This is a genomic window from Paramagnetospirillum sp. (assembly GCF_058402745.1).
On the sequence record NZ_JBZVFI010000011.1, the window covers coordinates 111229 to 223689 of the forward strand.

Sequence of the window (112461 nt, forward strand, 5' to 3'; positions counted from 1 at the left end):
CAAGTCCGGGGGTGACGCTCTGCCAGGGGACGAACCAATGTCCGAGAACTCTTTCGACGTCGTCATCATCGGCGGTGGCCCCGGCGGCTATGTCGCCGCCATCCGCGCCGCCCAGCTGGGCCTGAAGACCGCCTGCATCGAGAAGCGCGGCAGCCTGGGCGGCACCTGCCTCAACGTCGGCTGCATTCCCTCCAAGGCGCTGCTGACCGCGTCCCACCACTACCACGCCGCCGCCCACGAGCTGGGCGCCTTCGGCATCAAGGTCGGCAAGGTCGAGATGGACGTGGCCGGCATGATGGGCCACAAGGACAAGGTGGTGTCCGACAACACCAAGGGCATCGAGTTCCTGTTCAAGAAGAACAAGGTGACCTACATCGTCGGCGCCGGCGCCATCACCGCCCCGGGCCAGATCGAAGTGACCGCCAAGGACGGCGCCAAGTCCAATGTCGCCGCCAGGCACATCGTCATCGCCACCGGCTCCGAGGTCACTCCGCTGCCCGGAGTGGAGATCGACGAGGACGTGATCATCTCGTCCACCGGCGCGCTGGCCCTCGCCAAGACCCCCAAGCACATGGTGGTCATCGGCGGCGGCGTCATCGGCCTGGAACTGGGCACCGTCTGGGGCCGCCTGGGCGCCAAGGTCACCGTGGTGGAATTCCTCGACCGCATCCTGCCCTTCAACGACGGCGAGGTCTCCAAGCAGATGCAGCGCCTGCTGGGCAAGCAGGGCATGGAGTTCAAGCTGGGCACCAAGGTCACCGGCATCGCCAGGAAGGGCAAGACCGCCACCGTCACCGTCGAGCCCGCCGCCGGCGGTACGCCTGAGAAGATCGAGGCCGATTGCGTCCTGGTGGCCATCGGCCGCCGGCCGTTCACCGACGGCCTGGGCCTGGACAAGGTCGGCGTCGCCATGGACAAGCGCGGCTTCGTCCAGATCGACGGCCACTTCCGCACCAACGTGCCCGGCATCTACGCCATCGGCGACGTGGTCGGCGGCGCCATGCTGGCCCACAAGGCCGAGGAAGAGGGCGTCGCCCTGGCCGAGATCCTGGCCGGCCAGCACGGCCACGTGAACTACGACGCCATCCCGGCGGTGGTCTACACCTGGCCGGAAGTGGCCTCGGTGGGCAAGACCGAGGAGCAGCTGAAGGCCGAGGGCATCGCCTACAAGGCCGGCAAGTTCCCCTTCACCGCCAACGGTCGGGCGCGGTCCATGAACGAGGTCGACGGCTTCGTCAAGGTGCTGGCCTGCGCCACCACCGACAAGGTGCTCGGCGCCCACATCGTCGGCCCCAACGCCGGCGACCTGATCGCCGAAGTGGTCCTCGCCATGGAATTCGGCGCGGCCTCCGAAGACATCGCGCGCACCTGCCACGCCCATCCGGGCCTGGGCGAAGCGGTCAAGGAAGCCTGCCTCGCCGTGGACGGCCGCCCGCTGCACACGTAGTTTTTTCGTTCCCTATGCGGAAAGGGCGCCCGTGATAGGGCGCCCTTTTTGTATCGGAACGGGAAGGAAAGCCCTGAATTGGCAATTTTTGCCATTCTCCACTATGATGGCGACGGATCAAGGAGTCGCCCCATGGCCACCATGAATATCAGCCTTCCTGACAATCTGGTCTCCTTCGTTGAGCAGGAGGTGGCGGCCGGAGGCTATTCGTCGCAGAGCGAAGTGGTGCGCGAGGCTCTTCGCCTGCTTCACCGTGAGAAGGCACTGGAGCAGGAGAAGCTCGAGATGCTCCGCCGTGCCGTCATGGTCGGTGTCGAGGACTGGCGGCTGGGCCGGCTGGACGAACGCCCCATCGCCACGATCCTGGATGAGATGGGTGGGGATGAGGGGTGAACGGCTATCGGGTTACCGAAGCCGCGAAGCAGGATTTCAAGGCGGTCCTCCGGCAGACCAAGGAGCAATTCGGCTCAATCCAGCGGGATACATATAAGCGGCTGATCGCAAAGGCCGTCGAGATGATCGCCGACGAGCCCGAACGCGGCGGATCCTGGGACCGGAGTACCATTCTCCCCGGACTGCGCGCCTTTCACCTGGAGAACGCGGCGGGTAGAGCCGGCGTAGCGGCACATATGCTGTATTACGCCATGGAGCGACAGCGCGATGGTTCATCACTCGTTGTCATCCTGCGTCTGCTCCACGAAGGAATGGAGCCAAGGGTGCATCTCACCCACGGCCCGGTCTGAACCGGCCTATTACGCCATCCCCCGCATCCGCAGATAATCCGAATAGGCGGCGTCGTGGGTCAGGATGTGGTCGCAGAGCCAGCGCTTGAGCAGGTCCAGCAGTTCGTCCGCCACCTGATCGGGGCCGGAGATCATCAGGCGCTCGATCAGGGCGTCCAGCTGGAAGATCAGGTATTCGTGCTCGTAGCGGTGGGCTTCAAGCCCGGGATAGCCCGTCTGTTCCATGCCGTGCTGTTCGCGGGCGAAGTGTTCGCGGGTGAACAGGCACAGATCGGCCACCGCCTGGGTGACCATGTCGGCGCCCAGGCGGGCGGCCGAGAAGATCTGGTTCATCAGGGTGAACATCTCGCGATGGTCGTCATCCTCCTGCCCGGCGTGGACAAGAAGATCATCAGACCACTCGATCTTATCGTTCCCCCATGAAACAATCCGATTCGAGGCCATATGAAAGGGTCCTCCCTCTCCCACGAGGCGCCCACCGAGCCCCCCAAGGCTCCCCTCTACGGTATACACCCGATACGAGAATTGAAACGGGACAAAAGTCATGGATCATTGCGGTGAGTGACTCCCCTTCCCTGGGCGCCAGGGCCGTCTTCTGCCTGTGCGCCGCGGAAGTGCTGACCATGGTGGGGGTGTTCGCCTTTCCCGCTTTGCTGCCCGATTTCGTCGCCGCCTGGGCTCTGTCCAATACGGAAGCCGGGTGGATTTCCGGGGTGCTGTTCGCCGGCTATACGATGGCGGTGCCGGTGCTGACCACCATGACCGACCGGGTGGACGCCAAGAAGGTTTATCTGTTCGGCGCCCTGGTGGCGGGAGTCTCGTGCCTGCTCTACGCCGTGGCGGCCGAGGGCTTCTGGTCGGCGCTGGTCTTGCGCTTCCTGGCGGGAATCGGACTGGCCGGCACCTACATGCCGGGGCTGAAGGCCCTGGTCGATCGCACCAGGGGGCCGAAGCAGGCCCGCTGGATCAGCTTCTACACCGCCAGCTTCTCGCTCGGCACCAGCGGGTCGTTCATGGTCATCGGCGCCATCGCCGAGTTCTGGGGGTGGAAGGCGGCCTTCGCCCTGGGCGGCATGTGCGCCCTGGCCGCCTTCGTCCTGGTCCTGGCCCTGCTGGACAGGGCCGAGCCCACGCCGCCCGCCCAGCCGGTCAATCCCTTCGATTTCGGCCCGGTGTTCCGCAACCGCGCCGCCATGGGCTATGTGCTGGGCTACGCCGCCCATGTGTGGGAGCTGTTCGGAGCCCGATCCTGGACGGTGGCCTTCCTCACCTGGGTCCTGGCCACCCAGCCCGACGCCGGGGGGATGTCCCCCACCTCCGCCGCCACGCTGGCCTCCCTGCTGGCCATGGGGTCATCCCTGGTCGGCGCCGACCTCGCCATCCGCTTCGACCGCCGCCGGGTCTGCGCCGCCGCCATGCTGTCGTCCGCCGTCATGGGCGCGGTCGTCGGCTTTTTGGGCGGACTGCCCTATGGCTGGGTGGTGGCGCTGATGCTGCTCTACAACGTGCTGATCCAGATCGATTCGGCGGCGTTGACCACCGGCGCGGTGATGGCGGCCGAGCCGGAGCGCCGGGGCGCCACCATCGCCATCCATTCCCTGCTGGGCTTCGGCGCCGGCTTCGTCGGGCCGCTGGCCTTCGGCATGGTGCTGGACCATGCCGGCGGCGGAACCTCGTCCCAGGCCTGGGGGCTGGCCTTCGTCTCCATGGCAGTGGTTGGAGCCTTGGGGCCGCTGGCTCTCAGACTCAGATGAGCCGCAGGATCATCACGTTCCCCTCGCCCGCCCGATAGACCAGCCGCCAGGGCAGGCCGGGCAGCGGAAGCTCGCTTGTGCCGGCCGCCGCGCCGTCCCGGCCGCGTTCGGGGAACTCGGCCAGGCAATCGGCGGATTCGGCGATCAGGCGGCCGATGCGCCTGGCGGCCTCGCCGCTCAGGCCGCTCCGCAGCCGGAACAGATCGGTCAGGGCCGTGTCGGACCAGCGGATCATCTCAGCAAGACCCCGGCGGCCCGGATTCACCCTCGCCGCCCCAGCCCAGCAGCCACAGCCGGACCCTGGCGTGGTCGGCGGACAGGCCGGGAACCGCGCCGAACTCGCCTTCCCCCGCCGCCCGGATCACCGCCTCCCTGGCCGCCATCCGCTCGTCCTCGGCATCGAGGTGAGAGCGCAGCGCCCGCTCCAGAAGCGCCGCCGCGTCGCCGCCATCCGCCGCCAGCCGCTCCTCCACCCGGCGGGCCAAGGCGTCGTCGAGAACCAGCTGAACCGTCCGGGGCATGGGCACCTCCTGCAAGGGCCTGCATAGTACAGCCCCTTGCCGCCCCTGTGCATTAGGCATACGCTCATACTTCCGGTTGATGGTGCCATGGGGGGATGGAACATGTTCGAGGCCGCCGAACTGGGACGCAAGATCTCGCGCGAGGATTTCGACGCCATGGCGCCGGCCCTGCGCACCGAGCTCCTGGACCTGCAGCAGCAGCTGCGCGAGGCTGATTTTCCCGTCATCGTGCTGTTCGCTGGCGTCGATGGCGCCGGCAAGAACGAGACGGTCAACCTTCTGAACGAATGGATGGACCCGCGCTGGATCGTCACCCGCGCCTATGGCCCGCCGTCGGACGAGGAGCGCGAGCGCCCCGAATACTGGCGCTACTGGCGCGACCTGCCGCCCAAGGGCAAGGTCGGGCTGTTCATGTCGTCGTGGTACCACCACCCCCTGATCGACCGGGTCAACGACAAGATCACCGGCGCCGAACTGGACGAGCGGCTGGACCGCATCGTCCATTTCGAGAAGACCCTGGCCGACGAGGGCGCCCTGATCCTCAAGTTCTGGATGCACCTGTCGCAGAAGGCCCAGAAGAAGCGCCTGAAAAGCCTGGAGAAGGACCCGCTCACCGCCTGGCAGGTGACCCGCCAGGACTGGGAGCACTGGGAGATGTACGACAAGTTCATCGCCGCCGCCGAACGCCTGATCATGCACACCAGCAAGGGCCACGCCCCCTGGCAGATCGTCGAGGGCGCCGATGCCCGCTACCGCTCGGCGGTGGTGCTGCAGACCCTGAAGGAGGCCATCACCAAGCACTTCGCCAAGCGCGAGGCGGTGAAGAAGGTCAACGCCGAGATCAAGGGCAAGGCCAAGGCCACGAAATCCTCGGAACCCGCCGCCCTGGCCTCGCAGCCCTCCATCCTGTCGTCGCTGGACATGAGTCTGGCCATCGAGGGCGCCGAATACAATCAGGCGCTGCAGGAGCAGCGGGCGCGGCTCGCCCACCTCTACCACGCCGCCAAGGAGCGAGGCGTCTCCACCGCCCTGGTGTTCGAGGGCTGGGACGCCGCCGGCAAGGGCGGCACCATCCGCCGCCTGACCAACGCGCTGAACGCGCGGGACTATCAGGTCATCCCCATCGCCGCCCCCACCGAGGAGGAGCGCGCCCAGCACTACCTCTGGCGCTTCTGGCGCCACATCGCCCGGGCGGGGCGCGTCACCGTGTTCGACCGCTCGTGGTACGGCCGCGTCCTGGTTGAGAGGGTCGAAGGCTTCTGCACCGAGGAAGCCTGGCGCCGCGCCTATGGCGAGATCGTCGATTTCGAGAGTCAGCTGACCGACCACGGCATCGTCATGTGCAAGTTCTGGCTGCACATCACCGCCGAGGAACAGCTGGCCCGCTTCAACGCCCGCGGCGAGATCGAATACAAGAAATGGAAGCTGACCGACGAGGATTGGCGCAACCGCGAGCAATGGGGCGTCTACGAACAGGCGGTCAACGACATGGTGGAAAGGACCTCCACCACCAACGCCCCCTGGACCCTGGTCGAGGCCAATTCCAAGAACTATGCCCGCGTCAAGGTGATGCGCACCGTGGCCGACGCCCTGGAGGCCGCCTTGGGGAAAAATGGCAAGAAGCGAAAACCATAGAAAAATTATTGAGTCCTTTGGATATGCAAATCCTATCCGACAGAGGTAATAGACACAAATCGGCCATTGACTGCCGGTTTATTCCTACATAAAAACCCTTACGAATGGGGGGAAGAGTGCGCTAAGCACCAATTCCCGCGCAGGTAGGGGGGTTACATGAAGATCGCGATCCGACTGTGGCTGATCGTGGCCACCGCGCTGTGTGGCATCGCCGCCGTGGTGGCCGCCAGCCTGACCCAGATGAACCACGACCTGATGGATGATCGCGAGGTCAAGACCCGCCATATCGTCGAGGTCGGCCAGTCGCTGCTCGCCCATTTCGAGGAGATGGAGCGCGCCGGCAAGCTCAGCCGCGAGGAAGCCCAGGCCGCCGCCCTGGCCGCCGTGTCCAAGCTGCGCTACGAGGGCAGCGAGTACCTTTGGGTGCACCGCCTGGATCAGTCGGTGATGCTGTCCCACCCCAACGCCAAGTTGATCGATCAGCCCATCCTGGACATGAAGGACCCCACCGGCCTGTTCCTGTTCCGCGAGATGAACCGGACCGTCGCCGAGAAATCCGCCGGCTTCGTCTACTACATGTGGCCCAAGCCCGGCGCCACCGAGCCGGTGAACAAGCTGTCCTACGTCAAGGGCTTCACCCCCTGGGGCTGGGTGATCGGCAGCGGCATCTACATCGACGACGTCTCGGCCGCCTTCCGGGCCAGCGCCCTGCGCTTCGGCACCGCCGCCCTGGCCGTCCTCGCCCTGGTCTGGCTGATCGCCGCCTGGGTGGGACGCGGCATCACCCGCCCCTTGCGCGACGTCACCGCCGCCCTGGAGCGCCTGACCAACGACGACCACGGGGTCGAGATCCGCCACACCGAACGGGTCGACGAGATCGGCGCCCTGGCCCGCGGCCTGAAGGTGTTCCAGAAGCACATCGAGGCCGCCGCCGAGGCCGCCGCCGAGAAGCTCCGCCAGCAGGAGGCCGACCTTGCCCGCCAGCGCCGCATCGAGCGGCTGACCGCCGAGTTCGACGCCAAGGTGGCCGGCGTCATCAAGTCGGTGGGCGCCGCTGCCGCCCAGATGCAGTCCACCAGCCAGTCCATGTCGGCCATCGCCGACCAGACGGCGCGGCAATCCACCGCCGTGGCCGCCGCCGCCAACCATGCCGCCATGAGCGTGCAGACGGTGGCCGCCGCCACCGAGGAACTGCACGCCTCGGAGGCCGAGATCGCCCGTCAGGTGGAGGTCTCCACCGCGCGGTCGCGCACCGCCGTCGAGGAGGCCGAGCGCTCCAGCGAGATCGTCGCCGGCCTCAATTCCGCCGCCGGCCGCATCGGCGAGGTGGTGGCGCTGATCAACGACATCGCGTCGCAGACCAACCTCCTGGCCTTGAACGCCACCATCGAGGCGGCGCGGGCCGGTGAAGCCGGCAAGGGCTTCGCCGTCGTCGCCAACGAGGTCAAGACCCTCGCCAACCAGACGGCACGGGCCACCGACGAGATCACCTCCCAGATCGGCGAGGTGCAGTCCGCCGCCACCCAGGCCGCCGACGCCATCGCCGCCATCGTGCGCACCATCGCCGAGATCGACGAGACCTCGTCGGTGGTGGCCATCGCCGTGGACCAGCAATCGGCCGCCACCACCGAAATCGCCCGCAGCATCGAGCAGGCCGCCACCGGCACCGCCGAGGTGTCGGGCAATATCGGCGAGGTCAGCGACGCCGCCCGCCATGCCGGGGCCACCGCCTCGGAAGTGCTGGCGGCGGCGGCGGAGCTCACCGGCCAGGCCGACGCGCTGCGCACCGAGGTGGAGACCTTCCTCGACGCCATTCATCGCGGGGAAAAGGCGCCGCACCTGCATCTGGTGGCGGCGGAGTAGCCTTTGCGGGCGGGACGCCCGCGCTCCATGACGGCACAGGTATCGGAGCGCGGGCGTCCCCGCCCGCTACTCCCCGCCGCAACTCCCTGGCCTAACCCTGGCGCGACAGCACGAACAGGCCCTGGTCGGCGAACAGGTTGGCGATGCCCTCGCAGGATGGAATGGGCATGGTCTTGCCGTTGCGGTCCAGCGGAATGGACCGCTCCACCGTGATTCCCAGATCCCGGCACAGATCCAGGAAGTCGCGGATGGTGCAGAAGTGGATGTTGGGGGTGTCGTACCACTCGTAGGCCAGGGTGTCGGTCACCGGCATGCGGCCCCGGGCCAAAAGGTGCAGCCGCACCCGCCAATGGCCGAAATTGGGAAACGACACGATGGCGCGACGTCCGATGCGCAGCATGTGGCTGAGCACGGTGCGCGGCTCGTAGGTGGCCTGCAGCGTCTGGCTGAGAATCACGTAGTCGAAGGCGCCCGAGGGATAATCCTTGAGGTCGGTGTCGGCGTCGCCCTGGATCACCGACAGGCCGTGCGACACCGCCGCCGACACGCCGGCCATGGACAGCTCGATGCCGCGCCCGTCCACGTTCTTGGTGCGGCCCAGCCAGTCCAGCAGGGCGCCTTCGCCACAGCCCACGTCCAGCACCCGCGAGCCGGGCTCCACCATGTCGGCGATCAGCTTGAGATCGACGCGCAGATTGCCGTTGGAGACGGTCATCATCGCACCGCGCCCCCATCGTTGCGCGGCAGGCCGCGATGGGCGGCGGCGCCCTCGAGGAAACCGGTGAGCGTGGCGTGGAATTCGGGCTCGTCCAGCAGGAAGGCGTCGTGGCCCTTGTCGGACTTGATCTCCACGAAGCTGACATTGGCCGCCACCGCGTTCAGCGCATGCACCACCGCACGGCTTTCCGAGGTGGGGAACAGCCAGTCGCTGGTGAAGCTGACCACGCAGAAGCGGGTGCGCGTGCCGCGGAAGGCGTTGGCCAGCACGCCCCCGTTCTCGGCGGCCAGGTCGAAGTAATCCATGGCCCGGGTGATGTAGAGATAGGAATTGGCGTCGAAGCGGTCCACGAAGGTGGAACCCTGGTGGCGCAGATAGCTCTCCACCTGGAAATCGGCGTCGAAGCCATAGGTGATGGTGTCGCGGTTCTGCAGGTTGCGGCCGAATTTCTGGTGCAGCGCCGGCTCGGACAGATAGGTGATGTGCGCCGCCATGCGCGCCACCGCCAGCCCGCGATGGGGCCGCTTGCCCTGTTGCAGGTAATTGCCGTCGCACCAGTCGGGGTCGGCCATGATGGCCTGGCGCCCCACCTCGTGGAAGGCGATGTTCTGGGCCGAGTGACGGGCCGCCGCCGCGATGGGAATGGCCGAGAACACCCGCTCGGGATAGGACTGGGCCCATTTCAGCACCTGCATGCCGCCCATGGAGCCGCCGACCACGCAGAACAGCTGGTCGATGCCCAGATGATCCACCAGACGGGCCTGGACCTTGACCATGTCGCCGATGGTGATCACCGGGAAATCCAGGCCCCAGGGCTTGCCGCTGGCGGGATTGTCGTCCATGGGCCCGGTGGTGCCCATGCAGCCGCCCAGCACGTTGGAGCAGATCAGGAAATAGCGGTCGGTGTCGAACACCCGGCCCGGCCCCACCAGTTCGTGCCACCAGCCGGGCTTGCCGGTGATGGGGTGGGGATCGGCGACGTAATGGTCGCCGGTGAGCGCGTGGCAGATCAGGATGGCGTTGGACCGGTCGGCGTTGAGCCGGCCATAGGTCTGGTAGGCCACGGTCACCGGCCCCAGATCGACGCCGCAATCGAGGCGAACCGGCCGGTCGCGCCCCAGTTCGACCTTGAGGCCGAGGGCGTTGGCGGAGACGGTCGGAACGGGCTCGCTCTGGGACATGGGATCACGCGCCGTGACGGGGAATGGATTAGCTATGGTCGCGGACGGGGACTGTCAACGTTTTCTTTGATTTCCGGGCCAAGCCGCACTAAACCTATCCCCCTTGGACCCACCATTTCCGGCCCCCTTTACCGCCATGACCCAGGACAGCGCCGCCCTCGAGCAGCTCCGTCGCGAAATTGATCGCATCGACGATCAGTTGCACGACCTGCTGATGCGTCGCACCGGGCTGGTGGAGCGCATCGCCGCCGCCAAGACCGACCGCAGGGTGACGCTGCGCCCGGGGCGCGAGGCGCAGATCCTGCGCCGGCTGGTGGCCCGCCACGGGGGAGAGTTCCCCAAGCTGGCCCTGGTGCGCATCTGGCGCGAGATCGTCGGCGCGCTGACCGGCCTGCAGGCGCCGCTCCACGTGGCCGTCCACGCCGCCGGCCGCTCCACCGCCGCCATCGAGCTGGCCCGCAATCATTTCGGCGTGGTGGCGCCGCTCACCGCCTTCCGCAGCCCCGGCCAGGTGGTGCGCGCCGTGGCCGACGGCCTCGCCACGGTGGGGGTCATCCCCCTGATTCCCGGCACCGAGGCCGCCGACGACGCCGAGCCGTGGTGGACCAGCCTGACCCTGGAAAGCGGCGACGCGCCCCGCGTGGTGGCCCGCCTGCCCTTCGCCCCCACCGCCTCGGTCAAGGGCTCGGCCGAGCCGCTGCAGGCCCTGGTCATCGCCTGTCGCGACCACGATTGCTCCGGCGACGACCGCACCCTGGCGGTGCTGGAGACCGGCCCCGACGTCAGCCGCGACCGCCTGCGCGCCATCCTGGCCGCCGGCGGGCTGGAGCCGGCCGAACTGCTGGCCATCCACCGCCATGGCGGCCAGTGGCTGCACATGGTCGAGATTCTGGGCCACGTCACCGCCGCCGATTCCCGCCTCGCCGCCCTGGTCGCGCCGAAAGACCCCGTCGGCCGCATCGCCATCGTCGGCGGCTACGCCACCCCCTTCGCGCCCGAGGCGCTCGCCTGACCCGTCCCCCCCTTTTCGCTGGAGATAGAATCGTGACCGCTCCCACGCCCCGCCCCGGCATCATGGACATCCGCCCCTATGTGGGCGGCGAATCCGCCATCGAGGGTGTCGACCGCATCTTCAAGCTGTCCTCCAACGAGGGCGCGCTGGGCCCCAGCCCCAAGGCCATCGAGGCGCTGCGCGCCATGGCGCCCGAGATGCACCGCTATCCCGACGGCGGCGCCGAGGAGCTGCGCAAGGCCATCGCGGCGCGCTATCACCTGGACGCGTCGCGCATCGTCTGCGGCGCCGGTTCGGACGAGCTTTTGGGCATCCTGTGCCGTTCCTATGCCGGCCCCGGCGACGAGGTGCTGTACTCGGCCCACGGCTTCCTGATGTACGCCATCGCCGCCAAGGCCTGCGGCGCCACCCCGGTGACCGCCCCCGAGGTGGAGCTGACCGCCAACGTGGACAACCTGCTGGCCGCGGTGACGCCCCGGACCAGGATCCTGTTCCTGGCCAATCCCAACAACCCGACCGGCACCTACCTGCCGGCCTCGGAAGTGGCCCGCCTGCGCGCCAATCTGCGCTCCGACATCCTGCTGGTGATCGACGCCGCCTATACCGAGTTCGTCAGCCGCAACGACTATTCCGGCGGCATCGAGCTGGTGGAGGCCGGCGACAACGTGGTGGTCTGCCGCACCTTCTCCAAGATGTACGCCCTGGGCGGCCTGCGCCTGGGCTGGGCCTATTGCCCCGAGAACGTGGCCGGCGTGCTGAACCGGGTGCGCAACCCCTTCAACGTCGGCGCCCCCGCCCTGGCCGCCGGGCTGGCCGCCTTCGAGGACACCGCCTACGCCGATCTGTGCAAGAGCCACAACGACTACTGGCTGCCCTGGCTGTCGGGCAAGCTGGCCGATCTCGGCCTCACCGTGGTCCCCAGCGTCTGCAACTTCATCCTGGTCCGCTTCCCCGCCACCCCGGGCAAGGACGCGCCCACCGCCGACAGGTTCCTGCGCTCGCGCGGCATCATCGTGCGGGCCATGGGCGGCTATGGCCTGGGCGACAGCTTGCGCATCACCATCGGCACGGGCGAGGAGAATCAGGCGGTGGTCGACGCCCTGAAAGAGTTCGTGGGAGCATGACCCAGCCCCTGTTCGACACCGTCTGCTTCGTCGGTATCGGCCTGATCGGTTCGTCCCTGGCCCGGGCCATGCGCAAGCACGGCCTGGCCCGGCGCCTCCTGACGCTGGACACCAGCGAGAAGGCGCGCAAGGCCGCCCTGGAGCTGGGGGTGGTCGACGCCGCCGGCGACAATCCGGCGGCGCTGATTCCCGAAGCCGACCTGGTGGTGGTGGGCGCCCCGGTGGGCGCCACCCAGGCGGTGGGCGAGGCCATCGGCCCGCACTTGAAGCCCGGCACCATCGTTACCGACGTGGGCTCGGTCAAGCTGTCGGTGATCCGCGACCTCGGCCCCTACATTCCCGACGGCGTCGAGCTGGTCCCCGGCCACCCCATCGCCGGCACCGAGCATTCGGGGCCGGAGAACGGGTTCGCCGAGCTGTTCGAGGGCCGCTGGCACATCCTCACCCCCGTCACCGGCGGCGATCCCAAGGCGGTGGACAAGGTGGCCGAGCTGTGGCGCCGGGTGGGCTCCATGGTCGAGATCATGGACCCCCACCATCACGACAAGGTGCTGGCCATCACCTCGCACCTGCCGCACCTGATCGCCTACACCATCGTGGGAACCGCCAACGACCTGGAAGGCCACATGCAGCAGGAGGTGATCAAGTTCTCCGCCTCGGGCTTCCGCGACTTCACCCGCATCGCCGCCTCCGACCCGGTGATGTGGCGCGACGTGTTCCTCAACAACCGCGAGGCGGTGCTGGAAGTGATCCAGCGCTTCACCGAGGACCTCACCGCGCTGCAGCGGGCCATCCGCTGGGGCGAGGGCGAGGTGCTGCACAAGCGCTTCACCGAGACCCGCGCCATCCGCCGCGCCATCATCGACGCCAAGCAGGCGTAATGTGGATGCCCGGGTCAAGCCCGGGCATGACGGCATACGACAGGTTTCGTCATTGCCGGGCTTGACCCGGCAATCCATCTCCGTCGCCGGAAGGAAACCGCCATGACCAGCCGCATCACCGGCCTCGACCACGTCATCATCGCCGTCGCCGACCTGGAGCGGGCGGCATCGGTGTTCCGCGCCCTGGGCTTCACCCTGGCGAGCCGGGGCGAGCACGCCGAATGGGGCACCGCCAATTATTGCGTGATGTTCGAGGACGACTACCTGGAAATCCTGGCCGCGGTGGGCGAAGGCGGCCCGGCGGATCGCCTGCGCGCCCATCTGGCGGCCAAGGGCGAGGGATTGATGGGCCTGGTGTGGGGCAGCGAGGACGCGGCGGCCGATTGCGCCCGCCTGGGGATCGAGCCCCCCGGCGACCTCAGCCGCACCATCGAGGGCGAACTGGCCCGCTTCAAGGCGGGCATCCTGCCGCCCGGGACCACGCCCGGCATCGCCTCCTTCCTGTGCCAGCACCTGACTCCGGAGAAGCTGCGCCGGCCCGGCTGGACCACCCACGCCAACGGCGCCAGCGGCGTCATCTCGGTCACCGCCCTGATGGCCGAACCGCTGGAGCTGATGCCCGCCTGGGACCGCCTGATCGGCCCGGCCGCCGCCACCGCCACCGACGAGACGGTGACGGTGCACACCCGCCACGGGCTGGTGTTCCTCTGCCGTCCCGACGATCTCGGCCAGATGCACCCCGAGGCCGAGGACGAGGATTTTCCCGCCGCTCCCGCTTTGGTCGCCCTGACCCTTCGGATCAAGAGCGCCGAGACGGCCGCGAGCGCGCTGAAGGCAGCCGGCATCGCCTATGAGCGCGACCGCCAGGGCAAGGTGGTGATCTATCCCGAGGATGCCTGCGGCGTGCTGATCGAGCTGCAGGAATGAAAAAGGCCGCCGGCGATTCCGGCGGCCCCTTCTTCAAAGACCGATCCTACAGCCCGTAGGCCTTGGCCATCTCCGGGTCCTTGGCGGCCACCGCACGCGCCAGATCGACCATGACCTTGGCCTGCTTCCAGGTGGCGTCGTCCTGCATCTTGCCGTCGATCATCACCGCGCCGGTGCCGTCGGGCATGGCTTCGAGAATCTTCTTGGCGAACAGCACCTCGGCCACGTCGGGGCTGAACACCTTCTTGGCGATGTCGATCTGCTTGGGGTGCAGGCTCCAGCCGCCGACGCAGCCCAGCAGGAAGGCGTTGCGGAACTGCGCCTCGCAGGCGGCGTCGTCCGAGAAATCGCCGAACGGGCCGTAGAAGGCCTTGATCCCCGCCGACTGGCAGGCGTCGACCATCTTGGCCACGGTGTAGTGCCACAGATCCTGCTGGAACAGGGTGCGGCCCGACTTGCCCTCGGCGGCGTCTTCCAGCACGCCGTAGAAGGGATGGCCGCCGCCGACGCGGGTGGTCTTCATGCCGCGCGAGGCGGCGAGATCGGCCGGGCCGAGGCTGATGCCGTGCATGCGGGGGCTGGCCTGACAGATGGCGGCGACGTTCTCCACGCCCAGCGCGGTTTCCAGGATGGCGTGGATCATGATCGGGCGCTTGACGCCGTGCCTGGCCTCCAGCTGGGCCAGCAGCTGGTCGAGGTAATGGATGTCCCAGGGGCCTTCCACCTTGGGCAGCATCACCACGTCCACCTTGTCGCCGGCCTCGCCGACGATGGCGTTCATGTCGTCCAGGAACCACGGCGAGTTCAGGCAGTTGACGCGGGTCCACAGGCCGGTATTGGGATTGTCCCAGGCCTTGGCCACCTCGACGAAGCCGGCGCGGGCCGCTTCCTTGGCGTCGGCGGGGATGGCGTCCTCCAGGTTGCCCAGCAGCACGTCCACGGTCTTGCCCATCTCGGCCGCCTTGGCGCGCATCTTCTCGTTGTGCGGCGGGAAGAAGTGGATCATGCGCTCGAGGCGCACCGGCAGTTCGCGGTACGGGGCGGGCGCGCCGATGGCGAGCGGCTCGAAGAACTTGCGGGGCGGCTTGACGGACATGAAGCGCAATCTCCTTGCGGCGAACGACGATGGGCCGCAATAATGCTTCGTCGCGCTGCAGCGCACAAGGGGAAAGCGGCCACACTGGGGCTCCCGCCCCTGTTCGCGTCGTCATCCCGGACAAGCGAAGCGCGATCCGGGATCCAGGGGGTGTACCTCCAGCCTTTTCCGCGACTCCTGGACCCCGGCTCAAGGCCGGGGTGACGAAAGTGAACAGGTGCGGGCGATAGCCCGCTTTACCGCCAGCCGACCCGGTCGAAGATGCGCACCGCGACCGGGTTGTTCTCGCCCAGCATGGCGACGTTGATGTCCTCGGCCTTGAAGGTTCCCCAGGCGGCGACGATGGGCGAGGCCTGGGCCGAGGCCAGGACGGGGAACTCGTTGTTGGCCTCGGCGAAGGTCTTCTGAGCCTCGGGCCCCGACAGGAACTCCAGCAGCTTGACCGCCTCGGCCTTGTGCTTGGCACTGGCGGTGACACCGGCTCCGGCCACGTTCATGTGGGCGCCCCGGCCCTGCTGGTTGGGGAAGAAGATGCCGACCTTGGCGGCGGCGTCCTTTTCCTCGGCCTTGGACGAAGCCTGCATGCCGCCGAAATAATAGGTGTTGGCGATGGCCAGGTCGCACTGGCCGGCGGCCACGGCGGAAATCTGGTCGCGATCGCCGCCCTGGGGCTTGCGCGCCATGTTGCCGACCATGGCCTTGGCCCAGGCTTCGGCCTTGTCGGGTCCCATCACGGCGATGAGGCCGGCCAGCAGCGACTGGTTGTAGGTGGACGACGACGACCGCACGCAGATGCGGCCCTTCCACTTGGGATCGGCCAGATCCTCGTAGGAGGACAGGTCGGACGGCTTCACCCGGTCCTTGGCGTAGAGCACCACGCGGGCGCGGGCCGACAGGCCGTACCAATAGCCCTGGGGATCGCGGTAGCGCGCCGGAATGTTCCTGTCCAGCTCGGCGGTGAGGGTGGGCTGCAGCACGCCGGCGACGCGCGCCTTGTGCAGGTGGGCCACGTCGGTGGTGATGAACAGGTCGGCGGGACTGCCCGGGCCTTCGCTCTTCAGGCGTTCCAGCAATTGTTCCTCGCCCGCCGACAGCAGGTTGACCTTGATCCCGGTCTTGGCGGTGAACTGGTCGAGCACCGGCTTCAGCAGGTGATCCTTGCGCGCCGAATAGACGTTGACCTCGGCCGCCTGGGCCACCCCGGCAACCATCACTCCCCCCAACACCAAACCAAGCAGACGCATCATGACCTTGCCCTCATGATCAATTGATATTGCGACGGACTCGCATTCTCATGACCATGTAGCACGGTTTCCGCAAGGAAAAAAGGGGCTTGATGGGGAATCAGCCGCCCTCGCCCCCGGCGGGGAAGACGAAGGCCTGGGCGGAGTCGATGGCGAGGCGGAGCCGGGCGCCTTCCGCCGGGCAGATGGACCCGGGCAGGCGGGCGTGCAGATGCTGGGGCGCCATGCCCGCCCTCTCCACCCGCAGATGGACCAGACAGGAGCGGCCGAGATGGTGGCTGACCAGCACCGTGCCCTCGCCGTCGGGGGCGGCGGTCAGGGTCACGCCCTCGGGGCGGATCAGCACGCCGGCCGCCTGGGCCTCGGCCAGGCCGGGGGCGGCGAAGCGCCCCACCGCCGTCTCCACCCAGCCGCCGGCCACCCTGGCCTCCAGCACGTTGATCTCGCCGAAGGTGGAGGCCACGAAGGAATCCACCGGACGGTTGTAGAGCTCGGCGGGCTCGCCCATCTGCACCACCCTGCCCGCCCGCATGACGGCGATGCGGTCGGCCATGAACATGGCCTCCTCGGGGTCGTGGGTGACCATCAGGGTGGAGACGCCCGAGGTCTTCAGCACGTGCAGGGTCTCGTCCCGGACCTGATCGCGCAGCCGCTTGTCCAGGCCCGAAAACGGCTCGTCCAGCAGCATCAGCTTCGGGTGGGGGGCCAGGGCGCGGGCCAGGGCGACGCGCTGCTGCTGGCCGCCCGACAGCTGGTGCGGCCAGGAATCGGCGTAAGCCGTCATGCCCACCTGGTCGAGCACGGCGAGAGCCCGGCTGCGCCGCTCGGCCCTGGCCAGGCGGTCCAGACCGAACTCCACGTTGCCCAGCACGTTCAGATGGGGAAACAGGGCGTAATCCTGGAACAGAAAGCCCACGTTGCGATGCTCGGGAGGAAGGTGCGTGCCCTCGCCCGACACCAGCCGGCCCCCCAGGAAGACGCGGCCCTTGCGCGGCGCCTCCAGGCCGGCGGCGATGCGCAAAGTGGTGGTCTTGCCGCAGCCCGACGGCCCCAGCAGGCAGACCAGTTCGCCCGGACCGACCCGCAGGGAGACGCCTTGCACCACCTCCTTGCCGCCGTAATCGTGGCTGACGGCTTCGATGATCAGGCCGGTCTCGGTCATTCCACTTCTCCGGGTCGGGAACGGGCGATGGCCCGGCTCAGCAATATCACCGGCAGCAGCCCGGCCAGCACGATGGCCAAGGCGGGCGCCGCCGCGTCGGCGAGGCGCTCGTCGGACGCCAGGGTGAAGGTCCGCGTCGCCAGGGTGTCGAAATTGAAGGGCCGCATCAGCAGGGTGGCGGGCAGTTCCTTCATCACGTCGACGAAGACCAGCAGCGCCGCCGACAGCAGGCTGGTGCGCATCATGGGGATGTGGACGCGCCTGAGCGTCTTGCCCAGCCCGGCGCCGAGCGTCCGGGCCGCCGCCTCCATGGAGGGCGTGATCTTGCCCAGGCTGGATTCCACCGCGTTGACCGACACCGCCAGGAAGCGCACCAGATAGGCATAGGTCAGCGCCACCACGGTGCCGGTGAGGAACAGGCCGCCCAGCAGGCGGTCCAGGGCGGTGAGCGGCACCATGATGCCCACGGCGATGACCGAGCCGGGCACCGCATAGCCCAGCGAGGCCAGCCGCACGCACCCCCTGACCAGGGGCGTGGGCCGCAGCCGCTGGGCATAGGCCAGCGGCAGGGCCACCGCCACCGCCGCCACGCCCGCCATTCCCGCCAGGATCAGGCTGTTGCCGGCCAGCTCGCCCAGCCCGGCGAGGGCGTCGCCCTGCACCACCCAGACGGCCAGCATGCCGCCGGGCATCAGAAAGCCCAGCACCAGCGGCATGGTGCAGAACGCCAGGGCGGCCAGCGCCCGCCCGCCCCTCAGCTCCAGCTGGGGCAGGCGGCGGTAGCGGCCGGTGGTGTGGTGGAAGCGCGCGGCACCCCGCGACATGCGCTCGGCCAGCACCAGGGACAGCACGAACAGCATCAGCACGGCCCCCAGCTGCGCCGCCGCCGCCGGCTGGCCCAGGCCCAGCCATGTGCGGTAGATGCCGGTGGTGAAGGTGTCCACCGCGAAGTAGTGGACGGTGCCGAAATCGTTCAGCGTCTCCATCAGGGCCAGCGCCACGCCGGCCACCACCGCCGGGCGGGCCAGCGGCAGCGCCACCTGGACGAAGGCCCGCCAGGGGGTGCGCCCCAGGGTGCGCGCCGCCTCCAGCACGCAGACCGACTGCTCCAGGAAGGCGGCCCGCGCCATCATGTAGACATAGGGATAGAGCACCATGCTCATCACCCACACCGCCCCGCCCAGGGAGCGCACCTCGGGGAACCAGTAATCCCGGGCGCTGCTCCAGCCGAACAGGGCGCGGAGCGCCGACTGGACCGGTCCGGCATAATCCAGCAGGCCGGTATAGGTATAGGCGACCACGTAGGCCGGCATGGCCATGGGCAGCAGCAGCGCCCATTCCAGCGACCGGCTTGCCGGAAAGCGGCACATGGTGACCAGCCAGGCGGTGCCGACGCCGCCGATGCTGACCCCGATTCCGACCCCCAGCATCAGCCACAGGGAATTGGCGACGTAGGAGCCCAGCACCGTCTCGGCCAGATGGCTCCACACCCCTTCGGTGGGCGCCGCCAGATTGGCCGCCACCACCACCACCGGCAGGGCGACCAGCGCCGCCAGCCCCACGGCCAGCACCACCCAGCCCGCGCCGGGCGGGCGGGGAGAGAACAGCTTGGCGGAAGAGCCGGAGGGCGGGGATATGGACATGACCGCCACACATTAGTGCGAACGAGTCTCAACGGCAATGCCTACCCACAGGATTTTTGTACCTTTTGGAAGCGGCCGGGACGGCCGCGCTCCAACACGGGCCGCCTTTTCCGTGCAGCGCGGGCGTCCCGCCCGCCCACTGGCCCCGGAGCGCGGGCGTCCCGCCCGCCTACTGGCTGACCCTGAGATTGCTGAGGCTGGTGGCGATGGCGCGAAACGCGCTCTTCAACTCGTCCTGGGAGGGCGAATCGAAGTATTTGGACGCGTCGGTGGCGCAGGCCTTGTAGATGTCCTTGGTGGCCTGGTTGATGCCCGAGGTGAAGGTCACCGTGTAGACGATGATGTTCTTGGCCTTCATGGCGTTGCACACCGAGGTCAGGCGGTTGTTGATGGTGGTCTTGGCGGTGGTGGCGTTGGTGGTGCCGATGCGGCCCAGCTCGTCCAGGCGGCCATAGGCGCCGTAATCCGAGTTCACCGCGTTGTTGACCTTGTTGACGCCGGTATTGCCGGTCAGCTTGTAGAACTGGTTGTCGCCATCGGTCATCAGGATCACCGCCTTGCTCCATTTGGGCGTGCCCCAGGGCAGGCCCTCGGTGAAGGGCGGCTCGGGCGAGAGCACCCTGAGGCCCCAGGCCATGCCCACGTCCGACAGCGTGCCGCCCCGGCTCCAGGCCTGCTGGGCGTTGATGGCGGCGGTGAGCGTCGCCTTCACGTTGGTCAGCGGGGTGATCGCCGTCGGGCAGCCCACGTTGGGGCCGGTGGAGCCGTTGCCGTTGGACGGGGCGGCATAGACGGTGGAGGCCTTGGTGGCGTCGTAGTAATTGTCGATGGCCGGCAGCCAGTTGTAGCGGGTCCAGGGCGCCACCGCCGCCGAGGTGTCGGCCATGGCGTTGGCTCCGGCCCGCTCCACCACGCACCCCTTCCAACCCAGCACGTTGTTGGGGGCGTAGGCATCGCCGGTGGTGATCAGGCTGGGGGCCACCGAACCGGGATTGACCGCCACCGAATAGGGCACGATGGCGATCTTCAGGTAGGGATGGACCGTCGCCGTGCCGAACAGGATGTCGGTCAGCTGGTTGGCGGCGTCGCGCGCCGCCTGGATGTTGTTGTTCGAGGTCATGGAGCCGGTGTTGTCCAGCACCATGGCCAGTTCCAGCCCGGCGATCTGGCGGTTGACGGTGCTGTCGACCTCGATGGGCACCTCGTTCAGGCCCACCACCTTCATGAACACGGTGCCCACCACCGCCGAGGCGCTGGCCGAGATGACGTCGCCCGTCACCGTGACGGAGACGGACGGGTGCGCCCCCAGGGCGCCGGGAGGATAATTGGCGTCGAAGAATTTCTGCGCCACGGCGGACAGCTGGGCGTCGGTGCCGGTGGAGGACCCCACCGCCAGGGCGGCGGCGTCCAGCGCGGCGGCCATGCGGCTTTTCACCGCGTAGGCGCGGGCCACGTCCACCCCCAGGCCGATGGTGGCGATGATGGGCAGCAGGCCGATGGCCAGCATGATCACCATGTTGCCGTCGGAACGGCGCGCCAGTCTGGAAAGAAGGGAGCGGAGCATGGCTAGCCTCCCACGCCGTTGAGGGCGATCCGGCGCACCAGCCGGGGCCGGGTGTAGGACATCTCGGTGAAGGTCTTGCTGGGCACCAGGTGATGGAGCACCGGCACGCAGACATAGGACAGCCGCACCATGATCACGCTTTCCCCCGCCCCGCCCAGGCCGTTGGCCCCGGCCAGCGACGGAGAGCCCGACACCGCGCCCCACTGGTAGCGCCACAGCTGGCTGGGCGTGCCGGCCGCGTCGAAGCCGACGCTGACCACGTCCAGGCCGAGATTGCCGGCATTGCTGACCAGGGGATCAAGGACCCGCTGGGCGGCGGTGCGGATGGAGTCCATCTGGGCGGTGGAGAGCGACGAGGACTGGGCGGTGAGATCGGCCACCGTCTGGGCCGCTGACACCGCCTTGCCATAGCTCTTGACCAGATTGGTGATCTCCACCGTGCCCAGAAGGGCGGTAATCATGATCGGCAGGACAAGGGCGAACTCCACGGCCGCCACGCCCCTGCGGTCACCGACCAGACGCCTGAGCATCGCGGGCATCATGAGTAGGGCTCCGACTTGAATACGGCGGTCGAGGTCACCGGCAGGGTGTTGCCGGTCCCCGCCCCCATCAGCGAGCCGATCAGCGGCGTGGCGAAGACATGGCGATAGATCACCCGAACCGTCATGATCGTGCCCGCCCCGCCCGGGGTGAACTGGGCGTTACTGACATTGCCCTGGGCGTCGAATTGCGGCGCCGGCAGGGTGATGGCGGTGAAGTCGGGGAAGGTGCGCACGTCGAAGGTGAAGGAGTTGCAGTCGTAGAGGCTGAACAGCGAGGCGCAGAAGGCCTGGCGGAAGGCGCCGGCGGGATCGGCGCTGGTCTGGGCCTGGCCGGTGCGCAGCCGCCGCGCCGCGTCGCGGGTGGCGCCTTCCACCACCGAGGTCTCGAACAGAACCATCCCCATCTCGAAGATGCCGAACAGAATCATCATGGCGGGCAACAGAAGAATGGAATACTCCAGCATGACCGAACCACGCCGGTCTCGCCGAAGATTGCCTATCCGATGCAACATTGTCCTGAACATGACATCGCCTGCGGAGTTATCCGGTAGATATCATGACATGTTCCGCCACCTCATTCCGTGGCGGGCCTCACAATGGAGCGGTGATTATTTTTGGGGGACTTGCGGCGCGGGCGCGGCGGCGGCTTTCGCCTTGTAGGGGCTCTCGCCCGACAGGGTATTGGCCGGGGCGCAGGCATTGAGGCCGCAATCGACGATGGCGACCGCTCCGCCCGGCACCCAATTCTTGCCCGTGCCGTAGCGCAGCGTCACCGAACCGTCGCCGCCGGCCAGGACCACCACCTGGCGCTGGGCCAGGATACCGCCGCCGGCGTCGAGCACCGCGATGGTGGTGCCGCCCGGCGCCTTGCCGAACACCGTGATGGTTCGCGGCCCGTCCACGGTGACGTCGGCGATGGCGGGGTTGCCCACCACCACCGAGCGCGCCGCGCCGCGCAGGGGCAGCAGGGTGGCGCCGCCCAGCGGCACCTCCAGCAGTTCGGCCGCCCACCCCGCCGGAGAAGCGGCCGACAGCAGACCGGCGAGCAGCAGGGAAAGGCGGATGGCGGACTTCATGGCGGGCCTCGATGGCTCGTGGTGACGCCTTTCATCCTAGGCATGAATGAAGCCGGCCACAGTGGCAGCCTTCACAAAGGCGTATGACTATGGACAGCAAGTCCCTCCACGCAGGAGTTTCCATCATGACCAGCCGCCTCGCCGCCCTGCCCCTCGCCCTGATGCTGGCCGCCTGCTCGGCGACCGGCGGCGGAGGAGGCGGCGGATTGTCCTCGGCGGTGGAGCCCTCCTTGCGCGCCGCCGCCCTGGGAGCCGAGGCGGGCCGCGACTACCGCGGCGCCGTCCAGCATTTCTCCACCCTCTACCAGCGCCGCCCCGACGATACCGGCCTGGCCATCGGCCTGGCCCGCAACCTGCGCTATTCCGGCCAGGGCCAGACGGCGGCCGACCTGATGCAGGCCCATCTGGCCCGCATGGGCCGCGACGCCGAAAGCCTGCTGGAACTGGGCAAGGATTATCTGGCCGCCGACCGCGCCACCCTGTGCGTCAAGGTGCTGGAAGAGGCGCGGGCCATGGCGCCCGGCCATTGGGAGATCCATTCCACCCTGGGCGTGGCCCTGGATTCCCAGGGCCGCGCCGCCGAGGCCCAGGCGGCCTATGCCCGCGCCCTGGAGATCACCCCCGACAACGCCGCCGTGCTGAACAACCTGGGACTGTCCCAGGCCCTTTCCGGCCAGCTGGATGCCGGGCTGGCGACGCTGGCCCGCGCCGCAGACCTGCCCGCCGCCACCGCCCAGGTGCGCCAGAATCTGGCCCTGCTGCTGGCGCTCAAGGGCGAGGGAGCCGAGGCCGAGCGCATGGCGCGGCGCGATCTGTCCCCGGAGCAGGCAAGGACCAACTCCGACACGTTGCGCGCCCTGGCGGCCTCGGCGCGGCGCTGATTGCCGCAAGACGACAAACCTCGCCGGAAGTTGTTTCAATAAGTGCGTGTAACCTGCCAACGCAACGCAGCAATGTGATTGCACTGAAATGAAGTTGTCAGCCCATGGCTGGTAACACCACACGGTGCGGTCCCATGAAATATTGCATTCGAGGCGCGGCCAATGTCTGGGGCGGTCATCAGGTCGAACTTCTGATCGAGATGGCCGATTGGCTCAAGGCCAATTGCCGGACCCCCTACATCATTCGAAAATTCGACGAAGTGAAGTTCGTCAGCCGCCAGGATGCCGAAAGCTTCGCCCGCAAGTGGTTTGAGCCCGGCAATTGGCGCATGTACGAAATGGGCAGCCATTGCCGCGCCGTCTGCGACCACAAGGCCAAGGCCGAATGCTCGCCGCTCCACGGCTCATTCCCCGTCGCGCTCGGCCCCCGGCGCTGGAATTCACTTCATCATCCCTGAGACCTGAATCGCCGCCGGGCCGGCGATGATCAGGAACAGCACCGGCAGGAAGAAGACGATCATCGGCACGGTCAGCTTGGCCGGCAGGGCGGCGGCCTTCTTCTCGGCGGCGGCCATGCGGCCCTCGCGGTTTTCCTGGGCGATGACCTTCAGCGCCTGGGCCACCGGGGTGCCGTACTTCTCGGACTGGATCAGGGCGGTGGAGAGCGACTTGACCTGGGGCAGGCCGGTGCGTTCGGCGAAGTTCTCCCAGGCCTGGCGACGGTCGGCCAGGAAGGCCAGCTCGGCGGCGGTGAGCCCGATCTCCTCGGCCATCTCGGGGGCGCTGATCATCATCTCCTCGGTGACGCGGCCCAGCGCCGTCTCCACCGACAGCCCGGCGTCGACGCAGATGACGATGAGGTCGAGCGCGTCGGGAAAGGCCCGGCCGAGCGCCAGTTGCCGCTTCTGCACCGCGTTGGTCAGCCAGATGTCGGGCAGCAGGCCGCCGATGGCCATGGCCACCGCCAGGATCAGGGCGCGGACCACCAGCGGCTGCTCGTCGAACAGGGTGGTGGCGTAGACCAGGCCGAGCACCAGCAGCAGCACCGGCAACGCCACCCGGGCGAAGATGAAGGTCAAGGGCGCCGCCTGACCGCGCCAGCCGGCACTGGCCAGCCGGGCCTTCAGGGTCTTGGCCTCCAGCAGGTTCTGCAGCTTCAGGCGGTCGATCACCGCCCGCATCAGGGCCACCCGGCGCTGGGGCCGCTGGCTCCGCCGCCGTCCGGGGGCGCGGGCCTGATCCAGCTCGGCCTTCTGGCGCTCGGACAGTTCGCGGCGACGGCTGGAGACCGCCCGGATGCGCGACGCCCGGCGGTCGCGGGCCATCAGGGGCAGGGCGACGGCCAGGACCGAAGCCGCCGCCGCCAGCGCCGCCGTGACCATGATGAGGGTGGAAAGCATGATCCGGCCCCCCTTCAGATGTCGAAATTGATCATGTTGCGCATCACCAGCACCCCCACCCCCTCGGTCAGCAGGCCGATGGCCAGCAGGACGTTGCCCAGATCGGTGGTGAACAGCAGGCCGATGTATTGCGGCGCCACCAGGGACAGGATCCCCACCACCAGCAAAGGCAGCGAGCCGATGATGGCGGCCGAGGCGCGGGCCTCGGCGGCATAGGACTGGACCTTGTCGCGCATGCGCTTCCTGGCGCGCAGCACCTCGGACAGCTTGGCCAGGGTCTCGGCCAGATTGCCGCCGGTCTGCTGCTGGATGGCCAGCACGATGGCGAAGTAGCGCATCTCGGCCATGGGCATGCGCTCCACCGCGCGGGCCATGGCCTCGTGCAGGGTGAGGCCGATGCGGGTGCCCTCGGTGATCTGGCGGAACTCGGCACCGACGGGATCGGGCATCTCGCGGCCGATGATGGCGATGCATTCGCCCAAGGGCAGGCCCGAGCGGATGCCGCGCACCACCACGTCGAGCGCGTCGGCGAACTGGGCGACGAAGGCCTTGAGCCGCTTGCCCGCCGCCACGCCCAGCACCAGCTTGGGAACGCCGATGCCCAGGCACGGGGCGGCCAGCAATCCCCAGACCAGGGGCAGGCCCGAGGCCTCGCCCACCGCCAGGACCAGCAGGGCCAGGGCGGCGGAGCCGGCCAGATAATGCCAGACCTCGATCCGCCAGCCCGCCTGCATCAGCTGCTCGCGCAGGCGGTAGCCGAAGCGCTGCTGGCGGGCGCCCTCCACCTCCTTCAGGCGGGCCTGCACCGATTTGCGCTGGGGGCCGCGCGCCGTCTGGCGCCGGGCGGGGGCCTGTCCCCCCGCCACCACGGCGAGGCGGCGCTTCAGTCTGGCCCTGGGGCCGTGGATCAGCGCCACCATGGACCAGCCCAGCACCGCCAGGGCGACCAGCAGCACCGCCACCAGCACGGCGATTTCCGGCGGCAGGCGGGCGAGCAGCTCAAGCATGGGCCTCTCCCAATGCCTCGGCCAGATCGCGCTCCAGGCCATAATAGCGGGCGCGGTCCCAGAAGGCGGGACGCAGGCCGGTGGGACGGTGGCGGCCCAGGATGCGGCCTCGGCTGTCCTCGCCCTCGAACTCGAAGACGAACAGGTCCTGCAGCGTGATGATGTCGCCCTCCATGCCCACCACCTCGGTGACGTGGGTGATCTTGCGCGAGCCGTCGCGCAGGCGCGACGCCTGGACGATCAGGTTGACGGCCGAGGCGATCTGCTCGCGCACCGCCTTGGCCGGCAGGTTGTAGCCACCCATGGCGACCATGTTCTCGACGCGCGACAGGGCGTCTCGGGGCGTGTTGGCGTGGATGGTGCCCATGGAGCCGTCATGGCCGGTATTCATGGCCTGCAGCAGGTCGAAGGCTTCCGGGCCGCGCACCTCGCCGACGATGATGCGTTCGGGCCGCATGCGCAGGCAGTTCTTCACCAGATCGCGCATGGTGATGGCCCCGGCCCCTTCCAGGTTGGGCGGGCGGGTCTCCAGGCGCACCACGTGGGGCTGCTGCAGCTGCAGCTCGGCGGCGTCCTCGCAGGTGACGATGCGCTCGGTCTGGTCGATGTAGCGGGTCATGCAGTTCAAGAGCGTGGTCTTGCCCGAGCCGGTGCCGCCCGAGATCAGGATGTTGCAGCGCACCGCCGAGGCGATCTGCAGCACCCGGGCGGCCTGGGGCGACAGGGAGCCGAACTCCACCAGCTTTTCCAGCGTCAGCTTCTCGCGCTTGAACTTGCGGATGGTCAGCGTCGGCCCGTCGATGGCCAGCGGCGGCACGATGACGTTGACGCGCGAGCCGTCGGCCAGGCGGGCGTCGCAGATGGGGCTGGATTCGTCCACCCGGCGCCCCACCGCCGCCACGATGCGCTGGCAGATGTTCATCAGCTGGGCGTTGTCGCGGAACTTGATGTCGGTGAGCTCGATATGGCCCTCGGTCTCGATGTAGACCTTGTCGGCGCCGTTGACCATGATGTCGGCGATGTCGTCCCGGGCGATCAGCGGCTCCAGCGGCCCCAGGCCCAGCACGTCGTTGCAGATGTCGCTGATCACCACCTGCTGCTCGGCGGCCGAGATCACCAGATTGCGCATGGAGATGATCTCGGCGACGATGTCCGATATCTCCTCGCGCACCTGGGCGGGCTCCAGATTGCCCAGCTCGGTGGGGTCCACCGAATCGATCAGGTCGTTGAAGATGGCGATCTTGATGTCGGACAGGCGCTGGTCCAGCTCGGTGCCCCGCGCCGCCGGAGCGGCAGCCGCGGCCGGGGGCCGGGCCGGCTCGCGGGCGGGCTGGGCCTTGGGATCGGGGGGAGCCTGACGCCGGCCGAACATGGCCTATCTCCTCAGCCAGCCGAGCAGCCCCTTGCCCCCGGATTGCCTGCGCGCCGGGGGCACCGCCTTGCCGGTCAGGGCGGCGGCCAGCTGGGCCAGGGACTGGCTGATCTTGTGGCCGGCCGCCACCTCGCCCAGCATGCGGGCCTCGGTGGCCGCCTCGCCGAACAGCACCGGGTCGGCGGGGATCACCAGACAGGGCTCGGCCTTCAGGGTCTCGGCGAAATCCTTGGCCGACAGCTGGGCCTTGCGGCCGTTCTCGGCCCGGTTGAGCACGAGGCGGGGCGCCGCCATGCCCTGGCGCCGCGGCGACAGCAGCTCGATCAGCATCCTGGTGTCGCGCAAGGACGCGAAATCGGGAATGGCGGTGACCACCACCTCGTCGGCCCCGGCCAGGGCCGCCTCGCTCCACTGGTCCCACACATGGGGGATGTCCAGCACCACCAGGGCGGCCATGCGCGAGGCCAGCTCCACCATGTGCTCCAGGGCGTCGGGGGCGATGGCGGCGCGGCTGCGCCCGTCGCCCGGGGCGGCCAGGACCTGCAGATGGTCGTCGTACTCGGCCATGCAGCGCTCCATCAGCACCTCGTCCAGACGCTCGGGATTGGCCAGGGCGTCGGCGACGCTTTGCTTGGCATCCAGGTTGAAGGACAGGGTGGAGGTGCCGAAGGCCAGGTCCAGGTCGATGAGGATCACCTGCTCGCCCAGATGGCGCGACGCCGCCCAGGCCAGGTTCTGGGCGATGGTGGACGAGCCGGTGCCGCCACGCGCCCCCCAGCAGGCGATGACCCGTCCCCGGGGCGCCGAGGCCGGGTCGGCGAACAGGCCGGTCAGGCTGTCCACCAGCTGGCGGGGAGCCACCGGGGCGGGCAGGTAGTCGGCGACCCCCTTGGCCATCAGCTCGCGGTAGAGGCGGATGTCGTTGGTGGGGCCGATCACCACCACCCTGGTGCCGGCGACGCAGACTTCGGCCAGCTGGTCGAGGCGCGAGCGCAGCAGGGCCGGGTCGGTCTCCTCGACCACCAGCACCTGGGGCGTGGGCAGGTCGGCGTAATGGCCGACGGCCGCCGCCAGCCCACCTTCCATCAGGCCGAGACGCGACTTGGCCAGCTGCCGGTCCTGGACGGCGGCGCGCAGGGCCTGGGCGGTGTCGGGAGCACCGCAGAACGCCTCGATGGTCAGGCGATAAGCCATGTCCGCCTCCTACTTCCCCCCCGAGGACGACCCCACCGACGAGGTGGAGCCGGCACTGGCGCTTTCCTTGGCGGCGCCGGTGGCCTCGCCCTTGCCGTACTTTTCCAGCACGGTGGCGGCCCGGGCGCCGTCGCGGCCCGAGGTCTCGCGCGCCCGGACCAGGTCGGCGGGGTTCTGCACCATCAGCGCCTTGTTGCGCTGGATGGAGCAGCCCCAATTGCTGTTGGGCGCGTTGGCGTAATCGGGATTGAGGCCGCGTTCGAACTTGCCGCATTCCGGCGCCCTGGCCTCCCACACCGGCACCCGCACCTGGGCGAGACCGGGCTGAGGCACGGCATCGGCGCCGGCGGCCACCGCCACGGTGACCGCGCCGACACCCCAGGCGCGCAGCGTGTCGGCCAGGGTCTGGGCGAAGGCCTGGGCGCCCGCCTCCTCGCCCGGCCGCGCGCCCACGGCGATCTCGATGGGGCCGGCGCCGCGACGCAGCGATTCCTCCGCCAGACGGCCCAGGCGGTCGCGGTCGGCGGGAGACAGCATCGCGCCCTCGGCCGGGCGGGCGAACAGGGCCACCGCCGCCTTTTCCTCCACGGCGATGGGGTGGGCCAGGCGGTAGTCGTGCTCGGCCAGATCGGCGGCGCAGCCGCCCAGCAGCGGGACCAGGGCCAGGGTGGAGAGGACGGCGCGGAACGGAATCATGATGTCCTCCTCACTGGACGATGTGGCCGTAGGGGCCTTGCAGGGCGGGCGGGGCGGCGGGCGCCTCGCGGGAGCGGGTGGTGTAGGTGTCCTGCAGCCGGCCCAGCAGGAAGCGCTTGAGGTCCGAGCTGGGGGCGAAGCCGTCGTTGGGGGTGGCGAGGCCGGGCTGCTCCAGCGGGCGGACCACATAGGCCGACAGGATCACCACCAGTTCCGTCTCGTTGCGCTGAAAGGCGTTGGAGCGGAACAGCGAGCCCAACACCGGCAGGTCCATCAGTCCCGGCAGGCCGGCGATGTTGCTGGTGATGTCGTTCTGCAACAGGCCGGCGATCATGATGGAGCCGCCCGAGGGCAGTTCCACCGTGGAGCCGGCGCGGCGCACCTTGAAGGCGGGGACCGAGATGGTGGTGGTGATGGCGGTGCTGTTGTTGGTGTCGATGGAGCTGACCTCGGTGCTCATCTTGAGGCTGAGGCGGCCGGGGTCGAGCACCACCGGGGTGAAGGACAGCAGCACGCCATAGGGCTTGAACTCGACGCTGATGGAGCCGTTGGTGGTGGACACCGGAATGGGAAGCTCGCCGCCGGCCAGCATGGTGGCGGTCTCGCCCGACACCGCCGTCAGGTTGGGCTCCACCAGGGTACGGATCAGACCCTGGTTCTCCAGGATGTTGAGATTGGCCACCAGGGCGCCGATGCCGGTGATGGTGGCGGTGCCGAAGATGGCCGAGGCGGAGGAATCGATCAGCCCCACCGTGGCGCTGGTCTTCGACCCCGAGCCGATGGCGGCGCCGCCCAGCAGCGGAATGCTCTTGTTGGCGGTGACGCCCACCCCCAGTTCCTTCAGCACCGTGCGCTGGATCTCGGCCACCTTGACGTGGAGCAGCACCTGCTGCTCGTTGACCACGCGCAGCAGGTTGACCAGCTTGCCGTCGTCGGCCACGAAGCGGCGCGCCACCAGTTTGGCGTCCCGGGCCGCCGCGTCGTTCCTGACCGCGCCCGACAGGTACAGGCTGTCGGCCACCGACTCCACGTTGATGGCCCGCTCATCCGGCAGCACGGCGCGCAGCGCGTCCCTCACCGCCTGGGAATCGATGGAGACGGCGAGATCGATGCGGCGCATGACCCGGCCGGCGCGGTCCATCAGGAAGACGTTGGTCTGCCCCACCGCCCGTCCGGTGATGTGGATCAGGTTGGGGGCGCGCACCACGACGTCGGCGATGTCGGAATTGCCCATCACCACCTCCTTGACGGCGCCGGGCAGGGGCAGGTCGATGCTCTTGCCCACCGGCACCTGCATGGCTTCCGCCGACACCCCCGTGGGGAGGCGCAGGGCCTGGGGCGTGCCGGGCCGAGGCGAGGAGACCGCCTCGGGCGGAGCGTTGACGCTGACCACCTTGGCGCGCGGCGCGGCCAGCGGCAGCGGCGGCTCCTCGTCCCGCCCCCAGGCGGGCAGAGCCACGACCATCGCCAGCAACGCGGCAAGTAACGGATGCCGGTTCATCGCCCCACCCCTTCCGAACTGATCTGGCCGGCGCGATTGACCCGCACGCCCGCAGGCACCGGCACCGGGGCCGGGGCAGGGGCGGGGGCGCGTTCGACCCGCGGTTTGAAGCCGACCACCGCCTGCAATACCTTGCCGGCTTCCAGGTCGGCGGTGAAATCCAGCGCCTCGGCGGCCGCCGGCGCTTGCGGCGCTTCGCCGCCGCGCTGCGGCCGCAGGGACAGTTGCAGGCTGCCCATCATGCCGGCCACGGTCAGCACCTCCGCCTGCTTCGGCGTGACCTCCAGGGTCGCGGTCTTGCCCTGGATGGGGGCGCCGTCGCGGCCCCTGGTGATCTGCTGGTCGATGGCCAGCACCCGGAGGTCGGCCAGCACCGTCTCGGCGCCGTAGCGCAGCAGCAGGCCGTTGCCCGATTCCATGGCCGGCCCGCCCTCCTCGGCCTTCTTGATGTCGGTGGCCAGCACCACGTCCACCCGGTCGCCGGGGGTGATGAAGCCCGACACGGCGGTGGGATTGGTGATGGCGACGGACACCGCGCGCATGCCGGGCGCCAGCATGCCGGCCAGCACGCCCGAGGCCTCGGGCCGGAAGGTGGTGGCGGCGGAGACCGGCTCGCCCTCGGCCAGGGGGCGCCGCGCGATCATGCCGACGAAGGCGGCCTTGGAATCCTCGCCCGGCTTGCGCACCGTCAGACGGTCGCTCACCGCCGCCTTCGGCCAAACCTCGTAGCGCAGGTCGTCGCCGGTGAGGGCGGCCCCCGACGGCACGTCGCGGGCGACCAGCAGGATTTCCACGGTGGCGGGCTCCTCGGCCGCCCTGGCCCGGCGCGCCTCCTGGCGCTCGAGCCAGGACTTGGCCAGCATGGCGGTGCCCCCGGCCGCCAGGGCGGCCACCACGACGATGATGATGACGGGTCGCATGGCGTACCTCTCTCAGCCGGCCAGCCGGAGCAGCAGGCCGGTCGCCGCCCAGTCCAGGCCGGCGGCGGCGATGGCGATGCCGTAGGGCACGTGGCCGCGCATCACCGGACGCAATCCGCCGGCCTCGGCGCGGCGCGCCACCAGGGCGGCCAGCGCCACCAGGCCGCCGACCAGGGCCATGACCAGCAGGAAGCGCGGCAGGCCGGCGGGGCCGACCCACAGGATCACGGCCGGCGCCAGCTTGGCGTCGCCGCCGCCCCACACGCCCAGGCTGAACAGCAGGACGGCGGCGGCGAAGCACAGCACGCCGGTTCCCAGATGCACCAGCCAGGCCTCGCCGCCCAGCCCCATGGCCAGAGCCGCCGGCACGAAGGCCGCCAGGATGGTCAGGGGAATTCGGTTGGGAATGCGCAGGGAGCGCAGGTCGCTCCAAGCCGCGTCCAGCAGCGCCACGACGAAGACAATCGCCGAAATCGTCAAGATGATGTCGCCCATTCCCGCCTCCCGGACCAGGGGGACCTCGAAGTGAAGTCCCACGGCCCAATTTGGTCCCGCATCCTGAAAAAAAACCCTAACGCCAATCCCGGATAGTGACTGTGATTTTATCCACAGATACTAAAGTTTTACAGCGCCTCACCTTAAATTTAATGCAACAGTACAATAAAAAAGGCGCCTCTCTCGGGAGGCGCCTTGTTTTATTTTTGCCGCGCCGCCGAAGCGGCTGCGCATTCTGTTACATGCTGCCGGCGATGGTGTTGAAAGCCGTCAGGATACGGGGGCCGACCAGCAGCATGCCGGGGATGGCGATGATGGAAATCAGGGCGGCGATCAGACCGTATTCGATGGCGGTGGCGCCCTGCTCGTCACGGGAAATCTTGGTCATGGTATTGCGGATGGAAGTAAACATCTTTCGTCTCCTTTAATTTTTCGACGGAAACTCTGAACCATCTCATCGCTTCCGTTCGAGCATCCCGGGTCTGAACTGCATTTCGCGTTCCCGCCCCTATCTCGTGAGACAAAATCTGACACACCATACCAATTCTTTCTGTGAAGAATCGCACAGAGACATAAGTTTTATTTGTCCAGATTGGTTCAAATTTTAGCAAAAGCGTATCCAGCCGCCCGGGTCGGCGGCGGATGGACGCGGAAGGAGACGGGAAGGGGCTACTCCACCCCCACCAGCGAGCGGGCGAAGGCTTCCGCCTCGAAGGGGCGCAGGTCCTCGGCCTTTTCGCCGACGCCGATGGCGTGGACCGGCAGGCCGAACTTCTCGGCCAGCGCCACCAGCACGCCGCCGCGCGCCGTGCCGTCCAGCTTGGTCAGCACCAGGCCGGTGACCGCCACCATGTCCTTGAAGATCTCCACCTGGGAATGGGCGTTCTGGCCCACGGTGGCGTCGAGAACGAGGAGCACGTCGTGGGGCGCCGTCTCGTCCACCTTCTTGATGGAGCGCACCAGCTTGGCCAGTTCGGCCATCAGGTCGGCCTTGTTCTGCAGCCGCCCGGCGGTGTCGATGAACAGCAGGTCGTCGCCCCGGCCACGGGCCTGATCCACGGCGTCATAGGCCAGCCCGGCGGCGTCGGCGCCGGTCTCGCGGGCGATGACCGGGCAATGGGTGCGCTCGCCCCAGACCTTCAGCTGCTCGACGGCGGCGGCGCGGAAGGTGTCGCCGGCGGCCAGCGTCACATTGAGGCCGGCATCCTTGTAGGTCTTGGCCATCTTGCCGATGGTGGTGGTCTTGCCCGAGCCGTTGACGCCCACCACCAGCACCACATGGGGCTTGCGATTGGCGTCGATCGCCAGCGGCCTGGCGACGGGGCCGAGAATGCGGGTGATTTCCTCGGCCAGCGTCGCCTTGATCTCGTCGGAGGTGACGTCCTGGCCGAAACGGGTCTTGGCCAGATGCCTGGTCACCCGCGCCGCGGTGGTGACGCCGAGATCGGCGGTGATCAGCAGTTCCTCCAGTTCCTCCAGCGCCTCGTCGTCCAGCTTGCGCTTGGTGAACAGGTCGCCGATCCCCTGGGTCAGCTTGGAGGACGACTTGGCCAGCCCCGATTTCAGGCGGCCGAACCACGAGGCTCCTTCCTCGGCGGGAACGGGCTCGGGGGCCGGAGCGGGAGCCGTTTCCTTCTTCTTGCCGAAACCGAAGATGCTCATCGTGCTGCCTTCCCTTCGCCCCGTATTGCGGCTTGATCGCGGCAACTGGGGGATTCAACACAGAGACACAGAGACACAGAGAAAGCACAGAGGAATGAAACAGTTCCTCTTTTTCTCTGTGCCATCTCGGTGTCTCTGTGTCTCTGTGGTTCCATCACCGGATCTCACCGACGAGGCCGTTGCCGTCGGTCCCCGTGATCAGCACGTTTAGTATCGTCCCCGGCTCCGCCGTGCAACCCGCCACTTGCACCGGCAGGTAATGGGCGGAATGGCCCTTGCCCCCCGATTCGATCAGCACGCTTTCCACACCCCCCACCCGGGTGGCGAGGAAGGCGGCCATGGCTTCGGCGCCCCTGGCCCGCAGACGGGCGGCGCGTTCCTTGACCACGTCGCCCCTGACCTTGGGCATGCGGGCCGCCGGCGTGCCGGGGCGCGCCGAGAAGGGAAAGACGTGCAGATGGGTCAGCCCCGCCTCGTCCACCAGATCGAGGGACTTCCGGAACATGTCCTCGTCCTCGGTGGGAAAGCCGGCGATGATGTCGGCGCCCAGCACGGCGTCGGGGCGCAGTTCCCTGATCTTCGCCGCCAGGGCGATGACGTCGCCCCTGAGATGCCGACGCTTCATGCGCTTCAGGATGGTGTCGTCGCCCGCCTGCACCGACAGATGGAAATGGGGCAGCAGCCGTTGCTCCGACGCCATGGCGGCCAGCAGGTCTCCGTCCACCTCGACCGGATCGAGCGACGACAGCCGCAGTCGCGGCAGTTCCGGCACCGCCGCCAGCAGGCGGCGGACCAGCTGGCCCAGGCCCGGCTTGCCCGGCAGGTCGGCGCCATAGGCGGTGACGTCGACGCCGGTCAGCACCACCTCGTTGTAGCCGCCGGCCACCAGTTCCCTGATCTGCTCGACGATGCGCCCCATGGGCACCGAGCGGTTGGGCCCGCGCCCGAAGGGAATGATGCAGAAGGTGCAGCGGTGGTCGCAGCCCTGCTGCACCTCGACGAAGGCCCTGGCCCGCCCCTCGAAGCCCGAGACCAGATGGGAGGCGACCTCGCGCACCTCCATGATGTCGCCCACAAGGATGCGTTCGGCGGGGGGCGCCGCGAAGATGTCGGGCCGCATCTTCTCGGCGTTGCCGAGAATCTGGTCGATCTCGGGCATGGCGTCGAAGGTCTCGGGGTGGGCCTGGGCGGCGCAACCGGTGACCACGATACGGGCGTTGGGGCGCTCGCGCCGGATCTTGCGGATGGCCTGGCGGGCCTGGCGCTCGGCCTCGGCGGTGACGGCGCAGGTGTTGACGATCACCGTCTCGACCCCGCTTTCCGTGGCCCGCGCGTGCTCCTTCATCACCTCGGATTCATAGGCGTTGAGCCGGCAACCGAAGGTCAGGACCTCTGGAGCTTTATTGGTCATGGAAGCAGGCTGGAATCCAGCGTCCCGGTAAAGGCGACGGCCACCGGCCCGGTCATCAGCACGTGGCCGTCCCGCAGCCATTCAATGGTGAGCAGACCGCCATCCAGGATGATCTCGGCCTTGCGGGGGCTGAGGCCGCGCCGGGCGGCGGCCACCAGGGTGGCGCAGGCACCGGTGCCGCAGGCCATGGTGATTCCGGCGCCGCGTTCCCACACCCGCATGCGGATGCGGCCCAGCCCGGCGTCGGGAGGAGTGAGGACCTGGGCCACCTCGATATTGGCGCGCTCGGGAAACATGGGGTGATGCTCGAGGCCACGGCCCAGGGCGGCAAGGTCGATGGCTTCGGCGTCGTCCACGAAGAACACCGCATGGGGATTGCCCATGCTGACCCCCACCGGATCGGCGAGCGGGCCGGCGGCAATGCCGAGATGCAGGGTGTCCACCGCCTCGGCCACCGGAATCTCCCGCCAGTCGAGGCGAGCCGGGCCCATGTCCACCGCCACCTGGAAGGGACCGCGCGATTCGGCGTCCAGCAGGCCGGCCTTGGTCTCGAACACCACCTTGTCGAGGCCGGTTTCCTTCATCAGCAGCCAGGCGACGCAGCGCGACGCGTTGCCGCAGGCCGCCACCTCGGACCCGTCGGCGTTGTAGATCAGCATGGTGGCGTCGGCGGTGCTGCCCGTGGGCGGTGCCATCACCACCAGCTGGTCGCAGCCCACTCCGGTGCCGCGCGCCGCGATGGCGCGCACCCGCTGGGGCGTCAGCTCGATGGCGCGCGCGCGGGCGTCGAGGACGACGAAGTCGTTCCCCAGGCCGTGCATCTTCAGGAAAGGCCAGGCTCTGTCACTCATGATGGCGTTATATGGGGCGGCGGGCGCATGAGTCCAGCATCGCGCAAGGTTTCGTGCCGAATGGCCGGTTGTCGGAGGCGGCCCGGCCCCCTATCCTAAGCTCCATGATCGAGTCCATGAACAGCGCGATCCTGATTGTCTCGGGTCTGGTGGCGCTATCCATCTTCTCCAGCCTGCTCTCCTTCCGCATCGGCGCGCCGCTGCTGCTGGTGTTCCTGTGCGTCGGGCTGGTGGCGGGCGAAAGCGGACCCGGGGGGCTGGTCTTCAACGACGTCAACGCCGCCTATCTGATCGGCAGCATCGCCCTGGCCATCATCCTGTTCGATTCCGGCTTCCACACCAGCCTCAAGGCCTTTCGCGCCGCCCTGTGGCCGGCCATGGCCCTGGCCACCGGCGGCGTGGTGGTGACCAGTGCCGTGGTGGCGGTGCCGCTCCATTACCTGCTGGGCTTCGACTGGCTGGAATCGGCGCTGATGGGCGCCATCCTCAGTTCCACCGACGCGGCGGCGGTGTTCTTCCTGCTGCGCGTCGGCGGCATCCATGTGCGCGACCGCGTCCGCGCCACCCTGGAAGTGGAATCGGGGTCCAACGACCCCATGGCCATCTTCCTGACCCTGGCGCTGGTCGGCCTGCTGGTCGCCAAGGGCCCCATCTCGCCGGTGGGCATCGGCATGGACTTCGCCACCAAGTTCGGCATCGGCGCGGCGGCCGGCATGTTCGGCGGCGGGCTGATCGTGCTGGCGGTCAACAAGATGGGCTTCGAGAGGGGGCTGCAGCCCCTGGCGGCGCTGTCGCTCGCCATGGTGCTGTTCGCCGCCACCGAGGAACTGCACGGCAGCGGCTTCCTCGCCGTCTACATCGCCGGGCTGGTGGCCGGCAACGCGCGCATCAACGCGCCCGAGACCATGCGCCGCTTCCAGGACGGGCTGACCTGGCTGGCCCAGATCGTCATGTTCCTGACGCTGGGCCTGTTGGCCACGCCGGCGGAATTTCCCGCCTTCGCCTGGCAATCCCTGGGGGTGGCCTTCGTGCTGATCTTCGTGGCGCGGCCCTTGGCGGCGTGGATCTGCCTGCTGCCCTACGGCTTCAACCGCAACGAGACGGCCTTCGTCGCCTGGGTGGGGCTGCGCGGCTCGGTCTCGGTGCTGCTGTCCATCGTGCCCATGGTGGCGGGCCTGCCCCACGGACGGGATTATTTCATCATCGCCTTCCTGGTGGTGCTGATCAGCCTGGGGCTGCAGGGCTGGACCATCGGCGCGGTGGCCCGCTTCCTCGGCCAGATCGTGCCCAAGCGCATCGGCCCCGTCGAGCGCATGGAGCTGGAAATCCCCGGCGCCCGCCACGAGCTGGTGTCCTACCGCATCGTCGCCGATTCCCTGGTGGCGCGCGGCCACCGCCTGCCGCGCTGGGCCGAGCCCTCGCTGGTGGTCCGCGACCGCAAGTCCTATTCCGCCCACGCCGCCAAGGGATTGAAGCCCGGCGACACGGTGTTCCTGTTCGCCCGGCCCGAACGGGTGCCGCACCTGGACCGCCTGTTCGCCTCGGCGGCCCCGGCGGCGGAGGCGGATTCCCGCTTCTTCGGCGACTTCGCCCTGGAGCCGGGCGCCCATATGAAGGACCTCGCCCTGCTCTACGGCCTGCCGGTGGCTCCGGCCGATCACGACATGACCGCCGCCGACTGGCTGGTGCGCGAGCTGGGGCACGCGCCCGGCATCGGCGACCGTGCGCCGCTGGGCGAGGTGGAGCTGATCGTGCGGGCCATGAACTGGAACGACCACATCTCGGAGATCGGCCTGGCGGTGGAACCCACCCGCATCGACTCGCCCAAGCTGCCGGTGTTCCAGAGCCGCACCGAGCTGAAAGCCATGCTCAAACGCTGGATGAGGAAGCGCGCATGACCCTGATCAAGACTCACCGTCAACTGATCGACGAGGCCAACGCCCTGATCACCACCATCCCCACGGCGGAGGCCATCGCCATGCATGGCCGCGACGACGTGGTGTTCGTGGACATCCGCGACGTGCGCGAACTGGAGCGGGAAGGCATGATCCCCGGCGCCTTCCACGCCCCCAGGGGCATGCTGGAATTCTGGGTCGATCCCACCAGCCCCTATTACAAGGAGGTGTTCGGCCAGGCCAGGCGCTTCGTCTTCTATTGCCAGTCGGCGTGGCGCTCGGCGCTGGCGACCCGGGCGGTGCAGGACATGGGGCTGGCCCCGGTCGCCCATGTGGAGGGCGGCTTCAAGGCCTGGAAGGAATCGGGCGGGCCGGTGGGCCCCAAGCCCGAGCACAGGAAGGGCTGAGCGCCGGATCTAGGCGGCGCCGCGCGACGCCGCCATCAGCTGCAGCCGGGGCAGATCGCAGATGACCAGCCCCATGGAGCGTCGGCGCACCACGCCCTCGCGGGCCAGTTCGCCGATGGCCTGGGCCACCTTTTCGCGGGTGGTGCCGGCCCAGGCGGCGATCTCCTTGTGATTGGGCAGATCGGCGATCTGCCAGGTCTCCGGCCGGGCCGGATCGGGCTGGGCGAGGCGGAGGATCTCGCCCCACACCCGCTGGTTCTCGCTCTGGCTGGACAGCTGGGCCACCCGGCTGTCCAGACTGCGGACGATACGGGTCAGGCGCTCGACCACCTTGATGGCGATGGCCGGATACTGGCGCATCAGGTCCAGGAAGGCGCCGCCTTCCAGCGAGGCCAGCACCGAATCCTTGGTGGCCACCACCCGGGCCGAACGCTTCATGCCGTCGATGGCCGCCAGTTCGCCGAAGTAATTACCGGCGATGACGTCGGCCAGGGCGACCTCGCGCTCGTCGGTGCCGGTGGTGAGGATGCGTACCGCCCCCTCGACCACGAAATAGACTTCCAGCGTGTCGCTGTCCTTGTCGAAGATCTGGCTGCCCGACGGCACGCGCGACCAGTTGCAGCGGGCCTCGATATCGCCCAGCGCCGCCTCGCCCATGTCGGAGAACAGGGATACGCGGGCCAAGCCGCCGTCGATCACGTCCATCATCTGCGAACCCGTCGTCAACGCCCGTCCCGCCAAAGAGTATCGGCCGCGGCAGGCCGCTTTTCAATACGGGCTTGGCCCCATCCCGACAGCCGTCACACTTGGTCGCCGACGGAAACATTTCGGGCGTTCCCCCTGGGCGAACACCCTAATACCATGGAGTGAGCAAAGGCCGCCCGATGGAGGTCGCCATGGACAAGGATCTGCGCCACTGCCTGCCGGACCGGATTCGGGTCATCGTCGGATTGGTCAGCGGCCCGGCGGGTTTGGACTCCGCCGCCCCCCTGATCGCCGATGGCTGCCGTTGCGCCGAGGAACGCCCCTGCATTCTTTGGGATGCCTGCAAAAGTATACATCGGGCCTTCCGACCCGAGATTCATTGAGCCGCACGGCCTACACCAAATCATCACGATCGATCTAAAGTCGCGCCTTCCCCCGGTGGAATCACCGGGGTTAGCATGACGGCATGAACATCGATGCCGCCCACTTCGTCACCGCCCCCCCGCCCGGCCAGCCGGACGGTCCGGCCATGGACAGGATGGTCGCCTGGGTGCACGAGCCGGCCCGGCGGCTGCACGGCATGATCCGCCAGCTTCCGGGTTTCGCCCCCCTGCGGTACGCCTCGCTGTCGATCTACGATTCCCGGCACGACATGCTGTGGGCCTTTTCCTGCGATTCCGACGGAACCGGCGCTCCGGACGTGACCGAGGTCGAGATGACCGACGTCCCCTCGCTGGTCCTGCTGGCCGACAGCCACGAGCCGAGAATCGTCAACGACATCGCGGCTTTCGGCGAGGAAGGCCGCCACCATACCAGCGGGGCGCGCAACTCGGGCAGCCGCGCGTGCCTGACCGCGCCGGTCATCCTGGACGGACAGTTCCTGGGCTTCGTGATCTTCGGGGCCGCCATCCCCAATTTCTTCACCGCCCCGGTGTGCGACACCCTGGCGACCTTCACCGAGGCCTTCGGCATCCTCATCGACCGGGCCCGGACCCTTTCCGACTGAGGCCCGCGGCGCTATGCTCCGGCCAAGCCGCGTCCGGAGACCAGCAGTGCCGCCCCATCCCCCGCGAACCGCCCCCATGTTCTTCTTCGGCACCCTGATGGACGGGGACGTGCTGGCCGCCGTGCTGGGCCGCGACGTGACCGCCGAGGCCCTGGAGCCGGCCCGGCTGGCCGGCTGGCGGCGGGTCACCATCGCCGGCCGCACCTATCCCATGCTGGTGCCCCATCCCACCGGCACGGTGGACGGCCTGCTGGTCCGCGGCCTGAACGACGGGGACCGCCGCCGCCTCGATCATTACGAGGGGCCGGAATACCGGGTTGGATGCGTGATGGTGCGCACGCGCGACGGAAGCGAGGTGACGGCCGAAAGCTATCTCTGCCGCCCGGACGTGGCCGGCGGCCGCGAGGACTGGCGGCTGGACACCTGGCGGCTGCGCCACAAGCGGGCGGCGCTCACCCGCATCCGCGCCCTGATGGCGGGATGGCGGGGCTGATCAGGCGTTGGGATTGACCGGCTTGCAGGCCTTGCCCGCCTTGCCCAGACGCTTGCAGGCGGCGCGGGCCTGATCCTCGGTGAAGCCGGAAATGCGGGCGCGATAGATCGTCTTGGCGCCCTTGCCGGCCTTGTCGATGTCGATGGAAGCCTTGGACACCAGTCCGCCCAGCTTCTTGGCGGCGTCGCTGGCCGCCTTGTGGGCCGGCCGGTACTCGTTGAACGCCCCCACCTGGATGGCCCAGCCGGCCGGGTCGGCATCGCCCACCGCGTCGTCGTCGTCATCGTCGGCGGCGCGGGCGGGAGCCCGCATGGCCACCTTCTTGGCGGGCGCCGGCTTGGCGGCGGCACTGGCCTTCGCCTTGGCGGGAGCCTTGGCCGCCTGGGCGGCGGCCACCAATTCGTCCAGGTCGGGCAGGTCGTCGGCCTCGGCCTCGGCCATCTCGACGCCCTCGCCCCTCTTCAGCCGGGCGAAGCCCTTGTCCAGCAACTGCCCCATGTGCTTGTCGCGCGACGCGGCGGTGTTGCCGCCGAACACCACGCCGATGATGCGCTTGTCGCCGCGCTTGGCCGAGGAGATGAGGTTGAAGCCCGAGGCGTGGATATAGCCGGTCTTGATGCCGTCGGCGCCCTGGTAGCGCAGCATCAGGCGGTTGTGGGTGTTGATGGGCTGGCCGTCATAGACGAACTGGCGGGCGGAGAAATACTTGTAATAGCCGGGATGGGCGCGGATCAGGGCGCGGGCCAGCAGCGCCTGGTCGCGCACCGTGGACACCTGGCCCAAATCGGGCAGGCCCGAGGCGTTGCGGTAGGTGGTCGAGCGCATGCCCAGCGCATGGGCCTTGCGGGTCATCATCTGGGCGAAATGGGCCTCGGTGCCGCCCACGCCCTCGGCCGCCACCACGGCGGCGTCATTGGCCGACTTGGTCACCAGGGCGAGGATCAGGCTTTCCACCGAAATCTTCTCGCCCGGCTCGAGCCCCAGCTTGGACGGCGACTGGGCGGCGGCATGGGCCGAGGTGGTGAACCGGGTGTCCAGGCGGATGCGGCCAGAATCCAGCTCGTCGAACAGCAGGAACAGGGTCATCACCTTGGTCAGCGAGGCCGGATAGGATTTGACGTCGGGATTGGCCGCGTGCAGGACGGAACCGGTTTCCGCGTCGATGACGATGGAGGCGTAGCGCCCGGCGAAGGCCGGCTGGGCCGACAGCGCCAGGATGGCGGCCAGGGCGACGGCGAACAGGCGGACACGATTCAGGAATCCGGTGCGGCTCAGGTGCAACGTCTCGACCTTCCGTTCAGCGACTGAGTTGGCTTAGGGTATCCGGGAAACCTTAAAGATTTTGCGAATCTGTGTAAAGCTTCGTGGCCGCCCGATTCCCGCCATATTTCCCTGCCCATCCTTGCCGGTCCCGATCCCCTCGCCAACGGAAACGCCATGTCCCGCCGTCTCGCCATCTCCACCATCGCCCTCGCCGCCGCCCTGTCGGGATGCGCCTATACCGGCGGCGACATCGGCAATCCCCTTTACCGCAAGGTCCAGTGGTTCTCCTTCGTCGAGGGAAGCGACATCCGCGACGCCTGCGCCCCCGGCGCACCCGAGCGTTTCCGCCTGGTCTACAACGCCCTGTGGGACCAGCAGGTTCGGTTCTACGAGTGGGAGTCCACCGCGGATTCCATGAAGATCAGTTCCGTCCGTCCGGGCAACGTCGCCACCATCGAACTGAACGACCCGCTGTCGCCCTGGCGGGCCGATACCGCCTCGGTGCCCCTGGACCGGGCGACCCGCGACGGGCTCGCCGCCGCCCTGGAGGGCTCCGGCGCCTTCGGGCCGCCGGCGGTGGGATTGCAGTTGCCGTCCCACTCCTATTATTGGACCGCCGCCAGCTGCCGCCAGGGCCGCTACGCCTTCACCGCCTGGGCCCATCCCTCCGCCGCCTTCGACGCCGCCCGCTTTCCCGCCGCCCTGGCCGCCCTCGACCCCGGCCGCGACAGGATCATCCCCCCCGGCCCCATCCCCGTCGACATCTTCCGCGAGCACGAGCGCAAGCGGGGCGCGGTGGTCGAGTTCACCCTGAAGGTGGGAGAGAACGGCCTCGATTACGGATTCTAGGGCCGGCCTCCAAGGCCATGCCTTATGATCTAAGTATTGCCCGCAATGCTTGGGCGAAAGAGATACGTGTAAATTCGCCTCTGGTTAACCTTATCTGATCAGAATGTCCGAGCCCCGATGGCATTGGCGCCATCACGAGCCGAGGATGACGGATATGGCCACGACCATGACGGTAAAGACCCGCATTTATGGCGGATTTCTCAGCGTTCTCGCCTTCCTGGTGATCGTCGCCGTGATGGTGGGTATCGGCTTCGCCACCGTCGGGCACAACGTCTCGGAATTCCAGCGGGTCAACCAGAACACCATCCGGGTGCTGACCATCGACCGCAACGTGGTGGGATTGCGGCGCAACGTCCTGGCCTATACCGGCAGCCAGGGCGATTCGGGGACGCTCGGCCGCATCCGCACCCTGCAGGACGGCCTGGGCAAGGACCTGAGCGAAGCCATCGCCACCACCGTCGATCCCGGACGCAAGGCTTCGCTTGAGCGCATGAAGGCCCTGTTCGAGCAGTACAACGCCAATTTCGAGAAGATCATGGCGCTGCGCTCGGAACGCGACAAGGCCCTGATCGAGCGGGCGGCCCCGGCCGGGGCCGCCATGGTCGATGCCCTGAGCGGGGCGGTGGACGGAGCCATGACCGACGGCGACTACCCGGCGGCCGCCCATGCCGGCAAGGCGCTGCAGCACCTGCTGCTGGCCCGGGTCAGCGCCAACCGCTTCCTCGCCACTCCGGAGCAGAAATTCGCCGACCTCACCCTGGCCGAACTGGCCGCCACCGAGACGGCGCTCAAGACCCTGGCGGCCGAGGCCCGCGACGCCCGCACCCGCAAGGCCATCGATACCGTCGGACGGATCATGCCCGCCTACCGCGCCGACTTCATGCTGATCCTGAACGGCACCCTGGAAATGGACCGGCTGGTGACCAAGGAGGCGGCGCGGCTGGGCGCCGAATTCGCCGATCTGGCCATCAAGGTCAAGGAGTCCCAGCTGCAGGCCCTGACCGCCCTGGGCAGCAGCACCGAGGCCACCATCGACAGCCAGGAAACCTGGTCCAAGGTGGTCTCGGCCCTGGCGGTGCTGCTCGGCCTGATCTTCGCCGTGCTGATCGCCCGCTCGATCCTCGGCCCGGTGGGCGCCATGACCGGGGTGATGGAGCAGTTGGCCCGCGACAATCTCGCCATCGCCGTCCCCTACGCCGAACGCGGCGACGAGATCGGGACCATGGCCCGCTCGGTGGCCCATTTCAAGGAGCAGCTGATCCGGGTCCGGCAGTTGGAAGCCGAGCAGGAGGAGCAGAAGAAGAGGGCCGAGGCCGACCGCCTGATGGCCATGCGCAAGATGGCCGACACCTTCGAGAACAGTGTCGGCAAGGTGATCGAGACGGTGACCTCGGCCGCCACCGAACTGCAGGCCGCCTCGGGCCAGATGGCCGGCACCGCCACCGAGACCAGCGCCCAGGCGACCACCGTCGCCTCCTCGGCGAGCCAAGCCTCGGCCAACGTCCAGACCGTCGCCTCGGCCACCGAGGAACTGTCGTCGTCCATCAACGAGATCTCGCAGCAGGTGGAACGCTCGCAGGCGGTGGCCGACCGCGCCCGCGACGAGGCCCGCCACACCACCGACCAGGTCCGCTCGCTGTCCGAGAATGTCGGGCGCATCGGCGAGATCGTCAACCTGATCAACGATATCGCCGCCCAGACCAACCTGCTGGCGCTGAACGCCACCATCGAGGCCGCCCGGGCCGGCGACGCCGGAAAAGGCTTCGCGGTGGTGGCCAACGAGGTGAAGAACCTCGCCAACCAGACGGCGCGCGCCACCAGCGAGATCGCCGGCCAGATTTCCGCCGTGCAGCAGAGCACCTCGGCCGCCGTCTCCGCCATCGACAGCATCTCGGCGGTGATCGGCGAGATGGGTGAGATCAGCACCTCGGTGGCTTCGGCGGTGCAGCAGCAGACCGCCGCCACCGCCGAGATCGCCCGCAACGTCGAGCAGGCCGCCGTCGGCACCGCCGAGGTCTCCGGCAACATCGTCTCGGTGGAGCAGGCGGCGCGCGAGACGGGCGCCGCCGCCGAACAGATCCGCGAATCCGCCACCGACCTGTCCCGGCAGGCGGAGTTCCTGCGCCACGAGGTCTCCACCTTCCTGACCCAGGTGCGGGCGGAGAAGAAGGACATGGTGCTGCTGCGCTGGGATAGGGCCCTGGAAACCGGGCAGCCCTCGGTGGACCAGCACCACCGCGCCCTCTACGATCTGGTCAACCAGGCCTATCGCGCCATGATGAGCGGCGACGGGCGGCAGGCCGCCTCGGACCTGCTGGCCGAGCTGGACAGCTCCATGCACGCCCATTTCGACGACGAGGAGGCCCTGATGCGGCGCCATGCCTATCCCGAGGCCGATGCCCACACGCGCAGCCATCGCGCCTTCTTCCAGCGCGTCGATCAGCTGCGCGCCGCCATGGCCGCCGGGTCGGGCAATGCCGGAGCCGAGCTGTTCGACTATGTGGCCACCTGGCTGGTCCAGCACATCAACAAGGAGGACCTGGTCGTGGCGCGGTTCCTGACGGAAAAACGGGCCGCCTGAACGGCCGTCCGGCCTATCCGATTACGAATATATTGCAGCGCAATATACCATATTGACTCGCTGGTACTTGGGCCGCATGATACGCCCCATGTTGCATCGCAGCATGGGGCGTGCCGTATGCCCCGGCTGCACGACCCCGAGGCCACCGCGCCCCACCCAACCAGGGAGACACTTCCATGACCACCGCCAAGGCCAAGCCGGCCGCCGCCGCCCCCGCCGCCAAGACCACCGCCCCCGTCGCCGCCGCCGCCGTGAAGGCGACCAAGGCCCCGGCCCCCATCGCCGCCGCTCATGCCGACGCCGTCAAGACCATCGAAGAGGCGGTCACCGTCGGCAAGGAGACCATCGAGACCGTGGTCAAGGCCTCGGCCGACGCCGCCGTCAAGGGCTACGACAAGGCGGCCAAGGGCTACGACAAGGCCGTGGCCATCGGCAAGGAGCAGGTGGAAGCCGCCGTCGCCGTCTCCAAGGAGACCATCGAGACCGTGGTCAAGGCCTCGGCCGACGTGGCCGCCAAGGGCTACGACAAGGCCGTCGCGCTGGGCAAGGAGCAGGTGGACGTCGCCGTCGCCGCCTCCAAGGAAGCCGTCGAGTCCGTGGTGAAGGCCTCGTCCGAAGCCGCCGCCAAGGGCTACGACAAGGCCGTCGCCATCAGCAAGGAGCAGGTCGAGGCCGCCGTCAAGGCGCAGACCGCCGCCTACAAGGGCTACGAGGACGTGCTGTCCTTCGGCAAGGACAACGTCGAGGCCTTCGTCAAGGCCGGCAACATCCTGGCCAAGGGCCTGCAGGACATCTCCAAGGCGGTGGTCGGCCTGACCCAGGCCAGCATCGAGGAGCAGGTCGCCGCCTCCAAGGCCCTGCTGTCGGCCAAGACCCTGAAGGAATTCATCGACCTGCAGACCGACCTGACCAAGGCCGGCGTCGACAAGCTGGTGGTCGAGTCCACCCGTCTGACCGAGCAGTCGGTGAAGCTGGTCGAGGACGCCCTGGCCCCCATCGGCGAGCGCGTCAACGCCACCGTCGAGAAGCTGGTGAAGACCGCCGCCTAATTCGGCGAGCCTTCTTGTCAAGAGGCCCGGCGGGAACACCTGCCGGGCCTTTTTTCATGGCCGGATGGCCCCCTTCGGGAAAAAGGGGCCTTTTCGCCGGGCGTCCGCACCCAATATGATAGGGGTGTAAAGAGCAACCAAGGCCCAAGCACACAGGCATGAGCGAAAACAGTAACGACAAGCGGAACGGCGACGACGGGCAGACGGGGGTGGTCATCAAGACCCGCCCGAAAACCAAGAAGCCATCCATGTACAAGGTCCTGATGCTGAACGACGATTACACTCCCATGGAGTTCGTCGTGCACGTCCTCGAACGGTTCTTCAACAAGAGCCGCGAGGATGCGACCCGCGTCATGCTGCATGTCCATACCAGGGGTGTCGGGATTTGCGGTGTTTACACATACGAGGTGGCGGAGACCAAGGTGACCCAGGTCATGGACCTGGCGCGCCAGAACCAGCATCCGCTGCAGTGTACGATAGAGAAGGAATAGCCCGCCTGTCGCGGCGCGTTCCCCCAGGATAAGGATCGGCCCCATGCTGTCGCGCAACCTGGAGCAAAGCCTGCACCGTGCCTTGTCCCACGCCTCCGAGCGTCGCCACGAATACGCGACGCTGGAGCATCTGCTGCTGTCGCTCACCGACGACCAGGACGCCGTGGCGGTGCTGCGGGCCTGCAACGTCGATATCGACAAGCTGAAGCGGGACCTCTCCGAATTCATCGACACCAACCTGTCGGAACTGGTCAGCCCGCGCGGCACCGACCCCAAGCCCACCGCCGGCTTCCAGCGGGTGGTGCAGCGCGCCGCCATCCATGTCCAGTCCTCGGGCAGGGAAGAGGTGACCGGGGCCAACGTCATCGTCGCCCTGTTCTCCGAGCGGGAAAGCCACGCCGTCTACTTCCTGCAAAGCCAGGACATGACGCGGCTCGACGCCGTCAACTACATCAGCCACGGCGTCGCCAAGGCGCCGGGCCGCGGCCAGAGCCGCACCGTCCACGGCGCCGACGAGGAAGCCAGCCCGGACAAGGTGGTCAAGAAGGGCCAGGAGGCGCTGAACGCCTATTGCATCAACCTCAACAAGAAGGCCGCCCAGGGCAAGATCGACCCCCTGATCGGCCGCGACGAGGAAATCGACCGCACCATCCAGATTCTCTGCCGGCGCTCCAAGAACAATCCGCTCTACGTGGGCGATCCCGGCGTGGGCAAGACCGCCATCGCCGAAGGCCTGGCCCGGCGCATCGTCAACGGCGAGGTGCCCGACGTCCTCAAGAACGCCACCATCTTTGCCCTCGACATGGGCTCGCTGCTGGCCGGCACCCGCTATCGCGGCGATTTCGAGGAGCGCCTGAAGGCGGTGGTCACCGAGCTGGAGAATTACGATGGCGCGGTGATGTTCATCGACGAGATTCACACGGTGATCGGCGCCGGCGCCACCTCGGGCGGCTCCATGGACGCCTCCAACCTGTTGAAGCCGGCCCTGGCGGCGGGAAGCCTGCGCTGCATCGGCTCGACCACCTACAAGGAATTCCGCAATCACTTCGAGAAGGATCGCGCCCTGGTGCGGCGCTTCCAGAAGATCGACGTCAACGAGCCGTCCATCCCCGACACCATCAAGATCCTGAACGGCATCAAGACCTATTACGAAAGCCACCACAAGGTCCGCTACACCGCCGAGGCCATCAAGGCGGCGGTGGAGCTGTCGGCCAAGTACATCACCGACCGCAAGCTGCCCGACAAGGCCATCGACGTCATCGACGAGGTGGGCGCGTCGCGCATGCTGCTGCCCGAATCCAAGCGGCGCAAGACGGTCACCGTCAAGGATGTCGAGGAGATCGTCGCCAAGATCGCCCGCATCCCCCCGAAAAGCGTGTCCACCAACGACGTGGAGGCGCTGCGCAATCTGGAACGCGACCTGAAGACCCTGGTGTTCGGCCAGGACAAGGCCATCGAGGCCCTGGCCAGCGCCATCAAGCTGGCCCGCGCCGGCCTGCGCGAGCCGGAGAAGCCCATCGGCTGCTATCTGTTCTCCGGCCCCACCGGCGTCGGCAAGACCGAGGTGGCCCGCCAGCTGGCCAAGATCATGGGCATCGAGCTGACCCGCTTCGACATGAGCGAGTACATGGAGCGCCACTCGGTGTCGCGGCTGATCGGCGCGCCGCCCGGCTATGTGGGCTTCGACCAGGGCGGCCTGCTCACCGACGCCATCGATCAGCACCCCCACTCGGTGCTGCTGCTGGACGAGATCGAGAAGGCCCACCCGGATCTGTTCAACATCCTGCTCCAGGTCATGGACCACGGGCGGCTGACCGACCACAACGGCAAGACCGTGGACTTCCGCAACGTGATCCTGATCATGACCACCAATGCCGGCGCCGCCGACCTGGCCAAAGCCGCCATCGGCTTCGGCCGGGAGGCGCGGGAAGGCGACGACACCGACGCCATCAACCGCATGTTCAGCCCGGAATTCCGCAACCGCCTGGATTCCACCATCGCCTTCGCCAATCTGACGCCGGAGATCGTCGCCCAGGTGGTGGACAAGTTCGTCATGCAGCTGGAGACCCAGCTGGGCGACCGCGACGTCACCATCGAACTGACCGACGAGGCCCGCGCCTGGCTGGCCAAGAAGGGCTACGACCGCTCGTTCGGCGCACGCCCCCTGGCCCGCGTCATCCAGGAGCACATCAAGAAGCCGCTGGCCGAGGAATTGCTGTTCGGCCGCCTGGCCAAGGGCGGCATCGTCCGCATCCGGGTGGACGACGAGTCCAAGCTGGCCTTCGAGTTCCTGGCCGCGTCCCCCAAGGCCGACAAGATCCCCGAACTGGTGGAATAGGGCCGCGGCCACGAGAACCCAACCAGGGCGCTCCCACCGGAGCGCCCTTTTGCTTGCCCAGGATGAGGGGCAATTTCTTGACAATTGCCTCCCGGTTGGAGATAATTAAGCCGTAACAGAGATGGAGGCGTGCCGGGATTGGAAGGTTGTCACGACAATATCCGATGCACCAAACGCCTCTCCCGAGGCGAATGCAACACCGGACAGGAGGATGTTGACAGCATGACGCCACCGGGTCGAGTTTGAGGTGCCGATATAGTGGCACCAGGTACTTTTACATCTCAATGCGACGACTTATCGGCCATTGCGCCGAATACATAGGACCTGTGGGTCCCCAAACCATAAGCCCCGCGCGGAACATGACGTCTCCGGCGGGGCTTCGGTTTGTCTGGCCGGATATTTAGAGCGGCGTGCGTTTAATCTGAAACATACCCGGCTTCCCTGAGGTAGTTCCAGCATTCGTCTGGGGTGTAGAGATCGCAGATATTGCCGACGGCCTTCCAGAGGTCGTCGATGGTGCGCGCGCCGATCCGTCGGAGATGAGCCTTGAGTTTGGCAAAGGCCATCTCGATTGGGTTTAGGTCTGGGCTGTATGGGGGTAGGAACAGGAACCAGGCGCCTCTCTCCTTGAGGATGGCCTTGGCCTTCTCGCTTTTATGGCTGGAGAGGTTGTCGAGGATGACGACGTCGCCCGGCTGGAGCGTCGGGGCCAGTTGGGTCTCGACGTAGACCTCGAAGGTTTGTCGGTTCATGGGGCCGTTTATGATCCAGGGTGCCGTCAGACCGTCACAGCGCAAGGCGGCGATGAAGGTTTGGGTTCCCCAGTGGCCGAATGGCGCGCGGGCCTTGAACCGTTGCCCTCGCGGTGCCCGTCCCCGCAACCGGGTCATCTTGGTGGTGGTGGCGGTCTCGTCGATGAACGCCAGCCGGTGAGGCTCCTGGCACATCCGGGGCTGGCGGTGGCTCAGCCAGGTCCGGCGCTCCGCCACCACATCATCGCGACCGGCTTCGGTGGCCAGCAGCGTTTTTTTGACGCTGAAGCCTTGCCCGATCAGAAACCGCGAGAGTGACGCCGGGTGGGCCGTGACGCCGCATTCGGCCTTCAGCTTGGCCGCCAGTTCCGGCATCGTGATGTCGCCTTGCGCCTCCACCCAGCCGGTCAGAAGAGCGGCAAAGGCCGCCAGCTTACCACCGCCCGGCGGACGGCCTTGCCGCAAGGGCTCCAACGAACCCGTCGCCGCCATCCGTTGTGCAAGACGGACGCTGGTCGCGGCGCTCACTCCAAAATGCCGAGCCGCCGCTCGCCGCGATTCGCCGTGTTCGATCTTACCGTAAACACGGACCCGAAGATCTGATGATAGCCATTTGCCCATGATCCACCTCCAATGAGGTTGAATCACTTTTTCGCCTACAAGGGAATCCCCTGCGATTCAGATTTCAGGTCCGATGCTCTAGCAGGCTGCGGAAAAACTCGTCTCAAGACGTCGTCATTCCCGCGAAAGCGGGAATCCATGCATCAGCCAACTGCATCTTGTGTCGATGCCGCCAAATTGTGTCAACATGGACCCCCGCCTTCGCGGGGGTGACGGGTAAATGGAGTGGCAGGCGAGTTATTCCGCAGCCTGTTAGAGCATCCGCGTTGATCACGCGGTTATAGGCTTCCTCCGACAAGGCGCCGCTGGCCCGCTGGCCACCGGACTTTCGGCGGCGATGGCAGCCGTCAGCGTGGTGTCGGTGCCGAAGCGGATATCCACCGTGCCTTCGGCGGTGGCCTCGGTCTCGTCCACGCCGTCGATCAACCCGTCAGCGCGGATGGTTTCGACCCGATCCAGGTTGTTGGAGAAGGACAGCTTTCCGCCCACCACGTTGGCTAGTTGGCCACCGCCGACCCGGATGGTGCCGCTGCCCTGGCTGAACCGCTTCAGGGCAAAGCTGGCCGGACTGGCGTCGATGGTGGTGGAGGCTTCGGCCTCGCCCTGGGCGATCACCCCGATGCTGGCATTGGCTGCGCCGGAGCGAGCCATATCGAAGGACAGCTTGTCCAGCTTGGCCCCGCCATGGCGGAAGAACTTCGGCACCGCCAGTTGGGCGTGGCCGATCTCGATGACGAGGCTGGGTAGCGTGCCGCCCGAGGTGAAGACATGGTCGAAGGTACCATCACCGTTATCAGCGGTGGTGGGAGCACCGAACAAGCCCTTCAGCCAAAACCCCAGCGCCCGCACATCCAGCGGCACGCCGATATCGCCCTCGTCCTTGATCGCCTCATAGAACGGGTCCTGGGCGTCGCGACCCTGGCCCAGCAGCGGGTCGTAACCCAGCGGTCGCTCGGCCCCCAGGCTGGAGTCCTTAAACGACAGCCGTCCATAGCCGTCGGCCGGAAGCACGCCGTAGCTCGCCTCGAATGCGGCCAGCAGCACGCAATCGGCGCCATAGGCCCGAGTTTTCACCATGGGAGATCCTCTCGATAGGGGGCAGTTGAGCGGCGCCAGCTGCGGCGCAGCCGTATATTCTGTTGCAGACTCATACGGCTTAGCCGTACACTCTTACTCATGGAGTACGAATTCGACCCGGCAAAGGACGCCAAGAATGTCGCGGAGCGCGGCCTTTCCCTGGCCCTTGCCCCCTACGTCTTCGATGGGCTGGTGCATCTGGCAGAGGATGACCGCAAGGAGTACGGCGAGCGGCGGCAGGTGGCCTATGGTCTAATCCGAGGCCGATTGTTCGTATGTGTGTTCACCGACCGTGGCGAGACCCGCCGGGTCATTTCGCTGCGAAAAGCCAACTCGCGGGAGGTCGAAGCCTATGCGCCGAAAAATCACGCCTGACATGAGCAAGGCTGCCCTGGAGGCTGTTAATTGGGACGCGTTGGACGCGATGTCCGATTCCGCCATTGAGCGTCAGATCGCCGCCGATGCCGATGTTGCGCCTGAAATCCTGCCGGTGGACGTCAAGGCCATCCGTAGCGCCACCGGCCTGTCACAGGGCGTGTTCGCCGCCCGCTACCGCATTCCCGTGGGAACCCTGCGGGATTGGGAACAGGGACGGAAACAGCCCGATACCACGGCACGCGCCTATCTTCACGTCATCGCCCGCAACCCCGATATCGTGGCTAAGTCGTTCGAAGCCTGAGATTAGCCCAACGGGTCTGGGCTGGCGTAATGGATGGTGACCGGCACCGTGGCTCCCCGCAGGGCGGCGGCACCGTCGATGGCGAGACCGGTCGTCTTGGGCGCGCCCCAGCCCAGCCATTCGGCCAGACCGCCAAGGGAACGGTCGGCAGCCAGGGCACCTCCCACCGCCATCAGTAAGGTGTCGAGGGCAGCACTGTCGTCATCCTTGCCGCGCTGTAGGATCACCTCGATCTCGGCTTGGTGTTCCCATAGGTAGGAGACTGGCGACAACACCACTTCGGGATCACCGGGATCTCCGTCGCGTAGGATGATCAGCCCACCGAAGGGAACCGTCTCGGGCAGCGTCGCTTCCCGCTTGGCCGTGGCATCGGGCACGGCCTCCAGCCGCACCGTAACCGTCCTCTGACGGCTACGGCGTTGCCTTGGGTTTCCGCTTACGCCGATTGGCAAACTTGGTGAATTCCTTGCGGATAGCGGCTTCGTCGATGGTCGATGGATCAAATCCGGGGCCGCGCCATTCGATCATGTTGTCATGGTCTTCATGGTCGGGATCGGCGATGACTTCGAGGTAATGGGCGTAGCCCCAGGGCCCGCCGCAGTCTTCTGGCGGGCAGGCGCCTTGGGCGTCCAGCAAGCGGGGATAGCTGACCTCGGGATCGGCTTCGGCGAGAGCTTCGAGTTTCACCGTATGCATCCAATCGTCGCCGAAATCGTAAACGTATTGGAATGTTTTGTTCCGTTTGAGGTGGAGGAGGAGATCGGCCAGGGTCGCCGTTTTGGCGGAGAGGGTGTTTGAGTCCGGCCAATCCGGGTCGGGAATGCCATAGGCGACGGCGCGGCCGACGCGGAATTCGTAGAGGTGATAGTTTTCCCAGCCCATGGCGATCTGGATGACAAGGTGCAGATCCGCCAGACGCATGGTGAGTGGCACTTCGATCCGCCGGATCACGGGCAGGTCCATGTCATCGAGTTGGATCTTGAGGCGGGCAATCTCGGTCATGGTGCGATGTTCCAGGGCAGCAGGGCGGCGATGCGGTTTACCGGGTGGTCGGCAATCCGCGTCAGAACATCGCGCAGATAGGCCTCCGGGTCGAGGCCGTTGAGCTTGGCGGTCTCGGTCAGAGTGTAGATGGCGGCGGCGCGGTCGCCGCCGGCATCGGAGCCGGCGAACAACCAGTTTTTTCGGCCCAGTGCCAGCGGGCGCATCGCCCGTTCGGCGGCGTTGTTGCTGATCTCCAGGTGGCCATCGTCGAGATAGCGGGTGAGCGCTGACCAGCGCGAGCGGGCATAGCGGATGGCGGCGGCCAACTCGCTTTTGCCGGAGATGCGGGTCAGGCTGGCGTCGAGGTAGCCTGCCAGATCTCCCATGATGGGACAGGCCTCGACCTGTCGGATGGCGCGACGCTGGTCGGGTGGGATGCCGACAATGGCGCGCTCGACGGCGAACAGGCGACCGATACGTTCCAGCGCCTCCGCGGCGATCGGTGCCGTGGTGGCGACATGGACATCGTGGAATTTGCGGCGTACATGCGCCCAGCAGGCGACCTCCGTCACTGGCGGTGGTTTGCCCTCCTTGGCCAGGTACAACTCGCCGAAGCCGGCATAGCCATCGGCATGGAGGTGGCCACGGAAACCGGCGAGATGCTTCTGTGGACGCTCGCCCTTGCGGTCTGGACTGTAGCGGTAGGCCACGGCGGGTGGAGCCGGTCCATCCCAGGGCCGCTCGTCGCGCAGATACGCCCATAATCGGCCGGTTTTGGTCTTGCCGATCCCCGGCGCCAGCACGGGCACCGGCGTGTCGTCACCATGGATCTGGCCGCCGGCCATGGCATGGGCCTCGGCCGCGTCCACCAGGGGACGGACCAGGGTGGCGGCCTTGCCGACCCACTCGGCCAGGAGTCCACGGTCGAGATCGACGCCATCGCGGGCATAGATCCCCGATTGGCGGTAGAGCGGCAGGTGATCGCAGTATTTAGACACCAGCACATGGGCCAGCAAGGCGGCGGAGGGCAGACCGCGCTCGATCGGCATCGAGGGCATCGGCGCCTGGACCATGCCCTCGCAGGCTCGGCAGGAATAGGCGGGCCGGATGTGGCGGATCACCTGAAAGCGGCCGGGGACGTAATCGAGGATCTCGGTGACGTCTTCGCCGACCTTGCGCATCGCTCCGCCGCAGGAAGGGCAGGTACAGGCGCTATCGTGGACCACCTCGGTGCGCGGCAGGTGTGGCGGCAGCGGCCGCCGGGCACGATTGCGCTTCGGCGCGGGGCCGTCGCTCGCACCGTCCTCGGCTGGCGCCAAGGCGGCGGCGGCACTCGATTCGACCTCCTCCAGCATCAGCTCCAACTGATCGGCGGCGCGGCTGATTTTCTCCGACGAGCGGCCGAACTGCATCCGGCGCAAACGGGCCAGCTCGATCCGCAGCTTCTCCACCTCCAGCGTCTTGCTCATCAGGCCGGCCTGGGCGGCGGCCAACGCATCCGCCTGGGTGGCGATGATGGCCTGTAGCGCGACGATATCGGTGGGCAGGGCGTCTGGAACCATGCCGTCGATTCTACCGTCAGAAGCAGATTCCGACCAGCGCCAGCCCCTCATTTTGTGAGGATTCCCGCCGGGTGTGGCGGGAATGACTCACCCCGCCGATTGCGGCTTCCAGGTGCGGATCGGCATCCTCCAGTCGATCCCCTCCAGCAGCATGCCGAGTTGCGCCGGAGTCAGCCCGACGATGCCGTCCGCCGGCGACGGCCAGACGAAGCGGCCCTTCTCCAGACGCTTGGAAAATAGGCAAAGACCTTGGCCGTCCCACCACAACACCTTGATCAGATCGCCCCGCCGCCCCCGGAACACGAAGACCTGGCCGCCGAAGGGATCGCGAGACAGCTTCGCCTGCACCAGCATCGCCAGCCCGTCAAAACCTTTGCGCATGTCGGTGTGCCCGGAAGCCAACCACACCCGCGTCGACGTCGGCGGCACGATCATCCCAGCGCCGCCAGTACCCGGCGTAACGGCTCGGTCGCCACCTCCGGCCCCACCCGGACCATCACGCCAGTGGGCAGCACGATTTCAATCCGCCCGCTATCGTCCGGCACCACAGCCGGGGGCTCCGAAACCGCGATCGCCAGAAAACCACCATCAGCGATCCCAGTAGCGGCCGCCAGCAACTCCCGCCGCCAAGTGAACAACTGCTGTGGCGCGATCCCATGGCGCCGGGCCACGCTGGACACTGTCCGGCCCGGCATCGCCGACTCCGCCACCATCTGCTGCTTGTCCGCCGCACTCCAACGCCGACGGCGCTGAACCGACGTGATCACCTCGACCTGGGTCATCGTGCCACGCATTAAAGTCACCATAATGCTTGGCACTTGGCCTCAACTCGCCCCGCCGCACAAGGCAGCCGTCAGAGGACGGTTACGCCGCACCAGCAGGGCGGCAAGGATCTGTTCGCGGATGGAGGGCATCACAAAATCCTGCCAAAAACTCTGGGCTTAAGCCTTCTGAACTAAGGCCATGAACTCATCGGCAGGCATTGGTTTCCCAAGTAGGTAGCCTTGAAGGGTCTCACAGCCCGCATCACGCAGAAATTCCTGCTGCTCGGTTGTTTCAACACCTTCAGCGATAACCTCAAGACCAAGAGCATGGGCCATGTGAATTATGGCTAGAACGAGAGCATCATCCTGCTCAACATCCCCAATCCCCATCACAAATGACCTGTCGATTTTCAAAGTTGTAAAAGGATACTGCCTAAGATAACTAAGCGCAGAATATCCTGTTCCAAAGTCATCAATTGATAGCTTTGATTCCGCCTCTCGCAAAGCAGTCATAAAAGCAGTTATTGTTGGGTTGTTGCCAACAACGGTCCGCTCGGTTATCTCGACCTCAAGGCAATGAGGAGGAAGCTTCGCATCGGACAGGCATTTACTAACTGTTTCTAGGAAGCCTGGATCAGCACATTGCGCGGCCGCCACGTTGACAGCCATAAAGAAATCACTGCCGATATGCTTTCTAAATCGAGCTCCATCGGCGCAAGCGGTAGCGAGAATTTTTCGGCCCATGGGCACAATCAGCCCGTTACTTTCTGCGAGCGGAATGAACCTGTCAGGAGGGACTAAGCCTCTGGTTGGGTTAAACCACCGAACCAGGGCCTCTGCCCCAATAATTCTGCCCGACTGGGCGTTAACCAGAGGCTGGTAGAAAACCTTGAACTGATCATCGCTGTTCATTGCCTGACGTAGTTCGGCATCGAGAGCATGACGGGCAACAGCCTCATCGTCCATGTCCCGCGTAAAAATCCGGTAGATATTGCCACCCTGCTCCTTGGCACGAACCGATGCAGCGTGAGAGTTCCGGATCAACTCCAGAGGATCTTCGCCATCGCGGGGATAAAATGCGATACCAATTCGGGCTGTAAGGTATGTGTCTTTTTCGTCGACAAAAAACGCTTGAGAGCATGCGTCAAGAATCTGACGAGCAAGGGCCTCAGCCTCAGCCATGACCATAAATCGACTGCTGATAATAAGAAACTCATCCCCTCCAAGCCGGGCGAGCGCATCAGCTGGCTGCAGCAATTGGCGAAGACGCTGTGCAGTTTCTACGAGAACCCTGTCACCGCCATGGTGCCCGAGAGCATCATTGACACGGTTCAGCCCATCCAGATTAACGTAGATCAGGGCCACAAGCCGTCCATCGCGGCGAGCCTCGCTGATCAAGCCTGAAAGCCGCTCCATGGCGACAATGCGCTTAGGTAAGCCGGTGAGGGTGTCATGCGTTGAAAGCTGAACTATTTTTTCTTCTGCTGCTTTCCTGTCACTTAGATCGGAAAACTGAGCAACATAGTGGGTGATTTCTCCATCACGTCGAACCGCATTTATGGTCAGATATTCTGGAAATGTCCTACCATCCTTCCGTCGGTTCCAGATTTCACCTTCCCAGTGCCCTGTATCCCGCAATAGCTGCCACATATCCGCATAGAATTCATCGTCTTGAACCCCGGATTTGAGCAATGAGGTTGTCTTCCCAAGGACTTCATGGCGCTGGTACCCTGTAATCCGGCAAAAGGCATCATTGACTGATGCGATTGTTCCATCTGCCACGGTGACGACAATGCCCTCGGCACTGGCTTCATAATAGGTTGCGGCGAGGCGAAGCTCCTGTTCCAAGGCCTCCCGCCGTCGAATATCGTCCTCAAGTGCCGTGTTGGCCGCCGCTAAATCAGCGTTCCGGTCAGCCAGGGTAGATACCAGCCTGTTCAGTGATACGGAAAGAATATGGGCTTCGCTCCTCCCATCTATTATAGGAATTTGAGCAACTGCCTCCCCCTTTTGAATTCGGTCAGCAATTTCAGCAATTCGCGTCAACGGACGTATTGTGCGCCCAAGCGCTAGCCATAGCCACGCCGCAGCACCAACAGCAACCAGAAAGCCAACAATCATCACTTGATTGCGAAACAAAACCGCATCAGCAAATGCCTCGTCTACTGGTTGATGGATGAGGATAATCCAGCCTAGGCCAGGCGATCCCATGGTCCCTTTGGCACGGGCATATCCTGTCAAATAACTCTTACCGTCAGGCCAATTCTCTATCGTCCATCCGTGCATACCTTGCTTTGCTGAAGCCACACTGGGAACATTTGAGACATCAGGCCAGGATGCAACATCACCGGTGCCAAGAACGGTCTTTCCCTCATGGTTCAGGATATGTACGCCGGTCAGGTTCCGCTGCTGCAAAGGGGCTAGACTTTGCGCTTTGATTTCTCTGGACCAATCCCAGCTCAGATGCCCACAGAGAACTCCGAGAAAAACGCCATCAGCAGAAATTAAAGGGGCAGAAACGTCTAGAAGTCGCAGCGGAAGAGGGTCTTTTGGGTCTCGGGGGATCAGCTTTGCCAGTAAAAATGCGTCATGCACATCACCGAGAAATGGACCTTTTTTCCCTTCTTGGAACCAGCTTCTCTGAGCAACGCTCTTTCCCTCGAGCATCCCTCCGGTTCCGGCCAGAATATTTCCTTCCGTATCCGTAAATCCAATCCATGCATAGTTCGGGTAGCTATTCTTCAATGTTTCGAGTAGCTGCTTTTTCCGAGCCAGGGGGGCTTTTGGATCGACGATCTCTGCCATTCCAGCGAAAACTTGGATTTCACGCCAACGCTCGTACAGGCCGGTGTCCATGTGAGCCGCCAACTGGATAGCTGCTTCCGAGAGCAGCATTCCCTTGTCTGCCTGCATCTGCGACACAGATCGTGACCCGACAAAATAGCTAATTCCAATGACTGCAGGCAAAAGAAAGGCTGCGATCAGAATTGCCAAATGAGCTCGTATGGATCGACGGGGGTTGAGAGTAGCCGAGAGCATCGTGTCTCCACATGCGGAGAATAAGCCGTCTCCCCCAAAGGCAGCTTATCCGAAAGGATATATGATTTGGTTATAATTTCAGGATTCCTGTACGTCAAACGATAGGCATGCTGCGGTGCGGCGCAAGGGCGCCGCAATCAAACTCCAAGTGAACGTTCTGCCAGATGAACACGCTACCAATTACAAACGATCAGCTCCGGCAGCGCCGAAGCCCACTGCTCGGCAGCACCGTCCACATCGAGGCGCTTCTTCAAGCTCACTTGCGGCACCAGGATGAACATCACCACACTGGTCATTCCGCGCCCGGTGCGAAGCGCCGAGGCGCTGCCCTTGTCGAAGCCGCCCCGCTTGCCGGCGCGGACCCGCATGTTTTCCGCCACCAGCAGCGACGGGGCGCCGCGGCGGTAGATGAATCGCAGGCGGCTCCCGTGCATCTGCTCCCACAGGCCGGGCGTCATGCGCTTGGCCCGCGGTCCCGCCCCGGCCGCGGGTGTGGGGATCGCCAGCCAGAAACCATGCTTGGATTTGATCACCGCACCCTGGTCGAAGGCGCGGATGATGGTGGGAGCCCTGGTGAAGACGAACCCTGCCGGTTTGATGCTTTTCCGGCCCTTGGGATAAAGCTCGGCCCGCCAGGTGTTGGCGAGGCGTTGGCCCATCCCGGCTTCCGCGACCTGGCGGCGTAGATCCGCCTTCAGCCCGTCGGCGGCTTGGCGCATGGCGGCGGTGACGGCGTCTTCCGCGTCCTTGACCTCCTCGGCCATGATCTTGCGAAGATCGCCGGATATGGCTGCGGCCAGTTTCATGCCGGTCTTGTATCCAAGGTCCAGATCAGCCGTTCGGCATCCAGGCGGGGGTCGCCCTGAACAACGAAACTGTCGCCGTCATGGACGATCACATCCCCGGCCTGGGGTGCCGGGACGTCCCGCCGCCGGATCTCGAACACCGCCGTCCCTATGTGAACGGTGATGTCGGAGAACTCGATATCGCGGTCGGGCCGCCGCACCAAGGCGCGGATAGCCTGGCCCTGATACGTCACCGTGACGGCCATGTTCGGATCGGCGAACAGGTCGTTGAGGGCGTCGGCAAAGGCGGTCACGCTCAGTTGCCCGAGAAGATGCGGACCGCCAGGCGTGGGCGCTTGTTGACGGGCAGGATCGAGGCCTCGGTCTTGACGTCGATGGCGCTGCCATCCTGACGGGCAAGCTGACGAGCATACATGGGCAGGCCCATGGTGTTGACCGTCTCGATCAGGTTGGCAGGAGCGCCATAGGTGACGAAGGTGTCGGTGGTGCCGAGGGGGAAGGCAATGCCCTCTCCAGCCGGAACCAGGGTCTCTGTCGAGCCGGTAGCCAGGGTGACGGTGGCGTTGTATTCCTCGAACACCATGCCGGCGAAGGGGAAGCGGCGGCGCACATCCTCCCGGAGCGGCTGGGCGCCGGTGGAGGAGAAGTACTGGTAGGCCGCCTCCACTTTGGGATGGCTGATCAACTTGTCGAAGAAGGTGGGGCTGACCAGGGCGGTGACCGAGGTCATGGTCTCGCCCTTGAGTTCCACCTCGACCAGACGCAGCACTTCGCGGATCTTGGCCTGCACATTGGTGGCCGCCGTGCCGAGCGCAAAATCCACCTGCTGACGGACCAGGCCGAACTCGGCGAAGTAGTCGTAGAGGGTGGAACCCGAGCCATCGCGGACGATGCCGCGGAGCGCGTTGATCTCCATGAACTCGCGGGTCTGGGCATGCTTGGTGCGCATGCGGGTCAGCTTGCGTTCCATGACAGTGGCCAGGGGATCGGCGGCATCGGCGACACCGAATCCACGCACCCCCTGGACATCCTGGGGCGTGATGGAATCATCGTGCGGGATCCACGGCACCGTGAACGACCGCATGGAGCGGGCGTCGCGGTTGGCAACGGTGGCCGGACCACCCAGCGGCACGGTGGGCAACAGGTTGAGAACGCCCTCGGCCTGCTCGATGATCACCGAGCGCTGGGTGACGCCCTCGAAGCGGAACAGGCCCATCTGGCCCAACCTGGTGTAGAGGTTGGGCAGGATGTTGATCGCCTGGGTCATCTCGGCCAGCGAATAGCCGCCCCCGTCGAAGGGATTGATAATTTCGACCATGGTATCTCCTGAGGTCAGGCGGTGACGCGGGCGACGAGGCCAGCGGTGGCGAGTTGAGAGAACTTGGCATTGCGCTCAGCCGGGAGATCGACGGAGGCGTCGAACACCAGAGCTGCCTGGGACAGGATCACCGGTCCGCGGGCAGCGACCACGGCCAGGGTGTCTCCACCGGATGCGTCGATCGCTTCCAGCAGCACAGCACTGGCAATCTCCGCCCCTTCGTCACCGAGCACTTGGGCGGCCGGCGACAGGCAGTAGTGCCCGTTGGCGGTGATGCGTCCCAGGACGGAACCGAGGGCGTAATGGCTGCCGCCCTTCAAGGTGACGACCTCACGGCAATAGCTGGCATCGAACTCCAGCTTGAGCAGGTCGCCCAAGGTGGGCTGCATGGTCAGGACAGGCATGGTCATTCTCCGTGACGGGAGGCGGCTTCACGGGCGCGCCGGACGATGGGGCTTTCGGCATTGGGCTTGGCCGCGGGGATGGGGGCTGCGGCCACCACATGGGAGGCATCGGATCGTGCCACCAACTGCTCCAGAACCGAGCGGCGCAACGCCTCCGGCTTGATGCCTTTGGCCAGAGCGTCAGCCGCGTCGATGGTCACACCCATGCGCCCAGCCAGCCGAGGAGCCATCACGCCCAGGATCACGTCCAATTTGGCGCGGGCGATCATCAGCGGTGCCCCGTAGAGACGGGCCGCCACATGGGGGAGATCTGTCATCTTGAGTGCTATCGCCTTGCGTTAGCTAACGATGTCCATTAGCATTGGGTATGATCAAGTCGTTCAAGAACCAGATGGCTGAAGCAGCGTGGCAGCGACGCTTTATCAAAGGCGTTCCAAATGACATTCTGAAGGTCGCCAATCGGAAGCTGACGCAGATCCATAACGCCAAGAATCTGAACGATCTAAGGGCGCCACCTGGCAATCGGCTGGAGGCTTTATCAGGTGACCGGCACGGTCAACATAGCGTTCGGATCAATGACCAGTGGCGGGTCTGTTTCGAATGGCGTGACGGCGATGCCTTTGAAGTCGAGATTGTTGATTATCATTGAGGAGGCCGTGATGGCGGACTTTGCCCCTACTCATCCTGGCGAGGTGCTGCGCGAGGATTTCTTGAAGCCCCTGGGCATGAGCCAATACGCTCTAGCCAAGGCAATCGGCGTTCCGCAGATGCGGATCAGCGATATCATCAATGGCCGTCGAGGGATCACTCCGGACTCAGCCCTGCGGTTGGCCCGTTATTTTGGGACCTCCGCGGAATTTTGGATCGGGATGCAGGCCACTTTTGACCTGGAAACCGCTCGTGACCAGATCGGTGCCGAGATCGAGACCCAGGTTCACCCCAGGGCTGCCTAAGCCCCAAATCCACGCGCTATTGAAGGACATCGATTGCCCCGCCACCCCATCAAGGCAGTTATTGCCGCATTTGCATTTACGGTAGCCAGTTGCGCTCCCATGAGCGATCAAGCTGTCGGCACCCCACCGTTGACCACCATCAGAAACCTGGATGTCCCGCGCTACATGGGCGTTTGGCACGAAATCGCCAAATATCCGAACTGGTTCCAAGCAAAATGCATCAGCGACACCAGTGCCCGTTACAACCTCCTGCCTGATGGTACGGTAGAGGTCATTAACCGGTGCCGCCGCGCCAATGGCGAATGGGACGAGGCCATCGGCAGCGCCTACCAGGTCGGAGCGGCGAATTCCCCGAAGTTGAAGGTTCGGTTCGCCCCGGCTTGGCTATCTTGGCTACCGGCGGTGTGGGGCAATTACTGGGTCATCGACATTGATGAGAGTTACAGTTTGGTCGCCATTAGCGAGCCAATACGCGAATATCTTTGGATCCTGTCGCGATCCCCGACAGTTGACCCTGCCGCGTACAAATCGCTCCTGCAAAGGCTTGAGGCCAAGGGCTTTGATCTGGCCCGTCTCCAAGGCCCGAGCCTGTGAGCGCAGCGAAGTCGTGACCAAGATCTAATCTGCAGGCTGGCTCGAAATAGGCATGAGTGGCGGGCTGCCAAAGACCAGTCCAAGCGACTGCTCGCGCGCCTTGTCGGCAGCGATCTCGGCATCCACCTGCTCGACGTCGAAGCCACGTTCGGCCAACGCTTGTGTCCTGCTCTTGAGACCGGCTTCGATCTGCTCGATCTCGGCCCGGGCGTCCTTCATGGGATCCACCCAATCCCACTTGGGCGGCAACCAGGAGCACGACTGTGCGAGGGCTCGGGCTTTCTCATAGCCAGGGATGGTCAGGGCGCCAGACATGACCGCCATATCCATCCAGCGCTGCCAGACCAGCCGGCAGAGTTGATGGACCATGACGGCATGCTGCCAGGCCTCAATCCGGCGACGGAACTCCAACAACGCAAGGCGCGAGTTGGAGTAGTTGGCCTTCAGCATGTCATTGGACAGATAGGCGTAGGGCACTCCCAACGCAGCCGAGATTTGAAGCAAGGTCCGATATTGGAAGGCCTCGTAGGAGCCACCCACATCAGCCGGTGCCGAGGTCTGGATCTGCTCGCCGGGTTCCAGCATCACCACCTGGCCGGGCTGGACATCCATCAGCCGATCGCCAGAGCCATTGTCCTCGGCAATATCGAAGGGCTCGCCCGGCGAAGGCGTGGTGACGAACAGCGCGTACATGGCCGCCACCTTCTTGCGATCCAGTTCGGCGTCGTCGTACTGATCCAGCAGGAACAACTTCACGATGGCTGGGGCGAAACGCGAAACGCCCCGCAACTGGCCAGCATCGACCGGGTCGATCACATGGATGATGTCGTCTGCCTGCACACGGGTCAGTTCACCGGCCATGCCGGGATCGGTCAGATCACCGGGGTGGCGGCGCAGGAACCAGTAGGCCACCCGCCGACCGATGGCGTCGAACTCGATACCCTGGCGGATGACATTGCCGCCGGGCAGATCCTCATTGCGGTTCAGCGGCAGCATCTCGGAGGGCAGCATCTGAAGCTGCAGCGGCACCGCCAACCCATCCTCGGGTCGGCGGGGACGGAAGCGGAAGAACACCTCGCCTGCGATAAACACCTCCCGGGCGGCCCGGCGCTGCTGGCCGTAGAAATCGGTCAGCCCCTCCGCGTCACTGTCATCGGTCCAGGCTAGCCAGAGCTTCTGGACAGCGGCCTTCTGCTTGGAATCACCAATGAGCGAGGATGGCTTGATGCCCGCGCCCACCACGTTGCCGGCCCAACTCTCGATGGCATTAGCGGCATAGCCGTTGTTGCGGACCAAATAGCGGGCCCGCGCGGTAATGTCCGGACCGGCCGCCGCGATCAGGGTATTGAGGTGGGCCCGGGTCGCCTGGAAGCTCTTGAGCCGGCGATTACCCTGGCCTGCCTCGAAACCGCCGCCGAACCACGAGCCACCGATCCAGGCGCCGAGCCTGCGGCGAACGCTGCTCAGCATGATCACAGCCCCTTGCTGGCGACGGTCAGCACCCGGCGGCGAGGCGCTCGGTTCTCGGCCTGGGCAATGCGGCGATCGAGATCATTGAGGACCTTGTCGGCCTGGGCCAGGTCATAGTGGACGGTCCGATCGCCGACGGTGACCCGGCTGACCAGCGCATTGCGCCGGGCCAGCACCCGTTCGCGCTCGGTCTTGAGTTCGTCGATGGTCATGGATCATCCCCACGAGCAGCAAGGCTGCGCATGTCAGAGAAAATTTGATGTGTGCGATTGATGCCGGCACGGGTCGCCGGATATCTGCTGACGCCGGAGACTGTTCCGTCGACTTCACTGGTTTCCAGAGCGTCCATGGGTCCGACCGCAATTGCAGGAGACCCCGTAAATGACAACCGCGATCCTCAGCCAGGTGGCCGAATTGCCCACCCTGCCGACGCCCAAGCTGAAGGCCTTGTGGCGAGAGCTGACCGGCACCGAGCCGCCGCCCTACAACCGCACCTTCCTGGTCAAGCGGCTGGCCTACCGAATCCAGGAACTGGGCTTCGGCGGATTATCGGTCCAGGCCGAACGCCGCCTCGACGATCTGGTCGATGAACTGGACGGCAAGAAGAAGCCCAAGGCCAAGGACATGACCGCGCCGATCGTCGGCACCAAGCTGATCCGGGAATGGCAGGGCGTGCTGCAGGAAGTGACCGCCTTGGCCGACGGCTTCGAATGGCAGGGCCGCCGCTACCAGAGCCTGTCGGCAGTGGCTCGCGCCATCACCGGCACCCGCTGGAATGGCCCCCTCTTTTTCGGCCTGCGCAAGCATGTCAAGCTGGAGACCAGCCGATGAACCCGCCAAAACCGATCCGGAAGGTCCGCTGCGCCATCTATACCCGGAAGTCCTCGGAAGAGGGCCTGGAGATGGAATTCAACAGCCTCGACGCCCAGCGGGAATCCTGCGAAGCCTATATCACCAGCCAGAAGGCGGAAGGCTGGGTGCCGGTGCCGGACCATTACGACGATGGCGGTTTCTCCGGCGGCAACCTCGAGCGCCCCGCCTTGAAGCGCCTGCTGGCCGACATCGAGTCCGGGCTGGTCGATGTGGTGGTGGTCTACAAGATCGACCGCCTGTCGCGCTCGCTGATGGATTTCTCCAAGCTGGTCGAGGTGTTCGACCGCAACGACGTCACCTTCGTGTCGGTGACCCAGTCGTTCAACACCACCACCTCCATGGGCCGGTTGACGCTCAACATCCTGCTCAGCTTCGCCCAATTCGAGCGCGAGGTGATCGGCGAGCGCATCCGCGACAAATTCGCCGCCTCCCGGCGCAAGGGCATGTGGATGGGCGGAGTGCCACCCTTGGGCTACGACGTGGTCGCCCGCAAGCTGGTGGTCAACCAGCCCGAGGCTGATCTGGTCCGCCACATCTTCGACCGCTTCCTCAAGGTCGGCTCCGCCACCCTGCTGGTCAAGGAACTCAACGCCGCCGGTCACCATACCAAGTCCTGGACCACCCAGGACGGCAAGCACCGCGACGGCGCGCCCATCACCAAGAATTTCCTCTACAAGCTGCTCGACAACCGGGTCTATCTCGGCGAGGCCGTCCACAAGGGCGAAGTCCATGCCGGTGAGCATCCCGCCATCATCGACCGCGCCATCTGGGACAAGGTGATGGCGGTGAAGACCGACAATGCGCCCCGCAAGCGCGCCAACGCGGTGCGATCCTCGACCCCGGCGCCGCTGAAGGGGCTGATCCACTGCGCCCATTGCGGCCGGGCCATGACGCCGAGCCATACCCGCAAGAAGGGGCGGCTGTACCGGTACTATACCTGCATGAAGGCGATCCATTCCGGCCACGAGTCCTGCCCGGTCCGCAGCATTGCCGCCGGTGAGATCGAGGCGGCGGTGATCGGGCAAGTTCGTGCCCTGCTGCGCGCCCCCGAGATCCGGGCGCGGGCTGAACGGATGGCACCATCCATGGCCCCGGCCGAACTGCACGCCGCCCTCGATCGCTTCGAGGCACTCTGGGACGAGTTGTTCCCGGCCGAGCAGGCCCGTATCCTCCAACTTCTGGTGGAGAAGGTCAGTATTGCCCCCGACGGCGCCGAGGTCCGCCTGCGGGCCGAGGGACTGGCCAGCGTCATCTCCGACATCACCGCCCAGACCGGCGACAGGAGCGCGGCATGACCGAGACCACCATCGACACCCTCACCGTCCGCGTGCCACTGACCCTACGGCGGTATGGCGGGCGCAAACTGGTAATCGTGCCCGTGGGTGAGGGCGTGCCGATCCGGGCCAAACCCACCCCCGACGACACGCTGCTCAAGGCGCTGGCTCGCGCCCATCGCTGGAAGCGTATGCTGGAATCCGGGCAGGTGGCATCCCTGAACGAGTTGTCCGAAGCCGAGAAGATCAGCCCCTCCTACATGACCCGAATCTACCGCCTGACCCTGCTGGCCCCCGACATCGTCGAAACCATCCTCGACGGCCGCCAGCCGCGCACCCTGCAACTAGCCGACCTGATGGACGACATGCCGGTGGAGTGGGACCGGCAGCGGGAAAAGTACGGGATAGCGACGCGGTGACCAGGCGCGCGAATCCCGATGGGACCATGCATATTGGGTAGAAACACCCTGCGGCAGTCGCCCTGTTCGCAGGAAGACCGCCATGGCCATGGAACCTGTCAGCCAAAACTGTCTCAAAAGATGTCGCCGCCGAATATATTCGAAGTGGTCCGCGTTGTCTCGGTTCGGCCAGTAGTGGTGTGTGGAATTATCCACTGCCACCCTATACTCTGATCGCGTGTGCGCAGCCGAGGGCATTTCAGCCGCGAAATCCAGGGTCTCTATAGAGTTGGGGTGGGGCGTATGAACCAATTGTCCGGCGTGACCGGCAGCAACAAGCTGCTTGATTTCGGAACGCGCGTAAGCCGGTATTTCCTCGATTTCCTGGAAACAGACTTCAAGCGTCAGAAAGCCCCGCGCCGCCGGATTGTGGTGAAGAATGCCGCCGGCCAGCTCATGTCCTTCTCCCTGAGGAAATACGACCGGCTGAACCGCGACATCCTCGATCTGATCAGGGAGCCCGCCACTGAAAAGGGCGCTTCCATCAAGATCACCCGGGGCAAATACGTTTCCCGGATCAGTGCTACGCTGCGCAATCTGATCACCCAGCAGATTGAAGCCATTCCCGATCGGGAATTCGGCCAGATTGCGGTCAGAACCATCGATGACGCCAAGGCATCGCTCGGCAATTCAGTCGAAGATCCCGAGCGCTGGATTGAAGGAATCATCGCCTCGGTAGAGGATGCCGTGGCCGCCAACATTGTTCTGCCGTTGCTGACCCAGTTGGAGGTGCATCTCAAGGCTGCGTCATGGGATGCCGAGGAATCCATTTTTGAGATCCAAAACGAGATCGTCGAGGCGCTGACCCGTGATCTGGGGGAGCATCTGCCGTCGGCGCTCAACTCGCTGATCGTCTCGGGGAAGACCGACAAGATCGAGGCGGTTTTCACCGACTTCTTCGATACCACCCAGGCCAAGCGGCACATGTCGGACTACTTCGACACCTTTGCTGCTTCAGACGCCTTCAACGAAATCCGCGAGCTTCACAGCAACGCCAAGCTCGCCGGTGACAATTTCCAACTCTATCTCTATGTCGCTGATCTGCACTTCAAGACGTCGTCGTTTCCGCTGTTTTACATCGCCGCTGGCATCCAGCAGGGCGAGGATGGTGCCTCGTTCGTCCTGGAACTCGACACCCGCGTCTTCGTCAACAAGGCGGCCGTGGATTGGGTTTCCCAAGAAGCCCAGATTTCTGGTCTGCGCCTGGCCATGAATCCGGTCGAGGATCGGATCATTTATCTCAAGCCCGACGTTTCGCAGGCCACTGAGATCGATCGGGTGATCCGGCGCATCCAAAGCATCTTCGACTTAGATCAGCAGGTGACCATCGCCACCGATGGTCCCCGGCAGGGGCGTTCACTGGATATCCGTATCACAGCGAATCTGCATTTCGCCGTGTTCGACAAGTCAGATGAGGCCCTACTGAATGACTACGAGACCCTACTCACCGAGCTGAAGGGACAGGGCGGCGCTGTCGCCGAGTTGTTCACCAATGTCGTGACCGGATTCATCGACAAGGATCCCGCTCGGTTCGATTCTGCGGTAGATGAACATTGGGAAAACGTCAGCGTCCCGGATCGCCTGGTCGCCGAGACCCCCATCCCATTGAACGAAGAGCAGCGCAAGGTGCTGGAGGCGCTAGGCAGGAGCGATGTGCGCTATCTGGTGATTCAAGGACCGCCAGGAACCGGTAAATCGCATACCATCACAGCCATCGCCTTTGACCACATCCTGAACGGCAAGACCGTCCTAATCCTGTCCGACAAGGGGGAGGCGCTGGACGTGGTCGAGGACAAGCTGACCAAGGCCATCAACGGGGTACGGGTCCATGACAGCTTCCAAAATCCGATCCTACGCCTTGGCCGCCAGGGTGGCACCTATACCAAGCTGCTGACCCAATCATCCATTGGCAAGATCAAGACCTATCATAACGCCGCCAAGGGGCAGCGAAGCCAACTGAAGGCCGACATCAAGGCGGCCAGGGAAAAGATGCGCGCCAATATCGCGGCATCGGTGGAACACCTGTCGGCGGTTTCAATCCAGCAAATTCATCGTCTCCATGAGCTTGAGGCCGCCATCGAAAAGTGGCTGCCCAACCCTGGAAAGGTGATCGGTGAAAGCAGTGCCAGGCCGGCGAAGGTAACCCTCGAAACTATCCAGTCTGTGAGGGACTGGCTGACCAGCCCTGCTGGTGCCGAGGCTATCGGCGAAATCATCAGCTTCAGCCCCGCATCCCCAAAGGATGTCATCAGGACCATGAAGAGGCTGGCATTGGCGTCGCAGATGAATGCTCTCCACCAGGAGCGGCAGGCATTCAGTGTCTTCAAATCGCTCGATCCTCAAAGCCACCACTCAGTCATCGAGAGCTTCATCGTTCGCTATGACAGTCTAAGGCTCCCAATTCTTGGGTATCTGTTCCGCGGCGGAGCCTTGCGTGAGACCCATGCGGCATTCAATCAGGCCATTCCACTGTCGAGCATTCTCGAGGTTCATAAGCGCCTTGACGATATTCGGACCGTCGTCAGATTGCTGCCCGCCATCGCAGAGGTCATCGAGGCATGGGCTCTGCCACTGGAGGATTTCGACTGGATTTTCGCCCAGTCGGTTCACAAGGGCCGCTCTACATTCCCGAATTGCACTGAGCTGACCGGATTCATGGCCAGCACTCTGGCGGCATTCCCCGAGCTTCGTTCAGTGACATGGACCGATGAGGGCGGCATCGAACGCTTCATCTCCTTGTGCCTGGACGCCGCGGAGATGAGCCTGCTGTGGGCCAAAATCGGCCACCATGAGCGTCAGGTTCCCCAATTCGACTTCGTAGCCGAGCGCTCGAGGCTGGAACAGCTCTATGCCACCCAGATGACCCACGAGATGGATAGCCGGTTTCTATCCTTCGCCGAAAATTCCGCGGCTACGGCCAAGACATTGGCGACAGTCATCAGAACCCGTCAGAAATTCCCAACCGAGGCTTTCTCCAAGCTGCGGGACGCTTTTCCCTGCATCATTGCAGGCATTCGCGAATTCGCCGAATACATCCCGCTCGAGCGGGACATGTTCGATCTGGTGATCATTGACGAAGCGTCGCAAGTGTCCGTTGCCCAGGCATTCCCGGCGCTTTTGCGCGCCAAGAAGGTCCTGGTGATGGGAGACAACCGGCAGTTCAGCAACATCAAGTCGGCCCAGGCCAGCAACGAGATCAACGCCTCGTATACGGCGGAACTTCAGTCCTTTTTCCGACAGAACGTTTCCGATGCCGCCGATAAGATGGTCAGAGCCAGCATGTTCGACGTAAAGCGGTCGATCCTGGATTTCTTCGACCTGATCGCCAACTACACGACCATGCTGAAAAAGCATTTCCGTGGCTACCAGGAACTCATCAGCTTCAGTTCCCAGACCTTCTATGGCGGCGCCCTGCAGGCCATCAAGGTGCGTGGATGCCCGGTTGAAGATGTCATCCAATTCACCGTTCTGGATCATGACGGCCGCAAGGAGCGCTATCGGAACACCAATTCCTTGGAGGCAGAATTCATCCGTGAGGAACTGGATGCGATCCTTGAGGAAGCCGATGAAGATGACGCGGAATATCCGACGGTTGGCGTCATCACGCCGTTTCGTGAGCAGGTGACCTTGCTGGCCAAGGAGCTTTTCAACTCCCCGAATGGCAAGCTGTACGAAGAGAAGTTGAAGCTCAAGGTCATGACCTTCGACACCTGCCAGGGCGAGGAACGCGAGATCATCTTCTATTCCATGGTCGCTACCGCGGCCCAGGATTCGCTGAATTACATCTTCCCAGTCGATCTGACGAACGCCTTCGACAGGGTGGAGGAGGCACTGAAGGTCCAACGCCTGAATGTGGGCTTCTCGCGCGCCCAGGAATGCATCCACTTCGTGCTGTCCAAGCCGGTTGACCAATATGTCGGCTCGGCGCGGGCGGTGCTGCAACATTACGAGCGGATTTTGAACGATCGGTCCATGCCGGAGCAGCACGAGGTCGATCCGGCATCACCCATGGAGGGGAAGGTTCTCCAATGGCTGAATGCAGCGCCTTTCGTTCAGAATCATCGGGACGAAATCGAGGTTCAGGCTCAGTTCCCCATCGGCGACTATCTGCGCCAGCTTGATCCGTTCTACAAGCACCCCTCATATCGGGCTGATTTCCTGCTGACCTACAGCAATGGGGACGGCAAGCCCATCAACATCATCATCGAGTACGACGGGTTCCAGGAACACTTCACCGACAGGAAGAACGTCCATGTCGGGAATTGGGCGGAGTATTACAAGCCGGAGGACATTGAGCGGCAGATGATCATTGAGTCGTATGGCTACAAGTTCCTGCGCATCAATCGCTTCAACCTCGGGGCGGACCCCGCACAGACGCTGTCATGTCGCCTGGCCGAACTGATCAAGGCCGCCGAGGATGATGATGACCATGAGCGGGTGAAGGCGATCCGGAGCGATGTCGAGGATCTGCAGAATGGCGACAAGAAAATGTGCCAGCGCTGTAACCAGATCCGTGACCTCAAGGACTTCTGGGATCAGTCCCTGAAGAAGGGGGCCGGTGGGCATGGACGGGTTTGCGCCCACTGCAAGCTGGCCGACAAGACCAGTCGCGCTGGTCATGGTGGAGTGCGCCGGAGGCGTCGTCGTCGGTGGTGATCGAGAGCCGGCTCGGATGTGGGCTGTTGACCGCCAGATCCGTCCCCAGACTCCAGCCCGCGCCAATAAAAACAGCGAAAAGGTCAACAGCTTTTGGCGCTGCAACTCTTTGAATTACTTGCAACTTTAAAACCCGTACCGTTTGGCGGCAGTCAACAGCCTCCAGAGAAACAGGGCGGGAGAGAAGAGAAAATTGGTTAAAAATGCGCTGTCACAAGACCTGAAGGTCAACAGCTACTAACCTAAAACGGCGCAGAGCCTTGGGCTTTCGCCCAAGGCTCTATGCGTCAGAGAATCTATTCTTTGAAAGTAGTGGCGGAGGGAGAGGGATTCGAACCCTCGATACGGCTCAACACCGTATACACACTTTCCAGGCGTGCGCCTTCAACCGCTCGGCCACCCCTCCGCATCGCACGATCCCGGCGAGCCGGGTTCGAGGAAGGGCGGGAAGATACACGAGGGCCGGACGACGCGCAACCCCCTATGAGATTCGCCCAGTGTCACGGAAAAACGGTTGAATTTCAGATGGCTTCGGAGCAAACCTGTATTCATTCGTTAGAGAAGAGCGATAATCGTCGGGGGCATGCATGTTCTTCGGGCGTGTGATGGGATGGCTGTTGATCGGCCTTGCCGTGATCATGGCGTCGGCTGATGCCGTGCTGGCCCTGGGGCCGGCCGAATATGCGGGCATCATCACCGCCGACGTGGTCACCCTGATCGCCGGCCACGCCCCGGACACCACCGATGCCGGACGGTCCGCCCTCAGCGCCCTGGCCGTGGCCATTCTCGACATGCCGGCCTGGATCGCCGTCGGGCTGATGGGGCTCAGCCTATCCATCGCCTGCCGCAAGCGCCAGCGCCAGCGCCGCTTCGTCTTCCGCCGCTGACCCGGGCCACGGCGGCGCCAATCGGCGCGCGTCGCGAACCGCCCCCTCCCTATTTCGCCAGTCGCTTCCGTTCCAGGGTGGCGCGCACCTGCCCCAGTTCGCGCCCCATCTTGCGGATGTCGTAGAGCAGGGTTTCCAGAACCAGGATCACCAGATCGGGGGTCTTGCCGATCTGGGACTTCAGCGCCGCCATGGGAATCACCAGGCAGGTGGTTTCCTCGGCGGCCATGGCCGAGGCCATGCGCGGCTCGTTGTCGATCAGCGCCATCTCGCCGAACACGCCGTTGGCACCGATCTGGCCCAGGGTGACCTTCTGGCCGCCCACCGTCTTGAAGATGGAGACCCGGCCGCTTTCCACCACATAGGCCATGTCGCCGGGATCGCCTTCGTTGAAGATGACCTGGCCGGCGTGGAACTTCTTGCGCCCGGTGCGCTCCTGCGGGGGCTTGGGGGGCTGGACCACCGGGGCATGGGGCGCGGCGGCGGGACGGGCGGGCTGGGCGGCGCCGATGGGCACCACCAGGGGCAACGGCTTGGCCAGGGGCGGCGCCACCCGGCGCTCGGCCACGCCGGGCGGCGGGCGCGACAGCAGCCGGCGGTCCGGCCCCTTGAACGACGCGGTGCGCACGAAGGCCTTGGGATTGACCAGGGCGTTCCTGATGCGGCGGAACAGGGAATCCGTGGACATGGGCTTGACCAGGAATTCGTTCACGCCGGCGCCCCTGGCCTGGAACACCACCTCGGTGGCGGATTCGGCGCTCATCATGATGATGGCCACGTCGTCGCAGGCCACCATGTCGCCGGCCCGCACGAAGCGGGTGAAGTCGATGCCGTCCATGGGCGCCATGTCGTGATCGACGATCACCAGATGGACGGGCTGGCGCCCCAGGATCTCCAGCCCGGCGGGGCCGTCGCCGGCCTCGAGGATGGTCTTGATGCCGAAGGATTGCAGCGCGGTCTTGATGAACGACCGGGCATAGCGCGAATCGTCGATGATGAGCGCTGTGATGGGGCTCAGATCGACGTCGATGTTCATCCCGATAGTCCCCCGCAAGCTGATCCTCCCGAGGTTAAACAGGGCGCGGGCATCTGCCAAGCCCTACTGGAGCTTGTGCCGTCCACCGGGCCGAATTGTCCGTGCTCGTCCTTTGCTTGACGACGGTCAATGAGCGGGGCTATCACCGCTCGGCAGAATGCCTTTCTCCGAAAGAGGGCCTCACGTCATGACGCTAGCACATGCCAGAACCGGAACCGCACCGGTAACGCCGCCGTTCTCGCCGGTGCTGTTGCTGGGCATGGCCCTGAAGCCGCTCCGCCCCGCCGCCCTGCAGCCGCTGTTCGATGCCATGCTGCGGGTGATCCGCCGCCGCCATCCCGACATCCTGGAGCGCATGGCCGATTATTCCGACAAGGCGGTCTGCATCGACCCGGTCGACCTGCCGTTCGTCATCCTGCTGGAACCCGACCCGGAAGACCCGCGCCTCTCCGTGCGCCGCGCCGTCGAGCCGGGCGAGGCGGCCGCCACCATCCACGGACCGCTGGAGATGCTGATCGCGCTGGCCGAGGGCAAGGTGGACGGCGACGCCCTGTTCTTCTCCCGCCGCCTGGTGATCGAGGGCGACACCGAGGTGGTGGTGGCGCTCAGGAACGCCATCGACGGCGCCGGTATCGATCTGATCGACGACATCGCCCAGGAGCTGGGGCCGCTGGCCCGGCCCTTCCGCGGCCTGGCCGGCGCGGCCATCGGGCTGATGGGCCGCATGCGCGAGGATTTCGAGACCCTGCGGGCCGCCATCATCGCCCCGGCGGTCAAGGACACCGCCAACCAGGGCGCCCGCATCACCCAGCTGGAAGGCGAGCTGAAGCAGCTGCGCAAGGCGGCTCGGCGCGGGGGCGTGGCCTGATGGCGTCGGCGACCTCTCCCGTCCGTCCCGAACTGGTCTGCCCGGCCGGCACGCCGGCCGCGCTCCGCAGCGCCGTGGATGCCGGCGCCGACTGCGTCTATGTGGGTTTCCGCGACGAGACCAACGCGCGGAACTTCCCCGGCCTCAACTTCAACCGCAAGGAACTGGCCGAGGGCATCGCCTATGCCCACGAGCGGGGCGCCAAGGTTCTGGTGGCCATCAACACCTTTCCCCGCGCCGGTAGCCCCGAGATCTGGCACCAGGCGGTGGCCGACGCGGCCAGGCTCAAGGCCGACGCCGCCATCCTGGCCGATATCGGCCTGATCGAGCACGCCCACCGGACCCATCCCGAGCTGCGCCTGCATCTCTCGGTCCAGGCCGCCGCCTCCAACCCCGAGGCCATCCGCTTTTATGCCGAGCGGTTCGGGGTCAAGCGGGTGGTGCTGCCCCGGGTGCTGACCGTGCAGGAGATCGCCGCCGTCAACGCCCGCATCGCGCCGGTGGAGACCGAGGTTTTCGTGTTCGGCGGATTGTGCGTCATGGCCGAGGGGCGCTGCGCGCTCTCCTCCTACGCCACCGGCCAGTCGCCCAACATGAACGGCGTCTGCTCGCCGGCCGGCGAGGTGCGCTACACCGAGACGGCCCAGGGCATCACCTCGGAGCTGGGCGGCTTCACCATCAACAAGTTCGCCCACGACGAGCCGGCCGGCTATCCCACCCTGTGCAAGGGCCGCTTCATCGCCAAGGACAAGGCCAGCTACCTGTTCGAGGAACCCACCTCGCTCAACACCCTCACCATGCTGCCCGACCTGATCAAGGCGGGCGTCACCGCCTTCAAGATCGAGGGCCGCCAGCGCGGCCGCGCCTATGTGGCCGCCGTGGTCCAGGCCTTCCGCGCCGGGGTGGACGCCGTGATGGCCGGCAAGCCGCTGCCCGACATCGATCTCGACCGCATCACCGAGGGCGGCAAGCAGACCACCGGCGCCTACGAGAAGGCTTGGCGATGACCTCTTCCCCCAAACTGACCCTCGGGCCGGTCCTGTTCAACTGGACGCCGGAGACACTCCGCGACTTCTATTTCCGCGTGGCCGACGAGGCGGACGTGGACAGCGTCCATGTGGGCGAGGTGGTGTGTTCCAAGCGCACGCCGTTCTTCGAGCCCTTCATCCCCGAGGTGGTGGAACGCCTGGCCGCCGCCGGCAAGGACGTGGTGCTGTCGTCGCTGGCCCTGATCATGAACGACCGCGAGATGGCCCAGGCCCGCGACCTGGCGCAAAGCGAAGGCGTCCTGGTGGAGGCCAACGACATCTCGGTGGCCGCCCTGATGCAGGGCCGCCCCTTCGTGGCCGGGCCGCTGCTGAACATCTACAACGAGGGCACGCTGGCCACCCTGGCCGCCATGGGCGCCATCCGGGTCTGCCTGCCGGCCGAACTGGCCGCCGACGCAGCGGCCTCCCTGGCCGCCTCCACCACCATGGAGACGGAAGTCCAGGCCTTCGGCCGCCTGCCACTGGCCATCTCGGCCCGCTGCTACGCCGCCCGGGCCCGCAACCTGTCCAAGGACGGCTGCCAGTACGTCTGCGCCGACGACCCCGACGGCATGGCGGTGGAGACCCTGGACGAGGTGCCCTTCCTGGCGGTCAACGGCACCCAGACCATGTCCTACCACACCATGGACCTGTTGGGGGACGTGGCGGGGCTGGCGGCGCGCGGCATCGGACGCTTCCGCCTGTGGCCGCAGACCTGCGACATGGTGGCGGTGGCCGCCCTGTTCCGTGCCGTGCTGGCGGGAAGCACCGCTCCCGACGAGGCCGAGGAGCGGCTGGCCGGCCTGTGCCCGGGGGCGGAATTCGCCAACGGCTACATCCATGGCCGCCCCGGCCACCTCTTCATCGACGCCGAAGGCTGACCGCCTCTTGTTCGCGGGCCTGTAGCCCGGCATACTGTATTCGCCGTACTCAGGCTTTTCGGGACGGCGGGTGGCCTTGGGGGGCGCCCGCCCGGGGTGAGCGACATAGATGGCTGACGAAGACAAGGGCAAGGCGTCCGCTGAGATCGAAGGGGAGATCACCTTCGAGCACAAGTTCTTCTCGTCCTTCGAGGATCTGTATTTCCGTCTGACCGATTCGGGTGAGCCGGTGGCGGTGCTGAAGCTCGCCACCAACGAGGCCGTGCTGGCCTTCGACGGCATCAAGCGCGAGTTCGGCATGAAGGAGGACCAGCACGATTTCAAGATGCTGGACAAGGTGGCCGAAGGGCTGCAATTCGTGCGCGGCCTGCGCCCCGGTGACCGTCTGCCCAAGGAGGTCACCACCCGCGAGGCGTCGTGGGAGCCCCAGGACCGCCACCGCCGCATCGCTTACCAGCGTCTGACCATGCAGCTGGTCACCTGGCTGACGGGCAACGAGCACGTCATCAGCAACGTATCCGAACTGGCCCAGGTCGCCGAGGACCCGCAGGTCAAGAAGAACGTCCAGCTGGCCTTCACCGAGGCGGCCGAGGAGCTGGGCCTGGGACGCGAGAACCGCGACGAGGTGGTGCGCTACATCGAGACCCTGGCCAAGGAACTGGCCTTCATCGAGGCGCTGCGCGACACCTACGGCGAGGTGCAGAAGATCGACGAGAAGCTGCAGGGCCTGCGGCGCATCTATGGCGCCGACCGCTCCATGATCGAGACCACCGACCAGGTCGGCCGTCTTTCCCAGCGGGCGCTCAAGGTCTTCCAGGACTATTTCGACCAGGTGGACGCCCAGACCGGCGAAATCCTGGCCATGCTGAAGAACATCGAGAACCAGATCGGCTATATCCGCCAGGTGCGCGACGCGCTGCACTGCCGCCTGCTGCCGTGGGAGGATTACATCCAGGTCTGGAAGACGGTCTTCGTCGTCCGCTCGGACGACAACACCAACAAGATCAGGGACATCTACCAGTTCCTGGCGCCCCGCTACATGCAGTTCAACGACTGGGTCCTGGTGACCAAGCGCGGCATGCAGAAATCCAAGCCCCTGGGGGGCCAGATGCGCTGGTAGGGCGCTTGACAGGCCCGTCCGATTTGAACATTATCCCGCTTCCCGTTTTCGGGGCCGTAGCTCAGTTGGGAGAGCGCCTCGTTCGCAATGAGGAGGTCAGCGGTTCGATCCCGCTCGGCTCCACCAAGTTCCAGGAACCCGACCGCAGACGCGGCCGGGTTCTTTTGCTTTCGGCGATTCCCGCTCCGCGTTAACCCGGTGTTATGACCACCTCTGTTATTCGGTGAAGGTTACGGCTTTCCCAGAATTGGAAGTGCTGCGCCGTGGTATCGCCCGTCTCGTTCCTGACCGCCACCCAGATCTCCGGCCTTACGGCCACGGCGGTGCAGTCGCTGTCGTCCACGGCGCTCAAGGCCCTGAGCGCCACCCAGGTGCGAGCCTTTACCGTCACCAGCATCCAGGCGCTGTCCTCCACCCAGGTCGGCCAGTTGGGCACCACCCAGACGGCGGCGCTGACCACCACCCAGATTCAGGCCCTGACCCCGGGCCAGATGGGCTTCACCCCCACCCAGCTGGCGGTGCTGAGCGCGGCCCAGGTGGATGCCTTCGATGCCGCCGAGATCGCCGTGCTGTCCACCCAGCAGATTCGCGGCCTGACCGTCACCGAGGTGGGGGCGCTGAACACCACCCAGATCGCCGTCCTGGCCTCGACCCAACTGGCCGCGCTGACCGCCACCCAGGCCCGCGGACTGACCACCACCCAGCTGAACGCCGTCACCACCACCCAGATGGCCGGCCTGGCCGTCACTCAGCTGGGAGTGCTGAACACCACGCAGATTTCCGGCCTGACCACGACGACTCTCGCCGACCTGTCCACCACCCAGGTGGCGGGCTTTTCCTCCACCGGCATCGCCGGCCTTTCCACCACCCAGCTGACCGCCCTGACCTCGACCCAGCTGGGCGGATTGACGCGGACCCAGGTCAGCGGGCTCAGTTCCACCCAGGTGGCGGCGCTCACCACCACCCATCTCGGCGCCCTGACCGCCACCCAGATCGGCGGGCTGACCATCACCCAGGTCCGCTCGCTCAGCACCACGGTGGTGGCCGATCTCAGCTCGACCCAGGTGGCGGCCCTGTCCGCCGCCCAGGTGACGGCGCTGACCACCACCCAGGTGGCCAGCATCGAGACCACCGACCTGGCGGCGCTGACCACCACCCAGATGGCGGCGCTGGAGCGCACCGACCTGGCGGCCGTCACCACCACCCAGCTGGCCAGCATGACCGCCACCCAGTTGGGGGCGCTCACCGCGACCAACGTCACCGGACTGTCCACCACCCAGATCGGCGCGCTGTCCACCACCCAGATCGGCGGCCTGGCCAGCACACAGATGAGCACGCTGACCGCCACGCAGATGGGCGGAGTGAACACCACCTCGCTGGCGGTGCTCACCACCACCCAGGTCAATCAGCTGTCGGCCACCGCATTTCGGGCACTCAGCACCACCCAGGTCAACGCCCTGTCCACCACCCAGATGGCCGGCCTGTCGGTCAGCCAGGTGGCGCTGCTGACCACCACCCAGATGGCGTTCATCACCTTCGCTCAGCTGGCGGCACTGACCACGACCCAGATGGGGCGGTTGACCCAGACCCAGGTGGCCGGGCTGAGCACCACCGGGCTGGCGCAACTGACCTCCACGCAAACGGCGGCCCTGAGCGTCACGGGAATCGCCAGCCTCGGCACGGTTCAGTTGGGAGAGCTTTCAACCACCCAGGTGGCGGCCCTGTCGGTGACCCAGGTGGGCGGACTGACCCAGACCCAGATCGCCGCGTTGTCCACCACCCAACTGGCGGCGGTGACCACCACCCAGCTGAGCCGCCTCAGCGTCACTCAGCTGCGCGGGCTGACCACCACCGAGGTGGACACGCTCTCCACCACCCAGTTGGGCGGATTGACCGCCACCCAGTTCAGCAGCCTGACCTCGGCGCAGCTGGGCGTGCTGTCGACCACCAGCCTGGCAAGCCTGTCCACCACCCAGCTGGGAGGCTTGTCCTCGGGGGTGCTGGTGGGGATGAGCTCCACCCAGCTGACCACCCTGACCACCACCCAGATGGCCGGATTGAGCACCACCCAGGTGCGGGGCTTCAGCGCCACGCAACTGGGGCTGTTCACCACCACCCAGGTGGCGGCGCTGTCCACCACCCAGGTGGCCGGCCTGACCACCACCCAGATCAACGGTCTCGGCACCACCACCCTGGATGCGCTGACCACCACCCAGCTGCGCTCGCTGGGCGTGCTGCAACTGGCGGCGCTGTCGTCCTCGGGACTGGCCGGACTGACCACCACCGATCTGGCCTCGCTCACCACCACCCAGGTCACCGGGCTGGAGGCGACGGACATCACCGCCCTGGCCTCCACCCAGATCACCGCCCTGCTGACCACCCAGCTGGCGGCGCTGACCGCGGCCCAGATGGGAGCATTGGGCACCACGGCCATCACCGCCCTGTCCACCACCCAGGTCGCCAGCCTGACCATCACCCAGATCGCCGCCCTGACCGCCACCCAGGTGGGAGTGCTGGAAACCACCGACCTGGCCCAACTGTCCACCACCCAGCTGAGCCGGCTGAGCGCCACGGCGACGGCGGCGCTCAACACCACGCAGCTGGGCGGCCTCACCTCCACGCAGGTGGGGGGATTGGCCGCCTCGGCCTTCGCCGCCCTGGACGTCACCGATCTGGGCGCGCTTTCCACCACCCAGATCAGCGGCATCGCCGCCTTCCAGCTGGCGGCCCTGACCGCCGCCCAGGCCCCCGGCCTCACCACCACGGTGCTTGCCGTCCTCAGCACCACCCAGGTCGCCGGCCTGTCGGTCACCGGCCTGGCGGCGCTGACCGCCACCCAGCTGGGCGGCATGTCCACCACCCAGGTGGCGGCCCTGACCAGCACCCAGGCGGCCCGGCTGACCGCCACCCAGATGGCCGCCCTGGAAACCACGTCGCTGGCGGCTTTCACCGCCACCCAGATCGGCGCGCTCTCGACGACCCAGGTGGGGGCCATCACCACCACGGGCCTTTCCGCGCTCTCCACCACCCAGATCAGCAGCCTGCGGACCACGGCCATCGCCACCCTGGCCACCACCAAGCTGGCCACGCTTTCCACCACCCAGATCGCCGGATTGTCCAGCACCGCCGTCGCCGCGCTCAGCGCGACCGGTATCGGCGCCTTGACCACCACCCAGCTGGCAAGCCTGTCCACCACCCAGCTGGCGGTGATCAGCGGTGGCAGCATTCGCGGATTGACCACCACCGGACTGGGAACGTTGTCCACCACCCAGGTGGGGGGACTGACCACCACCCTGCTCGGCTCCCTGAGCGCCACCCAGTTCAACGGCCTGTCCACCACCGGCCTGGCGGTGCTGTCCACCACCCAGCTGGGCGGACTGGTGACGGCCCAGCTGGCGGGGCTGTCCACCACCATGGTGACCGGCCTGTCCACCACCGGGTTGGCGGCCTTGACGGCAACCCAGGTCCGGGCACTCACCACCACCAGCCTTGGCGCGCTGTCCACCACCCAGCTGGCGGTGCTGACCTCGACGCAGGTGGCGGGGCTGAACGCCACCCAGGTGGGCGGCCTGACCACCACCACGATATCGGCGCTGTCCACCACCCAGGTGGCCGGATTGTCGGTGGGCAGCGTGACGTCCCTGACCACCACCCAGCTGACCGGCCTGACCTCCACCTCCGTCGGCGCGATCAGCACCACCGGCATGGCGCGACTGAGCGCCACCCTGCTGACCGGGCTGACATCGACCCAGATGAGCGGCCTGTCCACCACCCAGCTGTCCAGCCTCACCACCACCTCGGTGCGGGCCCTGTCCACCACGGCCCTGGCCAGCCTGACCACGACCCAGCTGACCGGGCTGAACGCCACCCAGGTCGCCGGCCTGAGCACCACCCAGATCGGCGGCCTCAGTTCCACCGGGGTGCAGGCCCTGAGCACCACCCAGTTCGGCGCCCTCACCGCCACCGGCATCAGCGGGCTCAACACCACCCAGTTCACCGCCCTGACCACCACCCAGGTGGCGGCCATCAGCGCCGGCCAGGCCCGGGGGCTGGACTCCACCGACCTCGGCGCCCTGTCGACCACCCAGGTCGGCAGCCTGACCGCCACCGCCCTCGGCTCCCTGTTCTCCACGGCGGTCGCCGGCCTCGGCTCGGCCTCGCTGGCGGCATTGTCCACCACCCAGGTCAGGGGGTTGACGGCCACCGCCCTGGTGGCGCTCACCACCACCCAGCTGGAAGGATTGACCAGCACCCAGGTCGCGGCACTGACCACCACCCAGGTCCGCGGACTGAGCACGACGGCCATCGGCGGATTGTCATCCACCCAATTGGGGTCGGTGACCTCGGCCCAGCTCGGAAACCTGACCACCTCGCAGCTGGCCGCCCTCGGCTCCACCAGCGTGGCGGACCTGACCACCACCCAGATCGACGGACTGACCGCCACCCAGATGGCCGCCATGGCCACCACCAGCATGGCGGTGCTGTCCACCACCCAGATCCTGTCGCTGAGCACCACGCAGGCGGCCGCGCTCACCGCCGCCCAGGTCGCGGCCTTGAGCACCACCCAGATCGACAGCCTGGTGTCGCTGTTCTAGAGCGTCGTGCGTTTAATCAGAAACAGTCTGTCACCCTGAGGCATGGCCGAAGGGTCTTTCACCAACACCGGCGACCAATTGCGGTTGAAAGATCCATCGCTGCGCTCAGGATGACACTGTGTTTCAGGTATGAGGCTCGCCGCTCTAGAGCGGCGTGCGTTTAATCTGAAACATACCCGGCTTCCCTGAGGTAGTTCCAGCATTCGTCTGGGGTGTAGAGATCGCAGATATTGCCGACGGCCTTCCAGAGGTCGTCGATGGTGCGCGCGCCGATCCGTCGGAGATGAGCCTTGAGTTTGGCAAAGGCCATCTCGATTGGGTTTAGGTCTGGGCTGTATGGGGGTAGGAACAGGAACCAGGCGCCTCTCTCCTTGAGGATGGCCTTGGCCTTCTCGCTTTTATGGCTGGAGAGGTTGTCGAGGATGACGACGTCGCCCGGCTGGAGCGTCGGGGCCAGTTGGGTCTCGACGTAGACCTCGAAGGTTTGTCGGTTCATGGGGCCGTTTATGATCCAGGGTGCCGTCAGACCGTCACAGCGCAAGGCGGCGATGAAGGTTTGGGTTCCCCAGTGGCCGAATGGCGCGCGGGCCTTGAACCGTTGCCCTCGCGGTGCCCGTCCCCGCAACCGGGTCATCTTGGTGGTGGTGGCGGTCTCGTCGATGAACGCCAGCCGGTGAGGCTCCTGGCACATCCGGGGCTGGCGGTGGCTCAGCCAGGTCCGGCGCTCCGCCACCACATCATCGCGACCGGCTTCGGTGGCCAGCAGCGTTTTTTTTGACGCTGAAGCCTTGCCCGATCAGAAACCGCGAGAGTGACGCCGGGTGGGCCGTGACGCCGCATTCGGCCTTCAGCTTGGCCGCCAGTTCCGGCATCGTGATGTCGCCTTGCGCCTCCACCCAGCCGGTCAGAAGAGCGGCAAAGGCCGCCAGCTTACCACCGCCCGGCGGACGGCCTTGCCGCAAGGGCTCCAACGAACCCGTCGCCGCCATCCGTTGTGCAAGACGGACGCTGGTCGCGGCGCTCACTCCAAAATGCCGAGCCGCCGCTCGCCGCGATTCGCCGTGTTCGATCTTACCGTAAACACGGACCCGAAGATCTGATGATAGCCATTTGCCCATGATCCACCTCCAATGAGGTTGAATCACTTTTTCGCCTACAAGGGAATCCCCTGCGATTCAGATTTCAGGTCCGATGCTCTAGCCTTGAAGGCGAGGCATGCGGTCATCCTGGGCATCGCGAGGGATGAGACCTTCACCGGAAAGCCCCTTCGCCGAGGCTCAGGGCGACGGCACGTTTCCGATTTTGGGCTGGCCGCCCTCGATTTTTCGGCCCGCCAGAAACGCGAATGGCCGGGACGAGGTCCCGGCCATGGAAATTCGGCGATGGCGACGGCCGTTCAGTTGGCCTTGCTGCCGCCCCTGGTGGATTGCAGCTCGGCCACCTTGGTCCGCATGGCGCCCAGCAGGCCATCGATCTTGCCGCCATTGGCCTGGATCACCGCAGCGTATTCGTTACGGTAGGTAATGGCCATGGAGGCGCCCTCCACCACCAGGTCGACGACGCGAAGATCGGCCTCGCCTTTCTTCAGCTTCCATTGCAGGTTGATCGGCGACTGATGGTCGCGCTCCACCTTGGATTCGACCACGACGCCGCGTTCGCCATCGGTGGCGGCGTTGGTCACCACGTGGCGCAGGTCGCCGCCGTAATCCTTGAAGCGGGTCGCCCAGGTCAGCACCACGATGTCCTCGAAGGACTTGAGGAATTCCTGCTGCTGCTCCGGGGTGGCGGCGCGCCAGTGGCGGCCCAGCACGAACTTGCCGATTTCCGGCAGATCGACGTCGCTGGTGAACTGGCTGCGGAAGCGCTGATTGCGCTCGGTATCGCTCATCCCCTTGGCGGTCATGGTCTCCATGGCCTTGCCGGCCAGCTGGGATACGAAGGCCTTGGGATCCGCCTCGGCGGCGGCGATGGGATTGAAGGCGATGCCGAGAAAGAGCCCGGCGAGGACCGCGATAAGGAAACGACGGAACATCATTGTCTTGTCTGGCCTATGGATTGTCACTGCGCCGACTGGGAAAGCTCTTCGCCCTTGGTGGACCGGGACAGGCCCGGAGCCGGAATCTTCTCTCCGCCGCCGCGGCCGTTCTTGATTTCCGAGGCACGGTGCTGGCGATAAAGCGACCGCAGCGAGGCGTAGTAGTCCAGCGACGTCCGCTCGATCTCGTCCAGAGTGTCGAGCAGCCCCTCGCGCTTGTCCAGGCCGGTCATGCCCATGCGGGTGTAGGAGATGTACTCCTTGCCCATGTTGGCCATGGCCAGGTCGAACGGATCGGCGAACATCTCGGCCGCCAGGCCGATGCCGTCGCGGGGATTGGACGGGCCGAAGATGGGCAGCATCAGGAACGGTCCCTCGCCCACGCCCCACACCGCCAGGGTCTGGCCCAGATCCTCCTCGTGCGGGGGGATGCCGGCCGGGGTGGCCACGTCGAGGAAGCCGGCCAGGCCGAAAGTGGTGTTCAGCATGGCGCGGAAGAAGGTCTGTACCGCGCGGTCGGTCTCGCCCTGCAGCACGTCGTTGGCAAAGGTCAGCGGGCTGTTCAGGTTGGTCAGGATGTTGTGGACCCGCTCCCGTCCGAACTTGGGCATGACGGCGCGATAGCCCTCGGCCGCCGGCTTGATGGCGTACTTGTCTGCGGCGCGGTTGAAATCGAAGATCGCCCGGTTCATGGGCTCCAGCGGGTCGTTGACCTGCTCCCACTCGGCGACGGCTTCCTTGTCGTCGGCCGGGGGCGGCGTGGCGCAACCGGCGATCAATGCCAGGGCGAAGACAGGGGCGACGAGGCGGGCGACGGTCCGGCGCGTGGCATTCATGGGCTGCGTACCTTCTGTACCTTCGATCAAAGGAAACGGGCGCGCCAGGGCGCCGCCCGAGGTCGGGAGCCGCGTGCCCCCAATATTCCGAGGTATCACAGTCCCGGCCTAATGGCTAGAGGGGAAAGGAGAATTCGCCCCGGACCCGCCGACTGATGTGGCATTCCCGCATCATCGAGCGAACACCTTATGCCCCCTTTTCGACCAGGGGCAATCAATGCTTCATATCCGCATAAAGATATGTTTATATGTTTTCAGAATGACGACGGGAGCCCCTGTGGTGGAAACCTTGCTGACGGGATTGCGCGCCGCCGCCGAGCCGACCAGGCTTCGGCTGCTGCACCTGCTCGCCCAGGGCGAGTTGACCGTCACCGAGATCACCCAGATTCTGGGCCAGAGCCAGCCGCGCGTGTCGCGCCACCTGAAGCTGATGTGCGAGGCCGGGCTGCTCGACCGCTTCCCCGAGGGCGCCTGGGTGTTCTACCGTCTGGCCGCCAAGGGGCGCGGCGGAGCGGTGGCGCGGCGCCTGCTGGACCTGCTGCCCGAGGGCGACCAGACCCTGGCGCTGGATCAGCAGCGGCTGTCGGCGGTCCGTGCCGTGCGCGCCGATCGGGCCCAGGCCTATTTCCGCGACAACGCGTCGCGCTGGAACGAGATCCGCTCGCTGCAGGTGGACGAGGCCGAGGTGGAAAAGGCCCTGCTGGCGGTGTTCGCCGGGCGGCGCATCCACGATCTGGTGGACATGGGCACCGGCACCGGACGGGTGCTGGAGGTGCTGGGCCCCCATGTGGAGCGCGCCATCGGCATCGACCTGTCGCGCGAAATGCTCTCGGTGGCCCGGACCAATCTGGAACGCCTGAACTTAAGCAATTGCATGGTGCGCCAGGGCGACATCGCCCAGTTGCCCCTGCCCGCCGGAGCCGCCGACGCGGTGACCATCCATCAGGTGCTGCACTACGCCACCGACCCCGCCGCCCTGGTGGCCGAGGCCGCCCGGGTGCTGGAGCCCGGCGGACGGCTGGCCATCGTCGATTTCGCCCCCCACGGCGAGGAGGCGCTTCGCGACCAGCACGCCCATCGCCGCCTCGGCTTCGAGGATGCCGAGGTGGAGGGCTGGCTCAGGGCCGCCGGGCTGGAGCCCGGCCCCGTCTCCCGCCTGCCCGGCAAGCCCTTGACCGTGGTGGTCTGGACCGCCCACAAACCCCAACCGACCCAGAAGTCCACAGGAGCACCCCGTTGAGTCTCCCCCGTTCCGAATTGCCCATCGCCGCCGCCAGCCGCAAGCCGGTCAGCGTCTCGTTCGAGTTCTTCCCGCCCAAGACCGACAAGATGCAGCAATCGCTGTGGGAATGCATCGAGCGCCTGGCTCCGCTGGCGCCCCAGTTCGTCTCGGTGACCTATGGCGCCGGCGGCACCACCCGCGAACGCACCCACGAGACCGTGGTGCGCATCGCGCGCGAGACGGTGCTGAAGCCGGCCGCTCACCTCACCTGCGTCGGCCATTCCAAGGGCGAGGTGGACGACATCGCCCGGCGCTACTGGGACGAGGGCATCCGCCACATCGTGGCGCTTCGCGGCGACATGCCCGACGGCCAGGCCTATGTGGCCCATCCCCAGGGCTACGCCTATGCCGCCGATCTGGTCGAGGGCCTGAAGCGCATCGCCGATTTCGAGATCTCGGTGGCCGCCTACCCGGAGAAGCACCCCGACGCGCCTTCGGCCCAATTCGACCTCGACAACCTGAAGCGCAAGATCGACGCGGGCGCCAACCGCGCCATCAGCCAGTATTTCTTCGACCCGGCGGTGTTCCTGGCCTTCCGCGAGAAGGCCGCCCAGGCCGGCATCACCGTGCCGATCCTGCCCGGCATCCTGCCGGTGACCAATTTCGCCCAGGTGCGGAAATTCTCCGCCGCCTGCGGCGCCAGCGTGCCCGATTGGATGGCCGATCTGTTCGCCGGCCTGGACGACGACCCCGAGACGCGGCGCCTGGTGGCCGCCACCGTCGCCGCCGAGCAGTGCCGGATTCTCGCCGCCGAGGGGGTGGAGCAGTTCCACTTCTATACCCTCAACCGCGCCGACCTCGCCTACGCCATCAGCCACATCCTGGGCGTGCGGCCGAAGGTGGCCGGCTAATTTTTCTCGTCATCGCCGGGCTTGACCCGGCGATCCATGGATGCCCGGATCAAGTCCGGGCATGACGGCTTCAAAGGAACGACCGATGACCAACATTCTCGACCATCTCAAGGACCGCGTTCTTCTGTGCGACGGCGGCACCGGCGCCCTGGTGCAGGCCATGAACCTCAACGTGGAGAAGGACTTCCTGGGGCTGGAGAACTGCACCGAGATCCTGGTCAAGTCGCGGCCCGACGTGATCCGCTCCATCCACGAGCGCTATTACGAGGCGGGCGCCGACATGGTCGAGGCCGACACCTTCGGCGCTTCGCCCATCACGCTCGCCGAATTCGGCATCGCCGAGCGGGCGTTCGAGCTCAACCAGGCCGCCATCGAGCTGGCCTGGGAAGCGGCCGAGCGCTTCAAGGGCGACGGCAGGACGCGCTTCGTGCTGGGCGCCATCGGGCCGGGCACCAAGCTGCCGTCCCTGGGCCATATCGGCTATGACGAGCTGGAGGCCGCCTATGTGATCCAGGCCGCCGGCCAGATCGCCGGCGGCGTCTCGGCCTTCCTGGTGGAGACCTGCCAGGACCCGCTGCAGATCAAGGCCGCCGTCAACGGCTGCAAGATCGCCAATGCCGCCGCCGGCACCGACGTTCCCGTCTTCGTCCAGGTGACGGTGGAGACCACCGGCACTCTGCTGGTGGGCGCCGACATCGCCGCCGCCGCCACCGTGGTGCAGTCCCTCGGCGTGCCGCTGATGGGCCTCAACTGCGCCGCCGGGCCGCAGGAAATGGGCGAGCATTTCAAGTGGCTGATCGACAACTGGACCGGCTTCGTCTCCATCCAGCCCAATGCCGGCCTGCCGGAGCTGGTGGACGGCCAGACCCGCTATCCGCTGCTTCCCGATGAACTGGCCATCTGGCACGAGCGCTTCGTCGGCATGGGCGCCAACCTGCTGGGCGGCTGCTGCGGCACCACGCCGCCCCACATCAGCGCCACCAACGAGATGCTGAGGCGCATCGGCAACGGATCGCGCCCCGCTCCGGTCAAGCGCTCCGTCCACTGGGTGCCCTCGGTGGCCTCGCTCTATACCCAGGTGCCGCTGCGCCAGGAAAACGCCTTCCTGTCCATCGGCGAGCGCTGCAACGCCAACGGCTCCAAGAAGTTCCGCGACCTCCAGGATGCCGAGGACTGGGACGGCATCACCGCCATCGCCCGCGAGCAGGTCAAGGAGGGCAGCCATACCCTGGACGTCTGCACCGCCTTCGTCGGCCGCGACGAGGTGGCCGACATGACCGAGGTGGTGTCACGCTTGCGCGGTGCCGTCACCACGCCGCTGGTGATCGATTCCACCGAGCTGCCGGTGCTGGAAGCCGGTCTCAAGCTCTATGGCGGCAAGGCCATCCTCAATTCCATCAATTTCGAGAACGGCGAGAAGGACGCCGCCGACCGGCTGGTCCTGGCGCGGAAGTTCGGCGCCGCCGTGGTGGCGCTGACCATCGACGAGGACGGCATGGCCAAGGACGCGGCGTCCAAGCTGCGTATCGCCAGGCGCCTGTATGATTTCGCGGTGAACCAGCACGGCCTGGCCCCGTCCGACCTGCTGTTCGATCCGCTGACCTTCACCATCTGCACCGGCAACGAGGACGACCGCAAGCTGGCGGTGGAGACGCTCGACGCCATCGAGCAGATCGCCAAGGACATGCCCGAATGCGGCATCGTGCTCGGCCTGTCCAACGTCTCGTTCGGCCTGAAGCCGGCGGCGCGTCAGGTGCTGAACTCGGTGTTCATCGACCACGCCATCAAGCGCGGCATGACCGGCGCCATCGTCCACGTCTCCAAGATCGTGCCGCTGCACACCCTGCCCGAGGAAGAGGTCAAGGCCGCCGAGGACCTGATCTACGACCGCGACCCGCAGGCGCTTTCCCGCTACATCGCCCTGTTCGGCGACCGCAAGGCCGCCGAAATCAAGAAGGAGCGCCCGGCCAAGGCCGAGGATCGCCTGAAGCAGCGCATCATCGACGGCGACCGCACCGGGCTGGAGGACGACCTGGCCCAGGTGATGGCCGAGGGCTGGAAGCCCTTGGACATCATCAACACCCTGCTGCTGGACGGCATGAAGGTGGTGGGCGAGCTGTTCGGCTCGGGCAAGATGCAGCTTCCCTTCGTGCTGCAATCGGCCGAGACCATGAAGGCCTCGGTCGCCTTCCTCGAGCCCCACATGGAAAAGGCCGAGGGCCAGCAGAAGGCCACCATGGTGCTGGCCACCGTGAAGGGCGATGTCCACGACATCGGCAAGAACCTGGTGGACATCATCCTCACCAACAACGGCTACAAGGTGATCAATATCGGCATCAAGCAGCCGGTGGCCGAGATCATCAAGGCCGCCAGGGAGCACAAGGCCGACGCCATCGGCATGTCCGGCCTCCTCGTCAAGTCCACGGTGATCATGCGCGAGAATCTCGAGGAGATGACCGCCGCCGGTCTGGACGTGCCCGTGCTGCTGGGCGGCGCGGCCCTGACCCGCAAGTACGTGGAGGAGGATTGCGTCAAGGCCTACGGCTCGGGCCGGGTGGCCTATGCGCGTGACGCCTTCGACGGCCTCGACCTGATGGCCAAGGTGGCCGACAAGTCCTTCGACGACCACGTGGCGGCCAAGGCGGCCAATCCGCATCGCCCCGGCTCGCCGTCGCGCACCCTGGGCGAGGCGGCGCAGCCCGCCACCCGTCCGGTGGACTGGGACGAGATCAATCTGCGCCGCGCCGAGCTGCACAAGGACGTGCCCGCCCCGGTGCCGCCGTTCTGGGGCTCGCGCGTCATCGAATCGGCTCCGCTGCAGAACCTGATCCCCTTCCTCAACGAGACCATGCTCTACCAGTTCCACTGGGGCTACCGGAAGCAGGGCAAGTCCATCGACGAGTTCAAGACCTGGGCGCACAAGGAAATCCGCCCCATCGCCATGGACATGCTCAAGCGCTGCGCCAAGGAAGAGATCCTGCGGCCCCAGGCGGTCTACGGCTACTGGAAGGCGGCCAGCGATGGCGATTCGGTGGTGCTGTTCGCCGAGGACGGCACCACCGAGGTGGCCCGCTTCCCCTTCCCGCGCCAGGCCAAGGAGGGGGGCTTGTGCATCGCCGACTTCTTCCGCCCTGTGTCCGATCCGGTGCGCGACGTCATCGGCCTGCAGGTGGTGACCATGGGCAAGCGCGCCACCGAGGTGGCGAGCGAGTGGTTCAAGGCCGACAAGTACCAGGACTACCTCTACCTGCACGGCCTGTCGGTGGAGATGGCCGAGGCCATGGCCGAATACGTCCACAAGCGCATCCGCTCGGAACTGGGCTTCGCCGCCGAGGATGCCGCCGACATGGACAGGCTGTTGAAGCAGACCTATCGCGGCTCGCGCTTCTCGTTCGGCTACCCCGCCTGCCCCAGGATCGAGGACCAGACCCAGCTGCTGGCCCTGCTCGGCGCCGAGCGCATTGGCGTGACGCTCTCCGAGGAATTCCAGCTCGAGCCCGAGCAATCCACCTCGGCCATCGTCACCGTGCATCCCCAGGCCAAGTATTTCAGCGTCTAGCATCCACCTTCTCCGTCACCCCCGGGCTTGACCCGGGGGTCCATGGATCGCCGGGTCAAGCCCGGCGATGACGATGTGAAGACGACGCCAGAGGTGAAGGAAATTCCTTTGACCTCCCCCGCCCCTCGGGCTGGAATGGCGGCCGAACCACTTTTGGGGAGAGGTCCATGTCCTTCGCGTCCCTGGCCCGCGCCGCCTTTGCCGGCGCCGCCCTGCTTCTCGCCGCCGCCCTGCCGGCACAAGCCGAAACGCCCGCCCAGAAGGGGGATCAGGTGGGCGGCTGGCATCGCTTCAAGCTGGGCGGCTTCGAGGTCACCGCGCTGTATGACGGCTATATCGACCTGCCCCAGAAGGTGCTGCTGAACATCAGCGCCAAGACCACGGAAGAGCTGCTGCGGCGCATGTTCGTGGATTACGGCAAGGGCATCCAGACGGCGGTCAACGCCTATCTGGTCCATACCGGTTCCAAGCTGGTGCTGGTGGACGCCGGCACCGCCAAGACCTTCGGCCCGACGCTGGGCTTCATTCCCGACAACATCCGCGCCGCCGGCTACGACCCCGCCCAGGTGGACACGGTGCTGCTGACCCACCTGCATCCCGACCATGCCGCCGGATTGCTCGCCGCCGACGGCAAGCCGGTCTTCCCCAAGGCCGAAATCTGGGTCGCCAAGGCCGAGGCCGATTTCTGGCTGGACGAGGCGGTGGCCGCGAAGATGCCGGAAGGCAACCGGGTGTTCTTCAAGATGGCCCGCGACGCGGTGGCGCCCTACAAGGCGGCCGGCAAATTCCACGTCATCAGCGGTCAGGTGGGCCTGCCCGCCGGCATCGCGGCGGTGGACACCAATGGCCACACGCCGGGCCACACCTCCTTCCTGCTGACCTCCCAGGGCCAGAGCCTGCTGGTGCTGGGCGACGTGGTGCACAACCACGCGGTGCAGTTCGCCCACCCCGAGGTCGCCTTCGAATACGACAGCGACAGGGCCCAGGCGGTGAAGACCCGCAAGGCGGTGTTCGCCGACGCGGCCAGGCAGAAGCTGTGGGTGGCGGGCGCCCACCTGCCCTTCCCCGGCATCGGCCACGTGCGCGCCGAGGGCAAGGCCTTCGCCTGGGTGCCGCTGGAATACTCGCCGCTGCGCAACGACCGCTGAGAACCGGTGAAGGAGGGCGCGGAATCCCGTTGACCCGCCCTCCGCACCCGCTATGATCCCGCCACCATTCTTGCGGTGCCCCAGTGGCGGAATGGTAGACGCGGCAGACTCAAAATCTGTTGCCGGCAACGGCGTGCTGGTTCGAGTCCGGCCTGGGGCACCATTCCAAACGTTCCGCGAAGCCCCCGGACGGCATCACACCATCTTCTTGCCGTATCCCCGGGGCGTGTAGGTCCAGGTCTTCCGGCCGGCGGCGAAGCTGCGGGTCTCGCTGGAGCCCACCACCACCATGGTCAGCATGTCCACCTTGTCGGAATCGAGATCGGCGAGGCGGATCACCTCGACCGTCTCGCCGGGGCGGCCCAGCTGGCGGGCGAGGATCACCGGGGTGTCGGGGCCGCGCCCCGACAGCAGGATGTCGCGGGCCCGGGGCAGCTGGTCGCGGCGGCGCTGGGAGACCGGGTTGTAGAAGCACACCACGAAATCGGCCATGGCGGCGGCCTTGAGCCGGGTCTCGATGCTCTCCCACGGCGTCAGCAGGTCGGACAGCGAGATGGTGCAGAAATCGTGGTTGACCGGCGCGCCGGCCCGGGCGGCGGCGGCCTGCAGCGCCGAGATGCCCGGCACCACGGTAACCTCCACCCGGTTCCAGTCGGCGCGCTTCCGGCGGTCGAGCAGCTCGAACACCAGGGTGGCCAGGGCGTAGATGCCGGGATCGCCGGAACACACCAGACTGACGGTGCGGCCCTCGGCGGCCAGATCCAGCGCCTTGGCGGCGCGGGCCTCCTCGGCCCCCAGGGCGCTTTCGTGCCGTTCCTTGCCCCCTGCCGCGTGGCCCAGCAGGTCGAGATAGAGGCCATAGCCCACCAGATCGCTGCTGGCCTCGATGGCCGCCGAGGCCTCGGGCGAGCGCCAGTGGGGCGTGCCGGGGCCGATGCCGACCACGAACAGCTTGCCGCGCGCCCGGCCCACGGTCTCGGCCGCGATGGCGCGGGGAGCCCGCGCCAGGGCCATGGTGGTCCGCGCCCCCTTGACCTTGGGAACGATCAGGACGCCATCGGGGCCGGCCACCGCCAGGGCCGCGCCTTCGGCCACGCCATGGCAGCCGGTTTCGGCGAACACCACCTCGGAGGGATTGGCGAGGCGCGACGCCTCCGCCTCCAGCTCGGACGGCGTGAAGAAGCGGGCCGGCACCCCCAGCTCGGCGGCCAGCGCATGCACCGCCGCCTCGTCGGCCTTGAGATCGATGCTGGCGACACAGGCGATGGATTTGGGCGACAGGGCCTCCTGGGCCAGCACCTCCGTGACCAGGGCGATCAGCTCCGCAGGCTCGGCATTGCGCTCGCAGCCCACCCCCAGGGCCAGGGTGGGGGGATGCAGCACCAGCTCGTGGTCATCGGCCTCGACCGACCGGTCGGTAATGCGGATGGCGTGACCGGCCTCCTCGGCGAAGGGAATGCCCCGCAGCCACCCGGCATCGCCGGCCTCCACCTCCAGCGCCACCTCCTCCTCGGCCAGCAGGGCGGCGGTCACCGACTTCACCGCCGCCGGATTGCCCACCCGCCAGCCGGGAGGCGGATCGTCCAGGGCGACGCCGAGCGCCAGCTCCCCGGCGGTGGTCAGCGCCGGCGGGATGCCCAGCCCCTTGGCGATCTCGCGGGCCAGGGCGTTGGCGCCGTGATGGCCGCCCAGCAGCGGCACCACCGACGAGCCGTCCACCCCCACCGCCAGGACCGGCGGCTCGGCGTGCTTGTCGCCCAGCACCGGCCCCAGGGCGCGAATCAGGATGCCGGCGGCGCAGACGCCGACGATGGGGGTGCGGGCGGCGAACAGGGCGCGCAGATGCGCCGGCGTGTCCTGGAAGCCCACCTCGCCCTCCACCCGTCCGATCAGGCCGTGGATGCTTGCCCCGGGCAGCAGGGCCTTGAGCGCGCGGGCGGTTTCCAGTCCGGCGGGGGTCACCACCACCAGGGCAATGTTCAAAGCCATGCGTTTCCTCTGCGGTGCACCAGGATCAGGGAGAAATAGGGAAGCTCGGTGACGGTGGCGGGGTCGTGGGCCTTGCGTCCCGGCAGGCCGACCCGTTCGACGATGCGGGCCTCGTCCCACAGGCCCAGGCGCTGCAGCACCGCTTTGACCTTGGGCAGATGGCGGCCGACCTTCATGATCACGGCGGCGTCGGAAGCCGCCAGCGCCGCCTCGATCTCGGCCTCGGTGCGGGTGGCGGGAATGATCGCCACCCCGTCGTCCCAGGCGGAAAGCGGCGCCCGGAGATCGGCGCTGGCCGCCATGATGGAGGAGACGCCCGGCACCACCTCGACGGGAAAGCGCGGCGACAGCCGGGCGAACAGATAGATGAACGAGCCGAAGAAGAACGGGTCGCCCTCGCACAGCACGGCCACGTCGCGCCCCATTTCCAGATGGGCGGCGATCTCGTCCGCCGCCCGGTCGTAGGCGGCCTCGGTGCCGGCGCGATCGACGGTGAAGCCCATGCGGATGGCGATCTCGGTCTTGCCCGGCGGAATGTGGGGCGTGGCAATGGTGCGGGCCAGCCCTTCGCCGTCCAGCGGCGCCGGCCAGGCCAGCACCGGGGTTTCGCGGATCAGGCGCACCGCCTTGAGGGTCAGAAGCTCGGCGTCGCCAGGGCCGATGCCGATGCCGTAGAGGGTGGCGGTCATGGGAAAACATCCTTTCCCGCCGTCATGCCCGGACTTGTTCCGGGCATCCACGCCCGTCCGCCCGGGCGGCATCGACGTTGCGGCACCCCGTGGATGGCCGGGTCAGGCCCGGCCATGACGACGGAGAAGTTGGGGTACGACGCCATCACTTCTTCCACCCCACGTACCGGGTCACCGGCATGGCCGGGTGCCAGGTGTGGAAGCCGCCGACCCGATCGAGATGGGACACCGACAGCCGTGTCATCTCGCCCCCATGCAGGCCGTAAAGGGCCACCAGCGCCGCCTCGCCCTCCATGGTCACCGCGTTGGCCACCAGCCGCCCGCCGCGCCCCAGCACCGACCAGCAGATGTCCAGCAACCCAGCCTCGGACACGCCGCCGCCGACGAAGATGGCGTCGGGGGGCTCGCGATCCAGCGGCAGGGCGTCGGGGGCGCGCCCCGCGATGATCTCCAGACCCGGCACGCCCAGGCGCGCCGCGTTGCGCGCGATGCGCTCCAGCCGCTCGGGCTTGCCTTCGATGGCGACGGCACGCCCGCCGGCACGCATCCATTCGATGGCGATGGAGCCGCTGCCCGCGCCCACGTCCCACAGCACCTGTCCCGGCACCGGCGCCAGGGCGGCCAGCGTCGCGGCGCGGATGTCGCGCTTGGTCAGCTGGCCGTCATGCTCGAACGCGTCGTCGGGCAGGCCGGGCGACGGGGACAGCAGCCGGGCTCCACGCTCGGCAACACACTCCACCGCCACCACGTTGAGGTCCGAAGCGCAGCCGGCCACATCGGTGATCCGCTCATCGGGTCCGCCCAGGTTTTCCAGCACCCATACCCGGCTGGGACCGTAACCGTTGGCGGCCAGCAGCGCCGCCACCCTGGCCGGGCTGGTCCGGTCCTCGGCCAGGATCAGCAGCTTGCGCCCCGGGGCGGGATGCGGCAGCAGGCTCTCCATGGGCCGGCCGTGAATGGTCAGGAACAGGCAATCCTGCATGGCCCAGCCCAGCCGGGCCGCCGCCAGGGAAAAGGCGCCGGGATGGGGAATGACCGAGATGGCCCCGGCCCCGAACCAGCCCATCAGGGTGGCCGCCGCGCCGAACCACAGGGGCTCGCCCGAGGCCAGCACCACCAGACGCTTGTCGGCATGGGGTTCCAGCAAGGCGCGGCTGTCGGCGAAGGGCGAGGCCCATTCCAGCCGCTCGGCCCCACTCGCCGGCACCATGGCCAGATGGCGCGAACCGCCCACCAGCACCTCGGCCCCGTCGATCACGGCGCGGGCGGCGGGCGTCAGTCCGTCCAGACCGTCCTCGCCGATGCCGACGATTGTGATCATGACAGCCCCCAAAGCGTGTCATCCCGATGACCAACGGGAGGAGGGATCTCACCCTGGCACGGCGTTTCAATATTGGCGCCGCCGCGCCAAGCGGAGATCCCTCGCCATGCTCGGGATGACAGGGCGGAAAAACTCATTTCAAGCCCCCCGCCAGGGCGTTGACCGCCGCCGCCGCCATGGCGCTGCCGCCCCGGCGGCCCTTGAGCGCCACATGGGGAAGACCCGACGCGATCAGCGCCTCCTTGCTTTCCATGGCGCCGACGAAGCCGACGGCGAAGCCCAGGATCAGGGCGGGACGCGGCGCCCCCGCTTTGATCAGTTCCAGCAGGCGGAACAGGGCGGTGGGCGCGTTGCCGACGGCGACCACCGCGCCCCCCAGGCGGGGCAGCCACTTTTCCACCGCCAGCGCCGAGCGGGTGGTCCCGGCGGCCTTGGCGTCGGCCTGGGTGACCTCGTTCAGGGTGCAGACCACCGGATTGGCGGCGGGCAGATTGCGGCGGATGATGCCGTGGGCCACCATCTCGGCGTCCACCAGGATGGGAGCGCCGGCCCGCAGCGCCCCGGCGCCATGCAGTCCCGCGCCGTCGCTCCACGCCAGATCGGCGGCGATGTCGGTCATGCCGCAGGCATGGATGACACGCACCGCCAGATCGGCGAGGTCGGCGGGCATGCGCGCCAGATCGGCCTCGGCCCGGATGGTGGCGAAGCTCTCGGCGTAGATGGCGGCGGGGTCGCTGATCCAGGCGCTCACGGCGCGGCCTCAGCCGTGGCGGTGGGGACGATAGGCGTGGCCGTGGCCATGGTGGTGGCCGTGATCATGGTCGTGGTCGTGGTGATGCCCATGCCCGTGATCATGGTGATGATCGGCGTCGGTGCCGATGCCGCGCACGTGGTGGTGATGCCCGGCCTGCACCGCGCCCACCGAGGCCTCGTAGCCCACCACCTGTTCGCGGTACTTGCACAAGCTGCAGTTCATGGCCGGCGAGCCGTCGAGAATCTCGCCCACCCGTTCCACGAAGCTGTCCACCACCAGGGGATGGTCGTTGAGGTAGGGGGCCTTGACGAATTCGACACCCGGATGGGCGGCCGCCGCCTGATCCGTCCACTCGTAGATGCGCTTGACCAGGATGCCGGTGAACAGGAAGTAGGGGAAGACGACGACCCGCCGGAAACCCAACTTCGTCACCCGCGCCAAGGCCTCGTCCACCAGGGGATAGGCCACGCCGGAAAAGGCGATCTCGGCCCAGCCGAAGCCCATGCCTTCCCACAGCATGCGCGCCACCTTGGCGATGTTGGAATTGGCGTCGGGGTCGTTGGTGCCGCGCCCCACCACCAGCAGCATCGTGTCCTTGCGCTCCACACCCGTGGTCGAGGCGGCCTCGGCCTCCTCGATGCGGGCACGGGCGGCGGCCAGCAGCTTGGTGTCGATGGCCAGTTCCCGCCCGAAGGTGATGGGGAGATCGGGATTCTCGGCGGCGAAGGAGTTGATCTCCCACGGCAGGTCGTTCTTGACGTGGCCGGCGGCGAACAGCATGCCCGGCACCGCCAGGATGCGCGACACGCCCTTGGACTTCAGGGCATCGAGGCCGGTGCGGATGATCGGCTTGGCGAATTCCAGGAAGCCGGACTCCACCTCGTACTGGGGCAGCCTTTGGGCCAGATGGCCGGCCAGCGCCTGGAATTCCCGGATGGCATCCACGTCGCGGCTGCCATGGCCGCACAACATCACACCGATCTTCTCGCTCATCTCGCCCTGGTCCTTGCCTTCGAGCCGCCCGGCTGGTCCTTGCCTCCGGCCGGTTTGAAGGCGGACTATAGGCGCGACGCGTGGAGCGATTCCAGCCAAATCATGCCGGTTGACGAGCCCCATGCCGCCCCCCATCCTGCGTCCATGTTTCCGCTGTTCACCCAATCGGCGCACGCCCCCGACGGGCTGATGCTGCTGTTCATGGCCATCGCGCTCGATGCCGCCCTGGGCGAGATGGGGCCGCTGTTCCGCCTGCTGCCCCATCCGGTGGTGCTGATCGGCCGCTTCATCGGCGTGCTGGACCGCCGCCTCAACCGGCCGGAACGATCGGAATCGGACCGCCGCCGCCGGGGCATCCTGGTGGCGCTGGGATTGAGCGTCGGAGCGCTGGGAGTGGGCGCGCTGATCGCGTTCCTGGCCCGGACGCTCCCCCATGCCTGGCTGTTCGAGGTCTTCGTCGCCGCCACCCTGATCGCCCAGCGCTCGCTGTTCGAGCATGTCCACGACGTGGCGGTGGCGTTGAAGGACAGCGGGCTGGAGGCCGGGCGCTACGCCGTGTCGCGCATCGTCGGCCGCGACCCGCAATCCCTCGATTCCCACGGCGTGGTCCGCGCCGCCATCGAGAGCCTGGCCGAGAATTTCGCCGACGGCGTGGTGGCGCCGGTATTCTGGTACGCCGTGCTCGGCCTGCCCGGCCTGATCCTCTACAAGACGGTCAACACCGCCGATTCCATGATCGGACACCTGAACGACAAGTACCGGGCGTTCGGCATGGCCTCGGCGCGGCTGGACGACCTGCTGAACCTGATCCCGGCCCGCCTCGCCGGGCTGCTGCTGGTCCTCGCCGCGCCTTTCGTGCCCAAGGGCCATCCCTGGAAGTCCCTGGTCACCATGCTGCGGGATGCGGGCCACCACCGCTCGCCCAATTCCGGCTGGCCCGAGGCGGCGGCCGCCGGCGCCCTGGACCTGGCCTTGGGCGGGCCGCGCAAGTATCCCGGTCTGGTGGTGGACGAGAAGTGGATCGGATCGGGAAGGGCGCGGGCGGAAATCTCCGACATCCACCGGGCGCTGCACCTCTATACCGTGGCCTGCCTGATTCAGGCGGGGCTGGTGATCTTCCTGCTCTGGCTACAGGCGTAACCCCCTGTCATCCTGAGCACAGCGGAGGATCTTTCCGGCGAGACCGGCGCCCGCTTCAGGCTGAAAGATGCTTCGCGAAGCTCAGCATGACACCAGGGCGGCGATTTCCCGCAGCCGCGCCATGTCCAGATGCGTTTCCAGATGGTCGGCGAGGCGGTCGAGCACTCCGTCCACCATGGGCTCGTATTCCAACCCGCTTTCGGAGCCCAGCAGGGCGGCGCGGAAGGAATCCGAGGCGAACAGGCCGTGCAGGTAGCAGCCCATGATCCGCCCGTCGGCCGACACCGCGCCGTCGGGCCGCCCCCCTAAGGTCAGGAAGGGGCGCGCCGTGTCGGGGCCGGTGGTGCGGCCCATGTGCATCTCGTAGCCCTCCACCCCGTTCCCGGCGGCATCCGAGCCGGAGACCCGGCGCAGCACCTTGGTCCCTTCCATCACCGTCTCCACGTCCAGCAGGCCGAGACCGGCGACGCCGCCGCCCGCCGGGCCTTCGACGCCCAGGGGATCGGCCACGGACTTGCCCAGCATCTGGAAACCGGCGCAGATGCCCAGCACCCTTCCGCCCCGGCGGACATGGGCCTTGATGTCGATGTCCCAGCCCTGGGCGCGCAGAAATTCCAGATCGGCGATGGTGGACTTGGAGCCGGGCAGGATGATCAGGTCGGCATCGAGCGGCAGGGAGCGGCCCGCCTCCACCATGTCGAGGCTCACTCCCGGCTCGGCGGCCAAGGGGTCGAAATCGTCGAAATTGGCGATGCGCGACAATCGCGGCACGGCGACCTTCAGGCCAGCGCCCCCCGCCTTGCCCCTGCCCAGCGAGGCGGAATCCTCGGCGGGCAGCCGGGCCGCCTCGGCGAACCAGGGAACGATGCCCAGGCAGTCGAGCCCGGTCTTGTCCCGGATGATGTCGAGCGCCGGGGTGAACAGCGCCGGATCGCCGCGAAAGCGGTTGATGACGTAGCCCTTCAGCCGCGCCCGCTCGGGCTCCGGCAGAATGGCCCAGGTACCGACGATGGACGCGATGACGCCGCCCCGGTCGATGTCGGCCACCAGCACCACCGGGATGTCGGCGGCCTCGGCGAAGCCCATGTTGGCGATGTCGGCGGCGCGCAGGTTCACCTCGGCCGCGCTGCCCGCCCCCTCCACCACCATGACGTCGGCCCGCGCGGCGAGGCGGCCATAGCTTTCCAGCACCCGGGGCAGCAGGCTGGGCTTCAGCGCGTGGTAATCGCGCGCCGTGGCGTTGGCCACCACACGTCCCTGCACCACCACCTGGGAGCCCACGTCGCTTTGCGGCTTCAGCAGCACCGGGTTCATGTCGGAGCAGGGCTCCACCCCCGCCGCCCTGGCCTGCAGCGCCTGGGCGCGGCCGATCTCGCCCCCGTCCACCGTGACGGCGGCGTTGTTGGACATGTTCTGCGGCTTGAACGGCAGGGCGGCAAGACCCCGGCGCGCCAGCAGCCGGCACAGCCCGGCGGCCAGCAGCGACTTGCCCACGTCGGAGCCGGTGCCTTGCAGCATCAGGGCGGGTGTCTTGCTCATGGGGCCGAATGTCGCAGACCGTGCGCATGGGGGCAAGGCGAGACCGAGGGTTGTCTCCGGGCCGCCCGGCACGATATGACGGGGCATGGTCCGTGCGTTCCACCTTCATCTCGACGGGCGCTCGCTGCCCGTCACCGTCAAGCGGTCGGGCCGGGCGCGCAACATGAGCCTGCGCCTCGACCCCACCGGGGGCTCGGTGGTGGTGGTGCTGCCCGATGGCGTGCCGGAACGGGAGGCCGAGCGCTTCGCCCAGCGCCAGAGCGCCTGGATCGAAAGCCGTCTGGCGGTGATGCCCGGCGCCATTCCCTTCGCCCAGGGAGCGGAAGTGCCGCTGCTGGGCCTGCCCCACCTGATCCGCCACGAGCCCCAGGCCCGGCGCGGCGTGTGGGCGGAAGAGGGCGTGATCCACGTCTCGGGACGGCCCGAACATCTGCCCCGCCGGGTGGAGGAGTTCCTGCGGGGCGAGGCCCGGGTGGTCATGGCCCACCATTCCCGCGAGCTGGCCGCCCGTCTGGGCCGCAAGGTGGGCCGCGTCGGGGTGCGCGACACCACGTCGCGCTGGGGCAGTTGCACCGCCCGGGGCGATCTGTCGTTCTCGTGGCGCCTCGTGATGGCGCCCGATTTCGTCGGCCGCTACGTCGCCGCCCACGAGGTGGCCCATCTGGCCGAGATGAATCACGGGCCGGATTTCTGGGCCCTGGTCGAGGGGCTGGTGGGCGACGTGGAGACGCCACGCGCCTGGCTGAAGCGCCATGGGCCGCAATTGCACCGTTACGGGGGAGCGGCCTGATGCCACCCGTCCCCTTTGTCATTCCGAGCGTAAGCGAGGAATCTCCGCCTGGAATGCCGGTTCCGTTTCGCAAAAGCCGGATCAGGACGAGATCCCTCCTCCCGATGGTCGTCGGGATGACGCGTTTTGCAGGGGGCGCTGTTGAGTGAAGTGACCCCATCGCGGCGGATCGCGGTGCTGCTGACCCTGCTGGTGGCCTTCGGGCCGGTCTGCACCGATCTCTACCTCGCCTCGCTGCCCGACATGGCCCGCGACCTCGCCACCACCACCCCCATGGTGCAGATGACGCTGTCGGCCTTCGTCGGCGGTTTCGCGGTGATGCAGCTGGTCTACGGCCCGCTGTCCGACCGTTTCGGGCGGCGCCCGCTGATTCTGGGCGGCATCGTCATCTACGTGGCGGCCAGCCTCTACTGCGTCGTCGCCCCCACCATCGAGGCGCTGATCGTCGGGCGGTTCTTCCAGGCGGTGGGCGCCTGCTGCGGCCCGGTGCTGGGCCGCGCCGTGGTGCGCGACCTGTTCGCCCGCGAGCAGGCGGCCAAGGTGATGAGCTACATGGCCAGCGCCATGGCCCTTGCGCCCCTGGTGGCGCCCACCATCGGCGGCTGGTTCCACACCATGTTCGGCTGGCGGTCCAATTTCGTGCTGCTGGCCCTGTTCGGCGTGGGCCTCCTGGTCCTGGTCTGGCGGATGCTGGGCGAGACCAACGCCCACAAGGATTCCCAGGCGCTGGATCTGGGGCGCATGGCGGAAAATTACCGCCAGCTGCTGACCCACCGGCTGTTCCTCGGCTACGTGCTGACCATGACGGCGGCGTTCGGCGGGCTGTTCAGCTTCATCTCGGCGTCCAGCTTCGTGCTGATCGACGTCATGGGCATGAAGCCCCATCAGTTCGGCATGGCCTTCGCCTTCGCCTCGGGCGGCTATCTGATCGGTGGCTTCATCGGCGCCAGGCTCACCCACCGCTTCGGCATCGAGCGCATGGTGCTGACCGGCACCATCGGCTGCACCCTGGCCGGCTTCGCCCTGGCCGTGCTGGTGTGGTCGGGGCTGGCGCGGCCCGGCGGAATCGAGGGCATCGCCCTGATCATGGGCTCGGTGATGGCCTTCTTCGCCTCCTGCGCCCTGGTTCTGCCCAACGCCACCGCCGGGGCCATCGCCCCTTTCCCGCGCATGGCGGGCGCCGCCTCGTCGGCCATGGGCTTCATCCAGATGGGCGGCGGCGCCTCGGCCGGCTGGCTGGTGGGGGCGCTCTACGACGGCACGGCCCGGCCGCTGGCCGCCATGATGGCGGTGATGGGGCTGGTCTCGCTGCTGGTCTGTCTCAAGGTGGCGCGGCCGGCAGCCAGACCGTGAAGGTCGAGCCCTCGCCCACCCGGCTGTCGATGGTGAGCAGGCCGCGGTGGCGGTTGACGATGTGCTTGACGATGGCCAGCCCCAGGCCGGTGCCGCCCATCTTGCGCGAGCGCGCCGTGTCCACCCGGTAGAAGCGCTCGGTCAGCCGGGGCAGGTGTTCGGGTGCGATGCCCTCGCCGTGGTCCCTGACCGCCACCCGCACCGCCGGGCCCGAGCGCAGCGCGGTTCCCGCACCGGGAGGCAGGGTTTCGGCCAGGGCCAGGACCACCTCCACCCTGGTGCCGTCGCTGCCGTACTTGACGGCGTTGTCCATCAGGTTCTGCAGCAGCTGGGCCAGTTCGTCCGGCTGGCCCGTCACCTGGGGCAGGCCGGGGGCGATGTCCAGCGCCAGTTCCATGCCGCGCGGGCTGGCCAGGGGCTTCAGCGCCTCGGCGGCGCTGGTCACCAGCCGGGCCAGGTCCACCGTCTCGCTGGGCGCGGAGTGCTCGTTCAGCTCGATGCGCGACAGCGACAGCAGGTCGGCCACCAGCCGGCTCATGCGGCCCGATTGCTCGGCCATGATGCCGAGGAACTTTTCCCGCGCCTCCTCGTCGTCGCGGGCCGGACCCTGCAGCGTCTCGATGAAGCCGGACAGGGCGGCCAGCGGCGTGCGCAGCTCGTGGCTGGCATTGGCGACGAAATCGGCGCGCATGCGCTCCATGGCCCGGATGGCGGTCAGCTCGTGCAGGGTCAAGAGCGCGATGGCCGCCTCGAAGGCCGGCTGGCCGTCCAGGCGGTCGATGCGGGCCTGGAAGGTGCGCTCCACCGGAATGGCCTGGGTGAACTCGCATTCGCGAAAGGGCGCCGCCCCCGACAGCACCAACTGCACCGCCTCGGTGACCGCCGGATCACGCAGCACGGCGGCCAGATCGGAGCCCGCCGGATCGCGGCCGAACAGGCGGGCGGCGGCGCGGTTGGCGCGGACCACCCGGCGCGATGAATCCAGCAGCAGCAGCGGGTCGGGAAGGCTTTCCAGCAAGGACGCGTTCCAGCGGGCGGTCTCGGCCAGTTCGCTGGAGCGCTGCTGCCACAGGCGGCGCAGCGCCGCCACCGATGCCGCGATCTCGGCCAGCGCCACGCCGTCCTTGCCCGGCGCGGCGGCGATGTCGCCGCCATGGGCAAGGCTGCGGACCCAATTGGCCAGCCCCGACAGCTCGCCCAGATGCGAGCGCACCAGGGGCAGCAGCAGCGAGGTCACCACCACCCAGGTCCCCAGCGCCGGCCACACGTCCAGGCGTCCCGCCCCGGCCAGCACCACCAGCATGATGGCGGTGGGGCTGGACAGGAACAGGGCGAACAGCAGGACGCGGCCGGAGGTGACCGTTCCCCGGCTCACGACGCCCCCGGATCAGCGCAGCGCGTCATGGCAGGCCAGCACCGCCATGTTGACGATGTCGTTGGCGGTGGCGTCCATGGAGGTGATCTGCACCGGCTTGGAAAGCCCCACCAGAATCGGGCCGATGACGCTGACCCCGCCCAGCTTCTGCAGCAGCTTGGACGCGATGGTCGCCGAGTAGAGGCCGGGCATCACCAGCACGTTGGCCGGCTCCTTCAGGCGGCAGAACGGGAAGTGGGACAAGAGTTCCGGGTCCAGCGCCACGTCGGCGGCCATTTCGCCGTCATAGTCGAAATCCACCTTGCGGGAATCGAGCAGGGCCACCGCCTCGCGCATGCGGTCCGAGCGCTCGGAGCTGGGATTGCCGAAATTGGAATAACTGATCATGGCGACGCGGGGCTCGTGGCCCATCTGGCGGGCCTTGGCCGCCGTCTGCACCGCGATGTCGGCCAGCTGTTCCGGCGTCGGGGTCTCCATCACCGTGGTGTCGGCGACGAAGACCAGCTTGCCCTTGACCACGAACACCGTCATGCCGAACAGCAATTCGCCCGGCGTGGGGTCGATGACCTTCTTGATCTCCTCGAAGGCCTGCCAGTAGTTGCGGGTCAGGCCGGTGACCATGGCGTCGGCGTCGCCCGCCTGGACCATCAGGGAGCCGAAGATGTTGCGCTCCTGGTTGACCTGGCGCTGGACGTCGCGGTAGAGCGCGCCGCGCCGCTGCAGCCGGGCGTACAGCATGTCGGTGTAGTCCCGGGTGCGCGGCGAGATGCGCGAATTGATGATGTCGAGCGATTCGGCGGCCGGCAGGCCGATGTTCTTCATGGTCTCGCGGATGCGCTCCTCGCGGCCCAGCAGGATGGGATGGCCCAGCCCGGCATTGGAGAAGGCCACGGCGGCGCGGATCTGCTTTTCCTCTTCTCCTTCCGCGAACACCACCCGCTTGGGATTGGCCTTGACCGCCTCGGTGATGGCCTGCATGCCGGCGCTGGCCGGGTCGAGGCGGGCGGCCAGTTCGCGCTTGTAGCCGTTCATGTCGATGATCGGCTTGCGGGCCACGCCGGTATCCATGGCCGCCTTGGCCACGGCGGGGGGAATGGACGAGATCAGGCGGGGGTCGAACGGCACCGGGATGATGTAGTCGGGACCATAGCGCAGCCGCCGGCCGGAATAGGCGGCGTCCACCTCGTCGGGCACGTCTTCCCGGGCCAGGGCGGCGATGGCGCGGGCGGCGGCGATCTTCATGGCCTCGTTGATGGTGCTGGCCCGCACGTCCAGCGCGCCGCGGAAGATGTAGGGGAAGCCCAGCACGTTGTTGATCTGGTTGGGATAGTCGGACCGCCCGGTGGCGACGATGGCGTCGGAGCGCACCGCCTTCACGTCCTCCGGGGTGATCTCGGGATCGGGATTGGCCATGGCGAAGATGATGGGCCTGGGCGCCATGGAGGCCACCATCCCGGCCGTCACCGCGCCCTTGACCGACAGGCCGAGGAACACGTCGGCGCCCTCCAGCGCCTCGGCCAGGGTGCGGGCCTTGGTGGGGACGGCATGGGCCGACTTCCACTGGTTCATGCCCTCGGTGCGGCCCTGCCAGATGGTGCCCTTGGTGTCGCACAGGATGACGTTCTCGTGGCGGATGCCCATGGCCTTGGCCAGTTCGATGCAGGCGATGCCGGCGGCGCCGGCGCCGTTCACCACCACCTTGACCTGGGACAGATCGCGCCCGGTCAGGTCGCAGGCGTTGATCAGACCGGCCGCCGAGATGATCGCCGTGCCGTGCTGGTCGTCATGGAACACCGGAATGGGCATCAGTTCGCGCAGCCGCTGCTCGATGATGAAGCATTCGGGCGCCTTGATGTCTTCCAGGTTGATGCCGCCGAAGCTGGGGCCGAGATAGCGGACCGCGTTGATGAACTCCTCGACGTCGTGGGTGTCCACCTCGAGGTCGATGGAATCCACGTCGGCGAAACGCTTGAACAGCACCGCCTTGCCCTCCATCACCGGCTTGGAGGCCAGCGCGCCGAGGTCGCCCAGGCCCAGCACGGCGGTGCCGTTGGAGATCACCGCCACCAGGTTGCCCTTGGCGGTGTAGTCGTAGGCGAGCGCCGGATCGCGGGCGATGTGCAGGCAGGGAAAGGCCACACCCGGCGAATAGGCCAGCGACAGGTCGCGCTGGGTGGCCAGCGGCTTGGTGGGGACCACCTCGATCTTGCCGGGGCGGCCCGAGGCGTGCATCAGAAGGGTATCGCGCTCCAGCGCGCTGCTGCCCTTGGTCTCGGTCTCGCGCGACGTCTCCGAATGGAAATTGGTGCCCATGCGATCTCACTTCCCTGTCGTGTCGAATACCGGCGGGGCGTTGGGTCGCCCCGTCCTGGCCTGGTATTGAAGCGCGGCGGGCAGGCGCCCGTCAGCCCCCGGATTTCCGCTAATGCCGAATCCCCTTGGCGCGCTCGAAGATATGGACGTTGGCGCCGCCGGCGGAGTCCATCAGGGCGCGGGCCTTGGCCTCCTCCTCGGCGGTGTCCGTGGCGACCCACAGGACCACGCTGCCCGCCGCCAGCGCCCGGACGAAGTCGTCGGAATCGGGAATGGCCGCCACTTCGTCCAGCAATTCCTTGAGCGCCACGCCGCCCACTCCGGCCGCCACCAGCCCGGCGATCACCGCCCCCACCGGTCCGGCGGCCAGCGCGATCAGCCCGGCGGCCACCAGCGGGCCTTCGTATTTCATCTCGCCCACCATGGCCACCAGCCCGTCGCGCCACTTGCGCGCCTTGGCCCCCGCCGGTCCCTCGGCGGCGTCCAGCGAATCGTGGGAGGTCAGGACCGACAGCTTGTCGCGGCCGAAGCCTTCGGCCAGCAGGGCGGAGACCGCCGCCTCGAAATGGGCGCGGTCGGCGAAGGTGCCCACCACTTCGCGAAGGGCACCGGTGCGGGGGGCAAGGGCGGCGGTCATGGGATTCTCCTCGTTGGGACCTTGGAGAGTCATTGTGCGCCGAAAGCGGGACTCTGTTAAGGGGCGGGGAATGAAATCGGCGCGACAATTCGGCGGATCATGGAAATCGGGCCGCTTTGGTCCTATACTTCTCGAACCGGTCAACCGAGTGGTCCGCATGCGTCCGTCCGAAGCCGTCGCCCGATACCGTCAGGAACTGCTGGACATTGCCCGCCGCCACGGCGTGTCCAATGTGCGACTGTTCGGCTCGGCCTCGCGGGGCGAAGACCGCGAAGGCAGCGATGTCGATCTGCTGGTCGATCCCTCGGCCGAGACCACCCTGCTTGATCTGGCCCGCATCAAGCTGGAGGCCGAGGATCTCACCGGCCTCCCCTTCGACGTACGGACGCCGTTGTCGTTGTCGAAGCGCTTTCGGGAGAGTGTTCTCCGGGACGCCAAGTCGCTGTGAGCGATCTCCCTCCGAAAGATCGGCGATTGGACGTCGCCGCCTGCCTGGAAGATATGCTGGACTGCGTCGAGGCCATTCAGGAATACACTTAGGACATGTCCCACGCGGCTTTCGAGGATGACGCGAAGACGTTGGATGCGGTGCTGCGTCGCCTGGAAGTGCTCGGCGAGGCCGCCGGCAGGTTGCTCCGTCTGAACAGGCCGTTCCCGACCCTTGCTCTTCGGGAAATTTACGATATGCGCAACGCGCTGATTCACGGCTATGACGGCATTGATGTGTCCGTGGTGTGGAAGACTGTTCTCCGCGATATTCCGATATTGCGGCAGGCATTGACCGAGGAATTGGCGAAATATGACCAGGGTGACGCTCTATAAACCATACTCGCATGACGTGGGGTGGAGATATTTCTTTGGGCAGACGCTTGCGCCTCGCTCTCGTGGCCATGGTGCGGGGAAAGGGGAAATATTCAGATAGAGTTGATGCGGCAACCTCAGAGCTTGATGCTCTGGTGGAGAACGATTTCCCGCAGGAATTTCGCGCTGACGCAAAACTGCTTCTCGGTATGCGCGAGAAGGGGAGAAAAGATGTTGGCGCGGGGTGTGTGTACTGGAATTTCGATGGTTTATCTCCTCGGGAACGGGACGAATGGACGGATCTGCTCATCCGCATGTATTCGCGATACCATCAGGATGTCGGTCGTCATACGCCTGAATTGGCCGACATCGCTTGATGCGGCAATGGCTTGCCAGCCCCTTGCACCGTGACGTCTCCGTGATACTGTGCCGGGTCCCACTCACCGTTGCCCCGGATTGCGCCCCGTGACCGCCGAGACGCCCGCCATCGCCATTCCCGATGACGCCACGCCCATGATGGCCCAGTACCTGGCCATCAAGCGGGCCCATCCCGATTGCCTGCTGTTCTACCGCATGGGCGATTTCTACGAGCTGTTCTTCGACGACGCGGTCAAGGCCTCGGCGGCCTTGGACATCGCTCTCACCAAGCGGGGCAAGCATGCCGGCGAGGACATCGCCATGTGCGGCGTGCCGGTCCGCGCCTACGAGGCCTATCTCGCCAAGCTGGTGCGCTCCGGCTTCAAGGTGGCCATCGGCGAGCAGATGGAGGACCCGGCCGAGGCCAAGAAGCGCGGCTCGAAGGCGGTGGTGGCCCGGGACGTGGTGCGGGTCATCACGGCGGGCACCCTGACCGAGGACACCCTGCTGGACGCCCGCTCCCACAATTACCTGGCGGCGGTGGCCGAGGCGCAAGGCGCGCTGGGCCTGGCCTGGGTGGACGTGTCCACCGGCGACTTCGCCATGCAGGCCATCGGCCCGAAGACCCTGGCGGCGGCCCTGGCGCGGCTTAGCCCCGGCGAGCTGCTGGTCTCGGACCGCCTGCTGGGCAATGCCGACTTCACCGACGTGTGGGGCGAGTGGAAAACCGTGCTGTCGCCGCTGCCCACCGCCCGTTTCGATTCCGAGAATGCCCGGCGACGCCTCGAGGCGCTGTACGGCGTCGGCGCGCTGGACGGGTTCGGCGCCTTCACCCGGCCCGAGCTGGCGGCGGGCGGCGCCCTGGTCGATTACGTCGAGCTGACGCAAAAGGGCAAGCTGCCCCGCCTGTCCTTGCCGAAGCGCCTCGCCGAGGGCGCGGTGATGGAGATCGACGCGGCCACCCGGCGCAACCTGGAACTGGCCGAGACCCTTTCGGGCGAGCGCCGGGGCTCGCTGCTGGCCACCATCGACCGCACGGTGACGGGGGCGGGGGCACGCCTGCTGGCCGCCTGGCTGGCCGCGCCGCTCACCGATCCCCAGGCCATCGAATGGCGCCTCGACATGGTGGGGTTCTTCGTCGAGCACGAAAGCGTGCGCGGCCAATTGCGCGACACGCTGAAGCGCTGCCCCGACGTGGAGCGCGCCCTGTCGCGCCTGTCGCTGGGACGCGGCGGCCCCCGCGACCTGGCCAATGTCAGGGACGCCCTGGCCGAGATTCCCAATCTCCGCAATCTGGTCACCCAGCCCCACCTGGACACCCCGCCCGGCATCAATCAATGCGCCCGCGAGCTGGGCGAGCATTCCGCCCTGGTGGACCGCCTCGCCCGCGCCCTGGCCCCCGACCTGCCGCTCAACGCCCGCGACGGCGGCTTCATCGCCCAGGGCTATCACGAGGGCCTGGACGAGCTGAAATCGCTCAAGACAGAAAGCAGCGGCCTGATGATGCGCCTGGAAAAGCGCTACCAGGACGAGACCGGCGTGGCATCGCTGAAAATCCGCCACAACAACATCATCGGCCATCACATCGAGGTTCCCGCCAAGCAGGCCGACCGCCTGGGCGAGGGCTACATCCACCGCCAGACCATGGCCAACGCGGCGCGCTACACCACCACCGAGCTGATCGAGCTGGCCGGCAGGATCACCGGCGCCGCCGACCGCGCCCTGGCGCTGGAGATGGAACTGCTGGCCGACCTGATCGGCGAGGTGACGGCCAGGGCCGCCGAAATCGCCCTGGCGGCCTCCGCCCTGGCCGGTCTCGACTGCGCCTCGGCCCTGGGCGAGATGGCGTCGTCCTCCCGCTGGTCACGGCCGAAAATCGATGACAGCACCGCCTTCGACATCAGGGGCGGCCGCCATCCGGTGGTGGAGGCGGCACTGGCCGCCGCCAGTTCCGGCCCCTTCGTCGCCAACGATTGCGATCTGGCCGACCAGCAGCGCCTGTGGCTGGTCACCGGCCCCAACATGGCGGGTAAGTCCACCTTCCTGCGCCAGAACGCGGTGATCGCCATCCTGGCCCAGATGGGCTCGTTCGTGCCCGCCGAGTCCGTCCACATGGGCGTGGTGGACCGCCTGTTCTCGCGCGTCGGCGCCGCCGACGATCTGGCGCGCGGGCGCTCCACCTTCATGGTCGAGATGGTGGAGACCGCCGCCATCCTCAATCAGGCCGGTCCCCGCGCCCTGGTGATCCTGGACGAGATCGGGCGCGGCACCGCCACCTTCGACGGCCTGTCCATCGCCTGGGCGGTGGTCGAGCACCTGCACGAGGTCAATTGCTGCCGCGCCCTGTTCGCTACCCATTACCACGAGCTGACGCGGCTGACCTCGCGCCTGCCGGCTCTGTCCTGCCACATGATGCGGGTCAAGGAGTGGCAGGGCGACGTGGTGTTCCTGCACGAGGTGGGGGCCGGGGCCGCCGACCGCTCCTACGGCATCCACGTGGCGCGCCTCGCCGGCCTGCCGCCCGCCGTGGTGAGCCGCGCCGAGGAGGTGCTGGGCATCCTGGAAAAGTCGGACCAGGCGTCGGGCATGGCGCGGCTGGCCGACGACCTGCCGCTGTTCGCGGCGCTGGCCAAGCCCAAGCCCGCTCCCACCGCTCAGGCCTCTCCCCTGGAAGAGGCCCTGAAGGGCGTCAATCCCGACGATCTGTCGGCGCGACAGGCGCTGGACCTGGTCTACGAACTGAAGCGGCTGCTGTAAAGGCGGGCGGGACGCCCGCGCTCCGGGAGGTGTGTGGAGCGCGGGCGTCCCGCCCGCTCTTACCGCCGCAGGCCCGCCTGCCGCAGGCTACGGTCGATCCACGACTTGGACAGCTTCTCCCACACCGAGTTCTGGCCCAGGCGCTCGGCCAGGCTGGTGAAGTCCACCTTGTCGAGCGGCTGGTCCTGGTCGAAGCAGGTGAACACCACCTTCTCCTCGCCGGTGACCGGGTCCTTGTGCTTTTGCAGGCACTGGGCGCAGACCTCCTTCAGCATGCATTGCATGGGCGAGTTGATGGAGCCGATGCCCTGGTGCTCGCGCTTGAGGAAGGGGGCGAGGCGGTCGTGCCGCGCCTTGGCCACCGCCGCCATCATGCGGTCCGAGCCGATGGCGATGATGCGGTCCACGTCGGTGATGGGAATGGTCTGCTCGCCCAGGCGGCCCTCGCCATAGGCCACCATGGCCTCGACGATGTTGCCGACGAAGGCGCGGTCCTGGGGCCGGCCGGGGGCGAAGGATTCGCCCCCGTCCACGCACCACACCACCACGTCGGCGGCGGCCTCGATGTCGGCCACCTTGAAGCGGTCATGGGGGTTCTTGTAGCCGGCGAAGTACAGCACCCTGGAGCCCTTGGCGCGGAAGGCGGCGCCGATGGAGAACAGCACGGCATTGCCCAGGCCGCCGCCGGCCAGCAGCACGGTTTCCGAGCCGCAGACATGGGTGGGCGCGCCCGTAGGCCCCATCAGGACCACCGGCTCGCCGGGGGTGAGATGGGCGCACAGATCGCTTGATCCGCCCATCTCGAGGACGATCAGGCCGACGAGGCCCTGCTCCTTGTCCACCCAGGCGCCGGTGAGCGCCAGCCCCTCCATGGCCAGCGAGGTGTTGCCCACCTTGGCCGCCAGCATCTCGAAGTTCTGCAGGCGGAAGAACTGGCCGGGCCTGAAGGCCTGGGCCGCCGCCGGCGCCTTGACCACCACCTCGACGATGGTGGGCGTCAGGCGGTTGACCGCATGGACCTGGGCCCGCAGGCGGGCGTTGAGGGTGTCGAACAGGGTCGAGGCCGGCACCGGATTGGCGGGACGGCGGGCCATGGTGCGCGTCACCACCGGATGGCCCTGCTTGGCCGAGGCCATGGCCGAGACCACGTTGCCGGCATAGGACGGGTGCAGGTCGCCGAAGAAGCTGACGGTGCGGTCGTGGCCGTCGATGTGCATCAGCACGTGGATGCCGTCCGGCTTGGTGCGCCGTTCGGGCGTCACCGGATGGCCGTCCTCGTCCACCGCCTGAAAGTACTTGCCGTCCAGGTGGATGCCCTTGGCCTCGCGGGCCGGCGTGGTGTTGGGCACGGTGCCGGCCGCCACCAGCACGGCGCGGGCCGGCAGGCGGTGGGGCTGGCCGTCCCGGTCCTTGAACTGCACGCCGTTGGCCGAGCCGAAATCGTCGGTCTCCACCGCCACCGGACTCATGCCCTCGAGGAAGCGGATGCCTTCCTCCAGCGCCTTGGAGATTTCCTCGTGGTTGCGGTAGGCCGGGCTGTCGGTCAGCCCCCGGCGATAGGCCACGGTGGCGCCACCCCACGACTGCAGCAGTTCCAGGATGCGGGGCGCGCGACCCTCGGCGGCGGCGGCGCGGCGCTCGGCGCGGATGGCCTCGGCATGGGTGATGAACTCGTCGGCGATGGCGTGGTCCTCTTCCGACCAGTGGATTCGCACCGCGTGCTCGCCCCGTTCCGCCACCAGCTGCTCGTGGCGGGACAGGAACTTTTCCACCTGGACGGGGTAATAGGCCAGGGCCTCGGTGCAGGTGTCGATGGCGGTGAGCCCGCCGCCGATCACCACCACCGGCAGCCGCAGCTGCAGGCTGGCCAGCGTCCCCGGCCGGGCCGCGCCGGTCAGCTGCAAGGCCATCAGGAAGTCGGAGGCCTGGCGCACGCCCTTGGCCAGGCCGCCCGGCATGTCGAGGATGGTGGGCTTGCCCGCCCCCGTGGCCAGGGCCACGTGATCGAAGCCCAGCTCGAACGCCTCCTCCAGGGTCAAATTGCCGCCGAAGCGCACGCCCCCGAACAGGGCGAATTCCGAACGGCGCTCCAGCAGCAGGCGGATGACGTCGAGGAAGTTCTTGTCCCAGCGCACCGTGATGCCGTACTCGGCCACGCCGCCGAAGCCGCCCATCACCCGCTCGCCCAGGGGCTGCCACAGGGAGCGGATGTCGCGGACGGGACGGAAGGGCACGCGCTTGCCGAAGGCATCCACACCCGACAGGTCGGCGGCCAGCGGCTCGATCTTCAGCCCGTCCACCGCCACCACGTGGTGGCCGTCCTGCATCAGGTGATGGGACAGGGTATAGCCGGCCGGCCCCATGCCCACCACCAGCACCTTGCGCCCCGAGGGGGCCTTGGGCAGCGGGCGGCGGAGATTGGCGGGGTTCCAGCGGGTCAGCAGGGAATAGATCTCGAAGCCCCAGGGCAGTTCGAGGACGTCCTTCAACGTGCGGGTCTCGGCCTCGGGCACGTTGACGGGGTCGCGGTTCTGGTTCTGGTAGACGCAGGCGGTCATGCAGTCGTTGCAGATGCGGTGCCCGGTACCCGCCGCCATGGGATTGTCCACGGCGATGATGGCCAGCGCCGCCAGGGCGTGGCCG

The 112461-nt window shown here is 66.9% G+C and carries 104 protein-coding genes and 3 tRNA genes (1 of these 107 only partly in view); 50 read left to right on the forward strand and 57 right to left on the reverse strand.

The window, feature by feature from the left end:
• Positions 1 to 37 precede the first annotated feature (37 nt).
• From lpdA to ACV4UZ_RS08660, 3 genes are all read left to right on the forward strand, one after another.
• A complete protein-coding gene (gene lpdA, locus ACV4UZ_RS08650; RefSeq protein ID WP_491600490.1) occupies positions 38 to 1447 on the forward strand; it encodes a dihydrolipoyl dehydrogenase in 1410 nt (469 codons plus the stop codon).
• A gap of 132 nt (positions 1448 to 1579) precedes the next feature.
• On the forward strand, positions 1580 to 1840 hold the full coding sequence (locus ACV4UZ_RS08655) for a type II toxin-antitoxin system ParD family antitoxin (protein ID WP_491600491.1): 261 nt from the start codon (positions 1580 to 1582) through the stop codon (positions 1838 to 1840).
• On the forward strand, positions 1837 to 2190 hold the full coding sequence (locus ACV4UZ_RS08660; RefSeq protein ID WP_491600492.1) for a type II toxin-antitoxin system RelE/ParE family toxin: 354 nt from the start codon (positions 1837 to 1839) through the stop codon (positions 2188 to 2190). The genes ACV4UZ_RS08655 and ACV4UZ_RS08660 overlap by 4 nt, the downstream gene beginning before the upstream one ends.
• Before the next feature lie 9 nt (positions 2191 to 2199).
• On the opposite strand, the gene ACV4UZ_RS08665 is transcribed toward ACV4UZ_RS08660, so the two are convergent.
• Positions 2200 to 2736: a bacteriohemerythrin gene (locus ACV4UZ_RS08665; RefSeq protein WP_491600493.1), complete on the reverse strand. Its 537-nt coding sequence runs from the start codon at positions 2734 to 2736 to the stop codon at positions 2200 to 2202.
• An 11-nt stretch (positions 2737 to 2747) separates the two neighbouring features.
• Here ACV4UZ_RS08665 and ACV4UZ_RS08670 point away from each other — a divergent pair, with 11 nt between their 5' ends.
• Entirely contained in the window at positions 2748 to 3944 is a 1197-nt protein-coding gene (locus ACV4UZ_RS08670) for an MFS transporter (RefSeq protein WP_491600494.1), read from the forward strand.
• Here ACV4UZ_RS08670 and ACV4UZ_RS08675 read toward each other — a convergent pair.
• Together ACV4UZ_RS08675 and ACV4UZ_RS08680 are read right to left on the reverse strand one after the other, a co-directional pair.
• Entirely contained in the window at positions 3937 to 4179 is a 243-nt protein-coding gene (locus ACV4UZ_RS08675; RefSeq protein ID WP_491600495.1) for a type II toxin-antitoxin system RelE/ParE family toxin, read from the reverse strand. The two genes, ACV4UZ_RS08670 and ACV4UZ_RS08675, sit on opposite strands and share 8 nt — an antisense overlap.
• A gap of 1 nt (position 4180) precedes the next feature.
• The gene (locus tag ACV4UZ_RS08680) at positions 4181 to 4465 is read right to left on the reverse strand and encodes a transcriptional regulator (protein ID WP_491600496.1); all 285 of its coding nucleotides are present in this window, start codon (positions 4463 to 4465) and stop codon (positions 4181 to 4183) included.
• Positions 4466 to 4567: 102 nt separating this feature from the next.
• Here ACV4UZ_RS08680 and pap point away from each other — a divergent pair, with 102 nt between their 5' ends.
• Complete coding sequence (gene pap / locus ACV4UZ_RS08685) at positions 4568 to 6100, forward strand: polyphosphate:AMP phosphotransferase (RefSeq protein ID WP_491600497.1); 1533 nt, start codon at positions 4568 to 4570, stop codon at positions 6098 to 6100.
• A gap of 156 nt (positions 6101 to 6256) precedes the next feature.
• The gene (locus ACV4UZ_RS08690; RefSeq protein ID WP_491600498.1) at positions 6257 to 7963 is read left to right on the forward strand and encodes a methyl-accepting chemotaxis protein; all 1707 of its coding nucleotides are present in this window, start codon (positions 6257 to 6259) and stop codon (positions 7961 to 7963) included.
• Between the two features lie 91 nt (positions 7964 to 8054).
• Here ACV4UZ_RS08690 and metW read toward each other — a convergent pair whose 3' ends face one another.
• On the reverse strand, positions 8055 to 8681 hold the full coding sequence (gene metW / locus ACV4UZ_RS08695) for a methionine biosynthesis protein MetW (RefSeq protein WP_491600499.1): 627 nt from the start codon (positions 8679 to 8681) through the stop codon (positions 8055 to 8057).
• A complete protein-coding gene (gene metX, locus ACV4UZ_RS08700; protein ID WP_491600500.1) occupies positions 8678 to 9862 on the reverse strand; it encodes a homoserine O-acetyltransferase MetX in 1185 nt (394 codons plus the stop codon). The genes metW and metX overlap by 4 nt, the downstream gene beginning before the upstream one ends.
• Positions 9863 to 9998: 136 nt before the next feature.
• Between metX and ACV4UZ_RS08705 the strand changes: the two genes are divergently transcribed.
• The 4 genes from ACV4UZ_RS08705 (at position 9999) to ACV4UZ_RS08720 (ending at position 13806) form a co-directional block, all read left to right on the forward strand.
• The gene (locus ACV4UZ_RS08705) at positions 9999 to 10874 is read left to right on the forward strand and encodes a chorismate mutase (protein WP_491600501.1); all 876 of its coding nucleotides are present in this window, start codon (positions 9999 to 10001) and stop codon (positions 10872 to 10874) included.
• A 32-nt stretch (positions 10875 to 10906) separates the two neighbouring features.
• Positions 10907 to 11998: a histidinol-phosphate transaminase gene (gene hisC, locus ACV4UZ_RS08710; RefSeq protein ID WP_491600502.1), complete on the forward strand. Its 1092-nt coding sequence runs from the start codon at positions 10907 to 10909 to the stop codon at positions 11996 to 11998.
• Positions 11995 to 12879, forward strand: coding sequence for a prephenate/arogenate dehydrogenase family protein (locus tag ACV4UZ_RS08715; protein WP_491600503.1), 885 nt, complete (start codon positions 11995 to 11997; stop codon positions 12877 to 12879). Before hisC ends, ACV4UZ_RS08715 begins: the two co-directional genes overlap by 4 nt.
• A gap of 102 nt (positions 12880 to 12981) precedes the next feature.
• The gene (locus ACV4UZ_RS08720) at positions 12982 to 13806 is read left to right on the forward strand and encodes a VOC family protein (protein WP_491600504.1); all 825 of its coding nucleotides are present in this window, start codon (positions 12982 to 12984) and stop codon (positions 13804 to 13806) included.
• Between the two features lie 46 nt (positions 13807 to 13852).
• Here the strand turns inward: ACV4UZ_RS08720 and ACV4UZ_RS08725 are convergent, their stop codons facing one another.
• The 8 genes from ACV4UZ_RS08725 to ACV4UZ_RS08760 form a co-directional block, all read right to left on the reverse strand.
• Positions 13853 to 14902, reverse strand: coding sequence for an HpcH/HpaI aldolase/citrate lyase family protein (locus tag ACV4UZ_RS08725; protein WP_491600505.1), 1050 nt, complete (start codon positions 14900 to 14902; stop codon positions 13853 to 13855).
• Positions 14903 to 15138: 236 nt separating this feature from the next.
• Positions 15139 to 16149: a Fe(3+) ABC transporter substrate-binding protein gene (locus ACV4UZ_RS08730; RefSeq protein ID WP_491600506.1), complete on the reverse strand. Its 1011-nt coding sequence runs from the start codon at positions 16147 to 16149 to the stop codon at positions 15139 to 15141.
• 97 nt (positions 16150 to 16246) lie between these two features.
• Positions 16247 to 17308: an ABC transporter ATP-binding protein gene (locus ACV4UZ_RS08735; RefSeq protein ID WP_491600507.1), complete on the reverse strand. Its 1062-nt coding sequence runs from the start codon at positions 17306 to 17308 to the stop codon at positions 16247 to 16249.
• Positions 17305 to 18951: an ABC transporter permease gene (locus ACV4UZ_RS08740; protein WP_491600508.1), complete on the reverse strand. Its 1647-nt coding sequence runs from the start codon at positions 18949 to 18951 to the stop codon at positions 17305 to 17307. Before ACV4UZ_RS08740 ends, ACV4UZ_RS08735 begins: the two co-directional genes overlap by 4 nt.
• A 169-nt stretch (positions 18952 to 19120) precedes the next feature.
• Positions 19121 to 20515, reverse strand: a complete 1395-nt coding sequence (locus ACV4UZ_RS08745) for a TadE/TadG family type IV pilus assembly protein (RefSeq protein ID WP_491600509.1) — start codon at positions 20513 to 20515, stop codon at positions 19121 to 19123.
• A 2-nt stretch (positions 20516 to 20517) separates the two neighbouring features.
• Positions 20518 to 21057 carry a TadE/TadG family type IV pilus assembly protein gene (locus ACV4UZ_RS08750; protein ID WP_491600510.1) on the reverse strand — a complete coding sequence of 180 codons (540 nt, stop codon included), beginning with the start codon at positions 21055 to 21057 and terminating at the stop codon, positions 20518 to 20520.
• Positions 21054 to 21521: a TadE family protein gene (locus tag ACV4UZ_RS08755; protein WP_491600511.1), complete on the reverse strand. Its 468-nt coding sequence runs from the start codon at positions 21519 to 21521 to the stop codon at positions 21054 to 21056. Before ACV4UZ_RS08755 ends, ACV4UZ_RS08750 begins: the two co-directional genes overlap by 4 nt.
• Positions 21522 to 21665: 144 nt before the next feature.
• The gene (locus ACV4UZ_RS08760; protein WP_491600512.1) at positions 21666 to 22133 is read right to left on the reverse strand and encodes a pilus assembly protein N-terminal domain-containing protein; all 468 of its coding nucleotides are present in this window, start codon (positions 22131 to 22133) and stop codon (positions 21666 to 21668) included.
• 125 nt (positions 22134 to 22258) lie between these two features.
• Here ACV4UZ_RS08760 and ACV4UZ_RS08765 point away from each other — a divergent pair, with 125 nt between their 5' ends.
• Together ACV4UZ_RS08765 and ACV4UZ_RS08770 are read left to right on the forward strand one after the other, a co-directional pair.
• Complete coding sequence (locus ACV4UZ_RS08765; RefSeq protein ID WP_491600513.1) at positions 22259 to 23014, forward strand: tetratricopeptide repeat protein; 756 nt, start codon at positions 22259 to 22261, stop codon at positions 23012 to 23014.
• Positions 23015 to 23148: 134 nt separating this feature from the next.
• Complete coding sequence (locus tag ACV4UZ_RS08770; RefSeq protein WP_491600514.1) at positions 23149 to 23472, forward strand: hypothetical protein; 324 nt, start codon at positions 23149 to 23151, stop codon at positions 23470 to 23472.
• Here the strand turns inward: ACV4UZ_RS08770 and ACV4UZ_RS08775 are convergent.
• The 12 genes from ACV4UZ_RS08775 to dapF all read right to left on the reverse strand — a co-directional run bounded on the left by ACV4UZ_RS08775 (position 23455) and on the right by dapF (position 35523).
• A complete protein-coding gene (locus ACV4UZ_RS08775) occupies positions 23455 to 24414 on the reverse strand; it encodes a type II secretion system F family protein (RefSeq protein ID WP_491600515.1) in 960 nt (319 codons plus the stop codon). The genes ACV4UZ_RS08770 and ACV4UZ_RS08775 overlap by 18 nt on opposite strands.
• A gap of 14 nt (positions 24415 to 24428) precedes the next feature.
• Positions 24429 to 25421, reverse strand: a complete 993-nt coding sequence (locus ACV4UZ_RS08780; protein WP_491600516.1) for a type II secretion system F family protein — start codon at positions 25419 to 25421, stop codon at positions 24429 to 24431.
• A complete protein-coding gene (locus ACV4UZ_RS08785; RefSeq protein ID WP_491600517.1) occupies positions 25414 to 26793 on the reverse strand; it encodes a TadA family conjugal transfer-associated ATPase in 1380 nt (459 codons plus the stop codon). Before ACV4UZ_RS08785 ends, ACV4UZ_RS08780 begins: the two co-directional genes overlap by 8 nt.
• A 3-nt stretch (positions 26794 to 26796) precedes the next feature.
• Entirely contained in the window at positions 26797 to 27987 is a 1191-nt protein-coding gene (locus ACV4UZ_RS08790; RefSeq protein WP_491600518.1) for a CpaE/TadZ family protein, read from the reverse strand.
• 9 nt (positions 27988 to 27996) lie between these two features.
• Complete coding sequence (locus ACV4UZ_RS08795; RefSeq protein WP_491600519.1) at positions 27997 to 28683, reverse strand: CpaD family pilus assembly protein; 687 nt, start codon at positions 28681 to 28683, stop codon at positions 27997 to 27999.
• Positions 28684 to 28693: 10 nt separating this feature from the next.
• Positions 28694 to 30148 carry a type II and III secretion system protein family protein gene (locus ACV4UZ_RS08800; RefSeq protein ID WP_491600614.1) on the reverse strand — a complete coding sequence of 485 codons (1455 nt, stop codon included), beginning with the start codon at positions 30146 to 30148 and terminating at the stop codon, positions 28694 to 28696.
• A gap of 32 nt (positions 30149 to 30180) precedes the next feature.
• Positions 30181 to 31104 (reverse strand): Flp pilus assembly protein CpaB, encoded by a 924-nt coding sequence (cpaB, locus tag ACV4UZ_RS08805; protein ID WP_491600520.1) that lies wholly within the window; start codon positions 31102 to 31104, stop codon positions 30181 to 30183.
• Between the two features lie 12 nt (positions 31105 to 31116).
• On the reverse strand, positions 31117 to 31599 hold the full coding sequence (locus ACV4UZ_RS08810; RefSeq protein ID WP_491600521.1) for an A24 family peptidase: 483 nt from the start codon (positions 31597 to 31599) through the stop codon (positions 31117 to 31119).
• Between the two features lie 238 nt (positions 31600 to 31837).
• Entirely contained in the window at positions 31838 to 32011 is a 174-nt protein-coding gene (locus tag ACV4UZ_RS08815; protein WP_085374346.1) for a Flp family type IVb pilin, read from the reverse strand.
• 257 nt (positions 32012 to 32268) lie between these two features.
• The gene (gene ftsY / locus ACV4UZ_RS08820) at positions 32269 to 33261 is read right to left on the reverse strand and encodes a signal recognition particle-docking protein FtsY (protein ID WP_491600522.1); all 993 of its coding nucleotides are present in this window, start codon (positions 33259 to 33261) and stop codon (positions 32269 to 32271) included.
• A 154-nt stretch (positions 33262 to 33415) separates the two neighbouring features.
• Positions 33416 to 34672 (reverse strand): tRNA (N(6)-L-threonylcarbamoyladenosine(37)-C(2))-methylthiotransferase MtaB, encoded by a 1257-nt coding sequence (mtaB, locus tag ACV4UZ_RS08825; RefSeq protein ID WP_491600523.1) that lies wholly within the window; start codon positions 34670 to 34672, stop codon positions 33416 to 33418.
• Entirely contained in the window at positions 34669 to 35523 is an 855-nt protein-coding gene (dapF, locus tag ACV4UZ_RS08830) for a diaminopimelate epimerase (protein WP_491600524.1), read from the reverse strand. Before dapF ends, mtaB begins: the two co-directional genes overlap by 4 nt.
• 116 nt (positions 35524 to 35639) lie before the next feature.
• Between dapF and ACV4UZ_RS08835 the strand changes: the two genes are divergently transcribed.
• Both ACV4UZ_RS08835 and ACV4UZ_RS08840 read left to right on the forward strand, forming a co-directional pair.
• Complete coding sequence (locus ACV4UZ_RS08835) at positions 35640 to 37421, forward strand: potassium/proton antiporter (RefSeq protein WP_491600525.1); 1782 nt, start codon at positions 35640 to 35642, stop codon at positions 37419 to 37421.
• Positions 37418 to 37825 (forward strand): rhodanese-like domain-containing protein, encoded by a 408-nt coding sequence (locus ACV4UZ_RS08840; RefSeq protein ID WP_491600526.1) that lies wholly within the window; start codon positions 37418 to 37420, stop codon positions 37823 to 37825. Before ACV4UZ_RS08835 ends, ACV4UZ_RS08840 begins: the two co-directional genes overlap by 4 nt.
• Before the next feature lie 9 nt (positions 37826 to 37834).
• On the opposite strand, the gene ACV4UZ_RS08845 is transcribed toward ACV4UZ_RS08840, so the two are convergent.
• Entirely contained in the window at positions 37835 to 38551 is a 717-nt protein-coding gene (locus tag ACV4UZ_RS08845) for a Crp/Fnr family transcriptional regulator (protein ID WP_491600527.1), read from the reverse strand.
• A 170-nt stretch (positions 38552 to 38721) separates the two neighbouring features.
• Between ACV4UZ_RS08845 and ACV4UZ_RS08850 the strand changes: the two genes are divergently transcribed.
• From ACV4UZ_RS08850 to ACV4UZ_RS08860, 3 genes are all read left to right on the forward strand, one after another.
• Positions 38722 to 38913 (forward strand): hypothetical protein, encoded by a 192-nt coding sequence (locus ACV4UZ_RS08850; RefSeq protein WP_491600528.1) that lies wholly within the window; start codon positions 38722 to 38724, stop codon positions 38911 to 38913.
• Between the two features lie 83 nt (positions 38914 to 38996).
• The gene (locus tag ACV4UZ_RS08855) at positions 38997 to 39536 is read left to right on the forward strand and encodes a GAF domain-containing protein (RefSeq protein WP_491600529.1); all 540 of its coding nucleotides are present in this window, start codon (positions 38997 to 38999) and stop codon (positions 39534 to 39536) included.
• Positions 39537 to 39582: 46 nt separating this feature from the next.
• Positions 39583 to 40029 carry a gamma-glutamylcyclotransferase family protein gene (locus ACV4UZ_RS08860; protein WP_491600530.1) on the forward strand — a complete coding sequence of 149 codons (447 nt, stop codon included), beginning with the start codon at positions 39583 to 39585 and terminating at the stop codon, positions 40027 to 40029.
• Here ACV4UZ_RS08860 and ACV4UZ_RS08865 read toward each other — a convergent pair whose 3' ends face one another.
• Positions 40030 to 41310, reverse strand: a complete 1281-nt coding sequence (locus ACV4UZ_RS08865; RefSeq protein ID WP_491600531.1) for a D-alanyl-D-alanine carboxypeptidase — start codon at positions 41308 to 41310, stop codon at positions 40030 to 40032.
• A 156-nt stretch (positions 41311 to 41466) separates the two neighbouring features.
• Between ACV4UZ_RS08865 and ACV4UZ_RS08870 the strand changes: the two genes are divergently transcribed.
• From ACV4UZ_RS08870 to clpA, 5 genes are all read left to right on the forward strand, one after another.
• Positions 41467 to 42141 carry a hypothetical protein gene (locus tag ACV4UZ_RS08870; protein ID WP_491600532.1) on the forward strand — a complete coding sequence of 225 codons (675 nt, stop codon included), beginning with the start codon at positions 41467 to 41469 and terminating at the stop codon, positions 42139 to 42141.
• Positions 42142 to 42295: 154 nt separating this feature from the next.
• The gene (locus tag ACV4UZ_RS08875) at positions 42296 to 44722 is read left to right on the forward strand and encodes a bacteriohemerythrin (protein ID WP_491600533.1); all 2427 of its coding nucleotides are present in this window, start codon (positions 42296 to 42298) and stop codon (positions 44720 to 44722) included.
• A 176-nt stretch (positions 44723 to 44898) separates the two neighbouring features.
• Positions 44899 to 45771 carry a phasin family protein gene (locus ACV4UZ_RS08880; protein ID WP_491600534.1) on the forward strand — a complete coding sequence of 291 codons (873 nt, stop codon included), beginning with the start codon at positions 44899 to 44901 and terminating at the stop codon, positions 45769 to 45771.
• 158 nt (positions 45772 to 45929) lie between these two features.
• Positions 45930 to 46262 (forward strand): ATP-dependent Clp protease adapter ClpS, encoded by a 333-nt coding sequence (gene clpS, locus ACV4UZ_RS08885; RefSeq protein ID WP_491600535.1) that lies wholly within the window; start codon positions 45930 to 45932, stop codon positions 46260 to 46262.
• A 43-nt stretch (positions 46263 to 46305) separates the two neighbouring features.
• On the forward strand, positions 46306 to 48600 hold the full coding sequence (gene clpA / locus ACV4UZ_RS08890; RefSeq protein ID WP_491600536.1) for an ATP-dependent Clp protease ATP-binding subunit ClpA: 2295 nt from the start codon (positions 46306 to 46308) through the stop codon (positions 48598 to 48600).
• A gap of 416 nt (positions 48601 to 49016) precedes the next feature.
• On the opposite strand, the gene ACV4UZ_RS08895 is transcribed toward clpA, so the two are convergent.
• Entirely contained in the window at positions 49017 to 49973 is a 957-nt protein-coding gene (locus tag ACV4UZ_RS08895) for an IS630 family transposase (protein ID WP_491600537.1), read from the reverse strand.
• 270 nt (positions 49974 to 50243) lie between these two features.
• Positions 50244 to 51050: a phage tail tube protein gene (locus tag ACV4UZ_RS08900; protein ID WP_491600538.1), complete on the reverse strand. Its 807-nt coding sequence runs from the start codon at positions 51048 to 51050 to the stop codon at positions 50244 to 50246.
• A 99-nt stretch (positions 51051 to 51149) separates the two neighbouring features.
• On the opposite strand from ACV4UZ_RS08900, the gene ACV4UZ_RS08905 reads away from it, so the two are divergent.
• Positions 51150 to 51425, forward strand: coding sequence for a BrnT family toxin (locus ACV4UZ_RS08905; RefSeq protein ID WP_491600539.1), 276 nt, complete (start codon positions 51150 to 51152; stop codon positions 51423 to 51425).
• 1 nt (position 51426) lies between these two features.
• Positions 51427 to 51729, forward strand: a complete 303-nt coding sequence (locus ACV4UZ_RS08910; RefSeq protein ID WP_491600540.1) for a helix-turn-helix domain-containing protein — start codon at positions 51427 to 51429, stop codon at positions 51727 to 51729.
• Positions 51730 to 51731: 2 nt separating this feature from the next.
• Here the strand turns inward: ACV4UZ_RS08910 and ACV4UZ_RS08915 are convergent, their stop codons facing one another.
• The 11 genes from ACV4UZ_RS08915 to ACV4UZ_RS08965 all read right to left on the reverse strand — a co-directional run bounded on the left by ACV4UZ_RS08915 (position 51732) and on the right by ACV4UZ_RS08965 (position 60875).
• Positions 51732 to 52121, reverse strand: a complete 390-nt coding sequence (locus ACV4UZ_RS08915; RefSeq protein WP_491600541.1) for an acyl-CoA transferase — start codon at positions 52119 to 52121, stop codon at positions 51732 to 51734.
• A 19-nt stretch (positions 52122 to 52140) separates the two neighbouring features.
• On the reverse strand, positions 52141 to 52731 hold the full coding sequence (locus ACV4UZ_RS08920; protein WP_011385681.1) for a plasmid pRiA4b ORF-3 family protein: 591 nt from the start codon (positions 52729 to 52731) through the stop codon (positions 52141 to 52143).
• The gene (gene tnpC, locus ACV4UZ_RS08925) at positions 52728 to 54275 is read right to left on the reverse strand and encodes an IS66 family transposase (RefSeq protein WP_491600542.1); all 1548 of its coding nucleotides are present in this window, start codon (positions 54273 to 54275) and stop codon (positions 52728 to 52730) included. Before tnpC ends, ACV4UZ_RS08920 begins: the two co-directional genes overlap by 4 nt.
• An 87-nt stretch (positions 54276 to 54362) precedes the next feature.
• The gene (tnpB, locus tag ACV4UZ_RS08930; RefSeq protein ID WP_043744949.1) at positions 54363 to 54710 is read right to left on the reverse strand and encodes an IS66 family insertion sequence element accessory protein TnpB; all 348 of its coding nucleotides are present in this window, start codon (positions 54708 to 54710) and stop codon (positions 54363 to 54365) included.
• A complete protein-coding gene (gene tnpA / locus ACV4UZ_RS08935) occupies positions 54707 to 55057 on the reverse strand; it encodes an IS66-like element accessory protein TnpA (RefSeq protein ID WP_158303983.1) in 351 nt (116 codons plus the stop codon). The genes tnpB and tnpA overlap by 4 nt, the downstream gene beginning before the upstream one ends.
• 159 nt (positions 55058 to 55216) lie before the next feature.
• Entirely contained in the window at positions 55217 to 58033 is a 2817-nt protein-coding gene (locus ACV4UZ_RS08940; RefSeq protein ID WP_158699571.1) for a bifunctional diguanylate cyclase/phosphodiesterase, read from the reverse strand.
• 218 nt (positions 58034 to 58251) lie between these two features.
• Positions 58252 to 58884: a DUF6441 family protein gene (locus ACV4UZ_RS08945; protein ID WP_491600543.1), complete on the reverse strand. Its 633-nt coding sequence runs from the start codon at positions 58882 to 58884 to the stop codon at positions 58252 to 58254.
• The gene (locus ACV4UZ_RS08950) at positions 58881 to 59177 is read right to left on the reverse strand and encodes a head-tail joining protein (RefSeq protein WP_491600544.1); all 297 of its coding nucleotides are present in this window, start codon (positions 59175 to 59177) and stop codon (positions 58881 to 58883) included. Before ACV4UZ_RS08950 ends, ACV4UZ_RS08945 begins: the two co-directional genes overlap by 4 nt.
• 2 nt (positions 59178 to 59179) lie before the next feature.
• Positions 59180 to 60202, reverse strand: coding sequence for a major capsid protein (locus ACV4UZ_RS08955; protein WP_068427967.1), 1023 nt, complete (start codon positions 60200 to 60202; stop codon positions 59180 to 59182).
• A 14-nt stretch (positions 60203 to 60216) separates the two neighbouring features.
• Positions 60217 to 60606, reverse strand: a complete 390-nt coding sequence (locus tag ACV4UZ_RS08960; RefSeq protein ID WP_491600545.1) for a head decoration protein — start codon at positions 60604 to 60606, stop codon at positions 60217 to 60219.
• A 2-nt stretch (positions 60607 to 60608) separates the two neighbouring features.
• On the reverse strand, positions 60609 to 60875 hold the full coding sequence (locus ACV4UZ_RS08965; RefSeq protein WP_491600546.1) for a hypothetical protein: 267 nt from the start codon (positions 60873 to 60875) through the stop codon (positions 60609 to 60611).
• A 98-nt stretch (positions 60876 to 60973) separates the two neighbouring features.
• Here ACV4UZ_RS08965 and ACV4UZ_RS08970 point away from each other — a divergent pair, with 98 nt between their 5' ends.
• The 3 genes from ACV4UZ_RS08970 (at position 60974) to ACV4UZ_RS08980 (ending at position 62153) form a co-directional block, all read left to right on the forward strand.
• The gene (locus ACV4UZ_RS08970; RefSeq protein ID WP_491600547.1) at positions 60974 to 61255 is read left to right on the forward strand and encodes a type II toxin-antitoxin system RelE/ParE family toxin; all 282 of its coding nucleotides are present in this window, start codon (positions 60974 to 60976) and stop codon (positions 61253 to 61255) included.
• A gap of 10 nt (positions 61256 to 61265) precedes the next feature.
• Positions 61266 to 61559: a HigA family addiction module antitoxin gene (locus tag ACV4UZ_RS08975; protein WP_491600548.1), complete on the forward strand. Its 294-nt coding sequence runs from the start codon at positions 61266 to 61268 to the stop codon at positions 61557 to 61559.
• A gap of 99 nt (positions 61560 to 61658) precedes the next feature.
• Positions 61659 to 62153 (forward strand): lipocalin family protein, encoded by a 495-nt coding sequence (locus ACV4UZ_RS08980; RefSeq protein ID WP_491600549.1) that lies wholly within the window; start codon positions 61659 to 61661, stop codon positions 62151 to 62153.
• Between the two features lie 24 nt (positions 62154 to 62177).
• On the opposite strand, the gene ACV4UZ_RS08985 is transcribed toward ACV4UZ_RS08980, so the two are convergent.
• Together ACV4UZ_RS08985 and ACV4UZ_RS08990 are read right to left on the reverse strand one after the other, a co-directional pair.
• On the reverse strand, positions 62178 to 63623 hold the full coding sequence (locus tag ACV4UZ_RS08985) for a phage portal protein (RefSeq protein ID WP_491600550.1): 1446 nt from the start codon (positions 63621 to 63623) through the stop codon (positions 62178 to 62180).
• Positions 63624 to 63625: 2 nt separating this feature from the next.
• On the reverse strand, positions 63626 to 63835 hold the full coding sequence (locus ACV4UZ_RS08990; protein WP_491597942.1) for a hypothetical protein: 210 nt from the start codon (positions 63833 to 63835) through the stop codon (positions 63626 to 63628).
• A 169-nt stretch (positions 63836 to 64004) separates the two neighbouring features.
• Here ACV4UZ_RS08990 and ACV4UZ_RS08995 point away from each other — a divergent pair, with 169 nt between their 5' ends.
• The 4 genes from ACV4UZ_RS08995 to ACV4UZ_RS09010 all read left to right on the forward strand — a co-directional run bounded on the left by ACV4UZ_RS08995 (position 64005) and on the right by ACV4UZ_RS09010 (position 70884).
• Positions 64005 to 64454: a DUF2924 domain-containing protein gene (locus tag ACV4UZ_RS08995; protein ID WP_491600551.1), complete on the forward strand. Its 450-nt coding sequence runs from the start codon at positions 64005 to 64007 to the stop codon at positions 64452 to 64454.
• The gene (locus ACV4UZ_RS09000; RefSeq protein ID WP_491600552.1) at positions 64451 to 65791 is read left to right on the forward strand and encodes a recombinase family protein; all 1341 of its coding nucleotides are present in this window, start codon (positions 64451 to 64453) and stop codon (positions 65789 to 65791) included. The genes ACV4UZ_RS08995 and ACV4UZ_RS09000 overlap by 4 nt, the downstream gene beginning before the upstream one ends.
• Positions 65788 to 66189: a hypothetical protein gene (locus tag ACV4UZ_RS09005; protein WP_491600553.1), complete on the forward strand. Its 402-nt coding sequence runs from the start codon at positions 65788 to 65790 to the stop codon at positions 66187 to 66189. Before ACV4UZ_RS09000 ends, ACV4UZ_RS09005 begins: the two co-directional genes overlap by 4 nt.
• 282 nt (positions 66190 to 66471) lie before the next feature.
• A complete protein-coding gene (locus ACV4UZ_RS09010; RefSeq protein WP_491600554.1) occupies positions 66472 to 70884 on the forward strand; it encodes an AAA domain-containing protein in 4413 nt (1470 codons plus the stop codon).
• Between the two features lie 313 nt (positions 70885 to 71197).
• Here ACV4UZ_RS09010 and ACV4UZ_RS09015 read toward each other — a convergent pair.
• Positions 71198 to 71290: transfer RNA gene (locus ACV4UZ_RS09015), tRNA-Ser, on the reverse strand.
• Between the two features lie 181 nt (positions 71291 to 71471).
• On the opposite strand from ACV4UZ_RS09015, the gene ACV4UZ_RS09020 reads away from it, so the two are divergent.
• Complete coding sequence (locus ACV4UZ_RS09020) at positions 71472 to 71771, forward strand: hypothetical protein (RefSeq protein ID WP_491600555.1); 300 nt, start codon at positions 71472 to 71474, stop codon at positions 71769 to 71771.
• A 49-nt stretch (positions 71772 to 71820) separates the two neighbouring features.
• Here ACV4UZ_RS09020 and ACV4UZ_RS09025 read toward each other — a convergent pair whose 3' ends face one another.
• Positions 71821 to 72807, reverse strand: coding sequence for a cyclic nucleotide-binding domain-containing protein (locus tag ACV4UZ_RS09025; RefSeq protein ID WP_491600556.1), 987 nt, complete (start codon positions 72805 to 72807; stop codon positions 71821 to 71823).
• A 187-nt stretch (positions 72808 to 72994) separates the two neighbouring features.
• Here ACV4UZ_RS09025 and ubiT point away from each other — a divergent pair, with 187 nt between their 5' ends.
• The 6 genes from ubiT to ACV4UZ_RS09055 all read left to right on the forward strand — a co-directional run bounded on the left by ubiT (position 72995) and on the right by ACV4UZ_RS09055 (position 81299).
• A complete protein-coding gene (gene ubiT / locus ACV4UZ_RS09030; protein ID WP_491600557.1) occupies positions 72995 to 73675 on the forward strand; it encodes a ubiquinone anaerobic biosynthesis accessory factor UbiT in 681 nt (226 codons plus the stop codon).
• Positions 73675 to 74682: a ubiquinone anaerobic biosynthesis protein UbiU gene (gene ubiU / locus ACV4UZ_RS09035; RefSeq protein WP_491600558.1), complete on the forward strand. Its 1008-nt coding sequence runs from the start codon at positions 73675 to 73677 to the stop codon at positions 74680 to 74682. Before ubiT ends, ubiU begins: the two co-directional genes overlap by 1 nt.
• Positions 74679 to 75584 carry a ubiquinone anaerobic biosynthesis protein UbiV gene (gene ubiV, locus ACV4UZ_RS09040; RefSeq protein ID WP_491600559.1) on the forward strand — a complete coding sequence of 302 codons (906 nt, stop codon included), beginning with the start codon at positions 74679 to 74681 and terminating at the stop codon, positions 75582 to 75584. Before ubiU ends, ubiV begins: the two co-directional genes overlap by 4 nt.
• 109 nt (positions 75585 to 75693) lie before the next feature.
• The gene (locus tag ACV4UZ_RS09045) at positions 75694 to 76704 is read left to right on the forward strand and encodes a hypothetical protein (RefSeq protein ID WP_491600560.1); all 1011 of its coding nucleotides are present in this window, start codon (positions 75694 to 75696) and stop codon (positions 76702 to 76704) included.
• Between the two features lie 50 nt (positions 76705 to 76754).
• A tRNA-Ala gene (locus tag ACV4UZ_RS09050) sits at positions 76755 to 76830 on the forward strand.
• 137 nt (positions 76831 to 76967) lie between these two features.
• A complete protein-coding gene (locus ACV4UZ_RS09055) occupies positions 76968 to 81299 on the forward strand; it encodes a beta strand repeat-containing protein (RefSeq protein WP_491600561.1) in 4332 nt (1443 codons plus the stop codon).
• A gap of 160 nt (positions 81300 to 81459) precedes the next feature.
• On the opposite strand, the gene ACV4UZ_RS09060 is transcribed toward ACV4UZ_RS09055, so the two are convergent.
• From ACV4UZ_RS09060 to ACV4UZ_RS09070, 3 genes are all read right to left on the reverse strand, one after another.
• Positions 81460 to 82417 (reverse strand): IS630 family transposase gene (locus ACV4UZ_RS09060; protein ID WP_491599710.1). Its coding sequence is split into 2 segments (ribosomal slippage): positions 81460 to 82087 and positions 82086 to 82417, totalling 960 coding nucleotides; the frame shifts between segments, so codons are not numbered across the junction.
• Positions 82418 to 82695: 278 nt separating this feature from the next.
• Positions 82696 to 83334, reverse strand: a complete 639-nt coding sequence (locus ACV4UZ_RS09065; RefSeq protein ID WP_491600562.1) for an MlaC/ttg2D family ABC transporter substrate-binding protein — start codon at positions 83332 to 83334, stop codon at positions 82696 to 82698.
• Between the two features lie 23 nt (positions 83335 to 83357).
• On the reverse strand, positions 83358 to 84170 hold the full coding sequence (locus tag ACV4UZ_RS09070; protein ID WP_491600563.1) for an MlaA family lipoprotein: 813 nt from the start codon (positions 84168 to 84170) through the stop codon (positions 83358 to 83360).
• A gap of 280 nt (positions 84171 to 84450) precedes the next feature.
• On the opposite strand from ACV4UZ_RS09070, the gene ACV4UZ_RS09075 reads away from it, so the two are divergent.
• The 5 genes from ACV4UZ_RS09075 to ACV4UZ_RS09095 all read left to right on the forward strand — a co-directional run bounded on the left by ACV4UZ_RS09075 (position 84451) and on the right by ACV4UZ_RS09095 (position 91173).
• Positions 84451 to 85410: an ArsR/SmtB family transcription factor gene (locus ACV4UZ_RS09075; RefSeq protein WP_491600564.1), complete on the forward strand. Its 960-nt coding sequence runs from the start codon at positions 84451 to 84453 to the stop codon at positions 85408 to 85410.
• Complete coding sequence (metF, locus tag ACV4UZ_RS09080; RefSeq protein ID WP_491600565.1) at positions 85407 to 86303, forward strand: methylenetetrahydrofolate reductase; 897 nt, start codon at positions 85407 to 85409, stop codon at positions 86301 to 86303. The genes ACV4UZ_RS09075 and metF overlap by 4 nt, the downstream gene beginning before the upstream one ends.
• 85 nt (positions 86304 to 86388) lie before the next feature.
• Positions 86389 to 89862: a methionine synthase gene (gene metH / locus ACV4UZ_RS09085; RefSeq protein ID WP_491600566.1), complete on the forward strand. Its 3474-nt coding sequence runs from the start codon at positions 86389 to 86391 to the stop codon at positions 89860 to 89862.
• Positions 89863 to 90029: 167 nt separating this feature from the next.
• A complete protein-coding gene (locus tag ACV4UZ_RS09090; RefSeq protein WP_491600567.1) occupies positions 90030 to 91010 on the forward strand; it encodes an MBL fold metallo-hydrolase in 981 nt (326 codons plus the stop codon).
• 77 nt (positions 91011 to 91087) lie between these two features.
• A tRNA-Leu gene (locus ACV4UZ_RS09095) sits at positions 91088 to 91173 on the forward strand.
• A 32-nt stretch (positions 91174 to 91205) separates the two neighbouring features.
• Here the strand turns inward: ACV4UZ_RS09095 and cobJ are convergent.
• The 5 genes from cobJ to ACV4UZ_RS09120 all read right to left on the reverse strand — a co-directional run bounded on the left by cobJ (position 91206) and on the right by ACV4UZ_RS09120 (position 96756).
• Positions 91206 to 92999, reverse strand: a complete 1794-nt coding sequence (gene cobJ, locus ACV4UZ_RS09100) for a precorrin-3B C(17)-methyltransferase (RefSeq protein ID WP_491600568.1) — start codon at positions 92997 to 92999, stop codon at positions 91206 to 91208.
• Positions 92990 to 93688, reverse strand: coding sequence for a precorrin-2 C(20)-methyltransferase (gene cobI / locus ACV4UZ_RS09105; RefSeq protein WP_491600569.1), 699 nt, complete (start codon positions 93686 to 93688; stop codon positions 92990 to 92992). The genes cobJ and cobI overlap by 10 nt, the downstream gene beginning before the upstream one ends.
• Positions 93689 to 93833: 145 nt before the next feature.
• Positions 93834 to 95009: a precorrin-6y C5,15-methyltransferase (decarboxylating) subunit CbiE gene (cbiE, locus tag ACV4UZ_RS09110; protein ID WP_491600570.1), complete on the reverse strand. Its 1176-nt coding sequence runs from the start codon at positions 95007 to 95009 to the stop codon at positions 93834 to 93836.
• A 133-nt stretch (positions 95010 to 95142) separates the two neighbouring features.
• On the reverse strand, positions 95143 to 95760 hold the full coding sequence (locus ACV4UZ_RS09115; RefSeq protein WP_491600571.1) for a precorrin-8X methylmutase: 618 nt from the start codon (positions 95758 to 95760) through the stop codon (positions 95143 to 95145).
• Positions 95761 to 95769: 9 nt separating this feature from the next.
• The gene (locus ACV4UZ_RS09120; RefSeq protein WP_491600572.1) at positions 95770 to 96756 is read right to left on the reverse strand and encodes a sirohydrochlorin chelatase; all 987 of its coding nucleotides are present in this window, start codon (positions 96754 to 96756) and stop codon (positions 95770 to 95772) included.
• Positions 96757 to 96900: 144 nt separating this feature from the next.
• Here ACV4UZ_RS09120 and cbiB point away from each other — a divergent pair, with 144 nt between their 5' ends.
• A complete protein-coding gene (cbiB, locus tag ACV4UZ_RS09125; RefSeq protein ID WP_491600615.1) occupies positions 96901 to 97896 on the forward strand; it encodes an adenosylcobinamide-phosphate synthase CbiB in 996 nt (331 codons plus the stop codon).
• 81 nt (positions 97897 to 97977) lie between these two features.
• On the opposite strand, the gene ACV4UZ_RS09130 is transcribed toward cbiB, so the two are convergent.
• Positions 97978 to 99435, reverse strand: a complete 1458-nt coding sequence (locus tag ACV4UZ_RS09130; protein WP_491600573.1) for a cobyric acid synthase — start codon at positions 99433 to 99435, stop codon at positions 97978 to 97980.
• Between the two features lie 85 nt (positions 99436 to 99520).
• On the opposite strand from ACV4UZ_RS09130, the gene ACV4UZ_RS09135 reads away from it, so the two are divergent.
• Positions 99521 to 100225, forward strand: coding sequence for a M48 family metallopeptidase (locus tag ACV4UZ_RS09135; protein ID WP_491600574.1), 705 nt, complete (start codon positions 99521 to 99523; stop codon positions 100223 to 100225).
• Positions 100226 to 100375: 150 nt separating this feature from the next.
• Positions 100376 to 101578 carry a multidrug effflux MFS transporter gene (locus ACV4UZ_RS09140; RefSeq protein WP_491600616.1) on the forward strand — a complete coding sequence of 401 codons (1203 nt, stop codon included), beginning with the start codon at positions 100376 to 100378 and terminating at the stop codon, positions 101576 to 101578.
• On the opposite strand, the gene ACV4UZ_RS09145 is transcribed toward ACV4UZ_RS09140, so the two are convergent.
• The 3 genes from ACV4UZ_RS09145 to ACV4UZ_RS09155 form a co-directional block, all read right to left on the reverse strand.
• The gene (locus tag ACV4UZ_RS09145; RefSeq protein ID WP_491600575.1) at positions 101547 to 102953 is read right to left on the reverse strand and encodes a sensor histidine kinase; all 1407 of its coding nucleotides are present in this window, start codon (positions 102951 to 102953) and stop codon (positions 101547 to 101549) included. The genes ACV4UZ_RS09140 and ACV4UZ_RS09145 overlap by 32 nt on opposite strands.
• A gap of 12 nt (positions 102954 to 102965) precedes the next feature.
• The gene (locus tag ACV4UZ_RS09150) at positions 102966 to 105266 is read right to left on the reverse strand and encodes an NADP-dependent malic enzyme (protein WP_491600576.1); all 2301 of its coding nucleotides are present in this window, start codon (positions 105264 to 105266) and stop codon (positions 102966 to 102968) included.
• 109 nt (positions 105267 to 105375) lie between these two features.
• Positions 105376 to 105903, reverse strand: a complete 528-nt coding sequence (locus tag ACV4UZ_RS09155; RefSeq protein WP_491600577.1) for a hypothetical protein — start codon at positions 105901 to 105903, stop codon at positions 105376 to 105378.
• A 157-nt stretch (positions 105904 to 106060) separates the two neighbouring features.
• On the opposite strand from ACV4UZ_RS09155, the gene ACV4UZ_RS09160 reads away from it, so the two are divergent.
• The 4 genes from ACV4UZ_RS09160 to mutS all read left to right on the forward strand — a co-directional run bounded on the left by ACV4UZ_RS09160 (position 106061) and on the right by mutS (position 109818).
• Complete coding sequence (locus ACV4UZ_RS09160) at positions 106061 to 106351, forward strand: nucleotidyltransferase family protein (RefSeq protein WP_491600578.1); 291 nt, start codon at positions 106061 to 106063, stop codon at positions 106349 to 106351.
• A gap of 95 nt (positions 106352 to 106446) precedes the next feature.
• Positions 106447 to 106725 (forward strand): HepT-like ribonuclease domain-containing protein, encoded by a 279-nt coding sequence (locus ACV4UZ_RS09165; RefSeq protein ID WP_491600579.1) that lies wholly within the window; start codon positions 106447 to 106449, stop codon positions 106723 to 106725.
• Positions 106726 to 106760: 35 nt separating this feature from the next.
• Entirely contained in the window at positions 106761 to 107081 is a 321-nt protein-coding gene (locus tag ACV4UZ_RS09170; RefSeq protein WP_491600580.1) for a hypothetical protein, read from the forward strand.
• A gap of 136 nt (positions 107082 to 107217) precedes the next feature.
• Complete coding sequence (gene mutS / locus ACV4UZ_RS09175; protein ID WP_491600617.1) at positions 107218 to 109818, forward strand: DNA mismatch repair protein MutS; 2601 nt, start codon at positions 107218 to 107220, stop codon at positions 109816 to 109818.
• Between the two features lie 59 nt (positions 109819 to 109877).
• Here the strand turns inward: mutS and ACV4UZ_RS09180 are convergent, their stop codons facing one another.
• Positions 109878 to 112461, reverse strand: partial view of an FAD-dependent oxidoreductase gene (locus tag ACV4UZ_RS09180; protein WP_491600581.1) — the 3' portion only. Its footprint extends 875 nt past the window's final position; 2584 of the gene's 3459 nt are visible here — the last part of the coding sequence; its start codon lies beyond the right edge, outside the window — the gene reads right to left on this strand; it ends in the stop codon at positions 109878 to 109880.

Bases quoted from the DNA above. Each gene is read 5' to 3' on its own strand.
- cbiE (WP_491600570.1), bottom strand. From the start codon at position 95,009: ATGATCACAATCGTCGGCATCGGCGAGGACGGTCTGGACGGACTGACG.
- metW (WP_491600499.1), bottom strand. From the start codon at position 8,681: ATGATGACCGTCTCCAACGGCAATCTGCGCGTCGATCTCAAGCTGATC.
- ACV4UZ_RS09165 (WP_491600579.1), top strand. From the start codon at position 106,447: ATGTCCCACGCGGCTTTCGAGGATGACGCGAAGACGTTGGATGCGGTG.
- ACV4UZ_RS08835 (WP_491600525.1), top strand. From the start codon at position 35,640: ATGAACAGCGCGATCCTGATTGTCTCGGGTCTGGTGGCGCTATCCATC.
- ACV4UZ_RS08745 (WP_491600509.1), bottom strand. From the start codon at position 20,515: ATGCTCCGCTCCCTTCTTTCCAGACTGGCGCGCCGTTCCGACGGCAAC.
- ACV4UZ_RS08810 (WP_491600521.1), bottom strand. From the start codon at position 31,599: ATGGGCGACATCATCTTGACGATTTCGGCGATTGTCTTCGTCGTGGCG.
- ACV4UZ_RS08855 (WP_491600529.1), top strand. From the start codon at position 38,997: ATGAACATCGATGCCGCCCACTTCGTCACCGCCCCCCCGCCCGGCCAG.
- ACV4UZ_RS08960 (WP_491600545.1), bottom strand. From the start codon at position 60,606: ATGCCTGTCCTGACCATGCAGCCCACCTTGGGCGACCTGCTCAAGCTG.
- ACV4UZ_RS08770 (WP_491600514.1), top strand. From the start codon at position 23,149: ATGAAATATTGCATTCGAGGCGCGGCCAATGTCTGGGGCGGTCATCAG.
- clpA (WP_491600536.1), top strand. From the start codon at position 46,306: ATGCTGTCGCGCAACCTGGAGCAAAGCCTGCACCGTGCCTTGTCCCAC.
- ftsY (WP_491600522.1), bottom strand. From the start codon at position 33,261: ATGAGCATCTTCGGTTTCGGCAAGAAGAAGGAAACGGCTCCCGCTCCG.
- ACV4UZ_RS09130 (WP_491600573.1), bottom strand. From the start codon at position 99,435: ATGAGCAAGACACCCGCCCTGATGCTGCAAGGCACCGGCTCCGACGTG.
- ACV4UZ_RS08945 (WP_491600543.1), bottom strand. From the start codon at position 58,884: ATGAAACTGGCCGCAGCCATATCCGGCGATCTTCGCAAGATCATGGCC.
- ACV4UZ_RS08730 (WP_491600506.1), bottom strand. From the start codon at position 16,149: ATGATGCGTCTGCTTGGTTTGGTGTTGGGGGGAGTGATGGTTGCCGGG.
- ACV4UZ_RS08920 (WP_011385681.1), bottom strand. From the start codon at position 52,731: ATGACCGAGATTGCCCGCCTCAAGATCCAACTCGATGACATGGACCTG.
- ACV4UZ_RS09155 (WP_491600577.1), bottom strand. From the start codon at position 105,903: ATGACCGCCGCCCTTGCCCCCCGCACCGGTGCCCTTCGCGAAGTGGTG.
- metH (WP_491600566.1), top strand. From the start codon at position 86,389: ATGACCAACATTCTCGACCATCTCAAGGACCGCGTTCTTCTGTGCGAC.
- ACV4UZ_RS08750 (WP_491600510.1), bottom strand. From the start codon at position 21,057: ATGATGCCCGCGATGCTCAGGCGTCTGGTCGGTGACCGCAGGGGCGTG.
- ACV4UZ_RS08905 (WP_491600539.1), top strand. From the start codon at position 51,150: ATGGAGTACGAATTCGACCCGGCAAAGGACGCCAAGAATGTCGCGGAG.
- ACV4UZ_RS08990 (WP_491597942.1), bottom strand. From the start codon at position 63,835: ATGACCATCGACGAACTCAAGACCGAGCGCGAACGGGTGCTGGCCCGG.
- cpaB (WP_491600520.1), bottom strand. From the start codon at position 31,104: ATGCGACCCGTCATCATCATCGTCGTGGTGGCCGCCCTGGCGGCCGGG.
- cbiB (WP_491600615.1), top strand. From the start codon at position 96,901: ATGTTTCCGCTGTTCACCCAATCGGCGCACGCCCCCGACGGGCTGATG.
- lpdA (WP_491600490.1), top strand. From the start codon at position 38: ATGTCCGAGAACTCTTTCGACGTCGTCATCATCGGCGGTGGCCCCGGC.
- ACV4UZ_RS08760 (WP_491600512.1), bottom strand. From the start codon at position 22,133: ATGAAGTCCGCCATCCGCCTTTCCCTGCTGCTCGCCGGTCTGCTGTCG.
- ACV4UZ_RS08975 (WP_491600548.1), top strand. From the start codon at position 61,266: ATGGCGGACTTTGCCCCTACTCATCCTGGCGAGGTGCTGCGCGAGGAT.
- ACV4UZ_RS08800 (WP_491600614.1), bottom strand. From the start codon at position 30,148: ATGGTCGTGGCTCTGCCCGCCTGGGGGCGGGACGAGGAGCCGCCGCTG.
- dapF (WP_491600524.1), bottom strand. From the start codon at position 35,523: ATGAGTGACAGAGCCTGGCCTTTCCTGAAGATGCACGGCCTGGGGAAC.
- tnpB (WP_043744949.1), bottom strand. From the start codon at position 54,710: ATGATCGTGCCGCCGACGTCGACGCGGGTGTGGTTGGCTTCCGGGCAC.
- ACV4UZ_RS08850 (WP_491600528.1), top strand. From the start codon at position 38,722: ATGGACAAGGATCTGCGCCACTGCCTGCCGGACCGGATTCGGGTCATC.
- ACV4UZ_RS08955 (WP_068427967.1), bottom strand. From the start codon at position 60,202: ATGGTCGAAATTATCAATCCCTTCGACGGGGGCGGCTATTCGCTGGCC.
- metX (WP_491600500.1), bottom strand. From the start codon at position 9,862: ATGTCCCAGAGCGAGCCCGTTCCGACCGTCTCCGCCAACGCCCTCGGC.
- ACV4UZ_RS08815 (WP_085374346.1), bottom strand. From the start codon at position 32,011: ATGTTTACTTCCATCCGCAATACCATGACCAAGATTTCCCGTGACGAG.
- ACV4UZ_RS08715 (WP_491600503.1), top strand. From the start codon at position 11,995: ATGACCCAGCCCCTGTTCGACACCGTCTGCTTCGTCGGTATCGGCCTG.
- ACV4UZ_RS08910 (WP_491600540.1), top strand. From the start codon at position 51,427: ATGAGCAAGGCTGCCCTGGAGGCTGTTAATTGGGACGCGTTGGACGCG.
- ACV4UZ_RS09000 (WP_491600552.1), top strand. From the start codon at position 64,451: ATGAACCCGCCAAAACCGATCCGGAAGGTCCGCTGCGCCATCTATACC.
- ACV4UZ_RS09010 (WP_491600554.1), top strand. From the start codon at position 66,472: ATGAACCAATTGTCCGGCGTGACCGGCAGCAACAAGCTGCTTGATTTC.
- ACV4UZ_RS09150 (WP_491600576.1), bottom strand. From the start codon at position 105,266: ATGGGCACCAATTTCCATTCGGAGACGTCGCGCGAGACCGAGACCAAG.
- ACV4UZ_RS08775 (WP_491600515.1), bottom strand. From the start codon at position 24,414: ATGCTTTCCACCCTCATCATGGTCACGGCGGCGCTGGCGGCGGCGGCT.
- ACV4UZ_RS08680 (WP_491600496.1), bottom strand. From the start codon at position 4,465: ATGCCCCGGACGGTTCAGCTGGTTCTCGACGACGCCTTGGCCCGCCGG.
- ubiT (WP_491600557.1), top strand. From the start codon at position 72,995: ATGACGCTAGCACATGCCAGAACCGGAACCGCACCGGTAACGCCGCCG.
- clpS (WP_491600535.1), top strand. From the start codon at position 45,930: ATGAGCGAAAACAGTAACGACAAGCGGAACGGCGACGACGGGCAGACG.
- mutS (WP_491600617.1), top strand. From the start codon at position 107,218: ATGATGGCCCAGTACCTGGCCATCAAGCGGGCCCATCCCGATTGCCTG.
- ACV4UZ_RS09070 (WP_491600563.1), bottom strand. From the start codon at position 84,170: ATGAATGCCACGCGCCGGACCGTCGCCCGCCTCGTCGCCCCTGTCTTC.
- tnpA (WP_158303983.1), bottom strand. From the start codon at position 55,057: ATGACCCAGGTCGAGGTGATCACGTCGGTTCAGCGCCGTCGGCGTTGG.
- cobJ (WP_491600568.1), bottom strand. From the start codon at position 92,999: ATGGCTTTGAACATTGCCCTGGTGGTGGTGACCCCCGCCGGACTGGAA.
- ACV4UZ_RS08765 (WP_491600513.1), top strand. From the start codon at position 22,259: ATGACCAGCCGCCTCGCCGCCCTGCCCCTCGCCCTGATGCTGGCCGCC.
- ACV4UZ_RS09005 (WP_491600553.1), top strand. From the start codon at position 65,788: ATGACCGAGACCACCATCGACACCCTCACCGTCCGCGTGCCACTGACC.
- ACV4UZ_RS08655 (WP_491600491.1), top strand. From the start codon at position 1,580: ATGGCCACCATGAATATCAGCCTTCCTGACAATCTGGTCTCCTTCGTT.
- ACV4UZ_RS09160 (WP_491600578.1), top strand. From the start codon at position 106,061: ATGCGTCCGTCCGAAGCCGTCGCCCGATACCGTCAGGAACTGCTGGAC.
- ACV4UZ_RS08705 (WP_491600501.1), top strand. From the start codon at position 9,999: ATGACCCAGGACAGCGCCGCCCTCGAGCAGCTCCGTCGCGAAATTGAT.
- ACV4UZ_RS09025 (WP_491600556.1), bottom strand. From the start codon at position 72,807: ATGAACATCGACGTCGATCTGAGCCCCATCACAGCGCTCATCATCGAC.
- pap (WP_491600497.1), top strand. From the start codon at position 4,568: ATGTTCGAGGCCGCCGAACTGGGACGCAAGATCTCGCGCGAGGATTTC.
- ACV4UZ_RS08895 (WP_491600537.1), bottom strand. From the start codon at position 49,973: ATGGGCAAATGGCTATCATCAGATCTTCGGGTCCGTGTTTACGGTAAG.
- ACV4UZ_RS08985 (WP_491600550.1), bottom strand. From the start codon at position 63,623: ATGCTGAGCAGCGTTCGCCGCAGGCTCGGCGCCTGGATCGGTGGCTCG.
- ubiU (WP_491600558.1), top strand. From the start codon at position 73,675: ATGGCGTCGGCGACCTCTCCCGTCCGTCCCGAACTGGTCTGCCCGGCC.
- mtaB (WP_491600523.1), bottom strand. From the start codon at position 34,672: ATGACCAATAAAGCTCCAGAGGTCCTGACCTTCGGTTGCCGGCTCAAC.
- ACV4UZ_RS08790 (WP_491600518.1), bottom strand. From the start codon at position 27,987: ATGGCTTATCGCCTGACCATCGAGGCGTTCTGCGGTGCTCCCGACACC.
- ACV4UZ_RS09135 (WP_491600574.1), top strand. From the start codon at position 99,521: ATGGTCCGTGCGTTCCACCTTCATCTCGACGGGCGCTCGCTGCCCGTC.
- ACV4UZ_RS08690 (WP_491600498.1), top strand. From the start codon at position 6,257: ATGAAGATCGCGATCCGACTGTGGCTGATCGTGGCCACCGCGCTGTGT.
- cobI (WP_491600569.1), bottom strand. From the start codon at position 93,688: ATGACCGCCACCCTCTACGGCATCGGCATCGGCCCTGGCGACGCCGAG.
- ACV4UZ_RS09120 (WP_491600572.1), bottom strand. From the start codon at position 96,756: ATGAGCGAGAAGATCGGTGTGATGTTGTGCGGCCATGGCAGCCGCGAC.
- ACV4UZ_RS08720 (WP_491600504.1), top strand. From the start codon at position 12,982: ATGACCAGCCGCATCACCGGCCTCGACCACGTCATCATCGCCGTCGCC.
- ACV4UZ_RS08780 (WP_491600516.1), bottom strand. From the start codon at position 25,421: ATGCTTGAGCTGCTCGCCCGCCTGCCGCCGGAAATCGCCGTGCTGGTG.
- ACV4UZ_RS08870 (WP_491600532.1), top strand. From the start codon at position 41,467: ATGTCCCGCCGTCTCGCCATCTCCACCATCGCCCTCGCCGCCGCCCTG.
- ACV4UZ_RS08840 (WP_491600526.1), top strand. From the start codon at position 37,418: ATGACCCTGATCAAGACTCACCGTCAACTGATCGACGAGGCCAACGCC.
- ACV4UZ_RS09020 (WP_491600555.1), top strand. From the start codon at position 71,472: ATGTTCTTCGGGCGTGTGATGGGATGGCTGTTGATCGGCCTTGCCGTG.
- ACV4UZ_RS08875 (WP_491600533.1), top strand. From the start codon at position 42,296: ATGGCCACGACCATGACGGTAAAGACCCGCATTTATGGCGGATTTCTC.
- ACV4UZ_RS08735 (WP_491600507.1), bottom strand. From the start codon at position 17,308: ATGACCGAGACCGGCCTGATCATCGAAGCCGTCAGCCACGATTACGGC.
- ACV4UZ_RS08740 (WP_491600508.1), bottom strand. From the start codon at position 18,951: ATGTCCATATCCCCGCCCTCCGGCTCTTCCGCCAAGCTGTTCTCTCCC.
- ACV4UZ_RS08980 (WP_491600549.1), top strand. From the start codon at position 61,659: ATGAGCGATCAAGCTGTCGGCACCCCACCGTTGACCACCATCAGAAAC.
- ACV4UZ_RS08995 (WP_491600551.1), top strand. From the start codon at position 64,005: ATGACAACCGCGATCCTCAGCCAGGTGGCCGAATTGCCCACCCTGCCG.
- ACV4UZ_RS08785 (WP_491600517.1), bottom strand. From the start codon at position 26,793: ATGTTCGGCCGGCGTCAGGCTCCCCCCGATCCCAAGGCCCAGCCCGCC.
- ACV4UZ_RS08675 (WP_491600495.1), bottom strand. From the start codon at position 4,179: ATGATCCGCTGGTCCGACACGGCCCTGACCGATCTGTTCCGGCTGCGG.
- ACV4UZ_RS09090 (WP_491600567.1), top strand. From the start codon at position 90,030: ATGTCCTTCGCGTCCCTGGCCCGCGCCGCCTTTGCCGGCGCCGCCCTG.
- ACV4UZ_RS08970 (WP_491600547.1), top strand. From the start codon at position 60,974: ATGATCAAGTCGTTCAAGAACCAGATGGCTGAAGCAGCGTGGCAGCGA.
- ACV4UZ_RS08665 (WP_491600493.1), bottom strand. From the start codon at position 2,736: ATGACTTTTGTCCCGTTTCAATTCTCGTATCGGGTGTATACCGTAGAG.
- ACV4UZ_RS08755 (WP_491600511.1), bottom strand. From the start codon at position 21,521: ATGCTGGAGTATTCCATTCTTCTGTTGCCCGCCATGATGATTCTGTTC.
- ACV4UZ_RS08900 (WP_491600538.1), bottom strand. From the start codon at position 51,050: ATGGTGAAAACTCGGGCCTATGGCGCCGATTGCGTGCTGCTGGCCGCA.
- ACV4UZ_RS09065 (WP_491600562.1), bottom strand. From the start codon at position 83,334: ATGATGTTCCGTCGTTTCCTTATCGCGGTCCTCGCCGGGCTCTTTCTC.
- ACV4UZ_RS08725 (WP_491600505.1), bottom strand. From the start codon at position 14,902: ATGTCCGTCAAGCCGCCCCGCAAGTTCTTCGAGCCGCTCGCCATCGGC.
- tnpC (WP_491600542.1), bottom strand. From the start codon at position 54,275: ATGGTTCCAGACGCCCTGCCCACCGATATCGTCGCGCTACAGGCCATC.
- ACV4UZ_RS08965 (WP_491600546.1), bottom strand. From the start codon at position 60,875: ATGATCGCCCGCGCCAAATTGGACGTGATCCTGGGCGTGATGGCTCCT.
- ACV4UZ_RS08795 (WP_491600519.1), bottom strand. From the start codon at position 28,683: ATGATTCCGTTCCGCGCCGTCCTCTCCACCCTGGCCCTGGTCCCGCTG.
- ACV4UZ_RS09045 (WP_491600560.1), top strand. From the start codon at position 75,694: ATGGCTGACGAAGACAAGGGCAAGGCGTCCGCTGAGATCGAAGGGGAG.
- ubiV (WP_491600559.1), top strand. From the start codon at position 74,679: ATGACCTCTTCCCCCAAACTGACCCTCGGGCCGGTCCTGTTCAACTGG.
- ACV4UZ_RS08880 (WP_491600534.1), top strand. From the start codon at position 44,899: ATGACCACCGCCAAGGCCAAGCCGGCCGCCGCCGCCCCCGCCGCCAAG.